This is a genomic window from Bacillus sp. CH_70 (assembly GCF_038007045.1).
Classification (GTDB): domain Bacteria; phylum Bacillota; class Bacilli; order Bacillales; family Bacillaceae_G; genus Bacillus_A; species Bacillus_A cereus.
This window is the reverse complement of sequence record NZ_JBBOWL010000001.1, coordinates 1497229-1612571: the sequence shown is the minus strand read 5'-3', so window position 1 is coordinate 1612571 and position 115343 is coordinate 1497229. Positions and strand designations below refer to the sequence as shown.

Below are 115343 nucleotides of genomic sequence, written 5' to 3'. Positions count from 1 at the left end.
GCCATTGTAATAATATCTGGCTTCACATCATAATTCATAAATCCGAATGCTTTTCCTGTACGTCCAAAACCGCAAATCACTTCATCACTAATAAGCAAGGCACCGTGTTTTTGACACGTCTCATGAACAGCTTTCATATAGTCTTGTGGTGGCATTAATATGCCCCCGCCTGTAATAATAGGTTCCATAATAAACGCAGCAATTGTTTCACTTAATTCCCACGTCATAACACGATCGACTTCTTTCACACATTCTACATCATAAATATGCTGCCCTTCAATTTCAGGCATACGGTAACAATCCGGTGGTGTTACATGTAAAAAACCTGAAGCAAACGGCTCATATTGATATCTACGCTGCGCTTGTCCCGTCGCTGCCATTGTCGCCATTGTATTCCCGTGATACCCACGGTAACGTGACATAAATTTATAACGATGTGGTTCACCTTTTTGAGCATAGTATTGTCTTGCTATTTTAAAAGCTGTTTCGTTCGCTTCTGAACCACTATTTGAGAAGAAAATAACATACTCTCCCCCAAGCCACTCATTTAACTTTTCAGCAAGCTTTATAGCTGGCTCATGGGATTGTGACATTGGAAAGTATGATAATGTTTGTAATTGCTTATAAGCCGCTTCTGCGAGCTCTTTTCTTCCATATCCACTATTCACACACCAAAGACCACTCATACCATCTAAATATCTTTTTCCTTGTATATCTTCAACCCAGCACCCTTCAGCTTTTGCCCCTACCATTGTACTATTTGGACTAAAGGGACGCATTCCGTGCCAAACATATTGCTCATCTTTTGCTAATAATTCATCAGTTTGCTTCGTTTTCATCATTACTTCCACCTTCCATAACAACTTATTTTTCACAAAAGCTGCGCTGGTGCCATGATGACTTAAATTTCTCCCTGCTATTTTCATTCCACAAAATTAAGACAAATCCTACTTACAAATCAGTAATATTTACAAGAAAATGACAAAAGAAAAAAGAGCTTTTCTTATCTATCGAAAAGCTCCTCTTTTATTTAATGTGAAGACGCATCGCTAATGCCATGACCAGTATTAGATTTCACGAGAATTTCATCAAATTTCGCTGCATCTTCTTTCTTACTAGATAAAACCGTTCCTAAATATGCTGCAAGAAATCCGAGTGGAATTGAAATAATTCCTGGTGTCGTATATGGGAATAACGCTTCCCCAACAAAAATAGCTTTTCCAGCTACAGGGTTCCAAACATTCGGACTCAACGCTACGAGAACAATTGCTGATACGAGACCTACAATCATACCCGAAATAGCACCCGTTGTATTAAAACGCTTCCAATATATTGTAAATAAAATTACTGGTAGATTTGCACTCGCTGCAACTGCAAATGCTAATGATACTAAAAATGCTACGTTTAATGTTTGGGCAAATAATGCAAGTATGATAGATAGTATCGCTACTCCAATAGATGCATAACGAGCCATGGATACTTGCTCTTTTTCCGTTGATTTTCCTTTACGAATGATTTCATTATAAAAATCATGAGCGAATGCTGATGCTGCTGTTAATACAAGACCTGCCACTACAGCCAAAATCGTTGCAAAAGCAATTGCTGATACGAAAGCAAATAAGAAGTCTCCACCTAACGCTTTGGCTAATAAAGGTGCCGCCATATTACCAGCTGGGTTCGCTTTAATAATCGCTTCATTTCCTACAAACGCTGCCGCACCAAATCCTAAGAAAATCGTCATAATATAAAATGCACCAATTAACCACGTCGCATATACGACAGATTGACGCGCAGTTTTTGCATCACGTACTGTAAAAAAGCGGACAAGTATATGTGGTAATCCAGCTGTACCAAGTACTAGTCCTAAATTTAAAGAAAGTGTATCAAGACCATCCTTATACTTTACACCTGGATTTAAAAATGAATCTTTTAAAGGTGTAGCTGTTTTCATTTGAGCGAACATTTCAGTCACGCTGAAGTTGAATTTTGCGAAAACGATAACAGAAATAATAAACGTACCAGCCATAAGTAACACAGCCTTTACGATTTGTACCCAGCTCGTTGCTGTCATACCTCCAAAAATAACATACACCGTCATAAGTGTTCCAACGATTAATACAGATGTCGTATATTCAATCCCTAATAATAATTTAATAAGTGCACCCGCGCCAACTAATTGTGCAATCATATAAAAGATAGAAATCGTCATCGTATTAAGAGCTGCAACTCCGCGAACTTTTTTCGCATCAAAGCGTGCTGCAATCATATCCGCCAAAGTGTACTTTCCTAAATTTCTAAGCGGTTCTGCAACAAGATACAGTACAACTAAATAAGCAACTAAAAAACCGATACTATAAAAGAATCCATCAAACCCAGTTAATGCGATTGCTCCGGCTATACCAAGAAATGAAGCAGCAGACATGTAATCTCCAGCGATGGCCAAACCATTTTGCCAACCAGTTAATCCCCCTCCAGCCGTATAAAATTCACTCGCATTTTTCGTTTTTTTCGATGCAAAATAGGTTATGACGAGCGTACCAAGAACGATAATTAAAAATAGTGCAAACGCAGTAGTATTCAAGTTCAGCCCCTCCCTTTTTGCATATCTTGCAGAATTTTTTGGGAGATTTCATCAAATGACTCTGCTTTTTTGCTATAAATCATACATAGTGCCCATGTCATAAGAAATTGGGAAAAAGCAAATACCCACGCCCATGTAACGTCACCAAATGCAGGTGTATTAAGCACCTTTGAATACGACGTTAAAATAGGTAATGCGATAAAAAAACTAAAAAAGAAAATACTCATTGGAATGATAAACTTCTTTTTCGTATTTAATAACAATTGAAATTCTTCCGACTGAACGACCTCTGTATAATTTACCTCATTTTGCAACTTACGTGCTGACGTATCGTCTCGTTTCATTAACCGATCCCCTCTCTTACTTGAAATACACTTCCCCCTTGCATACCTAAAGACTAAATTTTATAAATATTCAGAAACTTATATTCATTTTAGACAATCCATGCATTCATGCAAAGATTTTTTGATAGACATTTTTCGGCAATTTCCCCCAAATTTTTAATATACTTTTTCAAAATAAAGTGACACCTTACTTTTTTTCTTCATTAAGACAAAAGCAGTGCTTAACGCACTACTTTTGTCTTTTTTTCCTTTTCCAAATTACGAGCTGTTTCGCTTAACTCAACATCTTTTCCGTCTTTAAGTGTTCCAAATATAAAATCGAATACTGGATTTGAAACACCGAACCAAAACTTTTCGTTTTTATAATGGTGTAATATATGTTGTTTTTTTAGCCATCTTCCAAACTTAGTGACGGGACGAATCGGTCTATGGGCAATATAATGTTTCCATTCGTAAACGAGCAGCATAATAATCATTCCGATTCCAAATGAAAGTGTAATAGTAACACTTTTTGTAATACCATATGCTATAAGCAAATAAATAGTAAAACTAGGTATACTAAACCATACAGGTAAAAACAAAAGTTTTAAATCCTCTGGATATACGTGGTGATCATAATGTAATCTTCTTAACATTTTTAATAGAAATGTGTTTTTAGGTGGCTTTATATGGAATAAAAAACGATGTGTCATATATTCATTAAGTGTATAGAAAACAATCCCAAACATACACGCTAACATGCCAACCCAAGAGAAAAATTGCATTTTTAAAATAATAATGAAAATAAATAGAATGCTATACATAATAACGATATCATGTTGTAAAAAGAACTCTTTCCCCACTTTCTTCATCTTGTTTCCCCCTTTTCCCAAAAAACAGCCGCAACATATCGTTACGACTATTTCTTTTCTATTCTTATTCTATTCACTTTACAAATTTGCCTGCTGTTCTATTGTCGAGAAAAAATTATTTGGTCCAAATATATTTTGCTTCGGAATAATATGTTCCACTGCAAACACTGTTACTTCTCCTCTTTGCACTTCTCCAATAATGAGACCAAATATTTCATGATTTACTGCAAACGTCGGTTGCTTTGTTTGTAGCAATCTTGCAGCATTATGAAATACCGCTTCATATAGTGGATTTCTATCAGTAATTTCTTTTCGGATTTTTGGCGCTAACGTAATGATAATTTCTTTTCCGTCAATAGTGGTTCGATACATAAAAATCTCCCCTTCAATCTTATGTGAACAACTGTAAAGCTTTGTATGCAAAATGTATAGAGTAACCTACTAAAATAATACCTGCTCCAGCTGTTATGTAGCCAAGTGCTTTTGGTTTTAATAAAGTTCTTCCAAAATGTACAGAAAAAGCAATATTTAAATTCCATAAAATAATGCCAGCAATAATGCAAAGACTGTACAAAAAAGCTTCTTGTTTCGTTACCTTCGTAAGTAATGAGCTAAGTGTACTTCCGTATATACCAAACCAAAAAACAAGATTTAATGGATTGGATATCGCAATTAAAAATCCTGCCATAAACGATTGCTTAAGGCCACCTACCTCTTCTTTTTTATATTCCATATTCGAGTGGAAAATTCCTTGTTTTACACTTTGAAATCCTAAATAAAATAACAAGAAAAAACCCGTGCAATACATGAAGGCTTGTACATATGTATACATAAACACAGAAGATAAACCGAAATAAATGAGTAACATAAATAAAACATCTGCAGTCATTCCACCAATTCCAACAACCCAAGCATGCCAAAACCCACGTTCAATTCCTCGTTTTAACATTTCAATATTAATCGGCCCTACTGGTGCAGCTAATGAAATACCTAATACGATTTGCTGTATAATTGCTCCAAACATCGCTCTATCCTTTCTACTCTCTTTATTACTAGTTAATGATATAATTTGAAAAAATAGACTAGCTTTCGTAATAAAATACCCTTTTTTATCCAAAATATACAAAAGAGCCATCTAGGTGATGGCTCTTACTTTTTTATCTTATGAATAAAAGGGCATTTCCCTTTTATTGGTTCTACATCGTCTCCTATGAAATATTGTTTCCATTCACGATGCTTTGGGTCACCATAATGACTAATGTTAGGATGTTTCGGCAATTGATCCCACTTTTCAACTCGCTCACGGACCATTTGTCTTGAATATGCTCCTTTAGGACGATCTCCCTCTAATCCATCAAAAATAGTGCGTGGCTGAAACCCAATAACGAGAGCATTCCCTAAATGTCTAGTTTTTCGTTGTTTATAAGCTGGCGCATTTCCAAATGCGAATATTGGCTCACCACCAAATGAAAATTCCCATAAATAATGGTCTGGATCTTCAGGAATTTGCTTTGGCCATGCTTGATCATCGTTTTCATGCAAATACTGTAGCACTTTCCAAAAAGAATCGCGGTAATATTCGAGTGATTGTTCTTCACATTCCGGTTCTATAAAAAGGAAAAAGCCCCTTCTTACAATCGGCCTCTCTTTCATTAACTCTAAAAAAGATAACATTGTATGCGGCAAATGACTCCAATCATTATGAGAAAGAAATGAATAACGAAGTTCATTCTTTTTCAAAGCTGTTAAACCGAAATAACATGGAAAAGTTGGTTCTAACACGACACTTGAAAAAATCTCAAATTCTTTTGCAACCCAATCCGGTATGTCGGTTCTCGTTCTTATTCCTTCATTATCTAATAAATAAGACTTATTCATTCTTTCACCTCATTATGTATAGCATTCAATTAAGAATATTACATACTCGGCCTGTCCTATACCTATTTAAAAATTTGACTGAAAAATTATTTAAAAATACAAAAAATAAAATCGCTTACTTGACTAAATTCTCCCAATTCGTGTATATTTAAATTAATCATTTAGCAGAATATTCAAGAATATAGCATTTTTAGTTTATATTATTTTTTAAATGAATTTCACTAAATGAAAATAGTAAACGCTTTTAGGAGGAATTATAACATGCAAGGAAAAGTAAAATGGTTTAACAACGAAAAAGGTTTTGGATTTATCGAAATGGAAGGCGCTGACGATGTATTCGTACATTTCTCTGCTATTCAAGGAGACGGCTACAAAGCTTTAGAAGAAGGTCAAGAAGTATCTTTCGACATTACTGAAGGTAACCGCGGACCTCAAGCTGCTAACGTAGTAAAACTTTAATCCAACATATAACAGGAGGTTACCTTACTTGGTAACCTCCTTTATTATTCCTTTGTATATTTCCGTTTTACAGAGCAAAAACTATGTGAAATGCGCAATATACAAAGGAGGCAGTAACAATGGGATCAGAAGTAAATGATTTTGAAGAAGTAAAATTCCGTGTAGAAACAGCACAAAAAATGGTAGGCTCAGCAACAATTTCAATGGATCCAGATACATTAGAGCATGCTACTACTGCAGTAGAAGCAGCTCGCTCACAGCTTGAAATTATGAAATCTGTTGCAGTAGATTTAGATGAACCATTTTTAATGAACGAGGAAAAGAAACTAAGCAAATGCGAGCAGCAATTAAACGAAGCAAAGCACTAAAAAAACATCCAGAGAATTTTCTCTGGATGTTTTTTCATGACAACTGTTCTCCATACTTTTTCAATGTTTCACCAACTGTACATTGCCTTATACAAAATGAATGAGCATAATACTTACTATTTGTCTTTCGATTATGTTCTCGCAAAAAACATCCTTCACAATACGTTTCTAATAAGTCATTTACCTCTGTAATGAGTTGCTTTTTATCCACCTTTGCACCTCTCTATTCGGTTATTTCTTTATGACTATCAATAACTGTTCCTTCTAATGCTTGCGTTGCTAATTGATGTGCTTCTTTATTTTGTTTTCTAGATATCGGTTCACATACAAGTTTTAATTTCATTTGCTTCGCCTTTTGTTCAATTTGATCTAAATAATGGTTTAAATGCTCATCATAACAAGGCCATTCTCCGGCTAATTGCTGCAGTACCACTTGTGAATCTCCGCGAAGTGTAACTGCTTCATACTTAATCCCTAGTTCCTCGAGTATATTCATACCGTATAATAATGATGCATATTCCGCTTCATTATTATCATATATACCTTCTATATATGCATTGCGGCGAATACGGTAGTTTGTATTTCCTTTTTTATAATACACACATATGCCAACGCCAGCTTCTTTCGTTTGCACATCATACCCCCCATCAAAATAAACGAGTATTTCTTGGGGCTCTTCCTCTACTTGCTTACTTAACTTTTTCATCTCTTTTAATGACCATTCTGCGTCCATTTCATCGTAAAATAAAAGTTCCTTAGCTCTTCCTGTTTTCTCAAAATCCTCTGCAAATTGAAGTACTTCTTCTATGTTCATATACTCTGTTGTTAATTCCGTCTGCAATCCACGCTTCGTTTTATACAACCAATGAATTTTATATTTCATACTACATTCCCCTTATGTAAGACTTCTTATATATATCCGGCTAATTGAAGCCTCACTTTATTTTATTATATTTTATCTAGAGTCACAGCATTATATTCAATATGATTACATACAAAAAGAGCTATCCCTATAGGAATAGCTCTTTCATCTATTACATAAATCTTTCAAATTGTACTCGCTTATTAATCCAGTACATTACAGGCATACCGATCGCCATGACAACAAATTCACCGATTGCACAAGTTAACCAAGACAACATAAATGGTAAACCCAATGCAAGATGAAGTTCAATTGCAATCATAAACATTGTAATCGTAAAGATAACTGTATTAAAAATCATACGAGCCCAAACACCTTTAATAAATCGCATAGAAATAATCGTTGCAACTAACGCAAGAATAGATTGCCCTACTCCAAATACTAAATCGTAAGCGATCATAGGTGAGAAAAAGAGATTCGTTAAAAATACACCTAATACAATTCCGTAAATTGCTTTCTTGTTAAATACAACGAGATGATTAAACATCTCTGAAATACGAAATTGTACATTCGTAAAGCCAAATGGCTGAATAAGCATAGAAACAGCAATATATAATGCCGCTAAAATACCATTACCGACTAAAGTTCTAATATTCATGACAAAATCTCCTTAGTTTTTTTACGTGGGATGGTTTCGAACCACGTTATTCGTTTTTTAAGCAACAAGATTATATTTTACGTGGTAGCCCCTCTTTCGTCAATAGATTCCTATCATAAACTACCTTTTTCCTTTTAGACAACGTATAATGAAACATATGAAAGATTTAGGAGGTTTCACTTCATGACAGCAACAATTCAAAATGAAAAAGTGATCGTTTCCATTTCTGACAAAGGTGCAGAATTACAGAGCGTTCGCTTAAAAGAAGACAACACAGAATATTTATGGCAAGGTGATTCTACTTATTGGGGACGCCGTGCACCAATTTTGTTCCCAATTGTCGGCCGATTAGTAGATAATACATACTACGTAGACGGTAAATCATATTCATTAACACAACACGGTTTCGCTCGTGATCTTACTTTCTCTGTGAAAGAACAAAGCGAAACAAAAATCACTTATATCGTTACTAGTAATGAAGAAACATTAAAAAAATACCCATACGAATTCGAACTACTCGTTTCTTATGAGCTAGATGGACAAATCGTTCATGTAGCATATGAAGTAAACAATCCTACTTCAAAAGAGATGTTCTTCTCAATCGGAGCACATCCTGGCTTCAACTTCCCTTTATTGGATGGTGAATCATTTACAGATTATCATTTATCGTTTAATGGTTCGGAACGCTTAGAAACAAGCGTATTAGAAGGACCTTATCTTTCAAACCAAAAGCAATTAATCGCTGAAAATACAACTGAATTGCCACTTACATATGATTTATTCAAAAATGATGCGCTTATTTTTGAAAATATGAATACGAATGAAATTTCGATTCGTTCTCATAAACATAATAAATTTGTAAAAGTAGAATTTGATGGCTTCCCATTTGTCGGCGTATGGACACCAGGGGATAACGCACCTTTCTTATGTATTGAACCTTGGTATGGAATCGCTGATGAAATAAATCCAGCAAAAGATTTCAAGGACAAAAAGGGAGTTCAATCGTTACAAGCGAATGAAACATTTACATGTTGTTATAGCATCACAATCGGATAACTACTCTATCCCCTACTTCAAAAAGCATTTAAGTAGGGGATAATCTTATAATTTGGAGGTTTCTCATTTTGATTGAAGTATATATTGATGGTGCATCAAAAGGAAATCCTGGTCCTTCTGGTGCAGGAGTGTTTATTAAAGGCGTTCAGCCGCCTGTACAATTATCATTACCACTTGGAACAATGTCCAATCATGAAGCAGAATACCGCGCTTTACTTCTAGCATTAAAATATTGCATCGAGCATAATTATAGCACTGTCTCTTTTCGTACAGATTCCCAGCTTGTCGAACGGGCTGTTGAAAAGGAATACGCAAAAAATAAAATATTTGCACCTCTTTTAGATGAAGCGCTGCAGTACATAAAAAACTTCGATCTCTTTTTTATTAAGTGGATTCCAAGTAGTCAAAATAAAGTAGCTGATGAATTAGCTAGAAAAGCTATCTTACAAAATTAACGGGGGTATGAGTGTGAAAAAAGAGTGGATTGCTCCTCTTGCTTTATTATTTGTCTCTTTTATTTGGGGAGCTACGTTTGTTGTCGTTCAAAACGCTATGTCTTTCGTTGGTCCATTTACGTTTAATGGTATTCGCTTTTTATTCGCTGGAATTATTTTATTATTCGTTCAAATTATTTTCTCACAAAAAACTTCAAAACAAGATATAAAACATAGTAGCACGGCAGGGATAATTGTTGGTTTTTTCTTATTTGTCGGTTATTTATTGCAAACATTTGGCTTACTCTATACAACATCTTCAAAAGCAGGTTTCTTAACTGGGCTAAGCATTGTTATGGTCCCAATCTTATCATTTATCTTTTTAAAACAAAAAGCCACCATTTTCATCGTACTTGGTATTGCTGTAGCTACAACAGGTTTGTACTTATTAACAGCTGCTGATTCTTTCCAATTAAATATAGGAGATATACTTGTTCTCGGTTGTGCAGTCGCTTTCGCTGCCCATATTCTTATTAACGGCTTCTTTTCTAAAAAAATATCACCTTTATTATTAAGCACATCTCAAGTATTAGCTGTTGGTATATTTTCTTCTATTTGCGCTTTCTTGTTTGAAGATTGGGAAAAGTTATTTTCCGTATCACTATGGACGAATCAATCCTTTTTATTCGCACTCTTTCTAACTGCCCTGTTTGCAACATCTATTGCTTTTTTCATTCAAACATCGGCACAAAAACACACTTCTCCAACGAGAGTAGCGATTATTTTCGCAATGGAGCCCGTTTTTGCTGCCTTAACAGGCGTTCTCGTTGCAAATGAACAACTTTCTATTTCTGCTATTATCGGATGTCTATGTATTTTCCTAGGCATGATTTTTGTTGAATTACCTTCCAAAACAAAAAAAGAAGCGCAGGCTGCGTGAAGTTACGCTTGTAACTTCCGCATAAAAGCCTTAGCGCTTTTTTTATCTGTAATTTCTTCTTCTTTCAATCGTTCTAATAACGCAACGAAATAACTACCATCAAACTGCAATTGATGTTTAATTGTCGCTTCTATTGCTGCGTTCACAATCCCATCAGAGGCACCAGTATATCCTTGTCCAAACATAATAAACCCCTGTGCTTCCTCTGATAATTTAAATCCTTTCGTATGTAAGAATGAAAGATAATCTTCTACTGTTTGCATGTTATTCCCACCTACTCAAAAATTCTCCATCTCCTATCATACATGTTTTTACACGCTATGAGAATGAAATTTCTTTGACAACTTTGTAAATCAATCTTCTACTTCGCTTACAATGGAGGATTTTCTAACAATCTGAAGGAATATGTAAAGTGGAACTTATTTCATATTAAAGGGGAGACACGATGAAACAAGCACTATTAATTATCGACGCTCAACAAGAATTAATTGATGGAAATGAGCAAGAAAATGAAGTTTTTCGTAAAACCGAGCTATTATCTACACTAAATATAGCACTGCAGAAAGCAATAGATTCAAATGCTCTTATTGTTTTCGTAAGAGATATCGATGTTGCTTCTGGTAGTGGCGAAGGATTTGAAGTACATAATCAAATTCAAGTACCCCAGTCTGCAATCCTTATTAATAAAGCAGCAACCAATTCATTCTACGGCACTTCTTTACTTGAACTTTTAAAAGAAGAAAACATTAATCATATTGTTATAGGCGGATGTAAAACAGAACATTGTATTGACACTGCCGTTAGGACAGCAACTGTACAAGGATTTGACGTTACATTAATTAAAAACGGGCATTCAACAACTGATTCTAACGTATTGTCTGCAGAACAAATTATTGGTCATCACAATAAAACTTTACACGGTCATTATAACGTTGATAATTTTTCTATGGTGAGAGATATCGAGGAAGACCTCTTTCAGCCAACTCATGACCAATATCGTGATTAAATTGGATAAAGTGAAACTTTAATCAGTGGTGGTTTGTTGATCCCCCACCTAACTTCTTTGCTTCCGCTGAATTTTTTGGGTGGGAGTCTTACTGCCCAGCAAATAGCGGGATAAAAAAAGAATCCTTCATTTAAAAGGATTCTTTTTTTATCCAAAAATTTGCGCTGCAATACTATATAGTTCACCATTTCTTTTTAATAACCGATTACTATTTTTCATCATAATTGGTGGTGTATTCACCTTTTTAAAACCAGCAATCTCTAATTCTTTCATAAAATCGTTCTTTCCTTCTGGTACATCCATTCTTAATTTTCCATTATGCCCTCTTGCTAAATCATGTACTATTCTCATTGCCATCGCATTATTTTTAGCAACGACTGGTCCTATTATTTTATTTTCTGGCGTTTGTATACTTATACCGTATCCTACTACATCTTCTTTCGTATCCTTTACAACGACACACTGCTCACTTTGCATAATTCTTTGTTTTAAAAACTCGTTTCGGCTTGTCCCAAATGCGCCTTCATCTATTTTTATTATTCCTTCTAAATCACCCTCTTTATAAACCATCATACATTCTTCATTTTCTGCACATTTATGATTCGCATTGTACGAGTTACAAATATATTTAGAGACATAGCTTACTACCCTAAATCCTAATTTTTCATATAAGGGCTTCCCTTCATCCGTAGCAATAAGCATAATTGGAGTTTGAGCTGATACGCTACTCATGCATGAATTCGTTATCACCTTTCCAATTCCTCTTCCCTTATAATCTGGATGTACAATTACCATTCCGATAGATGCCAACGCCTCCCCGTATAATATTATTGCTGCGCTAGCAATAAGTTCCTTTCGCTCATTCCATACGCCGTATACAATACCTGAGTTAAAAACTGTATCAATTTCTTCTCTGTTATAATCCCAGCCAATATAAGAAGATAATGCTACAATATCGCCTATTTGTTCTTTACTAAGATGCTCCACCCTAATTTCCAATTCAATCATACTCCATCCCCTTATCTAGACATTTAAATCATTATTACTAAATCAACTTGTACATGTTTCCATTCATTTGTCACATACATATGTTATTTTGACCAAGACTATATTGTAAATGAGGTGACAACATGCCCATTACGAATCGATTTTCTACCACCACTAACGGCGCACTCGCTATTACTGGAAATACTTTAGGCTTAAGTAAAATTAGTAATCAAAACCGTGCTGGTACAATCGGGGCAATTGGTGCATTCGCAACTACGAATACTGCTTTACAAGTACCTACTTTTCCTGCTGGTACAACGTTAAACTATACACAAAATAGTTCTACCGCTATTTTAAATATCCCTGCCGGTAGTACTATTCTTTACGCAGAACTCGTTTGGGGTGGAAACTATTTATCTCGTGATCAAAACATTACGAGTGTATTAGGAAATCCAGTTTCTTTTACAACACCTATTTCAACATACTCGATTACTCCTTCAGCTGTTACGGCTTCAAATCAAACATTTGTTTCAAACTCTATTACATTTGGCTTTTACACTCGTTCAGCAGACGTAACAACCCTTATTCAAGCGGGAGGTGCTGGTTCCTATACTACAGGCGCGGTTCCTGGACTTGTAGATCCTATAGATGCTTCTAATGGAACAATTAATTCGGCTGGATGGACGCTTATCGTCGCTTATCAAAACGGGACATTGCCAGCAAGAAACTTAACCATTTATGTAGCGGGTAACCGTGTTTCTGCTGATACCGGTAGTGCAGATGTAGCCGTTTCTGGATTTTTAACACCTTCAGGAGGACCTGTAAGCGGGAGATTATTTTTAAGTTCTATTGAAGGAGATGCAGATTTAATAGGGGATCAAGCATTATTTGGACCAAATTTCAGTTCATTAAATGCTTTATCTGGGCCAAATAATGCTGTAAATAATTTCTTCGGTTCTCAAGTTAATAATGCTGCAGGAAACTTAGATACAACTGGGACATTTGGAACGCGAAATCAAAGTGCTTCTACAGGTACAAACATCTCCGCTGGAAGACAGGGCTGGGATATTACTTCTATTGATATTTCTCCTTATTTAACAAACTCACAAGTATCCGCCGCAATCCGTTTAACTACTAACGGAGATGCATATATGTTAAATACAGTCGGCTTACAAATTAATATAAACTCCCCAAATATACAAGCAACGAAAAGCGTAAATAAAAGTGTTGCTGCAATTGGAGATATTCTCACTTATACAGTTACTATCCCTAACACCGGGCTTCTTCCTGCCAATAACGCTATTTTTATAGATAGCCTCCCTAACGGTACTTCTTTTATACCCGGCACTGTAACAGTAGATAACGTACCACAAACAAATGCAAATCCCGCGGCTGGTATATCTCTTGGAACAATTAATAATGGTACTTCTCGCACAGTAACTTTCCAAGCTACTGTCGTTTCTCTTCCAAGTCAAAATCCTATCTCTAACACTGCGAATATTACATTTCAATATACACCTATCGCTGGAGGAACAACCTTTAACGGTCTTGCAACAAGCAACTCTGCTGGAACACAAATTAACCTGGCAGATATTAATGGAACAAAATCAGTTAACAAACTTTTCACAGATATTGGTGAAACATTAACTTACAGTATTGCCCTAGCTAATATAGGAAATATTGCTGCAACAAATGTTATATATACGGATCCGATTCCTAGCGGGACTACTTTCATTCCAGGAAGTGTAACTGTGAACGGAGTTACTCAAGCTGGCGCAAATCCCGCTAATGGTATATCAATTGGATCAATTGCTGCAAATTCTACTACTACTATTTCATTTCAAGTATTTGTTCCTTCTATCCCCCAAACAAATCCAATATTAAATAGTGGTACAACAACATATCAATACATTCCTGTACCAAATCAACCTGCAGTAAGTGGGACTGATACGACCAATATCGTATCTACTCAAGTGAATAACGCTACTGTAACAATGGCAAAAGCAGTAGATAAAAATTTTGCAGATATTGGTGATACACTAACGTACACCGTTTCCTTTACAGGTACAGGTAATACAAATGCGAACAATGTTATTTTTACGGATGTCATTCCTACTGGAACAGCTTTCGTTCTAAACAGTTTAACAATAGATGGCACGACACAAGTGGGCGCAAATCCCGCTAGCGGTGTGAACATTGGATCCATCCCAAGCGGCACAATAAAAACTGTTGCATTTCAAGTAGTAGTAAACACAATACCCGCGTCAAATGTCGTATCTAACGGATCAAGCGCTTCTTATCAATATACCGTCAACCCTAGCCAATCTCCCGTTACAAAAAACATTTCTTCTAATCTCGTTTCCACTCAAATTAACAATGCGAATTTAACATTAACAAAATCAACTAACAAACAATTTGCCACAATTGGCGAAACGATAAGTTATACAATCCTTATTACAAACAGTGGAAATGCAGCCGCTAATAACGTTCAACTAACAGATCCACTTCCAAACGGAACGATATTGACTCTTGGTACTGTAACACTAAACGGAGTTTTGCAGAATGTAGATTCTCTCGTTGCTTTACCTATCGGCACAATTCCTGGTGGAGCTACTTTTACCTTATCCTTTCAAGTAACAGTCATTAACATTACTGCCCAAAACCCTATTATTAATAATGCTTTCGCCTCTTATATTTACACTGTAAATCCAAGTTTGCCACCGACTTCAAAAACAGCAAATTCTAATTCTGTTACATCAACAATTAGACTAGCAAATCTCCACGTTAATAAATCTGTAGATAAAACGTTTGCGGAAGTTGGCGATGTATTAACTTACACCTTTGCTCTTACTAACGATGGAAATGTTGCAGCGAACAATGTATTACTATCTGATTCAATTGCGAATGGAACCGCCTTTGTCCCAAACAGCGTTATAGTTAACAGTGTTACTCAGCCAGGCGTTACACCAGCTAGCATCAATATTGGTAGCATCAATGCTAATACTACAATTACAGCTTCATTCCAAGTAGTAATAACTAGCATTCCAAATCCAAACCCTATTTCAAATAGCGCTTCCATCTCCTATAACTTTATCGTTGATCCAAACACTTCACCTGTAAGTAAGAACACTACTTCAACCACTACATTTACTCAAGTAAACGATGCAAATGTCATTTCAGCCAAAACAGTGGATCGAGAGTTCGCTACCGTAGGGGATATATTAACTTATACTGTTACTTTGACGAATGCAGGAAGTGTTTCTGCTGATAGCCCTACTTTCGTAGATACGAATCCAGACGGTACTACCTTTATTCCAAACACTTTTCTTATTAATGGTGTACTTCAAAATAACGCAGATCCAAATATAGGTGTTCCGCTACCTTCCATTGCTGCTAACGGTTCACTTACCGTCTCTTATCAAGTAACCGTCACCTCTTTACCAACACAAAATCCAACATTAAATTCATCTAGTACACAGTATAGCTTTATTTTAAATCCGGGCGATCCACCAACTATAGAAACATCTGTAAGTAACACTGTAAGTACACAAATTAATTTAGCAAATGTCGTTATTGTCAAAGAAGTAGATTTAACTATCGCCGACGTCGGGCAACCAATCACATATACAATTTCTTTAGCTAATCTTGGCAATACTACAGCGAATAATGTTATTGTTACCGATATAATCCCTAATGGCACCACTATCGTTCCAAATAGTATTTTTATAGGTGGTGCTTTACAACTAGGTGCAGACCCTAGTGCCGGTCTTCAAGTGGGCTCCATTCCTTCGGGTGGTTTTACAACGATTGTGTTTCAAATAAGTGCAAATGGGCTACCTTCACCAAACCCAATTCAAAACAGCGCTTCACTTCAATATAGCTTTATCGCTGATCCAAACTTACCTGCTCTTGTTAGAAACACTGCTAGCAATATAGTAACTACACAAATTAATACTGCTAATATCGTTGCTACAAAACTAACGAGTACGAACTTCGCTGATGTCGGTGATGTCATACTATATGCGACTATTTTAACGAATAACGGGAATATTCCTGCTGCTAATGTAACATTTACAGATATCATTCCAGCGGGTACCCTCTTCATTCCTAATACTGTAACGATTAATAATGTCCCTATAGCTAATGCAAATCCTGCTAACGGCATTTCGATTGGTACGATAGGAGCGAATTCATCACGCACTGTTGCATTCCAAGTTTTTGTACCAACTATCCCTGCTGTAAACCCAATTACAAATCAATCAGGCACAACATTCCAATATACGTATGATCCATCCAAACCAGCTGTAATGCAGATGGTTGCTTCTAACACTGTACAGACAACTATTAATAACGCCTCAATTGCCGCTACTAAATCGGCAGATAAACAGTTTGCTAACGTAAATGATATTATTACGTACACAACTACTTTAACGAATAACGGGAACACACTTGCATCAAATGTAATATTTACAGATGTAATTCCAAACGGGACATCGTTCATTCCTAATAGTGTTACTGTAAACGGGAATACACTGCCTAATGTCAATCCAGCAAGCGGAATTGCAATCGACCCAATAAATTCGAATGCAAATACAATCATCTCATTCCAAGTACAAGTAAATTCTATCCCGAACCCAAATCCAATCCCGAACCAAAGCAATACAACGTACCAGTATGTCGTAGATCCTAACTTACCTCCAGCATCCGCCAATACGTTAAGTAACGTAATAACAACTCAAATTAATAACGCTAATATTGTCGCTACTAAGTCTGTGAATACACCGACAGCTGCAATTGGTGATATTGTTACCTATACGATTGCAGTAACAAATACAGGTAATATCCCTGCTAGTGCAACTGTTTTAACAGATGGGCTTGGCGCAGGAGCTTCATTTATCCAAAACTCCGTAACTATCAATAATGTTCCACAACCAGGATTAGATCCATCACTTGGTGTTCACTTGGCAGATATTTCGCCAGGAGATACTGTATTCATTACTTTTCAAGCACAAATTTTAGCGATACCACCTAGTGGCACATTAACAAATAATGCTCTTGTAAATTATGAATATACCGTGAACCCAAACCAATCTCCTGCTGTTGGTAGCACCGTAACAAATACAACAGTTACACCAATTATTGACGCTACTTTAGTAATAAATAAAAGCGCTAGTACAACTTTCGCTACAATTGGTGATACAATTACATTCACTTCAGCTGTTACAAACAACGGAAATACTACTGCGAACAACATTATTTTTACTGATACAATTCCAAACGGTACTACCTTTATCCCAAATAGCTTTAAGATAAATGGTGTAACCGTTCCGAATGCAAATCCACAAAACGGTATCAATATTGGTAACTTGAATTCAAATGCATCTGCTACACTCAGTTTTCAAGTAAACATTACAACACTTCCAAACCCTAATCCAATCCCGAATAAATCATCGCTTCAATATAGCTTTATTGTAGATATAAATGAACCGCCAGTTTCACGAACAGTTCAATCTAATAAAACCTTTACACAAGTAAATACTGCTTCTGTTATCGCAACAAAAACTGCAAGCAGTGCTTTTGCTGCTGTTGGAGATACAATTACGTATACAACTACCCTCACCAATAGCGGAAATACTACCGCAAACACACCTGTTTTTATCGATATATTACCACCTGAACTTTCATTCGTTCCTGATAGCGTACAAATTAATACCATCCCACAACTTGGATTTAGACCAGATAGCGGGATTTCTTTAGACTCAATTCCAGTTGGAGGAACGACAACAATTAGCTTTCAAGCTATCGTTGGCTCAATACCAGTTACAAATCCAACTTTGAACCAGTCTAGCACGACATACTCGATCATTGTTGATCCTACCCAGCCGCCGGTGACAGAAACAGCTACAAGTAATCCAACTTTAGTTCAAATTAACGAAGCGATTATTCAAGCAACGAAAAGTGTGGATCGACTATTTTCTGACGTAGCACCTGGAAATTCATTTTTAACGTATACTGTTTTATTGGAGAATATAGGAAACACAACTGCTACGAATATCATTTTTACAGATCCAATTCCAAATAATACAGTGTTTATAGAGGATAGCGTTCGAGTAGGCGGGGTTTTATTACCTGGGGTAAATCCCGCGAATGGGATACCAATTGGGGATATTATTGCAGGAGATTTTACAAACGTTACCTTCCGTGTGCAAGTAGTTAGCATTCCAAATCCAATTTTCACAATTGGACCTGGGGGGCCAAACTCACCAGTTGTAAACGGAGCTTCCATTGATTATCAATTTATGACAGGACCTAATTTACCACTCGTTTCAAGAAATACGACATCTAATCCCGTTTCGACACAAATAAATTCTGGGGAAATTGTGGCAATCAAATCTGTAGATAAAACTTTCGCAACAATTGGCGATACAATTTCTTATACGATTACATTAAATAACCCTGGAAATGTCACTTCACAAAATATAATTTTCACAGATATTTTACCTGACGGAACGACATTCATATCTGGCACTCTTACAAACGATTCTGGTACACAGCAAATCGGAAATCCAGCTAACGGGATTCAGATTGGAAATATAAACCCAAATGGAACGGCCGTTATTACCCTCAACGTACTTGTTACAAACATTCCAAGTATAAATCCAATTTCTAATTCTAGTTCTGTACAATTTTCACATGTGGTCGACCCTAGCCAACCTGCCGTATCACAAACGAATGTATCTAATACGGTTTCGACAACTATTAACAGTGCGATATTAACAACCCAAAAAAGTGTGGATAAATCTATTATTTCCGTCGGGGATACACTTACGTATACAACAACTATTACAAATACAGGAAATACACCAGCTACAAATATAACTTTTACAAGTGCAATTCCTCCTAGTACTACTTTTATACCAGATTCCGTCACAATAAATGGCATCCAACAGCTTGGTGCACAGCCAGCACTCGGAGTAAATATACCAAATATCGCGCCTGGTGAAACAGTAACTGTTACCTTCCAAGTAAATGTTATTTCTGTTCCTCCTTCAAGTTCAATTATGGGTAACGATACAATTTTATATTCTTATACTGTTGATCCAAACGGAACTCCTGCTACTACTTCTACTTCAACGAATATTGTCACAAACCCAGTATTAGATGCTATGATAACGATGATAAAATCGGTCGATCAAACACTTGTAACACTAGGCGATACTATTACCTATACGACAATTTTAACGAATAACGGCAATACAAATGCAACGAATATTACTTTCACTGATCTTATACCAGATGGCACAACATTTATTACTGACAGCGTTACAATAAATGGAATCACACAAATTGGATTGAATCCTAATACAGGCATAACGATTGGATCAATTGCCCCTAACAGCTCAATATCTATAGCATTTCAAGTGACCGCTACTTCTACCCCTGTTCAAAATCCTATTGCCAATTCCGCTACTGCTTCTTACACATTTATCGCTGATCCAAATGCACCGATTGTTTCAAGAAATGTTACTTCAAACACAACGTTTACTACAATTAATACTGCTACCATTCTTTCATCGAAACAAGTTGATAAAGCTTTTAGCCACATCGGAGATACACTCACTTATACTGTCACTTTAACAAACAATGGAAATTCCTCCGCACAAAATGTTATTTTCACAGATGCTATGTCGAGCGGAACGACATTTATTACAAATTCATTTTCTATTAATGGAATTCCTCAAAGTGGTGCAGATCCAACAAACGGTGTAAATATTGGGCCGATAACAGCTGGGGCTACAGTAACTGTTTCATTCCAAGTAAATGTGACGTCATTACCAACCCAAAACCCAATTGTAAATTTCTCATCAACATCGTACCAATTAGTCTCACCACCTGATGCAGAAACTTCAATTAGTAATCCTGTTTCAACACAAATTAAAGAAGCAATATTATCTATGACGAAAAATGAAAGTGTATCCTTTGCTGATATCGGGCAAACTGCTTTTTATACTACTTCTATTACCAATATAGGCAATACCGATGCAACTAATATAGTATTCACAGATGCATTACCAAGTGGACTCACATTTGTTCCTAACACATTAACGGTCGATGGCGTTTTACAACCGAATGCGAATCCAAATACAGGCGTATTACTTGCAACACTTCCACCAAATGAAATATATAGTATCGTCTTTCAAGTTACGGTGAACAGCATCCCACCTATTAATCCTGCACCAAATACAGCAGCAACGACGTATGAGTTTACTGTTGATCCTGTTAATCCTCCCATTTCAAGTGCAGCTACTTCCAACACTACACTTCTTCAAATAAACAACGCAACTATTATTAGCACAAAAACAGCAGATCTTACTTTCGCGGATATTGGTAATACAATAACATTTACACTTAACCTCCCTAATACCGGGAATACGGCTGCAACTGATGTAACTATTATCGATATTCTTGATAGTAATTTAAGTTTCGTTCCAAATAGTTTCACAGTTAATGGGCAAACCATTCCAAACGCTGATTTATCTACTGGTGTAAATATTGGTTCCATTAACGGCGGTAATGCAGCAATCGTCACATTCCAAGCAACTGTTACCACACTTCCTACACTTAATCCTATTTCTAATTCTGCTTCTATCACATATCATTATGTCGTTGATCCTAGCCAACCATCTATTACAACGTCCAATCAATCTAATACAACGACCACACAAATTAATAGTGCTATTCTTACTGCACAAAAAAATTCAAATGTATCTACGGTAGATATCGGGCAGGATATTACCTACACCGTTACAATTACAAATAGCGGCAATGTTAGTGCAACAAATGTTATTTTTACCGACCTTATTCCAGACGGAACTTCATTTGAACCGAATAGTTTTACACTGAACGGAACTAGCATCCCAAATGCAAATATCATTACAGGCGTTCCAATTGGTGATATTGCGCCAAACCAGTCTGTAATCGTAGCATTTCACATTAATGCCAATGAAATTCCACCTATAAATCCAATTACTAATCAAGCTAGCGTTAGCTTCCAGCATATCGTTAATCCAGCTAATCCTCCAGTTTCAAAAAACATTGCTTCTAATAGCGTTTCAACACAAATTGAAAGTGCAATTTTAAACACTACTAAAATAGGAGATAAAACATTTGCAACGATCGGTGATACGATTACGTATACAACAACGATTACGAACACAGGAAATATTCCAGCTAACAATGTTGTATTCTCAGACCCTATACCATCGTGGACACAATTTGTTGTAGGATCAGTTGTTGTTGATGGAACTCCATTACCATCCGCTTCTATCATTGACGGCGTTGGCATAAATACAATAACTCCAAATCAAATCGTAACAATCGTATTCCAAGTTCAAATTGTAAGCAATCCAACAACGCTCACACCTGAACTCCAAAACTTAGGATTTGTTAACTTCCAATATAACGTAGGCAATGCATTACAGGCTCAACCTGGCAATGTGGAAACGAACGTCTTCGTTACCTCTATTAATTCAGCAATACTTTCAGCTGTAAAAACTGCTAATACAGCCTTTGCAAATATTGGAGATACGATCACTTATACAGTTTTGATTCAAAATAGCGGCAATACAAATGCAACGAATGTAAATTTCTCAGACATGGTTCCAGCAGGTACGACCTTTGTTGAAAATAGTTTTGCTGTAAATGGAAGTACCATTCCAGGCGCAAATCCAAATAATGGAGTTAATGTCGGAACAGTTAGCGTAGGTAGTTCCTTAACCGTTACTTTCCAAGTCATAGTTACATCAACTCCACCTTCAAATCCGATTACAAACGTAGCATCTATTCAATACGCATTCATCGTTGATCCGGCCTCTCCTCCTGTTACAGGCACGATAAATTCTAATAGCGCTTCAACACAAATTAATAACGCAACTGTTACAACTGTTTTACAAGCAAATCGAACAATCGTATCTATTGGAGATGTAATTACGTATACAGCGACATTAACAAATACTGGAAACTTTCCTGCAAACTCTGTATTACTCATTAACGGAGTTCCTGAAGGAGCATTATTTGTTCCAAATAGTGTTACGCTCAACGGAATTTCACTTCCAGATGCAAGTCCAACTCTCGGTATTCCAGTTGGTATTATCGCACCAGGTGATTCTGCTACTATTACGTTCCAATTTCTTGCAAGTTCTATCTCGCCGCAAGGAGCGATTATAAATCAAGCACTTACAAGTTACACGTATATTGTCGATCCAAGTCAACCTCCAGTTACAGCAACATCCTCATCTAATACAGTTAATACAGCTGTTGTTGATGCATCATTATCCGCAATTAAAAGTACAGATTCTCTCGTACAATCTACTGACGGTACAATCACTTACACAGTAGTCGTTCAAAATAACGGAAATACTACTGCAAATACAGTTACTTTAACAGATTTGGTCCCAGAAGGAACTGCATTTATTCCGAATAGCGTAACTATTAATAGCGTTTCCGTTCCAGATGCTGATCCTAACGTAGGAATACCATTAAACTCCATCACACCGTCAGAAATCGTCACTGTAACATTCCAGGTTATCGTTCAATCTATTCCAAGCGTGAACCCAATTTCTAATACAGCCCGTATTGACTACACTTTTATCGCCGATCCAACTGCTCCTATCATCTCTCGAACAATTACGTCTAATCCCGCTTTCACACAAATTTCAGATGCGACTATCCTTTCTTTAAAAGGAGTCAATGCACAACAAGCAACAACAGGTGATATTTTGACTTATACGATAACACTAGAAAATACCGGAAATATTCCAGCTACTAATCTCATATTTTCAGATACTATTCCCCAAAATACTACATTCGTAGAAAATAGTTTTACACTTAATGGAACAACTATACTTGGTGCCAATCCAAATGTAGGTGTTACTTTGCCTACCCTAGTAGCAAACGCTACTCATCTTATTTCGTTCCAAATTCTTATTAACGATTCATTCTCGCAAGAATCGATTACAAATCAATCCAATACAACATATACAATCCAACCAGACCCAGGGCAACCGCCTATTAGTGAAACATCTACTAGTAATATCGTCATTACAAATTTCGTGCAAGCTCAATTGACAATTACAAAAACATCCAATCCAACAACTGTAGATATCGGTGGAACTATACTTTATATTTCTGAAGTGAAAAATATCGGTAATGTTGACGCAATAAATATTAATTTCACAGATTCTATTCCAACTGGGACTACATTCGTTCCCGATAGTGTCACAATTAACGGTGTCCTTCAGCCAGGTGTAAATCCTGAAAACGGAATACCAATTGGAACAATTCCAGCAAACAGTTCCAAAACGATACTATTTCAAGTGCAAACAAATAATCCACCGAATGAAACTGAAATTGTAAATCAATCTTCAGCAACTTACCAATATGTAAGTATTCCTACAGCCCCACCAGTAAATCGCTCTGCAAATTCTAACATTGTTACAACATCACTTCAAAATGCAAATATTATTTCTGTTAAAAGTGCGGATGTAAATTTCGTATCAATCGGGCAAATGATTACCTACACAAATACACTTCAAAATATAGGAACCGTTCCGGCTAACAATATCGTGTTCATTGATAACATTCCAGAAGGTACTATATTCATTGAAGATAGCTTAGCAATAAATAATGTAATTCAGCCTGGCGTGAATCCTGAAAACGGAGTAACTCTCGGCACGATACAACCAAATGAAACAGTCACTATTTCATTCCAAGTACAACTTACAAATATACCAGAGGGCAATACAGTCATTAATATTTCAGACACTTCGTACGAATACCAAATTGACCCTAGTTCTCCAATTATTCAGCGTAGATCGTTATCAAATGCAGTAAATACTGAAGTGCGAACGGCAAATGTTAGTGCAATTAAATCCGCTAACAGATCCATTACACGTATCGGTCAAATCATCACATATACAGTCGCAGTTACAAACGCCGGTACAATACCTATTACAAATACTCTCCTACTTGACGCAATTGCTTCTGGCACCACATTCGTTCCAAATAGCATTCTTGTAGATGGCGTACCAAGACCTAACGAAAATCCAATTACCGGTATCAATCTTGATATAATTCTTCCAAATAATACGATTATCGTTACGTTCCAAGTAAGCGTAGTTTCTATACCGCCACAAAATAACATTAATAATATCGCCGTCATTCACTATGAGTATCGACCAGACCCAAGCACACCACCAATTTCAGAAACGACCTCTTCCAATGCTACAAACATACAATTTATTGATGCTATTCTTATTGCTACAAAATCTGCTAATACTGTATTAGCTACTATTGATGAAACCATTGAATATACAGTATTCATTCAAAATAATGGATCGGCTACAACTAACTCCATCTTTTTTACAGATACTATAGCAGATGGAACAGTATTTATTCCAGGAAGTGTAATAGTTAATAATACTGTACTTCCTGCAGCAGATCCGAATATCGGCTTTTCCATCCCTAATGTCGCAGCAGGTCAAATGGCTACAATAACATTCCAAGTTTCCGTTACGAATTTACCTACTGTAAATCCAACACCTAATACTGCAAACATCGCCTACGACTTTATTTTCAATCCTGACTTTGCACCAATTCAAAAATCTACTACTTCCAATACTACTTTCGTTCAAATTAATGATGCTGATATCGTTTCACTTAAAACTGTTGATTTGACCTCTATAACAATTGGTGACATTTTAACTTATACAACAACTTTAACGAATACAGGGAATACGGATGCCACTGCTGTTGTATTTACAGACAATATACCTGATGGAACAACTTTTATTGACGGTAGCGTTTTAGTAAATAACATTCCTCAGCTTAACGCCAATCCAGGTGCAGGTATACTTGTAGGAACGATTGCTCCTAATATTTCTATCCCAGTCACATTTTCTGTTACCGTCGTAGCTCTCCCAACTAGCGGTCATATTCAAAATCAATCAACTTCTCGTTATACAATAAACGTGGAAGAACAAATATCGACTAGCAATATTACCTCCACTGAAGTTATTTCTGCTAATGTAATTGCGACAAAAACAACGCCTATCCAATATGCTGACTTACAAACTATCATCCCTTATACAATTTCCATCATAAATAACGGAAATATACAAGTCGAAAACATTATTGTTACAGATATCATCCCAGCAAATACGAGCTTTATAGAGAATAGTGTTATCGTGAACGGCAATGCTCGGCCAAATGACAACCCTCTTAACGGTATACAAATTGATAACATTCCGCCTAATACGACAGCAACTATTCTATTCCAAGTACGGGTTACTTCGATTCCACAAACAAATCCAATCTCTAACACGAGTACAGTTGAATACCAATACACGGTACCAGATCGACCACCTATTACCGAAACTATTATTTCATCAGCTGCTTTAACAGAAATTAATCACGCGAATTTGAATAGTAATAAAGCTGTTGATCTTGCATTTGCAACGGTTGGTGATACGTTAACGTATACGATTACACTAAATCAAACCGGTAATGTTGCAGTAAATGATGTAATCATTCAAGATATTATTCCTCAAGGTACTACGTTTATAGAAAATAGCGTCATTGTAAACGGAGAAACTCTTCCAGGAGCGAATCCAGTAAGCGGCATACCAATTGGTACTATAACTATTGGTGGAGATGCTATCGTTTCATTCCAAGTAACTGTGACTTCTATTCCAACACCAAATGAACTAAACAACAACGCAATTACTACTTTTAACTATATAGTCAACCCAAATAACGTACCCGTTACAAATACGACTACAACAAATACCGTCACAACTACTGTCCAAAATGATAATGTCATTGCCATAAAATCTGTTGATGTAACGAATGCCTTACCTGCTCAAACTTTAACGTATACAATTACGATTATGAATAGCGGTAATGTAACGATTGAAGACCTTCTTGCTATAGACACCGTACCAATAGATACGACTTTTGTTGCTGGTAGTGTTACGATTAACGGAATCAATCAGCCTAATGAGAATCCTGAAAATGGTATTACGTTAGGAAATCTTGCTCCTAATGACTCTGTTATTATTACGTTCCAAGTGACAATATCTTCTTCTACTCTTCAACCTACAATTAATAACGATGCTTCTGTTTCCTATACCGTTATCATTGATCCAACAAAACCACCTATTAAAATTACAAAGCAAACAAATACCGTTACAACGACAGTCATTGATCCGATGGTTCGTATTGAAAAAACAACTGACAAATCTATTGTCGTTATAGGAGATATCATTACATTCACATTAGCGGTATTTAATCACTCCCCAATTCCGACAATCAGTACTTCTGTTATAGACACAATTCCAGTTGGTACAACATTTATAGAAAACAGCGTAACAATTAACGGTACTCCCGTTCCAAATGTTCGTCCAGACACTGGTATTAATATCGGCTCTTTACCTGCAGATTCAGTAGCAACTATAACATTCCAAGTTCTCGTAACTTCTATTCCTTCAAATAGTACAATTATAAATTCTGCAACAGTTACCGCTGCCTTTCAATTGACACCACAGGATCCAATTATTACTTTCATTGTTAATTCAAATATCGTTCGTATACCAGTTCAATTTATAACTACAACAGTCACGAAAAATGCTTCCGTCAGCTCAGCTTATTTAAATCAATATTTTGATTACACGGTGCGTATTACAAATACTTCCGAAATTTCACTCTCAAATATTTCTTTACAAGATACCATTCCAGCAGGTTTACAATTTATAAACGGCACTGTCTTTATTAACGGTGAACGCTCTCCACTAGCGAATCCGAATATCGGTTTCCTAGTTGCCACTAATTTAGAGCCAAACGAAACAATTATCGTGTTATTCACAGTACAAGTAATAAGTCCACCTGTTAATAATCAATTTAAAAATACGGCCAATATTTCGTTACAACTTCAAGTCTCGCCTACCGATCCACCAATTACAGTAACCGTTACAAGTAACGAAAATATCGTCACCTTTGTTCCAGAAAATCCAGATGAAACACTTCCAAATTTAAATTGCTTCTTTGACGGTGAACGCTTCATTCGCATTACTCCTCGAAATGTACGAAATTACCTTTGGACTTGGATTTGGTGGAAGTAATTGAAACAAAAAAGAGATTGTAGTTTGGTTGAAACCAAATTACAATCTCTTTTTCATTACCTATATCCCACTACGTTGTAACTCGTCCAAGGATATACAATTAAACAACATCTCAAGTTATCTTAGTCGTAATAAGTTGGCCAGCTTCATTAATAGTAACTTTCCATTTCACTCCACTAGCAGTCTTCATGATTATACCTTTACTTGCCTCTATTTCAATATCTCCAAACATTCTTCCACCAGTTGTCGCTAACCAAGCGTTCCCGTTTTCCATAGAAGACCTTGCAAAAATACGATTAATTCGAAAACGCTTATGATCTTGAGAATAACCACTTAATGTAATTCTAACTTTATATAACTGACTCGCCTTCATATTCGATATAATTGTATCGCCAACATTTAATGGAACATCCAACGCGATAACCCAACTTCCAGTTGCGCTTAATGCATATTCAATTTTAATTTTCTTTGGGCTCTCTCCCCACCCAAAATACATTCCAAAACAATTTAACATTTGTATTGGTTTTTTCGTAAAATCCAGTTCAATTACAACTGGATTACTATCTGGAACGTCAATATAGTTTACACTTTGTTCATCTATTAAATTAAAGCAATTTGCGAGATTCCCCCCGTAAGGCACTTTCCCACTTACTTGCTTAATCGTATACTTCTGCTGAGCATTTACTAAAATATCATCTTGATTCCCTATTAAATGTGGTTTATTTAACGTAATCGGTAACTGAATTCGAAGAGATTCTTCATAGGTAGACTTACAAACATTGTACTGTCCTTTATCTACAATAGTTGTAGAAAGTAAATTTGAAAAAAGGTAGTTACGATGCGAATTAGAAGAAAATTCAATGACAATCTGTTCACTACTCATCCGGTACGTATCCCAAACCATACAATCAAATGTATTATACGCACCTGAGCAACGAATTGCTTTTTTCGTTTGTTGTCTACATTGCACTTGAATATCATGAAACGTATTTCCTGAACTTTCATTTGGCAAATCACTATTTCCATCTACTTCAATCCCATACACACATCCATCAATAAATATTGATTGAAATACATTGGCGTTAATCCAGCAAGGTGTATTGATATCATCTATATACTCTGTTTTCAAATATATTGCAGTTTGAAAGTTTTTAATTTGAATAAATTTAACTTGAAAGAAACTAATATAATCCCATGCCTTTTGACAATAAAAATGTATAGCTTTTCCTTTATACGATGGAGTTGTATTTATTATATTTATATTTGATATAACAGATTGATTAGGTACTTCGATTTGTTGTGAACCAGAAACATAAATGACAGCAGATTGAAACAATGAATTTATAACTTGAATAGTACCACCAACAATCGAAGCGTTACTTTGTAGCTCAAACGCATTAAAATCCCCATCAATTTGCAGCGTTACGGTAGGATCTAACTCTAATCTTACGTTTGATTTAATAACAATCGGCTTTACAATTTTGTACGTATTTACCCCTGTAATTCTAACCGTCGAAATTCGATTCGCTACACAATAATCAATAGCTTGCTGAATTGCTAATGAGCTATCATTTCCCGAGTTTGGAACTGCGCCAAAACAATCGATGTGAACGCTACCTTCTGGCGCACAATCTTCTTGGGAAGAAATATATTCTGACAAGATAAATTCACTCCTCATATTACCTTTTTCATATAATATGTGAGTTCTCTCTTAAAAGTTTCTATAATAAAAAAAACAAACGACCTACCCGGTCATTTGTTTAATTCATATATATTTTTCGTTTCTTCTATCATTTTAGTTAACGAGAAATACCTCACTGCTTTCTCTCGTGCTTTCAATCTAATATCATTTACCTTTTCTTCATTACCTTGTAGTTCCTCAAGCGCACTTGCAAATTTAGATTCGCAATATTCAGATATCAAAACACCTGATTCTCCATCTATTACCGCTTCATGTATTCCACCAACATCTATTGAAACAATTGGTGTCCCTGTAGCCATCGCTTCAATTACTACCATTGGAAACACTTCACGAAAAGATAATAAAAGTAAGGCATCCATATTCCCTATAAACTCATGTGGTTTTGAAATATTCCCTAACATCTTTACACTCTGTTGCAACCCATATTTTTCTATTTCTTTCATAATCGATTCTTTCTCTGGTCCATCACCAGCAATATAAAACAAAAAGTCATCTCTTTTTTTCAACACATTTGCAATCTTTATAAATAGTTGATGATTTTTCTCTTTAGATAATCTAGCTAATATCCCTATTTTATATGTAGATTCTTTCTTTTTCTGCTGGAATAAAAACTTTTCGATATCGACACCATTATAAATTGTATTTATTTTTTCTTCTGCTACATGAATTGAAATTAAATTATTCTTTTCAAACTCACTTACTGTAATAATATTGTTCACATATTTATTCATGAAATAACGAAAAAGAGTTGGCATTTTCTTTTCTAATATCGTTACATTATGTTTCGTATAAACAATCTTTATCTTTTTTTTAATAAACTTTTGAAGTAGAAAAGCATATAATACCATTCGCAAACTATTTGCATGAATAAGTTCTATCTTTCGTTTACAAATTTCGTTTCGTAAATAATAAATATTTCTCAAATGATTCCATCGACTAATTAATATAAAATTTTCTTTTCTAGTAAGAGATTCATATAGTTCTCCATCACCTGCAGCTGTATAAATCTTAAAATCATCATAATGCAAATTACTTTCCAATTTACAGAAATAGCTCTCGGCTCCGCCAGTTATCAATTTATCTGTCATCAACAGTATATTCATAATTGCGTCTTCCCAACTACATTAATTTTATTTTTTTTATAAGCATGATAAGCATACTTACTAAAATAGTAAAAAATTTGCACCGAATTCAATCGTTCTTGTTCCCTTAACAATTTCCAATACCGGAAAGCTGCTCTAATTTTATTTCTAGAAACAGAATTTGTAACAATTCTATATTTTGCTAACACTTGCTGTATCCCTTTTGCTTCATACCCTTCATGTAATAAGTTCAACCATAACGCTGTATCTTCCGGCTGTATACTAGGCATTTCGACATACGGAATTTTTTCACGATCTATCATCACTGTTAAACACCCGATAATTGTATTTCCTACTAAATAATGATAGTCAACAGATTTTGGTACACTCACTTCGCGATTTAATTCATTACCATTTTCATCAATTAAACTATACGACGCATATGAAAAAGCAATATTCATTTCTTCCATAAATAACAATTGTGTCTTCAATTTATGTGGCAACCATATATCATCACTATCTAAAAAGGCAATGTACCTTCCTCTTGCCTCTTTGATCGCTAAATTCCGAGCTTTAGCAGCACCTACATTTTCTTTTAATGATAATAACCTAATTCGTGAGTCTCCTTCTATTATCTCTTTAATTTTTGCGGCAGATTGGTCGGTTGAACAGTCATCAACGATAATCATTTCCCAGTTTTCATACGATTGATTCTGTACAGATGAAATTGTCTCACCTATAAATCGTATACTATTATAAGAAGGTGTTATTACAGAAACATAAGGCGGCTCGTTATGTGCTGATAGACATTTTACCATCTATCTTTCCCCTTCCTTCATATATTGAAATATACTTCACAACAACTGCTAAAAATAAAAAGAACGCTTCGTTAATAATGAGTGACAATGACATCATCTGAAATAAAAATGCAATCATAGTCAATAGAAGATATGGTTTTTCACGAAACAAAGTATGCTGCGCTAACTTGAACATTAATATGAATAAAAACGCGCTATATAGAAGAAAACCAATTGTACCCGATTCAGACAAAATTTCTAAAAATGTATTGTGTACATATAATTTTTCATTAAATTGATACTCATAATAATTCGAAAAGTTAAAAGCACCAATTCCAATATATGGATTAGATAAATAATATTTAAAAGCAGCTTCCCATAATGTAAATCTACCACTTCCATTATCATGGGAAAAATCAGAAATTCGTTTATTTAATATGTCATCTAATTGGCCCCCCATTACACTGTTCGATAAACTAAAAATAACTACACTAAACAATACTAAACTCATAATTATTTTTATTTTTTTGGCGAAACTAGACATACATATATATACAAAAACGACAAGCACAAGCGCTAATATACCACCCCTTGAAAAGGTTAATAGACTCGTCGTAACACATAAAATTAACCCTAGGATGTTAGTGATATTTTGTAAATTCGTCATATAGTACATAAAAAATATTGTATTATAGAAAATAAAAATGTTAGGATCATCTAGCAATCCAATTAACCGTGGATATCCTCTATCCACTAATAACCCAGCAAAAATTTCTCTCTCTTCTCCACCGTATAAACTAAAATATTGTAAACCGATTATATAGAGTATTAGACTTACAACATTAAATACTACTCCTACATAAGCAATAGATGATTCAAGTACCACTATTTCAGTATTCCCCAATAAATTCCTCATTATAAAATAGCATCCTAAAACGAGTAGCACGCCAAAAATCATACGAATACTAGCATTTAAATACATAGAAAGAATTCCACTTAAACAATAAATGAAATAAAACAGTAAAAATACAACTTCATGAAAATATAACTTTTGAATATGAAAGTTTTTAATTGTTAAACAAAAATATATGACTAAAAAAATCATATATATCTTCAATGAAAATCCAATATATAAATTGTATTTACTTAACATAACAAATAATATTAGAAGAATAATCCATCCCATCGATACTTTCATATTATTTTCCATAGGCTATATCCCCTGTTTCGTAATATAATCCTTTTTGCGTATTTTTCTTATAAAAGAAAGAAGAAGTTTTTTCAGCTCATAATCATATAGGAATATGGCAGCTACTACGATTAGTATATTAAGAACAAGCGCAATTAAATGATATGTATGCAATATATATTGCACTCCAATAAAGGTTACACCAAAATAAATTGTATACGGTATTACAATTTGGAATACAATTTTTTTCTTCACTACACTTACCGCTATGTATCCCACTAAAGCGACGATTTCAAATAAAACCATAGCATATGCCGCTCCTATCACTCCACCAATACTACTAAAGCTATAAAGCATAACCCCACCTATCACCAATGCTACACACTGCACAACAGTCCTCTTATTTTGACATCCACTCGTCGTTAAACCGTCAGCAATGGCAATATTTAAACTTTGTAGCACAATAAGAAATGATAATATTTGGAGTGGTTCTACTGCATTGCTCCATTCTTCATGAAAAAATATAGAAATAAAGTATGGTGCTAAATGATATAAACCGATCGTCATACATATTCCTACAATCGCCATTGATTTAATTTGAAGTAAATTTAATTTCGTATGCTCTTCTATATTATTCTGGTTATAATGCTTAAAGAGCACTGGAAAAAATGCACCTGCAATTACCCCTGGTACTTGATATAAAGCTGCCGGCATCCGGTACGCCACTGCAAAAACACCTACCATACTTAATGGTAATGTATAGTTAAGCAAGATAGGCGCTAATTGTGGCGTACTCATTATTAAAAAACCGCTAATAATAAAGGGAGTTACTTGCCAAAATAACGCTTTATGAATTACGACTTTCATATTCATTTTCGTCTTTCTTCTCATGGTATATATACTGAATAAACCACCAATCATATACCCAAAAGCATATAAGCGAGCCGTTACATACACCGGTAACTCTCCGAAAATACAAAAACATGTAATTATAATGACAACTGATGCTGATACAACTTTTATGAGCGCTATATACTTCATACGTTCCGTCAGTTGAAAATAGGCAATTCCTATGTTTTGCCAAGTTAATCCTATTAACATGAAAAACATTACGTTTATCATCATATAAATTAAATTTTTATCCGCATACATATAATGAATAACAATATAACCGATTATAGAAATAAGAATAAGTAGAATCATCCTTATTTTTATATACGATGATAAAATCTTCTCTAAATCTGCTCCATCCTTTGCCCCTTCTCGAAGAAACGTATTACTAAGTCCTAAGTCTGTAAAAAATAACATAACAAACGTCACTGCTATGGCAACACTAAACATCCCATAATGTTGTGCGTTAAAAAAGTTTGCTAAAACAATTAAACTGACGGCCTGAAGAAGGTTAGCTAAAATCGTACTATAAAATAGATGGATAATATTGTTTAGAATAGATCTACCCATACAAGTTCTCCTTTGCAAGTAACCTACTTACATATGTTGTTTGTTTACATATATATTTATCTTGCACCATTACCGTTCAATACAATTAAAACGGTTTTACATAAAATACGGATGTCCAGCCGAAATGTTTTCATTTCAATATACTCCATGTCCAGCCTCAACTTTTCCTTTGGATCAAGATTATATCCTCCATTTATTTGTGCCCATCCTGTTAATCCTGGTTTTACCATTAAACGATCCTTAAATTCTGGAATAAACGTATCAAACTCATTATAAAAAAACTCTCTCTCTGGTCTAGGGCCTACAAAAGACATATCTCCTCTTAAAATATTTAAAAGTTGTGGTAATTCATCAATTCTCGTTTTTCTTATAAACAATCCAACTTTTGTAATTCTTGAATCATGTTCTTTTGCCCATTGTGGGCCATTTATTTCAGCATCCTTTACCATTGATCTTAATTTAAATACATTAAACTTCTTCCCGTTTATACCTAAACGTTCTTGAAAGTAAATTGGAGCCCCTGATGTTTCTAAAGTAATCATAATACAAAAGAACAACATAATTGGTATCGTTAATAGTAACAATATGATTGAAAATATAATATCAAACAAGCGTTTTACACTTCGATTCAATATGCTAGGCTTTTCTTGAGCCGGAATCGTATACAACTTGGCTTGATTTGTTTCACGAATCATGGATCGTTACCCCCACATTCAAGAATATAAAATTATACCTATTAATTCACATTCTTTCCTATTTATATCCGCTATTACTTTTTGCACTGTACGTAGTGAATCTTTTCGCTTTTTAACTGCTAAGACCATTCCATCGCATTTCTCTGCAATAATGTGCGTAGCAGGAAGATCAAATACTTCAGAAGAATAAAAGAAAATGTAATCAAAATCTTCTTTCCACTTAGCAATCGCATTATCAAATTCATCCATAGCAACTAAGGGCGTCCCTGTGTGTACTGTTTTTTTTGCAGGAATACAATATAAGTATTTAGACAAATTACTAGAAAAAGATTCATAATTGCAGGGGAAAGAGCTTATTATATCGTTTACGGTTATCATGTGATCACTTTGTAATAATACATGTAATTTAGGGTCAGAAAAATTCACATCAATAAGTAACACCTTTTTCTTCATTTCTGCAAACACTAGACCCATATTTACTATAAGTGAGGCAACAACCCCTCTGTCCTTCGTTGAACTAACCGTGAATAGTTGTTTTCCAGATTTTCTCAGCTCGTGATACACCGTATAAAACTGCTCTTTCATCAGATCATCATGCAAATCGAATGGCAGCTGTTTCTTTGTCCTAAACATCGACATGTTCACCTCGATATATAGATGATTGTTTATCAATCTCTGTAGATTTCTGTTTTCTATTCGGTTTCACATTTATGTGACCAATAACAGAGACTGTTGTTATTTTCTCTAAATCTTGTTCCGTGTATATACGTTCATCAAAATAATCTCGAAATACAGCTAAACCTATCCCAACAAAAAAACTAACAATTAAAGAAATAGGAATGATCAGTTGAAATTTCGGAAACAATTTTTCAGCCTGTTCCTGTAACTCAGGATCCGTCAACACTTTCACACCTTGTACATTTGTGTACTGTTGAAAACTTTGTTGTGATTGCTCTGCCAATGTCTTTACAATGTCTTTCACGACTTTCGGATTGGAATCTTTTACTGTAACAGTTACAATTTGTGAATTGTCCGTATTCACTACCGAGATTTTTTGTGCTAATTCATAACTTGATTGCTCTAATTTCAAAGTTTTTTTGACTGTTGAAATAATTAATGGGCTTTTTAAAATATCGACATACGATGTTACTAGTTGCTTATTTTCTTGTGTTTTATTTGTTGAATTTTCCTTATTAAACTCATCTAAATTCCCAACAAGAATTTGCGTTGAATATTGATATGACGGCTTTAAAACATACATAGAGATAAGAACTAAAGAAGCGGTTAAACAACACATCGTTAAAATAATCGTTACGAATCTTCTTTTCAATAATTGTTGAAAATCTTTTATACTCATTTCTTGCTTCAATTATTTCACCGCCCTTTTCTGAATAACATCCTGCAAGTCACTCTTTACAGATACCCCTCTCTTCTTTCTATCTACTTGTTTTGTTACATACTTTCCGACTCTGAATGCAAATTTTTCTACATATATATACGAAAGTATTGCAAGTATAAACGAAAATATAAGTGAAAAAATTAAAATAATAGGCAACGGTAATATTTCATGGAACATGTATATAAGGGAAAACAAAGATATAATATGGTATAAATAAAGACTGTAAGAAATCTTCCCCAAATATAACAAGTATTTATTGCGTAGCAAGGATGACAAAGTTGATATTGACAAACTTAATATGACAAATAGACTTGCACTTATCGCCACTACGTAGTCTCGAAATATAAAATTATTGAGTACTTTAATTTCTCCAATAAGTCCTTCATACATAAAAAGTAAAATCGCAAATAAAAACCATGCAATTTTCGTGTTTTTAGTACAATTACTATAAAAAACTATTAAATTATTTTTATACTTCGCAACTAGTGCCCCCAATAAAAACAGCACCGTATAATGCAACGTTAATGCATAGCTTGTTAATGTTAAGCCCGAGCGAAACAAAAATAATATTACGACAGAACATATACTAAAACTAAACAATAATAGTAATGAACACCTTAACGTTTTTCGTAAACAAATCATCAAAATTAACGGAAAAATTATTGATATTCGCATTTCATGGACAAGTGACCAAATCACACCGTTATATGCATCTGTATTATATTTCCCAACCAATAAAATATGTTGCGCTATTAAGCTTGGAGAACTTTCAATCGTCCATGAGCGATTAAACCATTCACTTAAATAAGAAATACCATATTCACTAATTGTAGCCTGGCATATAATAGCTATAATTATTGCCACAATATAAGGAATATATATTCTGCATATACGTTTTAAAAGGTATGACCCATAGCTACTATAGGTTTTTTGAATAGATTCATACAAAACAAATCCGCTCAAAACAAAAAAGATAATAACAGATTCGTTACCACTACTAAAAATAAGACGAGCAGGCGTTTCTTTTAATAGATACACAACAAATGGTTTATTATCTTCATAGCTGTAATTTTGAAATGCTGAAAAAATCATTAAATGATGACCGATCATTACTATTAATGAAGAAATCCCTCTTATAGAATCCAATTCCTCGTATCTCTTCATCTTTTTACATCAACTCCTAATGAAATGATAATAATCATTTCAAAGCGACATCTTTATTCATATTCCTCTCCTTTCTTTTCATTCCAATTTTTCATATTAAAATGATTTTATAGTATAAATTTGAGTGTATTGTAACATTTTTTGTAATATTATGAATAGAGAATCTCAAAAATTGGTATATACCAATTTCAACCTCGAAAAATGAGTAATATTGATAGAAAAACACTATAAAAATTTCTTGCATATTTACAAAATTAAAGAGATGAATAGCGTTTTTTCAATATAAAATAAAAAAGATAGCCTACATAGGCTATCTTTTTTATTTTATTTAATTACTAGCACCACTATATGCTACATGTCGTTTCTCAATTCTCTCTTCAATTTCTTTCATATTTTCTTTATTATTTAATAGTGATTGTTTATTTTCAATTAATAATTGTTTAAAAGATTTTCTCACTTTTTTTCTCATTTTCATTGTCCTCCTTGGGGGATGGTTTATATAAAAGATAAAGAATTATCTGTGTGTCCTTATAATAATTGATTGTTGTGAATTCTATTTGAACTTCATATGAAAATTCCGTTTATTTTCTGACAACTTTGTGAACACGAAAAAAAGACTCTCTAAAACTATGTTGAAATTAATTCACTTCATTATAAAAATTACTATTCCCATCAACTTTTATCATTATATCTTGTCGAAACATTTATATATTTAAAATTGAGTTCGACATAATTTTATTTACTATAATACTGTTTACAAAAACAAAAAGAAGGTGTCACCAAGTCAAATTTCGACTTATGCAACATCCCTCTTTCCAAACTATTTATAGCATATTTATTAATATTTCAGGTCTTCCCCAATTCATTTCTTCACAAACAAATCTAAGTTTTTCTTCATCCATTGTGTGTAATCCCTCTTCTAGTAAACATGAAATTGGAACTTCACAGTGAATTTGTGCTAATTGCAACGAAATATTTAAGTTCTCTAAATCACTTTCAATCTTCGTACGCTGTGCTTTTGTTAATGATTCTACATTTTCTAGTACAGCGGATACTGTTCCGTGCTCTTGAATAAGCTTATACGCTGTTTTTTCACCGATACCTTTTACACCTGGATAATTATCACTTGTATCTCCCATGAAAGCTTTTGCATGGACGATTTGCCACGGCTCTACACCTTTTTCTTCCATGATTTTCTCCGGTGTGTAATATTCGTAATTTCCAATTCCTTTACGCAGAAGCATAACTGTAACGTTCTTATCAACAAGTTGAAGTAAATCTGTATCACCAGTTAAAATATAAACTTCAGCTTCATTGCAGTATTGTTTTGCAAGCGTACCGATACAATCGTCCGCTTCGTAGCCTTTCATACCGATAACTGGAATGGATAATTTCGCAGTCATTTCTTGCACTAAATCAAATTGAGGAATTAATTCTTCTGGTGGCGCTGCACGATTTGCTTTATAATTCGAGAACGATTCTGTTCTAAATGTCGTACTTCCCATATCCCAGCATGTAACGATATGTGTTGGTTCAATCGCTTGCGTAGCTGTTAACAAGTGTTTCATATAACCATGAATCCCATTCGTAGGGGTTCCATCTTGTCGTTTCATAAATTGTCCGTAGACACTTGTTGCGTAAAAAGCACGAAATAATAGTGCCATACCATCAACTAATAATACTTTTTTCATAATTCCTCTCCTATTAAAAAAATAATAACCTCACGTTATCACGTAAGGTTATATAAATAGATTACCATTCTACGTTTTTGCTCAACTTTGTCTATTATACATTGTTTTTGTATATTTAGCACCATTAACACATTAAGACATTCTACTACAACAAGTATGCAATATGCCTGAATACGTATTTTTTCCAGTAGAAACAACGACAGCCTTTGCACTTCCACTAACGATATGTGAACCTTTAAAACATACATTTTCAAGCTCAAGTGGATTATAATCTTTCATCCGTTTTAATGGAATAAATCGTTTACGTTCAAGGTGATAGCAGCTTTCAAACTTCTCTATACTCGCTTCGTTTCCCGTTAACACAGACTCATTCACTAATAAATCATCTGCATAAATAATACGTACATCAGCTGGCACAGCATCTCCAGCCGAAAGAAAAATCATATCTCCAGGTACAAGTTCTTGCACTGGTATCTCCATCATTTTCAGTTCACTATTTAGCCCTGTACTACTAGAACATTCTACTCTAGATACAGTAATCGTTTCACGTTGTAATTCATCACACACACGTTGTTTTGAAAAACCTGGAATCATGCCACCAAGCTTCATCATTACTTCTGCAAGAATTGCTCTTTTTGAAGTTAGTTCATTTCGGCCATATACTTGAATACGTTTTTGCGCCTCTTTCATTGATAGTCCGTCTCTTGTTGTTTTAAAATATGCAAATACAGATTTTACATCTCTTGTTGCAATTTCAATTAATAAATCTTTATTTTTTTGGAGCATTGTTTGTTCTTTTATTGATTTTTTATTTAGTTTATATGACGTGTTACCCACAGTTTTGTTTGCATATAACATATTATCGTCTCCTCCTTTACAACATAGGAAGAAACGCTTTGTTTCTCAATTTATCCACTTTACTGTGAAAGTGTCTAGCGCTTTATAAACGCTACATTGTGATAAATATAGAGGGAGGAACAAATCGTTTCCTGCCTACATCATATATTTTTGATTTGAAGTATATGGGTAACGGAACCGAGTCAGAATTTGACATGCTCCTCACCTCCTCGTTTAATTTTATAGTTTATACTATGAAATTACTCATAGCTTGGTAACAAAAAAGACCCCTACCCTTAAGAGAGTAGTGGCCATTACATACACAAATAAACGATTTCTAATATAATTAGAAATCTACGGACCTCTCCCTCGCCGAGTTTTAGCACTGTATAGCATAGGTACATTACCAGCTACGTTAAGAAAAACCTTAATTCGATCATTCCTGTTGACCCATTGGCGTCTCTCGACATTTTTGGGCAGTAGCATTTCTCTATACAGGAGCCTCACCTAACAGAGACTTATTTTCATTACATTGAAAATGTTACTCTTATTTAAAATAGATGTCAACAGTAGCCTACAATTTTTTCAAAAGGTATGGCAAACTAACGTATATAAAGTGAAACTTTAATCAGTGGGGGTTTTGTTCATCCCCCACTGATTATTAGCCCTCACCAATCGGGCTGCCCGGCAAATAGCGGGATAAAATAAAAAACTTTACGTTTAAACGTAAAGTTTTTAATAAGTTATACAACCAGCGATTACAATCCCAATTGAAAGCGATAAAAACATAAGAAAAAGACCGACTGCTTGATTATCTTCTTCGAGACTTTTGTTTATATTAAAGCGTGGTGTAAGCCACTCAGCTAAATAAAAGACGATAATTTGAGCGAAAATCCCAACTGCTCCCCACGAAATCATATCAAGAAGTGAAATTGAATTAGCTGCTGTCGAATATAAAACAACAGCTAACCCAAGTAATCGTCCTCCAAGCACATAGCTTACCGCCTTATTTCCTTGAGCCATTAACTTAAATTCCTTTACTTTCGTTGTCACTTCCATCAAGAACAGACCTATACATAAAAGGCCGAGTGTTACTGCTAAATATAATAAAAAATTAATCATTTTTTCCCCTCCTTTTTATACCTACCGGTAAATAGTACGATTCATTTCCTGTAATCTTTTCTCCCGCACGAATACCGATACTACTCGCTTTTCCAGCAATTAAAAACGAACCAAACACATATGACAGTTTCTCGATCCCTTTTTCTGTTTCCAAGGATACGACTGGCAGTTCGGTATACTTTTGAAATATCGGCAGTGACGCTTTATACGTTTCGTGTGCATTTTGAAGCATAATATTTTCGTCTTTATCGCGAATCGTAATTGTATCTCCTTCTCTCCCAAATGAAGGTTTTTGAACGAAAGAACCTTTTCCTAAAAATAAATCTGGTTCTAAATATGTAGGTAACATATATTCTTTAATCCACTGTTGTTCCTCATTTGTATAAAAGACCTCTTCTTCTGCTAACCCCCAAATAAGACACTGAATTGATTTTGGCTGAAGTAAAAATGCTGACAAAGGATTTATTATAAAAAGCTTTCCGGCTTTTACAAGTTGTAACAGTTCCACACCTACCAAATCTCCTGTTTCAGGATCTTGATCCTCAATTAAATCTTCTATCGGATATGTTTGGCGATATAAAACATCAATCTTCGCCCCATCTTTATCGACTAGAGCATCCTTTGTAATTCTAAGTTCTGACATTGGCACTACTTTATTTTCAACATGGCATAGCTGACTTAAATACATAGTGGTATTCCAATCCTCGATATGTTCATGATGTGCTGTAAAAACAACATTTGGATTATCTAATCCCTTTGTCGCTTCCATTACTGCTTTCGTTACACCAGAAGATAGCAATCGTTCTTGATCCGAGTTTGGATCATCATAGCCTAGATTTTCACATACTTTCCCATTCATTTGAAAACATTCCACAATAAAAGTTGGTGTATCACTATTAAACTCAAGCATTTTGATTTTATTATCCTCTGTTACAGCAAAATCAAATCGCGAAATTACAGATTCAGGATAAAGCCCTTTCATTCTAATGAATGATAAACTCGCGGATGGAAAGCCAAGATCTAGAAGCTGTTCGTCACTTAAATTACGCAGCAGTCTAGCAGTCTTAAAAAATATTTTCCCCATTCGTTCAGTCGCTAAGTGTAATTGGTCCAAAGTCTGATTTGTTATAGAAAAAACATGAAACAAACTATACTCACATTCATATAAATCCGACCAAAAATTCGGATATTTTAAATAAAATTCTTTTCGATCCCTTATGTATTGCGACATATTTTAGCCCCCAAATCCTCCCTTTGAACCGCTTCCAATTCCACCTTTAAATTCAGCAGACGATTGATACGATTTAAACGCCGATGAATTTTTAAAAGTGGATTTATTTTGATAGTATCGCCCACCATAGAAATAATGCCCACGATAACCTGAACTACTATCATCACACTGCCATACCCCAAGTTCATCATCCCAATCCCAATCAGAACAACTATTATCATTCGGTTTTGGGGGAAGATCTTGCGCGCAGCCAAATAAAGTGCCAGTCATTAAAGACGTTACGACACCACCTACTAGCCATTTCGTTTTTGTCACCTTCGCACTCCCCTTTTTAAATTCTATTCCTATTATATAGGATGGCATGATAAAGTAGAAGAAAAAGGAAGAAGAGGGATTAAATGCGCTTAGAATATCGACTTAATGATGAAACGAAAGGGTATCCTGCTTTATGGAACTACGCCAATATTTCTAATTCTGAAATTATCGCACGCATGACTTGTGAATATTTTATTAAAGAGAAAAATACTTATGTTGTTACTGCAACTTCGGTTGATCCAGACGGAACAGCGGTTATTTATATTCAAAAAGAAGTTTTCGCCAATGACCCTTCAGACCCTACATACTCCCACATCGGTTTTGAAATTAGAGAACTAAGTGAAACGAGTTCAAGCTTAGTAGATAGTCAAGATGTATGGAACTACGAAGAAATTTTACCATCTCTTCATTCAGATATTATATATATTCAGCGAGACGGCATGTCTATGGAATTCTCCTTGGATTCAAGAGAGATTGATGAAGACAGAAAGTGCTACATTTATTACGGAAACTTCACAGGTGAATCAAGATAATATTGATATATCTATGCAACAAAAAAACCTTACGTATAAAACGTAAGGTTTTTATATAGCCCCACATATGCCGTTCTCTCTAGATGTCCATAAACCTGCTCTCACAGGTGGATGCTCTCACAAATGTTTGTAACTTCCTTCTTAAAAAGATGGCATGTTAGCTACATTTAAATATTGAACTTCCATATTAAACTTATTGGTTTAAGACATGCATAAGCTACGTACACCGTAGGAATTTTATATAAGGTTAGTTGAAATAAGACCCCCGCACGTGCCGCTCCTCGTAAATGTCCAAAAACCCGCTACTCGCAGGTGGATGCCCTCACAGTTACCGTACATCTTCCTCCACAAGGAAGGCTTGATGATGGTCGCTAAATATTGAGCTTCCGTATAACTAACATCGGTTTTAGACATAAATAAGTTACGTACACCGCAGGATGTATTATTTACTTGTCGTTATATTATCACATTGTTTCCCATGTGTAAAATACAAAGTTTTTCGAGCAATCTCTTGCTTGTGACCTTATTTTAATACAAATTATTTTTGCATGCAAGTGATTAATCTTCTTCTTTTGCAATTTGATTTTCTGGATAAGAAATCCAATCACTCCAGCTACCTGCATACAATTTAACATTTTGGAATCCAGCCAATTTTAACGCAATGATATTTGGACATGCCGTAACACCAGAACCACAATATACAATAGTTTCCTTATCTTTCGACAGATTTTGGAATCGTTCTTGTTGCTCAGCTTCATTCTTAAATTGTCCTGATTGCAACATTCCATCCTTCCAAAAATAGTTTGTTGCTGTCGGAATATGTCCTGCTTTATGATCGACAAGTTCCTCTACACCAGCATAACGTTTTGGCTCTCTTGAATCAATTAACGTAACATCTGCACCTGCCTGGATATTCTCTCTTACTGTTTCCATCGATACAAGCATATGATCTTGTATGTTTGTTTTAAATGTTTTTCGTATAACAACAGGAATTTCCGTTGTTGTCGGTAGTCCATTCTCTTTCCAAACCGGGAAACCACCATCTAATATATATACTTTCTCATGTCCTACATAGTTACATAACCACCATAAACGAGCAGCATTTGCACCAGCTTGACTGTCATACGCAATTACTGTCGTATGTTCATCAATACCAACCTCCGAAAGCTTGTCCGCAAACTCTTCAATGCTTGGCAACGGATGGCGGCCACCATGTTCTGCTATAGGACTTGATAAATCTAAATTCAAATCAAAATATAACGCATGAGGAATATGTTCTTCTTCATACTTTTCTCTACCCCAATTAGGATTCGCTAAATCAAAACGACAATCGATTACACGGACGTTCTCATCTTCTATATGCTCACGTAACCATTCGACTGTAACTATCATCTTTAACGACCTTCTTTCTCTTGTAAACGACTTACATACTCCATAACCATTTCTTCTGTAACATATTTACGCTGCAAGGTAACACCATTTTTTGCAAGATCATTAATTTGCTTTGTTACAACATTAATGACATCAACCGAAAATTCTTTCCCATTTGACGCAAGAGATACGGCTGCTTCAATGGCTGCTTCACGCTGCGCATCTAATTGTAAACATGCTTTTACACTTTCATTTTGTTTACGAGAATGTGCTGTAATTGCTTTATGTACTTCCATCTTCTCTTCCCCCTAAATAAGTTATACGTTCTAATTCAATTCCATTGCAAGCCGAATCATATCACGGCATACAATGCCATTTTCAATAATCTCTTCTTCATAATGCTTCGAAAAGTAATCAAAATCAATAGAAAAAATACGAAATCCACATTTTTGATATAAAGCAAGTTGTGAAACACTAGAATTGCCTGTACCAATTTCAAGTTTTGACATACCATATCCTTTAGCAGTTTCTACGGCATGCCTTAATAGCTTCTTCCCAATCCCTTTTCCTTGCAAATGCTCTGCAACCGCAATATTCATGATTTCCATCGTCTTCGGCCTTGTTTCCAAAAGAACATACACACCGATGATGCTGCCCCCTTGCTTTGCTACGTATGTTAACCCTCTTTGTACATATATAGCTATTTGCCGTTCACTTGGATCAGCAAGTAGCAATAAAGACTTCGGTATAGCCTCTTTTAAAATACGTTCTATTACAAAAGACATAAAAAATCCCCCCATCTCTATTGTTCTAAACCCTCCTTGTCTACCATAAATAATAGAAAGGAGGGATTCACCATGGACAACAATGAGAAAAAATGCAACGTCATCTCTATTGATGGAAAGAAGAAGAAAAGCGACACGTATTCCTATCCAAAATTAGTAGTTGAAAATAAAACATACGAATTTTCTTCATTCGTCTTATGCGGTGAAACACCAGATGGCAGACGACTCGTTCTTACTCATATGATTTCTACCGATGAATTTGCTGGATTTGTCAAATCTTTAGATACTGTACTGCAAAAGAAAATTGAACGAATCTTTTTCTCATAACGACTATATAACATAAATTTCTTTTTCAATCTCTACTAACTGATTGTGCAATTGTTCTTTACTTTGTTCATATAGAGATACATCGATCGTTTCAGCCAATGCAAACAATATACTTTCATAATAGTTCATTACATCTTGTTGCATCACTTTTTGGAATAAGTTCCACTTCATATCCCATTCTTGCTTATAATGATGGACAAATAAATCTTTTTCATCGGCTACATAGTTTGATACAAGCGGTTCTAATACAGATTTAGCGTCTTCTTGCATAAAAGCTTTGTCATTCTTTTCAAAAAAGCTTTTCTCATTTTTAAAATGTGCCAGTGCTTTTTTGAAATCTTTTATTTCAACTGAAGGGAACGGTTCTTTATGTGTAATATCTTTATATTCATACTCAACTGTTCCATTCATAGAAATTGATTGATTTTCTACTTTACAGTTCACTACAATTTCGTCCTTTGCACGCTTCATCGCTTCGTCTATCCATTTTTCAAGACGTAATGATGTCGCACGCATTTCTTGTAATAAATCATGCTGAATAAATGCTACTAATTCCATAACACACTGTTGCAATTGTGTTTTCACATTTCCATCGGTTCGAAGTGACGCCGGATTAATAAATTCAGTAAACACATCGTTATAACGTAGGAATAGACGCTGTTGCACGTAATAAAGCAACTCTTTCACTTCATTTTGCATCGCCTGTTCTTCAGCAAGTACACTATATGATGAAATAATATGAAGTAGTTGATCACGCTCTGCTTCATATTTTTTCATTTGCTTCTCTTTCTCTTCATTCCCCTGTTTTGCACCATTTATCATGTTTACTAAAAGCGGATTTGCCCCTTGCAACGCACCATATAGAGCATGCACAGAAACAAGCATTAAATCTCTCATCATAAAGGACGTAAATGATTCCTCAAACTTAGTAATTCCAGAGTTTTGTAAAATACCATACTTCTCTTTTTCAACATTCTTTCCTTGTTTCTCTTCAAGCGCACATAAACTTGAAATTGCAAATAAACGCGGATTTCTAATACCGTATTGCAGTAGCTGATCTGCGATATAACCTTTTACCATTTCAAGTTCTTCTTCAGACTCTGCTAAATCCGCCGCATTAATTAAGAAGAACATTTTATCAAGGGCAAAAGTATCCTTTACACGCCCAAGCTGAATTAAAAATTCACGATCAGCACGAGAGAATACATGGTTATAATATGTTACAAATAAAATAGCATCTGCATTTTTAATATACTGGAATGCAACATCCGTATGGCGAGCATTAATAGAATCCGCTCCAGGTGTGTCTACAAGCGCTACTCCCTGCCTTGTTAAAGCACAATCATAATAAAGCTCCATATACTCAACGAAGCATGATTTTTCTTCATTCGCTACATAATCAGAGAACTCTTCTAATGTGACTTGTACTTGTTCTCCTAAATAAGTAGAAACTGCATCATACCCTTTTTGTACCGCTCGTAAAAAGCTAAATGTTGTTTTTTGCTTCCCAGTCGGTGAAGGATATTTCATAACTTTATCAATTTGTGCTAACGCCTCATCTAACGTAGTAATCTCATAATGAAACAGCTTATAAACAGCTTTCATATCTTCTAATAGAGCTTGCTTTGATTTGAATTGAACCATTACTGTTCCGTGTGGTTTTTCCTCTGTAACCGGCAAAATTTGATTAATCGTTGCCGTCGTCGGATTTGGTGATACAGGAAGTACCTTCTCACCAAGTAAGGCATTGGCAAATGATGATTTCCCAGCACTAAAAGCTCCGAATAACGCTACTGTAAATTGTTTCGTTTCCACACGACGCCTTTTTTCTATCACCTCTTGCTGTACATGTTTCAGCGCTGGCAATGGCTCTAATATCATTTCAGCTTTCTTCACTTTCTCTAATATACGCTGAATATTTAAAGCTGCCGTTCCTTTTATCTCTTCTTCATGAGCCGCTACGTTATCATTTACCATTTCCTGCTCTTGTAGTGTGAATTTCTCACTAACAATTTGTTTTTCACGTTGCAATATCTCCTCTATTTGCAATCCTTCTGGTGTAGCAACACGCTCGTGCCAAACATTTTGTAAATAACTTTCATATGTCTCTAAATTGTTACTGTATTGTAATTCCGTCTCTTTTGCCGTTTGCAACATCGTATATTTTTCAATCTCTTCTTCCATACGAGCAACTGCTTCCTTCACTTTTTGCTTTAAAACAACTGCACTTTTATCAAAAATTTGCTGTGCTTTTGTAAAATAACGTTTCTTCAGTTCATTCGCTACATCCGCTGTATAAAGAAGTAAGTAATCACCTGTGAAACCTGCACCTTGTTTAATGACTTCAGCTAACATTTCTGGTCCAAAAGCGATTTCTAAAGCATATATGTCTTTCCCAATTTCCTCCGTGAACAATCCTTCTTCTTTTAAGAAGGCTACAATAAATTCTTTCACATGAAAATCAAGTTGCGTTTCAACAGTCTTTTGAAGGGCAGAATAAAACGCCTCTACACGTCTTTGTTTTTCTTGCTCCGTCTTTCCTTTCGTAAATAGCAAACCAACTTTAAACTTTGTTAATTTCGTTTCTAAATATGCATTTGCCAATTCTCTCATTTCAAATGGCATTAAATACGCGTTATCTAATATAGCTTGTAAACCTTTTATAAATTCATTTCTCACATGAGATTCTTTACTAGCCTCGCGATGTTTAGTTTCCGTTAGCTCTTCTTTCTTTTCAACTATTTCTGAAATCAAAAGCGGTGATGCTAACTCTTCCTCATATGTCAAAAGAGCTTTTTCATTTTCAGAAACAATAAACGAGAAATGTTCTCCCATTAAATGTTCTGTTTCTCGCTCCATTCCCTCTCTTACATACTGCTCTTTTTCTTTCATAATAGAAGTAATTAATGTTTCTAAGCTTCCAATTTCATTATGTGGATGGTTCATCATTCGTAATGACGTATAATAAACTCCATCTACTTCAATATCCCAGTTAGAGAACGATTGTTTCACACTATCTTTATAATCCTCAAATGATAATTCATTTTCTTTATGTTTATCTATTTGATTTACAACGAGATAAACCGTTTTATTACGTTGTTTCAATTCTTTAACAAATTGCAAATTCACTTCCGATTGGACGTGATTATAATCCATCATATAAAAAATTACGTCTGCTAGATGTAGCGTTGATTCTGTCGCTAGTTGATGGGCATCATCTGTTGAGTCAATCCCTGGTGTATCAACTAACATAACACCCTCAGGAATTGGTGCATCATTCCGATAAATATGAACACCAATTACCTCATCGCCATCTTTACAAATTTGCTTTAATTCTTCTGCTGAATATGCACCGTCATATTCGTACTGTTCTCCAGATTTAATCGTTACAACAACACGATCAAATCCCTTTTCAATTTTAACGACGTTAGCGCTTGTCGGAATTGGACTTGTTGGTAACAACTGCGCTTTATATAGATGATTCATCATCGTTGATTTCCCTGCTGAGAAGTGACCGCAGAACGCTATCATAAGCTGCTCTCGTTTATATTTTTGAATTACTTCAAACAACTTTAAGCTATTCTCTGCATCGCCGTGTTTTTGCCACTCTTCATAAAAACAAACAAGTTTTTTCATACCGTTTGTCTGTACTATGTTTGTCATCCCCTTGTTCCCCTTTATCCAAGATGTATATACTTTTCCCCGCTAATTGCGAGCTCATAACCAGTGAGAGTTACACCTACCCATTGATTACAGTTTCACTTTACTATCATACTAAATTTTCAGCATATTCTCATTAAAAATAAAAAATCCCTTTCATTCTTTTTACAAATGAAAGGGATTTTATGTCATATCACTCATTTTGCTGTTCCTACTCCATTTAAAACATACTTTGCAATAACTGCATATACAGCAACTGTACCTGCTACTAATGCATATACCATACTCATGCACCAACCTTTTTTGATAATGATTATCACTTTTGAATACATTTTATCATTAAAGAGAATCATTATCAACACTTTTCATAAAGAAAGCTCCTTATAAGAAGGAGCTTTACTGCCTGTTTTGAAAAAGGTTAAAACTTGTTATGCACTCTTATTATATCTCATCCTACATAACTTAACAGTTTAAAAAAATGGAAATATCCCCTATCACCTCCATCTTACATTTTGTATAATAAAAGGGAATTACTTAACAAGGAGGAAAAAAATGACACAAAATCTCACACAAGGCGAAAGGATACACTCCATTGATATTATTAGAGGAATAGCTGTATTAGGTATTTTTCTTGTTAACTGGCCAATTATTGCCGGGATTGACTCACGTGATATTACAGGAATTTACGAAGGGATAGACAGCTATATTCGCCTATTTTACGATATGTTTATTCAAACGAAATTTTATACAATTTTTTCGTTTTTATTCGGATTAGGTTTTTATATTTTTATGAATCGTGCTGAGGCGAAGACCGATCGTCCAAAAACTTTGTTTGTTCGCCGCTTACTTATCTTATTATTATTCGGGTTCTTACATTACGTTCTTTTATGGGACGGTGACATTTTACATACTTATGCAATTACCGGGTTTTTCTTATTTTTATTTTACAAAAGAAAGACACGTACTATTTTAATTTGGTCAATTGTACTATTAAGTTTCATGCAATTGTTCACATTATTAGGTTCTCTTGTCATGTTATTAGTGCCGGTAGATGAACTAGGCCTTTCCATAGCCATTATGCCGTTAGAAAACTGGGGCTTACAAATTACAGACAGATTCTATTCATTCTATTCTGAAGCAATAAGTAACAGTCTTATTATGCTTCCTGAAACACTAGGATTGTTTTTACTCGGATTATATGCCGGTAAAAAAGACATTTTCCGCCGTGCTAAGGAATTAGATCCAAAACTTAAAAAATGGCAAATCATTATGTTCATTTTAACATTACCGATGTGGTTTATTATGGTTTACTTCTTTATGAACAATCAACCATACACACCATTTTCACTTATGGGCATTACGATGATAAGCGGAAAGACATTGTTCATCTTCTACATTGTCACGTTAATGCGTTTATTACAAAAAGAAAAATGGCAAACGTTATTACGTCCATTCCAATACGTTGGACGAATGGCATTAACAAATTACATCTCGCATACAATTGTTACATTACTTGTATTCGGGCTATTGTTTAAAAATGATTATCTGGCTCCACTATGGGTTGGGCCACTATTCTGCATTAGTTTCTACACGTTACAAATCTTTATTAGCCGCTGGTGGCTTTCACATTACCAATACGGACCACTTGAGTACATTTGGCGTCTTGGTACTTACGGGAAAATGATGCCACTTAAAAAGAAAAGCAAGGTCTCATAACGAGACCTTGCTTTTTTACGCTTCTCTTACTGCACTTTGCATAGACACCGGCTCTTCTTTTACTTTCACTTTACGCTGCGGCACCATATTAAATACGATATTTAAAAGTACTGCTGACGCACTTCCAAGTACAATTCCGTTATCTGTTAAAATACGAATGTTTTCAGGAAGTTGTGAGAATAATGTAGGAACAACTGTAACCCCAAGCCCAATTCCGACAGAACATGCAACAATTAATAAGTTTTCTTGTTTGCCAAAATCAACGCTACTTAACATTTTAATACCATATGCCATTACCATACCGAACATTGCGAGCATAGCACCGCCAAGTACTGATTTCGGAATGATTGTTGTAATAGCTGCGATTTTAGGAATGAATCCAAGAACGATTAACATACCACCGCAAGTATAAATAATAACGCGATTTCTTACTCCAGTTAATTGAACAAGTCCTACGTTTTGAGAGTAAGTTGTATATGGGAACGCGTTGAAAATGCCACCTAACACCATCGCTAATCCTTCTGCTCGATAGCCCTTTGTTAATTCTTTTTCACCGATTTTTTTATTGCAAATATCAGATAATGCAAAGTATACACCCGTTGCTTCCACAATCCCTACACAAGCAACGAGAATCATCGTAATAACTGGTGTTAATTCAAATGTTGGTGTACCAAAGTAAAATGGTTGAATACCATGGAACCAATCAGCCTCTCCAACCGCTTGCAAGCTTACTTTCCCCATAAACGCTGCAACGATTGTACCGAACAATAGACCTAGTAAAATAGAGATTGAACGAATAAATCCATCAAAGAAACGATACATAATGATGATAAATAGTAACACACCAAATGCTAATGCTAAATTTTCAAGACTACCGAAATCCTTACTTCCTACTCCGCCAGCCATATCATTAATTGCTGCTGGAACAAGTGTAACTCCAATTACAGTAACAACAGATCCTGTTACAACAGGTGGAAATAGTTTTACAAGCTTTCCAAATAATTTCGCAAAAATAACAACGAATAACCCAGCAGCAATAATTGCTCCATAAATAGAAGACACACCGTATTGTTTTCCAATCGCAATCATCGGTCCAACGGCTGTAAATGTACAACCGAGTACAACGGGAAGTCCAATACCGAAAAAGCGATTTGATAATGCTTGTAAAATTGTTGCAACGCCGCACATTAATAAATCAATTGAGACTAAATATGTTAATTCTTTTTGATTTAAACCAAGTCCACCGCCCACAATAAGCGGAACGATAATTGCTCCAGCATACATTGCAAGCATATGTTGCATACCAAGCGATGCAATTTTAAATGGATGCTGCTTCATCGTTTATTTCACCTCCGCAGTTTCTTGCTGTACAAATGTAACTGTGCCGTTATCAAGTGATGCAATTTCTGCTAGTGATTCAACACGAACGCCTTGTTCACGAAGCTTCTTTCCTCCATCTTGAAATGCTTTTTCAATAACAATTCCAATTCCTGCAATACTTGCTCCTGCTTGCTCTACCAAACTCATTAAACCTAAAGCAGCCTGACCGTTTGCTAAAAAGTCATCGATGATTAGCACGCGATCATTTTCATCAATATGATTTCGAGATAATGAAATTTCATTTGTTTCTTGTTTTGTAAATGAATATACGTTTGCAACGTACATATTATCTTGTAACGTTAACGATTTACGTTTTCTTGCAAAGATTACTTTTACACCAAGCTCTAATGCAGCCATAACAGATGGTGCAATGCCTGAAGATTCAATCGTCACGATTTTTGTAATGTTCTCTTCTTTAAAACGTTTAGCAAATTCTTTTCCGATTTCTTGCATAAGTACTGGATCAATTTGGTGATTTAAAAATGCATCCACCTTTAATACGTCACCAGATAAAACCTTTCCTTCATTCAAAATCTTTTCTTGTAATACTTTCATGTTTGTTCCCCCTCTTATGCAATAAAAAAACTCCAAAAGCCGCCACCACTCGTTACAAGTGAGAGACGCGCTTTTGGAGTTTCGCAAAAAAGAATGCCAAACAAGCAATTATATTCGTCCTCACTCATAGTCAAAGTATTTACGGTACTTCGGTAGAAACTTGCAGGCCATATCCCCGCGATTATATGAGTGTAGCTAACTATTTATTTTATAGAAGGATTATAACGCACTTTTTATACTTTGAAAAGCATTTATCGAAAAAACACGTACGAATTTTTAAAAACTACTATTTTCGTTCGAGTTTTGTAAACTCTTTCATTTCCAATTACAACTTCGTTAAAATGATTGGCCCATCTTTTGTAATCGCAAGTGTATGCTCATATTGAGCTGATAATTTCCCATCCATCGTTCGTGCAGTCCACCCATTTAAATCTACTTTCGAATATCGCATACCTACATTGACAATCGGCTCAATCGTAATCACCATCCCTTCTTGTAACTGAGGCCCTTGTCCTTGTTTCCCAAAATGAAAAATTGCTGGTTCTTCATGAATCTCTTTACCGATTCCATGTCCCGTAAAGTCTCTTGCGACAGAAAAACCTTCATTTGTTACATAACTTTCAATTGCATAGCCAATGTCTCCTACATGATTACCGATTACCGCCTGATCAACCCCTTTATATAAAGCATTCTCAGCTACTAGCAACAACTTTTCTGCTTCATCAGAAACTTTTCCAACTCTATACGTCCAAGCAGAATCTGAAAGACCCCCATTTAAGTTTACTACCATGTCAATTGTTACAATATCACCCTCAGTTAAAGGAACATCGGCCGGAAACGCATGACACATTTCATCGTTTACAGATGCACATATCGCATATGGATAACCATTGTAATCTTTCTGTTCAGATGTGGCACCATGCTTTTTTAAATACATTTCAACAAACGTATTAATCTCTTGCGTCGTTATACCTGGCTTTATCATTTTCGCAATTTCTTTATGACATGAAGCAAGTAATTTTCCAGATTCATGCATCAAATCTATTTCATTTTTCGTTTTAATTGTAATCATACTACCTCTACCTTTCCTTGCTAAACCTACTATTCGCTACTAAACTTCTATCATACACATCCTTTACCAAAATTTCAAAACCCTCAATTACAACAAGTAAAAAAATATGTATCATATATTTCTAAATCAAAATAAAAAAACAGAAGATCCCTCTGTTTTTTAATCACGTTTACATATGTAGTTCATTTTCAAAAACTCAAAACAACTACCATTTGTTTTCTGTATAAACGTTCCAACCACTTCAAATCCCGCCCTTTTATACACTTTTATCGCTCTCTCATTAAATGTCACTACTGATAGTGTTATATATTTGCATCCGTATTTTTCTTTGCTAAAAGCTAGTCCAGCATTCACGAACTGTAAACCAAATCCATTGCCAGTTATATCAGGTCTCATTCCAAGTCCTATATCAACCGTTCCATCATTCATTTTACAAACAGTAAAAAAACCAATGAGAATGCCATTTTGCTTCACAGAAAATGTATGATTTCCTCTACTCTCACCATGTAAAAATTCAGCTAAATCTTCTTCATCTGCCTCTATATCATAAAAAGAATATTTCCCTTCATAATGCCAGTTATACGCAATTTCCTCCACTTCTTCTTGCTTCATTACTGTATATGTATAACCCATTCTATCATCCCCTTTAATAAAAAGAGCTGCAATTAAGCAGCTCTTTTTTTACAACTCATAAATCGCTCTATATTTCGCTTCTAAATAATCGGCTAAGTAGTTTGCATTTAAGCCTTCACCTGTTACATCTTCTAAAATTTCAAGCGGCTTTTTCGTTTTACCATATTGGTGAATATGTTCTGTTAACCATTCACGAATCGGTGTTACGTTTCCTTCTTCTAATAATGCATCAAAGTTCGGAATGTCTTTTAACATTCTTTGCTTAAATTGCGCTGCATACATGTAACCAAGCGCATAAGATGGGAAGTATCCAAATGAGCCACCAGCCCAGTGAACATCTTGCAATACACCTTGCGCATCATTTTCCGGACGAATTCCTAAATATGCTTCCATCTTATCATTCCAAGCTGCTGGTAAGTCCTTCACTTGTAATGTACCATCAAATAATTCTTTCTCTAATTCATAACGCACCATAACATGAAGCGGGTATGTAAGCTCATCTGCTTCTATACGAATGAATGACGGCTTCGATTCGTTAATTGCATCATAAAACTCATCGACTGACATATCATCAAATTGACCATCGCTATACTCTTTTAATAAATCATAATTTTTCTTCCAGAATGATTTATTACGGCCGATAAAGTTCTCAAAGAATAATGATTGTGATTCGTGAATACCCATAGATGTACCACTGCAAAGTGGTGTACCTTCAAATTGTTCTGCAATGTTTTGTTCATATACTGCATGACCACATTCATGAATTGTTCCAAATACAGCCATACGGAAATCTTTTTCATCATAGCGTGTCGTAATACGAACATCCCCTCTATTTAATGTAATTTCGAAAGGATGTACTGTTTCATCAAGACGACCTGCTTCAAAGTCATAATTCAATTGCTTTAATAGTTCTAATGTAAAGTTCTTTTGTTTTTCTTTTGAAAACTGTTCCGATAAAGCACTTGTTTTTAATCCTTTTTTAGACTCAGAGATTTCTTTTACAAGCGGCACGATGCGCTCACGAAGTTGACCAAATACGTGATCTAAAACTTCTACTGTAATACCTGGCTCATACATGTCTAATAATGTATTGTATTTATATGTTTCATAACCCCAATATGTAATAAATTTCTTTTTAAATTCAACAATTTTTTCTAAGTACGGGCGGAACATTTCGAAATCAGATTTTTCGCGAGCTTCTTCCCACACACTCTCTGCTTTCGCTTCTAATTTCACATAAGCCTCATATTCAGCTTGTGGAATTTTTTTATTTCTATCATATTCTTTCCGACACTCTTCAACCATTTTCTTTGTCGTTTCAGAAAGTTTATCTTCACGTATTAAAGCTTCAAGTTCTGTTAAATAGTTTCCCATCTCATCTGAAGTCGACATAGCAAACACTTCTGACGAAAGCATACCAATTACTTCTGAACGCTGATCTACACCTTTTTTTGGTGCACCTGTTCTTAAATCCCAAAACATTAAACTTAATGCTTCTCCGTAATTCTGTATCTTCTTCACGTATGTTAAAAATTGTTTTTCTACCTCATATGTAGCAACTGTCATCGTATAAAAGCCTCCTTTTTCTACCTCAAACTTAATTCGACACGGAAACATAAATTCCTTTTATAATAGAAAAAAAGCTTGGCAAGCGCCAAGCTTTCTCCTTATAATTCTTTACCTTCTACTGGCAGTACATTTTTCACAGCTGCAACTACTTTCTCATCTTCTGAATCAGATAAGAAGATTGATATAGCACCTTTATCTTCACTTGTACGAATTAAACGCCCAATTCCTTGACGAAGTCGTAAAATCATATATGGTACATCTACATCCCAGAATGGATCATTTACGTGCTTACGTTTCGCTTCAAACACAGGATCGTTTGGAGGGAATGGTAATGACCAAATAATAACGTGTGATAATGATGAACCAGGAATATCTAAACCTTCCCATAAATGAACCGCACAAAGTACAGTCTCTTCTTCATTTTGGAAACGAGAAACGAGCTGGCTAATTTCCTGATCTCCTTCATATAAGAACGGAACCGACATTTGCTCCTTACTTACATACTCTTTGAACGCTGCAAGCTCTTGCGTTGTACGGAATAATACAAGCGTACGTCCATTTGTTTTTTGTATATTTTCAAGTGTATATTGACACTTTCTTTCCCATTCATTTTCTTTCGTATGCGATAGTAAGTTTACTGCCATTTGCTCTTCGTAATCAAACGGTGAAGCAACTGAGAATGATAAGTAATCTTTTACCCCTAGGCTATTAGCTGTAAACGCGAATGAATCATTGTTCGATAATGTCGCAGAAGAGAAAATATACGGTATTTTCTTCGAGAACACTTTCTCTTGTAATACTTCTTCAACTGCACGCGGCATAATCACTAACGTGAAGGCACCATCACCTTCTTCACCCCAAGTAATTACATTTTTCTCGTGCATGAACAGACGAAGTGAATGTTCTAATACATCTAAATGCTCATCAACAATATTTAAATCATACGTGTTTACTGTATGCATTTCACTTTCGAATACTAATGCATCTCCAACTTCACCGATTTTTGCATAAAGTCGTTTCGCTTCAGCTGTTACTTTTTCTGTCACAGTAATTTCTAAACGATCAGAACCAGCAATTTCTTTTTTGTTTTCTTGTAACACATCAAAGAATCGCTCTGTTTGCCAAATTGTTTCTTCTACTAAATGTGCAAACTCCTCACGAATATCGTTTTGTAGCAATCTCGTTAAAAGTTGCTCCATCATCGTTTGCTTTAAACGGTATGTTAAAGCTTTTTGAGCTGCATATTCTACTAGATGTCCTTCATCGAATACAACGCAGCTACTTTCTGGTAATAACGGAATTTGCCCTTCACGCTTACGAGCATCGTACGTCCAAATATGATCCATATAGAAATCTTGAGAACAAATAATTAAATCTGCTGCTTTACGATAATGTTCACGAGAAAGAGTTTGTCCACAACGATGACGAGAATCACAAGTAAAGCAATCTTGGAAGTAATCCCAATTTACTTTTGACCATTCTTCGTCATTTAAAAGTGGAAATTCTTTTCTGTCACCATAGTGAGTAAAGTTTTGCATCGTACCATGATCGAATACAAACTGTGGTAACTCGTAATATACGTCTTCAATTACTTCTGGAGCTCGTCCACTCATAACATCTTCAAGTTTACGTAAGCATAAATAATTATCCATTGATTTTGCAAGCCTTACATCAACAGATAGTCCTAATGCTTCAGATAACTTAGCGATGTCCCCTTCTTCTTTTACAAGCTGCTCAATTAACGTTTCATCTGCACAAGCAATAATAGCTGGTTTCCCAGTATAACGCGCGTAACAAATTGCATATAGAAGATATACAATTGTTTTCCCTGTTCCTACACCAGCTTCTGCGAACATAACTTTCTTTTCTTGGAAAGCGCGTTCTAACTGAAACGCCATAAAAATTTGTTCATCACGCTCTTCAAAGCCTTTTTCCGGAAGGATGTCGTAAAACACATCTCCAATCCACTCATTCAACTTATCATAAAAATTATCTTGTTTTCCTACTTCAAATGGTAATCTCTTCTCAGTAAACATCCTTAGCCTCCAACCAAAAAGTTTTTCTATAAAAAGATAATAGCAACTGCTACGCATATGTATGCATTTGCTTTCCCCTGTTGCAATACATAGAAATTCACGAAAAAAAATTTTCCTTTCGAAAAAGGAAAATTTTCTTCTATATTAATGACTTTAAATACCGTTTATCAATCGCTGTTTCATGTGAAAGAGCTGACAAATATTCTTCTTGTGCTTTTTGTATTTCATCTACAATCGCACCTTGACTATCCACTTCTTTTCCGAGCTCATCATACGTACGGTGAATAGCTTTTTGAATCATTGATAATTGGAAATTATCCATATCACTTCCTCCTTTACGCATTACATAATAGCCAGTATATGCGCGCTGGAGGAGTTTTATACTATGAATTACGCGGTGGACGTTTTCCGAAGTATTGGTAGTAATCTGTACGGATAAATCCGTTAAACAGTTTACGCTTCTTCGACGCATCTTTTCCGTAACACTTCTCAAATGCTTCGTAGCTTGTTAATACATACGCTGACCATGTATCTAACGGGCGGAATACTTGTCCCATTTCTTTATACAGTTGTTCAACGAGTGCTTTTTCACTTAAACGTTCTCCGTATGGAGGATTCGTTACAACGTAGCCATAATCCTCTTTTGTTGTGAAATCTTTTACTTGCATTTGTTTAAATGTAATTAAATCGCCTAAGCCCACTTCTTCTGCGTTATCTTGAGCAACTCGAATCATACGATGATCAATATCTGATCCAATGATTTGTAATCGTTGATCATAGTTCGCTAAATCTTCAGCTTCTTGACGAGCTTCACGCCAGTTTTGTTTACCTACCCAGCCCCACTCGTCAGATGCGAAACCACGGTTAAATCCTGGTGCAATGTTTTGTCCAATTAATGCTGCTTCAATTGGAATTGTACCTGATCCACAGAATGGATCAACAAATGGACGATCTGGCTTCCAGTTTGTTAATTTAATTAAAGACGCAGCTAATGTTTCTTTTAACGGAGCTTCCCCTTGATCCATACGGTATCCACGTTTATGAAGTCCAACACCACTCGCATCAATTGTTAATGTTGCAATATCCTTGAGCATTGCAATCTCGATACGGAATAACGGACCGTCTTCTTCAAACCAAGTTGTACGTTTATATGTTGTTTTTAATTTTTCAACGACAGCTTTTTTAACGATACGTTGGCAATCCGAAACACTGAATAATTCAGATTTTAAAGATTTACCGATAACAGGGAACTCGCCATTCTCTGGAATATAATCTCCCCAGTTTAATGCTTTCGTTTTTTCAAATAGCTCATCAAATGTTGTTGCTTTAAATTCGCCAACTTTAATTTTTACACGGTCCGCAGTGCGTAACCATAAATTCGTGCGACAAATCGCCTTTTCATCTGCTTCAAATGTTACTTTGCTGTTTTCTACTTGACATTCATAACCAAGATCGCGAACTTCTCGGGCAACTAACGCTTCAATACCCATTGCCGCTGTTGCAATTAAAGTAACTTTTCCCATTTGCATTCACCTCTTATGTATATTCAAACAATAATTAATAGCAATTGGTCCTATTAATCATTACATTTTACGAAAAATTTTCTTATTAACCATTTTAACTCATACTTTATAACTTCATACAAATAAAAAGCCCTCCTCTAACAAAGGAGAGCTGAGTTATTTCATAGTTGGTTCATAACGTTCTGTAAGCCATGTTCTGTTCCTTTGTACTACAAACGGCCCACGCCTCGTACTCCGGTGGCAATCATCTATCTACAGGTTATAAAACCTGTCCTTTCCCGTCGTTCATTTCCTTGGAAAAGATTCCCCTACCATTATTTGGGTTTCTCGCTCGTGGGGTTTACCTCGTTCCACTCCTATCATTTCTTCAAGGACTTCGTCACTGTGGCACTTTAAAGGTAGTCAAACCGTATCCGAAAGGACTTAGGTTTTTTCCCTGCCGTTAAACCAGCCTTACAGCCAGAATACCCTAGCTTATGAATTGGCTAGGCACGAACACTACAGCCATCTCAGGCCGTGCGAGCATGGACTTTCCTCTACAACGTTGGCGTTGCAGCGATTACCCAAACGTTATGACATCCATTAGTATAGTGGAAACAAAAAGATTTTGCAACGTTTTTTTCTATGTAAAACGCTTAAACCTTTTCCCACCTTACATCATTCGTATAACTTACTTCCAAATACAGCTTTTTCTAAGTTAGATAAGCGTTTTAAAATATCCGTATTCGTGTTGTTATAAACCGGTTGTGCAACTGGTGTTTGTACAGGTTGTTGTGGAACTTGCGTTACTGCTAGTTTTTGTTCCTCTAATTCACGCTTTAAACGAGCATTTTGTTGCTTTAATTGCTCAAACTCTTTGTGGAAAGCTTCATAGTCTTTAATGATCATATCAAGAAACTTGTCTACTTCTTCTTGCTGATAACCTCTCATACCTGTTTTAAATTCTTTTTCTAAAATATCTTTCGCTGTTAATTTAATTTTATCCGAAATCATTTTCTTCACCTCAAATTTTTACCAAAACTTTCATTAACTAAATTTTTTCAGAAACAATGCTTTTTGTCAATCATATATACGAGTACTATATTACATATTACTCTGCATTATTCCACTGTTCCTCTTCTATTATATCTTGTAAATCAGAAAAAAGAATGAAATAACTGTGATAATTTTCTATTTCCCCTTTTTTCTTTGCTGCTTCTACAATATATTTGGGACTTCCTGGTTTTTCTTCATCATATACCGCTAAAAGCGCATCACTTTTTTCAATAAAAAATTGATTTTTTAATTTAAATTGTTCTGGGCTTTCATACTTCCGTTTCGTGATACTATCAACATGGTCTGCTTGAGAAAGAATAAATTCGTAATATTCACGATTATCTTCTTTCCAATTTTCTTCTTGTTCTAAAAACGGAGTAAATACCGCTAATTTTAAGTCTGGATATTCTACTTGAATTTCAAAAACAACTTCAGCAGCCCATAATTCTACACCTAACTGGCCGCTTATTATAACCCACTCTAAACCATCTTCTACAAAAGTGGTTAATTTGCGGTGTAATGCCTTTTTTATACACTCCACCCCTGGATGATCATTTTTAAATATTCCAAGTTCAAATGGCTTATATCCTGTTACTGCAATAACTTTCATATCAACACTCCAATTACAAAAAAAGAACTAGCATTTCGCTAGTTCTAACATATCATTTACTTTTTAAATATTCCACCAACGTTTGGTCCGATATTTGGACCTACTGGTGATACATTGTTTGGTAAAAACGGTGATACATTTGGTCCTGGTCCAAACGGTGATACATTCGGTCCTGGCCCAAATGGAGATATTTGATGCCCGTGGTGATGATGACCATGGCCACATGGTCCACATCCACCGCCGAATCCTGGGTCGATTGGGTCCACAACATTTACATTTGAATTTGTTTGTGGGAAGAAGTTTTGGTTTTTAATTTGTTGATGATGTACATGTGTTGTATGTGTTGGGAAAATGTGTGGCACCACCGTTGTTGAAAAAGAGTGTGTTACGCATTGTTTCGTCGGATGAACGACAGGAGCAGTTGTACAAATAGGTCCTACAGGCTTATGCCCTCCAAAACAAGGATGACAATGATGCATAGTTTTTTCTCTCCTCTCTCGTTAAAAAAATCTGATTACACTTTACAGTATGAGAAAAGAGAGAAAGCCGTTTGTTATATATACCCATTTATTACAAGGAAATTTGTCTAGTCCTTTATTTCATATACAATACTTTCATAGACAACCCTTCAACATTACTTACCAAAGAAGCCTCCAACTTGTTTTACAATACCTGTCACCTGATTCATCGCATTCATCATCTGGCCAGCTGTGTTCATCATTTTATTTACATCATAGTTACCATCTGATGTTTTAAATTGAGAAACAAAACTAGAAAACTGACTTGGCTGTTGTTGCTTTTGTTTACTCTGTGTCGGATACGGTTGTTTTGGTGGATAAAACATCCCTTGTTGATTAGCATAGGGCGCTTGTGGTGGCATATAATATTGTGAATTCATATAAGGCTGCTGCTGTTGTTGATTCATGTATGGTTGCTGAGCTTGTGATTGTTGAGCTTGATTCACATAAGGTTGCTGCTGTTGTGGTTGTTGAGCCTGATTTACATAAGGTTGCTGCTGTTGTTGAGCTTGATTCATAAATGACACTTCAAACGGTTGATAATAATTTTGATTTCCATAATAAGGCTCGAAAGGATACATATTATACCGTAAATATGTATCCGTATTATATTGGTACATATTTTGCTGTGCATATGGATACGTTTGCTGATATACGTTAGATTGTTGAAACATGCATTCTCTCCTCCTTTACATAAGTTTCTACATATATAATATGTACCTATAAAATAATATGTGTGATGGAGTATCTGTCTATTTTTGTCGGAAGTTTAAATTTTTAAAAAATTAAAAAGAAAACCCTTCCATGCTATGATAATTAAGAAGAAGATTCTCATGGGGGAGGAATCAACATGGTATTAGGGGATTTAAAACAAGCGTTTTCTCAAAAAAAGGGGTATTGCACAGAGAATGCAAATGAATTATTAGACTTTGCGAGACATTGGTATCTCGAAGGAAAAATATGCATATCAGATTATCGAACATTAATAAAAGAATTAGAAATAAACGGCGCAACAAAACCTACAACAATGACAGAAGCATAAAAATAACAAGAGGGTTCTCCCTCTTGTTATTTACATTGCTCAACTATATTTTGCAAAGTATACGAAACGGCTTGGTGTGTTTCAAAGAATCGTTTACCTTTACCTTTATTTACAAAGCATTGTAACACATTCGTTTGTAAATTATCGTATACTTGATCAATTTGCTGTACATGTATATACTTTGGCTTTTCTTCTTTAATCCACGTATAAGCTAATTCTTTCCACTTCTCTAATTCCTCATCTACCATATCTACAAACGGTTTCATATCCTTATAAAAATCGTATTCAATCAGTTCTCTTTTTTTTACATTCGCTTCATTATTATACTGCATGAGTTTTTCTGAAGACTGTATTAATGCTTCATTCTTCATTTCTTTCCCACCTTATTATGCACTCACTACGACGTTTTGAAATGTCTTTACCCAATTCCCTTTTTCTTCGTGATGCACTAATTTATTTTCCATATGTTCAATATGCATTTCTGTTATTTCTATCTTATTGCATATTTTTTCACTCGCATCCTTTAATGCATGATTCATTCTAATCCCTATATTCATTTCCAGCAAATCGAGAGAACTTAACATTTGATCCATTTTTTTCATTACATCTTCCTTCTGAACCATCGCCATATACAAAACGCCTCCTTCTTTGCTTTTCCTTTGTCATGTAATTTCGCCGAATGATTCACCACTCCTGCCCACATGACAAAACTAGTTGTTATTCGTCAAAGAAATCATTTCGTATGTCATTTATAGAAATGGTAACAATACAAAAAGGAGGTGTATTACAATGGCAAAGAACAAAAATGAAAAAAAGAAAAACCAAAACAAACAACAAAATAAACCTGAGACTGGCAATCCAAAGCTAGATGGTCCAAACTTCCCTGCTACATAAAGCGAGACTTTATTACGAACAGGTAGATTTCAAATCATCCTTAATCTCCTACTAGCATTACGTTTTGAAATTAAAGTTGTAGCACGCATAGCAGGATTGTTTCAAATTAAGAAGTCCCGTCTTCAAAATGGAAGACGGGACTTCTTTTTTATTATATCATGAACTCATCCATCCTTTTAGCAAAACGATTTACGATAGATAGCCTATAGATTTGTTCTCTCTTTCTTCTATACCATTCTGTTATATTAACTTCCTCTTTAGGTTCTTCAAGTACAAATAGCACATTCATTTTCATATTTGCACAAAACCAATCTCTCATTTTTATTTCTTCATGTAAAATAACAGGATAAATATCTCTAAGTGTTGGCGTATAAGACTTTCGAGTTTCCTGTGCGTAAACTTCATAATCTTCTCTAGACCCAGTATGTGTAGTTTGCAATGCAAACTTATAAAACGAACCATTATAAATTGGATGAAACAATAACCATGCTAATCTTTTTCCTAGTTCTATACGCTGTTGTAACGTTTCAAATTGATAAACCGAAAATCCATACATCCTCCCTTCAATTGTTGGGAAGATAACTGCACTAATATGAAATCTTTCTTGTACTTTAAAAAGTGCAGTATGGAATACATGTTTTTTAAAATATGTGTTCTCAATGACTGGTTTTTGAATTTTATTTTGTTCATTTATAATAAGCGCCGTCATAAGCCTATTCATATCTCTTCTTTCCCAGAAAAGTAACCATTCTTTTTCCATAAAAATTGATACGCTGAAATATTGCAACAAATGAAAGAGAGGTGCCCGTCTCTTCTTACTTTCCTCATACAATAATAGCTGAGGAAATGCATCTAAGAAAATAATCCAATTAGCTTGTTCGTACAGAAGAAATAAATGTTTTTTTACCGTTTCAGGTAATACAGTGGCATAATATCTCCCTTCTAAATCAGTCATATTCCATCCCGCATTTCTCGAAACCATACTCGCTAAAAAGGCCCACCTGATTTCACTATTTCTTAAATAATATTCTTGATAAGATTGTGTCCGAGAAATATTGTCCACATTAGCTATTTCTGTTTTCTTTTTAATATTGCGAATGATCGCTTTTTCTTTCTCTGTACAAAATTTTTTTTCTCGATTTTGTTTAATTTTCATATAATCATTCCATGTAAACATAAATAAGTCATCATACCTTTCATCAAAAAGGTCACATCTTTTTTCATTTTTTGATATAATCACCTTTGTAAGTAATTCTTAGCAAGTTGGGAGTGGACACACTATGACCATTCGTTACCCAAATGGAAAAAGGTATAATCAAGCTTCACAACCTCAAAAAACACCTATAAAAACACATACTTATAGTAATAGAGGTATGTCCCTTGAAGAGGAATTGAATGAAACAAATCAATATTACTTAACCCATAATATTGCATGTGTACATAAAAAGCCTACACCTCTTCAAATTGTAAAAGTAGATTACCCCGCTCGAAGTGCTGCAGTGGTAAAAGAAGCGTATTTTAAACAACCTTCTACGACAGATTACAACGGTGTATACAAAGGGAAATACATCGATTTTGAAGCAAAGGAAACAAAAAATAAAACTAGTTTCCCACTTCAAAACTTCCACCTTCATCAAATAGAACATATGAAGCAAGTGGTTGCTCATAATGGAATTGCATTTGTCATTATTAAATTTACACTTTTTGATGAATTTTATTTATTAGATGCAAAACATATTATTGCATTTTGGAATCGTCAAAATACAGGTGGACGCAAGTCGATTACGAAAGAAGAAATAGAAGAGCATGGATCCTTATTATCATGCGGTTATCACCCTCGGATTGACTATATCCGTGTACTAGACACGGTTTATTTTTCGTGATAGAGTCATCACTAAGGCTCTTTTTTCGACTTTTGGGGGAGAGAATGAAAGGTAGGAGAAAGTATAATGTCAGATAATTATCGTTCTCGTACAGAACGAAATCATGTAAAAAATCAAGAGAAAAAAACAAATAAAGAAGAAAAACCAAAGAAAAAAGGCTCCTTTTTCAAGAAATTCCTTATAGGTTGTCTACTTCTTGGTATCGTTGGTCTTGTAGCCGGCGTTTCCGCTTTCTTTGTTATGGTAAAGGACGCTCCAAAATTAGATAAATCCAAACTTGTTAATCCTTTATCAACAAAGTTTCTTGATAAAAACGGAAATTTCTTCTATGAATACGGTGCTGAAAAACGAACGCATGTTACTTATGATCAAATTCCAAAAGTAGTTGAAAATGCATTCCTTGCAACTGAGGATTCGCGTTTCTATGATCATAATGGAATTGACTTTAAACGAACTACAAAAGCAGTTATGGAAAATGTCACTGGTGGTTTCGGTTCCCAAGGTGGTAGTACGATTACACAGCAAGTCGTTAAGAACTATTTTCTAACGATGGATAAAACCGCTAAGAGAAAAGTACAAGAATGGTACTTATCTTATAAATTAGAGCAACAATACTCTAAACATGAGATTTTAGAAATGTACTTAAATAAGATTAATTTAGGTAACCGTTCATATGGTATTGCGACAGCAGCGCAAAAATATTATGGTAAAGATTTAAAAGACTTGCAATTACATGAAGCTGCTATGCTCGCTGGTTTACCCCAAGGTCCAAACATTTATGATCCAACAAAAAAGGAAAATGTTGAACGAGCAACAAATCGTCGTAATGTCGTATTGTCATTAATGAATCGACATGGTTATATAACAAAAGAAGAAATGAATAACGCCGTTAAGATCCCAGTAACAGAGGGCCTTCAACCGTCTTCAGAAGTAACTGAGATGAAGTATCAAGCATTTTTAGATGCGGTTGTAACAGAAGTTGAAAAAGAATATCCTGATGTAAATATCGGTTCAGATGGTTTAACGATTCATACAACACTTGATCAAGATGCTCAAGATTACGCTGAAAAAATTATGGATGGAAATCTTATTAAGTATCCAAACGATCAATTCCAAGGGTCATTCGTATTTATGGATACACAATCTGGAGAAGTTCGAGCAATTGGTGCTGGACGTAAAGAAAATAAGTCCACTTTCAAAGGTCATAATATGGCAACTAATTTAAAACGCCAAGTTGGTTCAACAATGAAACCTATTTTCGACTACGGTCCAGCGATTGAGAATCTTCAGTGGTCTACTTATCATCAATTAAATGACTCTGAATATACTTATTCTGATGGCACAAAGATTAAAAATGCTACAGGAAGTTTTAAAGGTGACGTTTCACTTCGTGAAGCATTGAAGAAGTCATTAAACATTCCGGCTTTAAAAACAGCTCAAACAGTTGGGCTTAATAAATCAAAAGAGTTTGCTGAAGGTTTAGGCATGACATTTGAAGATGGAGTACATGAATCTACTGCAATTGGTAGTAACGATAGTTCTCCATTAGCAGTAGCAGGTGCATATGCAACGTTTGGTAATAACGGCGTGTATAATAAACCTCATTTCGTAAAAGAAGTAATCTTCCCGGACGGGAAAAAGAAAAGCTTTAAACCGAAGGAACAACGTGCTATGCAAGACTACACAGCTTACATGGTAACTGACGTTCTTCGTGACGTAGTAAAACCTGGTTCTGGTGGTACAGGACCAACAGCATATGTTTCAGGTGTTGACGTAGCAGGTAAAACTGGAACGCAAAACTTTGATGCAAAAGATTTAAAGAAATACGGCATTCCAGCTGATGCAAACAGGGATAGCTGGTTCGCTGGATATACACCACAATATACGATGGCTGTATGGACGGGTTACGTAAAGAACGGTCCAGAAAACTACATTAGTGATCGTTATACTAAAATTGCACAGCAAATGTTCCAAGTAATGATGAGCAAATTCGCTACAGATAAATCACGCTTTGAACGTCCTTCTTCTGTTCAAGAAATAAACGGAGAACTATACGTAAAAGGTGCGAAAAAAGATGCAATTAAAGAAATTAAAGTAGATGCCCCTAGTGGTCTGAATGTCACTTTCGATGGCGCTAGCACAGTTACACTAAACTGGTCTGGACCAGCAGAAGTTGATGCATACGCAGCCAGCTATAAAGCAACTGACGGTTCAAGTGGTAGCCTATCAATAAGTGGTACGACAGCTACTCTTGGTGGTATTAAACCAGGTGTTACTTACAGCTTCTCTGTAGTAGCGAAAAAAGGCACTGGCACAAGCCCAGCAGTTGGTGCATCCTTCACTGCGCCTGGCGGAACTCCAGATGCGAAAAAAGCTGAAGAAGAGGCTAAGAAAAAGGCCGATGAAGAAGCTAAGAAAAAAGCTGATGAGGAAGCCCAGAAAAAGGCTAATGAAGATAAAGTAAAACAAGACGAAGCTAAGAAAAAAGCTGAAGAAGAGGCTAAGAAACAACAAGAACAGCAACAAGAACAACAACGTAAACAGCAAGAAGAAGCTCAAAAGAAAGCTGATGAGGAAGCTAGAAGAAAAGCTGAAGAAGAAGCTAAGAAAAAAGCTGAAGAAGAAGCTAAGAAGAAAGCTGAAGAAGAGGCCAAGAAAAAAGCTGAAGAAGAAGCTAAGAAACAACAAGAACAGCAACATCAAAATACCGGAGGAGATACACCTCACGCAGACGGTACTGTTATTACAACAGAGTCCTAATAAACAAAAAAGAAGTCCGTTTCTCTTAACGAGAAGCGGACTTCTTTTTTGTTATCATTTTCTTTACATATAGCTTTTCTATTTCGATATACAACTGCGCTAATTGAATATAAGAATGATAATTACTCGGTTTCTTTATTATGAATGAATATCTTTCCATAAAATTAACAGGTTGCACTTTTAATTTATTCGTATTTATTTGCATTTCATTCAAACTATGAACAGGTTGCTCATTTAGCCAATAGACAACCGATAACAAGTGAGCTGCAAAAAGAATCATTGGCTCCTCAGCCTCTTGCTTATTTCTATTTCGAAACAGTATAGCAATGTCTTCATGCTTATTTTTCCATACATTCAACATCGCTGGAATACTGTTTTCAATTTCCTTCCATGGCTCATACTGTCTTTCAATATCAAATATAAAGTAAGTATTTTGTATTATTTCTTCAAAAGACTCGTCTGTATGATACTCAATTGAATTTACGCTTTCTTTAAAAAATGGTAAGCAGTGAAATTCTTTCGGTATTTCTATAACTCGCTCCATCCCTTATTTCACCTTCATTCGCTTCTTTCCTTCACGACATACTTCTAACAGTCTGCACTCCTCACATTGCGGTCGTTGTGCTTTACAATGATAACGTCCAAAGAAAATCATACGATGATGCGTAACCCCCCACTCATCCATCGGTACTTTCTTCATTAACGTTTTTTCTACTTCTAACACAGAATCTTTCCATCTACAAATCGCTAATCGTTTACTCACTCGCTCCACATGTGTATCAACAGCAATTGCAGGAATCCCAAACGCTACGGAAACTACAACATTCGCTGTTTTCCTTCCTACACCGGGTAATTTCGTAAGTTCATCTCGATCGCTCGGTACCTCCCCATTATAGTCATCTAATAACATTCGGCATAATTTTTGAATGTTTTTTGCTTTATTTCTATACAATCCGATAGAGCGTATATCTTGTTGTAATTCTTCTAGAGAAACACTTAAATAATCTTCTGGTGTTTTATATTTTTGAAATAAATTTCTTGTCACTTTATTTACAAGTACATCTGTACATTGTGCAGATAACGCCACCGCGATTACAAGTTCAAATGGATTATCATGAACCAATTCACAATGCGCTTCTGGATACATATCCGCCATTGTGTCTAAACAATAACGGATTTGCGTTTTGTTAAGCATATTTCTCCTCCTATATTACTGCTCCAACCAATTATAAAAAGGCACTTTTCCAGTAAATTTCGTCTCTTGTTTTGTCATTTGTTGTGCTCTTTGTTGATTCGCTCTAAATTTTTGACCTTGATTTTGAGCCTGATCTACCGTTTTAATTCCATTCTTTTTCCACTCAAATAAAATACGATCAATATATCGGAAATTTAGTTTCCCACTCATTACAGCTTCTCTAAGAGCCGCTTGAATTAAATTTGGATGATGTTGATCTTGGTCCTCCCACATTCCTAACGTTTCACATTCGAACGGCGAAAGTGGTCTTCCAAATTCTTTTTCAAATACTGTATATAAATTTACTTGCAGCTGTTTTTTTTCTTTTTGCTCTTCCTCTATTGATTCATCCATTAAGAAATGTAATATTTTTTCCCATAACGGTTGTAAAGAATAACTTTCGCACATCATCGCTTCTGATCTTTGTCCACCTTCTAGTGATAAAAAACCTTTTTGAATCAACACTTGAATTACTTCCATACATTTCATTTCCGTTATCGTCATCCGTTCAGAAATCTCTGAAGGAGTCGGAAACGAATTACCTGATTCTAAAAATGTGTGTACATGAAGTACAACCATAAATTCCGTCTCATTTAAACCTAATTTTTTATAATGCATCATAAGCAATTTTGGAATTGCAATGCTTCCCTGCTCAAACCACTGTAGCATCATTTTCTTTTTCATCACCAAACACCTCGCTCTCTAGTATAACACACCTTTAGCTATTTCTTTTTGCCACAATTCGTCAAAAAAACCTCCCCATCAATAGGGAGGTTTTTTATATTACATGAATGAAATATAAAATTAAGCTTGCACTTTACTTTTCATAAATGTATGGATGCGTTCTAATGCTTTCTCTACTTGTTCAAGAGATGTCGCATATGATAAACGAACATTATTTGGAGCACCAAATCCTGTACCTGGTACAAGAGCCACTTTTTCCTCTTCTAATAGAGCCTTTGCCCAATCATCAACTGTTGCATATCCTGATAAAGCTACAGCTTCTTTTACGTTAGGGAATAAGTAAAATGCACCTTGCGGTTTAATACAAGTAAAGCCAGGGATTTGAATTAATTTATCATAAATGATGTTTAATCTCTCTTCAAAGGCTTGACGCATTGTTTCCACAGGTTCTTGTGAGCCTGCATATGCCGCAATTGCGCCGTATTGAGCGATTGAAGTAGGGTTTGACGTACTATGACTCGCTAAGTTCGTCATCGCTTTAATAAGCTGCTTATTTCCTGCTGCATATCCAATACGCCATCCTGTCATAGAATGAGATTTAGATACACCATTAATAATAAGTGTTTGTTCTTTTAATGCATTAGAAAGCTGGGCAATTGAAGTATATTCTACGCCACCATAAATTAATTTTTCATAAATTTCATCAGAAACGATTAAAATATCATGTTCTAAACATACTTCTCCAAGCTGTTGTAATTCTTCTTTGCTATAAATCATTCCTGTTGGGTTGCTCGGTGAATTAATAATAACTGCTTTCGTTTTCTCTGTAATTGCCTCACGCAGCTGCTTTGCTGTAATTTTGTACTCATTGTCTTCTAAACCTTCTACATAAACCGGCTTACCGCCAGCAAGCTTTACTTGCTCTGGATAGCTTACCCAGTAAGGAGTTGGAATGATAACTTCATCTCCCTCATCAAGTAATACTTGGAATAATGTATATAATGCATGCTTTGCGCCATTACATACAATAATTTCAGATGGATCATACGCAATACCTTGATCGCGAGTAAATTTCTTCACAATTTCTTGTTTTAACGATTGTAGTCCACCTGTTGGTGTATACTTCGTATGCCCTTCTAACATCGCTTTATGTGCAGCATCCATAATATGCTCTGGTGTATTAAAGTCAGGTTCCCCTGCCCCTAATCCAATTACATCATGACCCTCTGCTTTTAATGCTTGTGCCTTTGCTGTAATTTCTAAAGTTGAAGACGGTGTTAAAGCAGCTACTCGCTTTGCTAATTTCATTTGTAGTTCCCCCTACATCTATTTTTCAATGCTATATCGTCTTAAAAATTTTCCATCTTTAAATTCAAGATAGTAATAACTATAACGATTGTCATCATCAATATATGTAACTTCCCATAGTGGTACATCATTTTCAAAGCCTAATTTCACTTTCATAATCTCTTTCGGCTTACTTTTTGATTCCTTACTTTCATTGCCGACTTGTTCTAATGTTCTTTGTATAGCCTCTTTTTCAGAAATACCTTCGCTCTTTTTCCTTACTACAGTATCCCCTTTTTTCTCCGGCACCCAAACGATAAGTTGTTCTCCCTTTTCATCTGTACCTTGCACGACTATATATGCAGATTTTCCGTTGTAATAATCAACAGATTTCACCTTTGTAAGCTTTGCTTTTTCTTTAGCAATTTCTACAAATTTCGACTCTTTTGGAATTTTCTTCCCCATTGCTTTATTATAAACATACGCCCCATATATTCCGCTAGCAACGATAACAATAATGATTGCAAAGATCCACTTTTTCATTGTATCACTACGTTCTGTAAATCGTAAATACAGCTGTTTCTTTATCTTTTTCGTCTAATGCTAGTCCGAACATGAGGTCCTGCTCTTTTAACGTACGATTCAAACTATCAACAATTTTATACAAATCAGACGAATATTTAATACGCGTCGTTGATAGTACTTCGATTTTCTTCTCCATGAAAAAACTCCTCCGTTACACAAAAATTTCTAATTATAGAAGAACGCAATGCGGTTACAATAAGAGTACATTCTTTACAACCCCTGCTTCATCACCCATCTATTATAGCAGGACATGTACAGCAAAAAAAGGTTTCAAGTCGAAAACCAACACATTTTGTATACAAGAAGTAAGAAAAATAAAATTCCTCCTACCCACATTTTTTACGCCTGAAGTTTATAAATACTTCAGGCGTATTTTTCTTCCATTTTTATTCATTTGATGGTTCTTCTAATTGTACTAATAATTCTTCTAATGGTCCTTCATAAAGAGGTACGTTAGGAATCGATTGTAGAAATCGTTTTCCATAGGAAGAACTCGTCAAACGACGATCTAACACTACTACCGTTCCTGTATCTGTATTCGTTCGAATTAAGCGGCCGAATCCTTGTTTGAAACGTAATATTGCTTGTGGCAGCGCTAATTTAGCGAATACATCCTCACCTTGATTTTTTAGCCACTCACCTTTCGCTTCCATCATCGGCTGATGAGGCGGCGTAAATGGTAGACGGACAATAACAAGACAACTTAAGGCATCTCCTGGAATATCTATCCCTTCCCAGAAACTGCTCGTCCCTAATAAAATTGATTTGTCGAACTCTTGAAACTTTCGAATTAAACGGCTTCGACTTCTATTATTCACACTTTGTGTGAGTAATAAATAACCCTCTAATTCATCATTATTTTTTAAATTCGCATACGCTTCTTTTAACATTTCATACGAAGTGAATAAAACAAGCATTCTGCCCTTTGTGGCTTTCGCTATCTTTGCAATATGTTCCGATACAGATTCAATATATCGCTCATTACTTACTTGCTTAATAAAAGGTACATCCGTTGAAACCATTAATTTCATTTGTTCATCATAACGAAATGGCGATGGAACCTTTAAAGTATTTGGAGCGAAATCATGTAAACCAAGTTCCTCTTTTATATAATCAAACGTATCGTTAACTGTTAGTGTTGCGGATGTAAAAATAACACTCTTTTTTTCTGTTAAAAATTCATCAGCAAATCTTTCACCAATATGAACAGGCTGTGCATATAGAACTGTTGAATGAATCGTCCCTTTCGTTTCAGTCTCCATCCAAGTTACATACGAATTCTTTTCTAATACGAGTAACTGTAATGATTCTGCCATCTTTCTCAGCAACTCAATTAAATGCATAAATTCACCTGTTACAACATGCATCTCCCATTCTAACTTACTTTGCAATATATCCACTTGCTTCTCAAGAGCAGTTACTACCCTTCTTAATTCATATATAAAACGATTTGTTAATTCAACGATACTATCCCACAACTTACCTTTTTCTAGTTCTGCGTTATACCTATAGATGAGCGGCATATTATTCGTTCCTTGTTCTTGCTTTGTTTGTTTAAATATAAAAGTACGTAACATTTGGAAGAGTTCATCCGCATCAAACTTAAGTTCCTTCAAACTATAACTTATCATACGGAAAGTTGAACGAGATGCTTGCTCTGATTTTTTCATCATTTTATATACTTTGGAGAGTACATCTTCTGTTTCTAGCGTCCCAAGACGAGATATAACCAATTGAAAATACATACAAGAGAACTGCTCACCCAATGTTCTACTCGCAGCTTCTTCAATATGGTGAGCTTCATCAAAAATAATATGTTCGCATGAAGCAAACAGCGGTTCTTCACTTGAAAAATCTTGAAATAATAACGCATGATTTGTGATAACGATATCTGCAAATAAAGCTTTATTCTTCGCTCGCTGGTAAAAACAACGACTAAACCAATTACTTTGCATACCGCCTGGACTATACGCATCACTACAAATACGATTCCAAAGTAACTTTCCGCCCTCAGGAATATTTAATTCGTCTTGATCACCCGTTTCAGTCTGCAATAGCCAAACTAAAATCTTCGCCTTCGTAAGTGCCATATCATAATTTTTCTCTTCCTCTTGTAAAGCATACTCAAATTTGTGTAAGCAAAGATAATGCTTTCTTCCTTTAAGAAGAGCTACCTCAAATGAAAATGGCATTATTTTTTGTAATAACGGTATTTCTTTTTCTAATATTTGTTGTTGGAGTTGTACCGTTTGTGTACTTATAATGACAGGTTCTTCTTTTCTCTTTGCAAAATAAAGACTAGGAAGCAAATATGCAAGAGTCTTTCCTGTTCCTGTACCGGCTTCAATTAGTGAAAAACGAGAATCTCTTAACGCCGTATATATCTCTTTCATCATCAGTTGTTGACTTTCTCTTCTTTCAAACTTTGGCATATGTGATTCCAATTTATCCATCGTTTTATTCAAGAAAGCATCAAACTTTGATGAACACGTTTCTCCAAGGTTTAAGGAATAGTTCCGCTTTTTCAGCGCAATATTTCGATGTATTTCATACTCCGCTATATCTTCTTTACCATTCATTACTTTCTTTAAAATATTTTCAGAAAGCACATCAGCTATATCACTTTGGAACACATCGCTTAATTCATAAAGCGATTGCAACGTGACAAGTGGTAACTTTTCAATTTCATTTAAAAATTGTAAAAATAATTCCGCTGTTGCAAGAGCATCACTATCCGCACGATGTGGTTGATCATGTTCTAGTTCATGCTTCTTAGCTAAATCACGTAATTTATAACTATCAGCTGTCGGCAAAAGAATTTGAGCCAATTCAACCGTGTCGATTTTAGGACAATGTATTTCTGTATATCCAGCCTGTCTTAATTCTTCATTTAAAAAATTCCAATCAAAGTGAACATTATGCGCAACGAAAGCCGCACCTTGTAATAGCTCAACAATCATCGGGGCTACATCTTGAAATAACGGGGCTTGCTTTACAAGACTTTCATCAATCCCTGTTAATTCTGTAATAAATGGTGGGATCTCTCTCTTTGGGTTAACAAAAGACGAAAAAATCTCCAATATCTCTCCATCTTCTACTACAACAGCTGCAATTTGGGTAATTTTATCCTTCCCATCTTTCCAGGAGTTCCCTGTCGTCTCTAAATCAACAACGACATAACGCTTACTCATATATGTAACACCTCAATTTCTTACCTTTCAAACAACAATAATTTATATAATGTTACTATACCACGTTTTATCTCATCTTAATGAAAAGATGCACAAAAAAGCTATCTCCGCAATGGAGATAGCCTTTCTACTTATAATATCGTACCCGCTTTTTCAGCACCTAACATTTCAATAATTTGATTATTATCGTCTAGTACTGCAATTTTGGGTTCTTGTTTATGAACCTCTTCTTCCGTAACTAGCCCATAACAAATAATAATTACTTTGTCCCCTGGTTGTACAAGCCTTGCCGCAGCACCGTTTAAACAAACAACACCACTACCGCGTTCCCCTTTAATAACGTATGTCTCTAAACGAGCACCATTATTATTATTTACAATTTGGACTTTTTCGTTTTCTACAATATTTACTGCATCCATTAAATCTTCATCAATTGTAATACTACCTACATAATTTAAATTTGCCTCCGTTACAGTTGCACGATGTAACTTTGCTCTCATCATTGTGCGAAACATAGGTGCTCCCCCTTATTTAACCGTTAATGTTATATTGTCAATTAATCTTACATTTTCAAACTTAACTGCAATAGCTAAAATGATTCGTCCTTCGACTTTCTCTACCATTGTTAATGACGGATATGCATATAAATCCGCATAATCTACAGTGCCTTTCGTATGCGTCTCAATATACTCTTTCACAAGATTTGTAATGATTTCCGGATTACGTTCACCTACCTCAATTCTTTCTTTCGCTATACATAGGCTGCGGTATAAATGAAGAGCCTCTTCACGTTCATCTTGTGATAGGTACACGTTACGAGAACTTTTCGCTAATCCATCTTCTTCCCTTACAATATCAACTGGTACGATTGTAACCGGAATATTGAAATCAGTTACAAATCCTTCAATTACTGCAACTTGTTGAGCATCTTTCATACCGAAATAAGCACGCGTTGGCAGCGTAATATTAAATAGTTTCATTAGTACAGTTGCAACACCAGCAAAATGACCAGGTCTTTGTTGACCGCATAATACGTCCGTGCGCTTCACAACCTCTACTGTTGTTGTTTGTTCTGCTGGATACATTTCTTCTACACTCGGATAAAATAAATAATCTACACCGTTTTCTTTTGCTACATTTTCATCTCTATTAATATCACGAGGATATCGATCTAAATCTTCATTTGGGCCAAATTGCAGCGGGTTTACAAATACACTTAAAACTACAATTTCATTTTCTTCTCTTGCCTTACGTAATAAGGTAGCATGCCCTTCATGTAAATAACCCATCGTTGGAACAAAACCAATACTCTTTCCACTTGCACGAAGTTCGTTTGTAATTTGCTGCATCTCTTGCACTGTAGTTACGATTTTCATTATTGTTTTCCTCCGTATAACGCTAAGCATTCTTCCTCTTTCATTGTGAACGAATGTTTTTCTTCAGGAAATTGCCTTGTCTTTACTTCAGTAACATATTGTGAAATCCCACGCACAATCTCCTCTTGAACAGATGTATATTGCTTCACAAATTTCGGCACACGATTCACGCCGTATGAGATAAGATCATGATAAACAAGCACTTGCCCATCTACTTTTTGTCCTGCACCAATCCCAATTGTCGGTATTGTTAGTTGCTCTGAAATAAGTTCTGCTAACTGCATTGGTACACATTCTAACACAAGCGCTATTGCACCAGCTTCTTCACATTTCTTTGCATCTTCTATTAATTTCTTTGCACTCTCCGCATCTTTTCCTTGCACTTTATATCCACCCAATACTCCTACAGATTGAGGGGTTAAACCTAAATGCGCTACAACAGGAATTCCTGCGTTCGTCAAATATTGAATCGTTGATATAACTTCTCCAGCACCTTCTACCTTCAGTGCATGCGCCCCGCTCTCTTGAACGATGCGGCGTGCATTCACCATCGTTTCTTGTAATGATACGTGATACGACATAAATGGCATATCAGTTACAATAAACGTCTCTTTCGCTCCGCGGCGTACAGCTTTCGTATGATGAATCATATCCTCTACTGTTACAGGTACTGTTGAATCGTATCCGAGTACAACCATTCCAAGAGAATCTCCAACTAAAATCATATCAACTTCAGCTTCTTCTGCTAATTTAGCAGATGGATAATCATACGCCGTTAGCATTGTAATCGGCTCACCTTGCTCTTTCATCTTCAAAAAATCTGTTTTTGTTTTCAAAAACTACTCCTCCTTTATGCAGGAGAGAGGAGATGGCCGCAATCATATAAAAAACCCCTCTGGCCATAAAAGGGCAGAAGGGTTGTGTGTTAGTCGGCATTATTCATCCCTCTGTCCCAGTCCGTTATTGGATCAAGGCAGAATCCAAGTTATTATTTTTCGTATTACTTCGAATCATGGTGCAGTTCGCTCTGATACTGCCCACATTCGAACTAATTATAGCAAACTACAAAAGGGAATTACTACATTTTTTTGAAAAAATAATTTTTTATTCTGATTACGGTATATGAAATTTAATAAGAGAGTATATATGCTAGAAAGTGAAACTTTAATCAGCCCGATTCCCACCTAACTTCTTTGCTTCCGCTGAATTTTGAGGTGGAGGTCTTATTGCCCAGTAAATAGCGGGATAAAGTTTTTATAGATAATTCAATCCTGAAAAGATACATGTTTTTTCAGCGCATGTTAAAAAATTCCAAGTTAATTTCTTCTGTAATCAATTTAACTGTATAGTATAACTCTTAAACTAATGATGCAGGTTAATTGAGGAAAAGTACTTAACAAAGGAGAATTGCAGATGTCTATGAACAGGTGGTTATTTCGATTCAGCAGTTTGCTTGTAATGATTGTATGGTGGATGTCTTTAGGATCCTTTCATGTATTTGCCTCAGTTAATGTCGTAACACAACCCACCGATGTAACGAACGTGATTGAGGTTGAACTAAATGATGATTACTTTAATCCAAATGTCATCACGATTCCGCTTGAAGGATCAACAACATTACTATTGAAAAATAAAGGTAAAAACGAGCACACCTTTACAGTGAAAAAACTCGGCATTGACGTCGTAGTTGAGTCAGGAAAAGAAAAGAATATTACCGTGAAACCTAAAAATACTGGTACATATGAATTAATATGTCGATACCATCTCCTTAAAGGAATGGAAGGCAAAGTAATCGTCAAATAACATGCCAGGCCAACTAGACGGAAGATATCTTGAAATGAACTTTAAATATGAAAAGGATTTATTATCATGTTACAAATTTAACTCAAAAATATTGAAATAAAAAGAAGTTCCAAAAGAGGAACTTCTTTTACTTAATTTCGATATCTGCAGAATGAATATGATGTACTTTCCCCTCATGATCCTCCAGAAGTAATACACCATCCTCTGTGATTCCTTTTGCTAACCCCGTAATCGTCTCTCTCATCGTTCGAGCGGTAATTTCTTTCCCGATGCTCACAGCGTAACTTTCCCAAAGAATTTTAATGACAGAGAAACCATTTTGTAAATACTCTTCATATAATTTTTCTAGTTGTAAATAGATTTGTTGCATAAGTTCTGCACGAACAATCGGCTTACCTGATTCAATCGCTAATGAAGTAGCAATGTGCTGAATTTCTTCATCAAAATGTTCTTGCTTTTGATTCGCATTAATACCGATGCCCATAATGACAGCATTAATTTTATCAGGATCCGCTTGCATTTCTGTTAATATACCTACAGCCTTTTTACCTTGAATTAAAATGTCATTTGGCCATTTTATTCCCACGTCTACACCTGTACATTTTTCAATTGCCTGTGCAACACTAACAGCCGCTAACAAAGTAAGTTGCGGTGCATGATGAACTGGAATCGATGGGCGTAAAATAATACTCATCCAAATTCCTGTTCCTTTTGGTGAATGCCATTTTCTGCTTAAACGACCTCTTCCCGCTGTTTGTTCTTCTGCTACAACGATAGTTCCTTCTTCTGCACCTTCATAAGCAAGTTTTGCTGCAATGTGCTGCGTTGATTCAACAGTTTCTTCAAAATACACTGTTCTACCAATTCGCTTCGTTTGTAGCCCTAACTGAATTTCATTAGCAGTCACTTTGTCTGGCTTACTTGCAATTCGGTAACCTAATCGGCGCACAGCTTCAAGTTCATATCCCTCACTCCGGAGATCTTCCATATGTTTCCACACAGCAGTTCTTGAACAACCAAGTTTATCACTAATCGTTTGGCCGGATACAAACTCGCCATCCGCTTCAGAAAAAACTTGTAATAACTGCTTTCTTATAGTAGATTGCATCCTTGCAGCCACTCCCTTATACGCTCTTTCTCATTAACTACGTTTCCTTTTACAATTGCTTCCTCGATTTTCTGAAGCATGTCAGCAACCCACGGACCAGGCTTTTTGTTTGCCCAGTTTAATAAATCATTACCAGTCACATTCATTTCTTGACGACCCTGGATTGGCAATGCATGAAACATTGATTGTACTCGTTTAACAGATGTAGGATCATAGCTTTCAATCATCGCTTCATATACTCTCTCTGCCATTTCAGCGATATAAATTCCCGTTTTATAAAGAAGGACTGTATCCCAATCCTTCTCCTTTCTAGTACGGATTGCCAATAAAACTGCAACAATATCTTTTATTTTTTTATTCGAAAACTTCCATTGACGTAGAAAGACAGATGGATGTTCTTCTCCGATACAATATAAGAAAAATGCCCACGCCTCAATATCCGTTTCGAAAGAATCCCATTTATACTGCGTAGCTTTTAACAGTCTCTCTTCTGACATTTGTAAATATGGCAAATGAGAAAATAGCTTCGTCTCTACTAATTCTTTGAGACCTTTCACACAATATGTACCAGTTAACAATTTCTCAAACTCTACTGTAATGCGCTCAATTGCTATATGTTCTAGCAAATGTCCATACGTTTCAATCGCTTGCTTCGTTTTCGTTTCTAATGAAAAACCTAACGCGCTTACAAACCGAATACCACGCATCATTCGCAGGGCATCTTCTTGAAAACGATCCGCAGCATTTCCAACTGTCACAATTTCTCTCTGTTGAATGGCTTCCTGTCCAGCAAATAAATCAACCATTTCGCCTTCTTCTGTCATAGCAATTGCATTCATCGTGAAATCACGACGTTTTAAATCCTCTTCTAATGAACGAACAAATTGAACACTACTAGGTCTTCGAAAATCTTCATATTCGCTTTCTGTTCGAAAAGTAGTTACCTCATAAGGCTCACCATTTTCTAAAACAATTACAGTTCCATGCTCAAGACCAACAGGAACATTTCTTGGGAATATAGCCATCACTTCTTCTGGTAAAGCAGATGTCGCAATATCAATATCTCCAATCGGCCTATCGATAATAAGATCTCGCACGCTCCCACCAACAAAGTAAGCCTCATGTCCTTGTTGTTTTAATGTCTCAATAATAGAACTAGCTTTTTTAAATCTTTCCATTTTTGTCATCCCTTAGTACGTCATAGTAAATCGTTTCATATTGTGAAACAATTTTTTCTGAGCGAAATTGCTCATAAACACTTTCTCTTGCTCGTTCTGCCATATTACGGTGAAGTTCCTCGTCCTTTAATAGCTGAGTAGCTTGATTTGCCACTCCTGTTGTATCGCCAACTTCACATAAATATCCTGTTTCCCCGTGTTGAATAACCTCTGGAATACCTCCAACCCGTGTTCCGATACAAGGTACACCACACGCCATTGCTTCTAATAAAACAAGACCAAAACTTTCCTTCTCTGATAGAAGCAACATTAAATCACTCATCGCAAGTAGTTCTGCAACATTATCTTGCTTCCCTAGGAATAAAACACGATCTTCAATATGTAAATTCTTCACTATCTGTAAAATCGTACAGAATTCTGGTCCGTCTCCAACAAGAAGCAACTTCGCATCTACTTCTTTAACAATTTTAGCAAATGCCTCAACAACATCCTGCACACGTTTCACTTTACGGAAATTCGAAATATGAATAAGTACTTTTTCACTCTCACTTATACCGTATTCTTTCTTTAATTGAGACATATTACGTTTGAAATATACACGTTCGTCTATAAAGTTATATACCGTTTGAATTTCTTTACTTGGTTTTACAAGCTCATGCGTTTCGTTAATTAATGAATGAGAGACAGCAGTAACAACATCCGATTGCTCAATACCAAAACGAATTAAATTATTTAACGAAGGGTCGGAACCTAACACAGTAATATCTGTTCCATGCAAGGTTGTAACAATTTTAATACGCTCTCCGATCATTTGTTTTGCTAAATATGCACAAATTGCATGTGGTATTGCGTAATGCACATGTAAAATGTCTAAGTTTTCTCTTTGTGCAACCTCTGCCATTTTACTTGCTAACGCTAAATCGTATGGTGGATATTGAAATACAGAGTACTGGCTTACCGTCACTTCATGAAAATATATGTTTGGATATACTTTATTTAACCGGAATGGTAAACCCGATGTAATAAAGTGAATTTCATGCCCGCGTTCCGCCAATTGCTTTCCTAATTCTGTTCCAACAACTCCAGAACCACCTACAGAAGGATAACATGTAATACCTATTTTTAATTTCATTTACATCCCCCTAATAAATCAGCATGTAATAAAACCGGTTTCTTACTCATAAATCCCTCGGCATACAAGACTCCAACTTCTTTTCCAAACATCTTCTCACGAGCAATCACAGTTTCAACGTATCCTTCTGTTAACGGTGTCTTAACCCCATCACTTCCTGTTGAAAATTGACTTTCATATGCTTCTAATGCTTCCACCTTTATAGAGAGGTACTCACTTATATCTATACAAAAATTCGGTTTATGAAAACCATTAATCATATAATTATAAAAAGACTCCACACGATGTGGTGAAAGTTCCGGCATATATTTACGGATTCCTGCTGAAAAAATAGCCTCTTCCACAAGCTTTGCACAATTTGCATGATCTGGATGACGATCTTCATAGTATGGCGCAAAAACTAGTTTTGGTTTATATGTACGGATCACCTTGACAATTTCACGTATATACTCTTCTTTCATATACAAACCACGGTCTGGCATCGCTAAATTCAGCCTCGTTTTTACTCCCATTATACGAGCTGCGACCTCTGCTTCTTCTTTTCTCAACTCTATCGTTCCATTGGAAGAAAGATCAGCTTCTGTTAAATCACAAATACCTACTTCATACCCTTGCTTTGTATATTTAGCGATGGTACCAGCCATGCCGATTTCAACATCATCGGCATGAGCACCAAACGCTAATATATGTAATCCACTCATAATTGTTCCCCTCATTTTCTTAACTTACGATAATCTAAATCTCCTCGCTCTAATGCGTGCATCAACATTTCAGCACTTGCCATATTCGTTGCAAGTGGAATCGCATATACATCACATAAACGAAGCAATGCATTCACATCCGGTTCATGCGGCTGTGCTGTTAATGGATCGCGGAAGAAAATCACCATATCTAAATCGTTTTTTGCAATCATTGCACCAATTTCTTGATCTCCACCAAGAGGGCCAGATTGATATCTTGTTACAACTAATCCAGTCGCTTCCATAATACGAAGCCCTGTCGTTCCTGTTGCAAATAATTCATGTTGCTCAAAAATTGGTTTATATGCGTATGCAAACGAAACCATATCATTTTTCTTTTTGTCATGTGCGATTAAGGCAATTTTCATCCGTTGTCTCCCCTTTAGTCGATAATATTTTCTAAACCGTACACAAGATGATCAAGGTTCATTACTGTCTCAATTGATAGTTTTACACCTGACATAAATGATGCACGATTGAATGAATCATGACGAACTGTTAACATTTGTCCATCTCCACCAAACATTACTTCTTGGTGTGCAATAAGCCCTGGCAAACGTACACTATGAATGTGAATACCGTCTACATTTGCACCACGTGCACCTGCTAGTTGCTCTACTTCATTTGGATGACCTTGCTGCTTTGATTCACGATTTTGACGAATTAATTCTACCGTTTTTACAGCTGTACCAGATGGTGCGTCTAATTTTTGATCATGATGTAATTCAATTACCTCAACATCTTGGAAATATTTCGCTGCCATTTGTGAGAATTTCATCATAAGAACTGCACCAATTGCAAAGTTTGGAGCAATAATTGTTCCTACTGCTTTTTCTTTTGCATTCTCTGTTAAATGTGCCAATTCTTCTTCTGTAAATCCAGTTGTACCAATAACAGAACGAAGTCCACGCTCAACTGCAAGTGTAACGTGTTGTTTCCCAACTTCTGGTGTTGTTAAATCTAACAACACATCTGCTTCTACTTCATCTAAACAAGTATGTAAATCAGCGTAAATCGGTGCATGTAATGCTGGCATGCCAGGTAAATCAGAAATCTTCTCACCACCATGCTTATAATCCACTGCTGCTACTAAATTAAAATGTTCCGTTCTTTCCATAAGAAGGACTGCTTCATGTCCCATACGTCCTCTTGGTCCGGCGATAATTACTTTAATTTCTTTCATTATTCTTTCTCTCCCTCATCAATACGTGTCCAGCGATCTTTATCACGTGTATTAAATTTATTCATTACAATGTTATGTGCTGTCTCTAAATCAATATTTAAACTATTTGCCATACAAATCATAACAAATAATACATCTCCAAGCTCTTCTTCAATACTTCTTTCTTTTTCAGTTGTTTTCTTCGGTTTCTCACCATAATAATGATTTACCTCTCTCGCAAGCTCTCCCATTTCTTCCGTTAAACGAGCCATCATTGCAAGCGGACTGAAATAACCTTCTTTAAACTGACCAATATATGCATCTACTTCTTTCTGCATATCTTTCATCGTTTTTGCTTCCATACTATTCACCTCTAATCCTTCCTCTTTCATGTTAGCCAATTCATCGCGATTTGACAAATATTATTCCCCGCCAAACACCTATTTGCGACCCTTTTTTGGATAGACTATAATAAAGTGAAACTTTCTTTTGCGCTTTTTGCAAAAGATTAGTTGAACCAATCGGGTTCCTACGGCTGGTTCGTCTTTCTTCAGAGCTTTATCTCCTACCAGCCGTTGGAACGGGGTAAAGTGAAACTTTCTTTTGCGCTTTTTGCAAAAGATTAGCCCATACTAATCGAGTTCTTACTATTTTCACTAGCAACTAGAAATTACTTATTATTATGTTTTACCGTTTCAGCGGAGCAATGTAATCATTACATAATTAGGGGGATTTCTATATGACATTAAAATTGAAGATGCGAAATATTATTTTTATTTTAATCGGTTCCGCTATATTTTCTTTCGGTATTGTCAATATCAATATTGAAAACCACCTTGCAGAAGGTGGGTTTACTGGTATTACACTATTATTGTATTTTTTATTTAAGTTTGATCCTTCCTACTCAAACTTAATTTTAAATATCCCTATATTTTTTATTGGTTGGAGGTTACTTGGCAGAACGACATTTTTATATACATTAATCGGCACATTTAGCGTATCTTTATTTCTATGGATTTTCCAGCGTTACGAAGTGCTCAACTTACATTTAAACTTGCAAAATGATATGACACTCGCAGCTTTATTCGCCGGGGCATTTATCGGTATCGGTCTTGGGATAATATTTAAATATGGCGGGACTACTGGCGGTGTAGATATTATCGCACGACTAGCTCACAAATATGTTGGCTGGAGTATGGGTAAAACGATGTTTATGTTCGATGCTGTCGTTATCGTCGTCTCTATTCTTACCTATTTATCATACCGCGAGGGTATGTATACGTTAGTTGCTGTTTTTATCGGGGCTAAAGTCATTGATTTTATGCAAGAAGGAGCCTATGCCGCCAAAGGAGCGACTATTATCTCAGAGAAAAACGATGAAATTGCTGCCAAAATTTTATCTGAAATGGAGCGCGGAGCAACCTTTTTAAAGGCTGTTGGATCGTATACAAAAGTGGAACGTAACGTACTGTATTGCGTTGTTGCTAAAAATGAAATCGTGAAATTAAAGAATATTATTACTTCAGTAGATCCTCATGCATTTGTCGCTGTAAGTGATGTACATGATGTAGTTGGTGAAGGATTTACGTTAGATGAAAATAAAAACCCTTTACATAATTAAATGTAACTAGAAAAGCGCCTTAGCTTTTCTAGTTTTTTATTACAAGTCTTTTAAGCTTCTCCAAATCCTCATAAATAAGCTCCAATAAACTCCGATTATAAAAAATGGAAGCTGGATGAAAAGTTGGAAAAACATGATATTCATTCTCTGACCATGTAAACTCTGCACTTTGCATATCCTTTAATTTTTGAATGGGCTGTTTTAATAATTGCCCGTGTACATCTGTGATTTTTTTATTTTTTCCTGTTAAACGTTGAAGACCAATATTTCCAAGTGTGACGATAAGCCTCGGATTTATTTTCTCTAATTCATAATCTAACAAAGGCGCATGGGCAACTATTTCTCCTTGATTTGGCGTTCTATTATACTTTTTTTGTACGCTTTCACCATTTCGTTCTTTTTTCTCTCGCCATTTATAAGGTCTACTCCGAACAGCGCTCGTAATATATACTTCTTCCCTCGTAACGTGAATACGCTCTAAAAAACCCATTAATTGTTTTCCCGACCTCCCGCTAAACGGAATCCCATTATGAATTTCTGTTTCACCAGGCGCTTCTCCTAACAACATAAATTTGGGATTTTCAGGACCTTGTCCACTTAAAAAACCTTCTAGTTGATAAGGAGCACTACGCTCTTTCACTTGTTTTACTAAATGGTCTGGATATTTCATTTCCCCCACCGCCTTTCCGCATTACTTCTATTATTTCTATTTCTAATACATTATATAATTCAATCCACACAACAAAAAAGACTATCAAAATTGATAGTCTTTAGTCGTCGCTACGCTGCATACCAGTATACATTAATACGAGACGTAATAATTCAAATACCGCTACAGCTGCAGCTGCTACATATGTTAATGCTGCTGCATTTAATACTTTACGAGCTTGGCCATATTCATCTGTTGATACGATACCTAACGCTTCAATTTGTTGCATTGCACGCTTTGAAGCATCGAACTCAACTGGTAATGTAACAAGTTGGAACACAACACCTGCAGCCATTAAAATAATTCCTAATAACAATAGTTTTGACATTGTCGCAAATATACCAATCATAATAAATACCCATGATATATTCGATCCAAAATTCGCCACAGGAACTAACGAATGACGAATACGCATAAAGTTATAATCTTGCGCATCTTGAATTGCGTGTCCTACTTCATGTGCTGCCACTGCTGTACCAGCAACTGAATGTCCATAATAGTTATCTGTTGATAATCGAACCGTCTTGGCCGTTGGATCATAATGGTCTGATAAATGACCTGGTGTTTCTTCCACAGCTACATTGTATAATCCATTTTCATCTAAAATTTTTCGAGCCACTTCCGCTCCTGTCATACCTGATGTTGAATAAACTTGTGAATACTTGCTATAGGCACTTCGTACTCTTGACTGTGCATACAACGGTATGATCATTATGATCGCGAAGTAAATTAAATAAAACATCATGAACCTCCATTGAAGTTTTAATTATAGTACTTCTCATTCTATTTTCTTCTGCCACTATTGTCAATGAATAAACCTTACAATCCATATCTTTACTTATTACATTATCTATTTTTAGAATGCACATTACTTTTTCTTTTTTCTCTCTCTCCTTTATACTTTCTCCATCCAACATAAGTTAATGTGAATAAAATAAGTCCCCCAGTAATTGTCATAAACCAAATGAGAGAAGGTGCAATTTCATCCTTTTTTACTGTGTGAAATATCTTTTGCAAATCCCCTTTAATAATCCCTAATTGCATTTGGCCACCTTTCGTTTTTAACATAACGTTACGAAATTCATCCAAATAAGATAAATGAACATTTACACGCTGTACCTCGTTTTCTGGCAAAGCAATCATTAAACTTGGATAAATAATATTGAATTCATTTAAAAATGTATTTAATGTTTGTTGAAACTGCCCAGCATCTTCTTTTTCCATCGCTTTTTCCATTTGAGAAAAGGCATCCATTACTTTCCTTTCTCTTTCCATCCAAAGTGGTTGATATTTCGATACTTGTGCATCAACAGCAAGTTGTAATGCCAACACATTATCCATTTTAGCTTGCTTACCTAAACCTTCTTCAGAGAGCGATTGCTGCGCCTTGTCGTAAGCTAAAGAAATAACTCTAACTTGATCTGGTGTTACTTCATGCTTCTTTTCATTCCCCTTCATTAAAAATTGCTCTGAGAAAAGTTGTAATACTTGTACCGCTTTTTCATCTTCATTACGCTTCACTAACTGTAACGAGTCGTCTAACAACCCTGTTAGCTCATTCCACTCTTCAGCATATATACGTAACGGAAACATTATAATTAGAAATGCTATCAATCCAATTAATGTTCTCTTCATCCCGGTCCCCCCTATAACTACTAGTACAAAATATGTTAATTGGGACAAGAATAGAACAGAACTAAACCGAAAAATATATTATCGTTTTACAAAGAAAAAATTCTCTTTAAGCAGAGAATTTTTTCTTTGACATCCTTTTCTTTTTTACGAAATATCTATATAAGCTATAACAAAGTATACTACCACCTAAAATGAATAATAAAATAGCACACGCAGCATGCATAAAGAACTCCTCTGGTAGCATTAATATAACTGGATCCGTTTCAATATCAAACATCCAATAATCATTACTGAATAAAAGCTTATGGAATAATACAAAGCTCTTTTCAAAATTAATAGCGATTGGTAATATAAGCGCTATCGGAAAAATGATTGTTAAAATCGATCCGTGCAGTAAAAACTTTTCATTTTTCTTTTTTAATAAATAAATTCCACCTATCACTGCAATCATAATTGTCGCATACATCACATATTGAATCTTTACTAAAATATTTTTAACATCTACAAAATGAATACGGCCATTTGTAGACATATCTAATGTTGGCAAATGTAATGCTCCGTCATAAAACGGGGATAAATATGTAATAAGCACATCGTAATTTCTTTTAATTTCATCCTTCGTCATATCCGCTAAATCAGGAATATTTAAAAAATCAATTTCAAAATAATACAGCCATTTTCCATACACAACTGCCGTTGTTGCGAGTGCAAAAATAGAAAATGCTATGCTATATGAAACAACTAAAGTAATCAATCGATCCAATATTTTTGTACCACTCTTATTTTTCTCCATGTTCTCCCCCTAAATGTTCTAACCATCATAAAGAAAATTGTTTCCTGTGCTCACGTAAGCAACAATAATATGTAATACATAGTACAGCAACGCTTAACCAAAACGTAAAATAACCAATTTCCTCTACAAACAAATGCATAATTCCATATCGTGGCATTTGCCAAAATAAATAATCAATTGCATCGTTATGCAACGTCCATACACCCGCTACTATAAAATTCCATTTTTTTATACGGTAAAATGGAGCATATAAAACACCTTGCACTGCCATCGCAAAGTGCGAAAGCATTAACATGTAGCCCATAAGGCCAATAGGACCTTTTACGTAAATCATAATCGCATTTACAACAACAGCCCAAATACCATATTTTATTAAAGTAACAATCGCTAGCGCTTCTATTAATCCCCAGTTTCTCTTTGTCAAAAAAGCAATTAAAACAAAGACAAAAAAGAGACTCGCCATAGGACTATCTGGTACAAACGGCCAAAATATAGGTGACGTTTCTTTCAGTTGATTTCCGTACCATATAAACCCGTAAATTGTACCTAATATGTTAACAACCAATAAAAATAATAATACCGAGCGTTGTCTTAACATTGCATACAAGTACACCAATCTGTATGTCCAACACCTTTCAAGCAAAGTAATTCATTCACTAAATCCTACTCTATTATAACAAACTTCATCCAACTAAATAGAAAAGCTGACTACAAATTTTGCAGTCAGCTTTTTATTATTTTTTATTATACTTTGCAACGAATTCCGAAAGCTTCTTCAGTTCCTCATCTGTACCTTTAAATACACCTTTAGGCATGGAACCTTTTCCATCTTTCGCAATTTTAGCAATTTCTTCTGGCTTTAAAGTTAAGTTTTGCAGTGCTGGTGCTGCCGCCCCGCCCTGTAAGTTGTCACCATGACATGTTAAACAAGTATTTTTTTGCATTAATTTATAGCCATCATCATTTTTATCAACTGGCGCGGTTTTTACAATTGCTCCTTGTTTCTTTGCAGCTTCCCAGTCGTGGTGTGCTACAGATTCCCAAGTTAAAAAGATAATCGATGCAATTGCTAAAAGCATAAATCCAGTTGCTACAGGACGCTTCAATGGACGTCTTTCTGGACCTCGATCAAGAAATGGAGCTAACAGTAATGCACCAAACGCAATCCCTGGCATAATAAACGCTCCAATTACAGTAAATGAACCGGAAGCATAAGAATACTTTAATAACTGATACAAGAATAAGAAATACCAATCTGGAAGTGGTATATATCCAGCATCTGTTGGATCCGCCATTCTCTCAAGCGGCGACGGATGCGCCACTGTTAAACATAAATAACCGATTAAAAAAACTGCACCAACCATCCATTCTTTTAACAAGAAGTTCGGCCAAAATGCTTCTGTTTTCCCTGGGTATTCAGAATAGTCTTTTGGAATATTTGGTTTCCGAGCTACCGGTACCCGAGAATCTCCTACAAACTTCATCCCTTTGCCGCGATGCATAATCTCCCTCCTTTAGTTCTTTCCCCTTTAATTTAGCAATCTCTTATAGTGGACCGGAAATACCTTGTTTGCGAATCATGATGAAGTGGAAGGCCATTAAACCTAGAAGTGCTGCTGGTAAGAAGAAGACGTGAATAGCAAAGAAGCGAGTTAATGTTTGAGCGCCAACAATTTCGGAATGACCAGCGAGTAATGTTTTAATATAAGGACCAATGAGCGGTGTTTGCTCTGCAATTTGAATCCCTACTTTTGTAGCAAATAAAGCTTTCATATCCCACGGTAATAAATATCCGGTAAAACCAAGACCTAACATAACAAAGAAAATAAGAACACCAACAATCCAGTTTAACTCACGGGGCTTTTTATACGCACCTTGGAAGAAAACTCTGAGTGTATGTAAAAACATCATTACAATTACGAGACTAGCACCCCAGTGGTGCATACCACGAACAATTTGCCCATAAGCAACTTCATTTTGTAAATAGTAAACTGATTCCCAAGCATTTTTAATATCAGGCACATAATACATCGTCAAAAACATTCCAGATAAAATTTGAATTACAGTAACGAAAAAGGTAAGTCCTCCAAAGCAATAGACGAATGCAGAAAAGTGATGTGCCGGGTTTACATGTTCAGGTACTTCATGATCAGCGATATCACGCCATATCGGTGTAATATCTAATCTTTCATCTACCCAATCATAAATTTTATTTAACATCTACTTTGCACCCCCTCTTGGCTTCGCTTTTCCTAGATACAGCGTTCCATCTTTCACTTTAGACTCGTACACATCCAGCGGAGCAAGGGGTGGCGTACCTTTAATGTTCATCCCATCTTTTGTATAACGACCCCCGTGACATGGACAAAAGAATTGATTCGGATGTGCTTTGTCCGAATTCCAGTTAACTGTACATCCTAAATGTTTACATACTGGAGAGAACGCAACAATGTCTCCGCTTTCATCTTTATGAACCCAAGCCGATTTTGGTTCTTCAGACTTGTACCAACCATCAACCTGTTTCACTTTAAAATCAAAACGCTTCGGCTCTGTTGTAATATCCTTTACTTGCGCAACAGCAACCATATCTGTTCCGGCTTCTTTTCTTAACACCGGATCAAGCGCAAATCGCGTCATCGGCATTAAAATACCGGCAGCCATAAAGCCTCCTACCCCTGTGAGTGTGTAATTTAAAAATTGTCTTCTTGACACGCGATGTTCTTTCTCGCTCACGAAAATTTCCCCCCTCTATCAGAAATTGTCCCCTCGTGATAAATTATATAAAAAATAAAAACTAGGACACTATCATGATATAATACGCTCATGCACAGGTCAATATCATACTACTCATAATAATAAGAACTTTCTGTTTATTGTGAGTTTCCCCACTTCTCTTCCAACATCACCATTATATTTTTTATATGCGCATGAATAACTTCTCTTTTTGCTTGATCACTAAATTGTTCTAATGCTAATGAAGGGAACCAAAATAAATCTCCCTGTAACTCTTGCATATCCTCTTTCCATGAAAAATCACTTGTAACATAAGCAATATGCTTAAAACCTTCGCTTCGTAAATGATTTGTCCATTCTTGCAAACGACCTTTTTCATTCTTTTGACTTTCTACCAAATACGTAAACGCAGGTAGTAAAAGCACTCTTCCTTTATACTCTCTTTCCAATTCCGTGCTCAACAATTCGATAAATTCACCTTGTTCTACAACCATTTTCATTTCTTGTGCTGCCGAAATTGATAAAAGCGGTATTACTCCTGTATCAACATACTCTCTTGCTTGTTCAAACTGTTCCACATCTTTTACACTCCACTTCAAATTCCTTCCCTCCTTCACTTGCAAATGACAGAACTTTCACTTTATATATATTAAACCATACTAAAAGCGGTAAAAAAAGAAAAACTACCCAATATAGGTAGTTTTTCTTGGCGAAAGTCTGAAATTTGTAAAAATTTATTAATCCAAATAAATTCTATAAAGTCTTTAACTCGGCCGTTAATCTATGAAACGCTTCCTTATCTTGCTTATCTAACGCTTCATCAATTTGTTTCAAAAGGCGTTCTCTCCTAAATGAAAATACACTTTCTTCCAAAAACCTTTCTGCAAGTAAACGATCTTTTTCATTTACTTCAATATGCTTTGGTAGATATGGGTTTTCTTCTAATACAGCTACATAATTCGCATTTTGAAACGATGATTTAAAGTTGAGTTGAATATAAATATCCTCATCTCGATTTAAACGAATATCATGAAACGATTTTTCAGCATCTGTTGTCATAACATTTTGTTTAAAAAAGTGAAACGGTGTGTCTTTCACACAATTCGCTGACATCACTAAGCCACGCGGACAATATTTTGCATGCTCTACGAAGTGGACTTTATGCATCAATTGGTCGTGACTCATTAAATAATTCAGAATCCATACACATTCACGCTGTTTCAGTTGGTAATTATTCAAAAACCATTTTACAAAATCCTTCTTCTCGTTTACAGAAACAGGGGTATTCATAGCAATTAAGTCCCTCCTCTGTCTTTCTCTTTTCTTTTTAGATTCAAGAAGCGGCATTCAGTTTCCTTCCAACTTATGAAAAATCCTCTAAATTATATAACAACTCTTCAATATGAATTTGTGTCGGGTCTAGTTGTAATAACTGGGTAAATACTTCTTTCGCCTCTTTTCGCTTTCCTTCTTCCAATAAGAAATAACCGTATTCTTCTAAGAAGTCTGGATGATTCTTAAAAGAAGTATATGCACTTTCATAGTGTTTTAATGCATCCGAATACATTTCTAATTGTTTTTTTGCATACGCAAGGTCCCAAAGTAGTTGTGTATCTGGTTCTCCACTATCAATAGCACGCTCTACAATTGCAATTAACTCTTCGTACTTTTCTTGTCCTTTTAAGATATACGCATATTTTAATGTTGCGCCTAAATGCCCTGGGTCTAACTCAAGTGCTTTTTGAAGAACTTCCTCTGCTTCTACTATTTTTCCTAATTTCGCCGCAATGTTCGCTAACTCTACATAAAACGGAACTGAAAGCTCATCTACTTTAATTCCTTCATGAAGCGTTTCATAGCTTTCTTGAAGCATTCCTTCTTTTTCATAGCTTTTCGCTAAATACATGTACAGTGATGCGTACTCAGGGTCTAATTCTTTTAGTTCTTGCCAAGCACCGATTGCTCTCTGATATTCTTCACCTTGGTATAATGTGAAGGCATATCCAAATAATGAGTGAATATCTTTTTGTTCCTCTAGGCCTGCTTCATAATAAGAAATCGCCTCTTCCCAGTTTCCAATCGCACTTAACGTTTCTGCAAGGCGAAGTGCGATCACAACACCACCCATTACTTTATGTTCAGCTAATAGCGATTCATAATAAGTAATTGCCTTTTGTTCTTCACCTTTACTACTATATAATTCTGCTAACCCAAACGTAATAACAGGTTCATCAGGCATCATTTCTTTCGCCTTTAATAGTTTTTGCTCTGCTACATCATCAAAACCTTGCATTTGGAATAAATCTGCAACAAGTAATAAAGATTGAACATATAAATCGTCATTTTCTGGAATATCATGAAGTACTTCAATCGCTTCATCTTCTTTATCTAGATCAATATATAATTCTGCTAAAAATACAGTGAATTCACTTTCTTCCGGATACAGTAAACGTAAGTCTTCAGTAATCGCTAATGCCTCATCTGTAAATCCAAGTGTATGATAGTAACGAGCGATATCATACTTCTCTTCATCATTTGCAATTTTTAATTGTTCTTTTAATAATTGTAATCCTTTTTCCGCTTCACCATTTTCAATATATGAAACAGCTTGTTCAAACTTTTGCATAAACGTCTCCTTTAATTCTAAAAAATATTCTCTTCTGTTCATTTATCATAAGCAACTCACTGTTAGAACGCAACCTTTAGAATGAGCATGCTTCTTCTTATACTTCTTCTTACAGAGTAGGTAATTGTTCAAAAGGTTCGGATATGATACCGATACCTTATCATCATCTTCTATTGTACCGCTTTCTTTTATGACCGTGCAAATAACTTCTCTCACTAATTATCAAGCCATACAAACCGTGATTTACAGAACAACTTAATTACCAGTCTTCAACCTTTATTTTTAATACGATAAAAAAGGCTCCTATAATAGGAGCCTTCACAATCTCTTAAGAATATGTTTCTTCTTTCTGTACTTGCTCATTTACAAGCTCTTTCAGCAACTCTATAATTTCATCATTTTCTTCTTTCAAACCGACAGTAATACGAATACCATCATCGATACCAAATGCAGCACCAGAACGAACGATATATCCTTTTTTCATTAATCGTTCGAAAGCTTCATTACCTGGTATACCAAGTTTTAAGAAAATGAAATTTGTTTGAGATGGATAATAGAATACGTTATATTCTTTACAAAATGCATAATACTGATTTAGACCTTCAGCATTCTTTTTCACACAATCTTGTAAAAAGGCTTGATCTTCTAATGCAGCGAGTGCTACAGATTGCGCTACAGTTGATGTATTGAATGGTAACCTCACTACTTCTAGCTGTCCGATTAACTTCGCATCTCCAATCGCATATCCGATACGAAAAGCAGCTAAACCATATGCTTTTGAAAACGTGCGTAAAACCATAAGATTTTCATACTTTTCAAGAAGTGGCAATGTTTGCGGATAGTCTTCTGCTTCCGCGTATTCATAATATGCTTCGTCCATAATAACGAGAGCCGACTTAGGAACTGATTCTAAAAATGAAAGTAATTTTTGTTTCTCAACATATGTACCTGTCGGATTATTCGGATTACAAATCCATACAATTTTCGTTTTATCATCTACTTGCTCTAGCATTGCATCTAAATCGTGAATACCGTCTTTAAGTGATACTTCACGAACTTCTGCTCCTTCAATAACAGCATGGTGATGATATTGTGAAAACGTAGGATTCGCCATTACAACGTTTGTTCCTTCATGTAGTAACGCTCGGCTAATCATTTGAATGACTTCATCTAATCCACTACCAAATAGTAGTTGTTCTGCTTTTACACCTAAATGTTCCGCTACTTTTGTCCGAAGTTCAAAGGCATATCCATCTGGATAAAGGGCATATTGGCTCGCTAAAGAAGTTAATGCTTCTGTCACACGCGCTGAGCAACCGAATGGATTTTCGTTCGATGCTAATTTCACAATTTTCGATAATCCATATTCCCTTTTTACTTCTTCAATGTTTTTCCCAGGCACATACGCTCTCAAAGTTAACAATTGCTCTTTCACTCTCATTTTTCTTCCCCCAGTCATTTCATTCAATTTGATTACAATACAGTTATAGCCCCTTACTGTAATCTTTTATCATAACCGTCACTATTACGAGAATACCTCTAAATGAGCACTTCACAACACTTCGCTATCATTTTAAACCATATCTTTTTGAAATGCCTCTAACGCAATATGAACAGTCTCATCTGAAATAGATACGACATTCACTACCCCATATTCCTGCATAAGCACCATATGAATTGCTCCTGCATTTGCTTTCTTATCTTGTTTCATCAATTGAACGAGGCGCTCTACATTCAAATCTCTTGGCATTTTTGGATAGCCGTATTTCAAGAACCACTGCTTCATATCTTCATAAGCAAGATCAACCTTGTACACTTGCTCACTTAAAAATATGGCGAATAACATTCCAACCGCTACGCCGTCACCGTGAGTAATATTCCCATACCCTAGCTCTTTTTCAAGAGCATGTCCTAACGTATGTCCAAAGTTCAAATGGGCACGTACACCCTTCTCTGTTTCATCTTGTGACACAACATTTGCCTTTACAGGAATCGCCTTCGTTAATACATGGATTAACTTCTCATCACGAAGATCCGCTAATGTTTGCACTTCTTCTTTTAACCAATGATATAGCTCCACATCACCAATAAGAGCATGCTTTATCACCTCTGCATAACCTGAACGCCACTCTTTTTCAGGAAGAGACTGTAAAAACGGTGTATGATATACAACCGCTTCTGGCTGATGGAATGCACCAATCATATTTTTACCTAACGGATGATTAATCGCTACTTTCCCACCTACTGCGCTATCGTGCGCTAATAAAGTCGTCGGAACCTGCACAAAGCGAATACCCCGCATAAAAGATGCAGCAACAAAACCAGCTAAATCTCCAATCATTCCGCCTCCAAGTGCAAGAATTAAAGAATTTCTATCTAATTTATTTTCAAGAGCTGACGTATGAGCCGCATAGAAATTTTCGAAAGACTTCTCTTTTTCGCCACTTGGTACAACAAACGAAAACACGTCCTGCTCCACTTGTAATGCATCGATAACTGTCTGTAAATGCAGTGATGCAACAGCTTCATCTGAAATGATCATTACGTTAGATACAGCTGGCTGCATATTTTGAACGATCATTGTTAAGTTTGACAACGCTTCTTTACCAACATGTACATCATATTCTTTTGATTTCGTTTGAATATGTATGTTTCCCATTAAAATCCCCTCGCATATTCATTATGTTTCTCAATATTTTCACGAATTAGTTCCATACGATCTAATCCGAACTGTTCTATTAAAGCTGTTGCTAATTCCCAAGCCACAACCGCTTCTGCAACGACACTAGCTGCTGGCACTGCACAACTATCTGAACGTTCAATGCTCGCTGTAAAAGGCTCTTTCGTATCAACATCTACACTTTGAAGAGGTTTATAAAGTGTAGGTATCGGTTTCATCACACCGCGCACAACAATTGGCATTCCAGTCGTCATACCGCCTTCTAATCCACCTGCATTATTTGTTCTTCTTGTATATCCATGCTCCTCATTCCATAGAATTTCATCATGAACTTCACTTCCCGGTCTATGCGCTGCTTCAAAACCAATTCCAATCTCGACACCTTTAAAAGCATTAATACTCATAATTGCAGCTGCTAATTTCGCATCCAGTTTTCGATCATAATGCACGTAGCTACCTACTCCAATTGGCATTCCTTCCACAATTACTTCAACGATTCCACCAATTGAATCACCATTTGCTTTCGCATCATCGATCGCTTTCATCATTTGGTTACCAGCTTCGTCATCTAAGCAACGTACAGGAGATGCTTCTGTAATACTCTTTAATTCTTCAATTGAACTATACGTAACCTCCTTAGCTTGTACACCGCCAATTTCAATTACATGGCCCGCCACTTTAATACCAAGTTCTGCTAACACCTTTTTAGCAACCGCACCAGCAGCAACACGCACCGTCGTTTCGCGCGCTGACGAACGTTCCAGTACATTCCTCATATCTCTATGACCATATTTAATTGCACCATTTAAATCAGCATGCCCAGGCCTTGGTTTTGTCACTTTCCTTTTTATCTCTTTTTCTTCCTGCTCAGTTAAAGGCTCTGCCCCCATAATTTTTGTCCAATGGGCAAAATCACGATTTTCAACAACGAGTGCAATAGGGGAACCTAATGTTTCTCCATGTCTAACACCACTTAATATTTGCACTTGATCCGTTTCAATTTGCATGCGTCTACCACGCCCATATCCCTTTTGCCTTCTAGCTAACTCTTCGTTTATATCATCCGCTACTAAAGACAATCCTGCTGGAACACCTTCTATAATCGTTGTAAGTTGCGGACCATGAGATTCACCAGCTGTAATATATCGCATACGTTATTCCTCTTTTCGTATATGTATTTATCTCACTATATTAACTTTTATCATTCTAAAAATATTAAAGAAATTATATCATAAATCGACCATTTTCTTATTCTATATTTCCGATAGGCCTAATTTAAATATCAATATATCATAACAGCTCAAACTTCGTAACTAATTGAAAATAAAAAAAGTGCAAGAAGAATACCCCTATTCTCCTTGCACTTTTTACTATTATCACAGTGATTAAAGCGTTTACAAATTATTTCAAAATAATTAGTAAATCCATTCATTCATTAATTTTGAGTAGTCAACTAATTCTTCTTCTTTAAAGAAAATAGCAATCTCGCGCTCTGCGCTTTCTAAAGAATCAGAACCATGAATAATATTTTTCGCAACAGTTACACCGAAATCTCCACGAATTGTTCCAGGAGCTGCTTCATGTGGTCTTGTTTTCCCCATCATGTTACGCGCTGTATCTACTACACCTTCACCTTGCCATACCATTGCGAATGCAGGTCCAGATGTAATAAAGTCTACTAACTCACCAAAGAAAGGTTTTTCCTTATGCTCAGCGTAGTGTTGTCCAGCAATTTCCGGAGTGACTTGCATTAATTTTGCACCAACTAATTGAAATCCTTTTTTCTCAAAACGAGCTACAATTTCCCCAATGAAGGCACGTTGTACACCGTCTGGTTTTACCATTAGAAATGTTTTTTCCATAAAAAATCTCTCCACTTCTGAATTATGTATGTAATTGTATATCCCCACACACATATTATCACCCTTATCACAATTGTGCAATAGTTTTGAAATAGAGAGATTATTTTATTTTTTAGAATAAACATTAAAATTTTCGTTTTCCAATATACTTTGCAACATTTTGTAATGCATACTTTGCTTTTCCACGTGGGAGTGGTTTTATTATTTCTAAAGCTTTATGTAAATAACGTTCACTAAACGCAAATGCTTGATCAATTGCTGGACTATTTTTTACAGCATCAATAATTTCTTGCATTTCACTTGCTGTTGTATTTTCATGTACAGATGTGATTTTTTGACGAAGTACTGGATCTTCCATCGCATATAAAGCAGGGAGCGTTATGTTTCCTTGTAATAAATCTCCACCAGCAGGTTTTCCAAGTTTCTCTTCTGTGGAAACGAAGTCTAAAATGTCATCAATAATTTGATAAGACATTCCTACAAAATACCCATACCAAAATAGACGATTTACTGTATCACGATTAGCACCAGCAGCAATCGCTCCCAATTGACAACTCGCGGCAATTAATAATGCTGTTTTTCGCTTTATTCTTCTTAAATACGTTCTTAAATTTTGGTCATAATTGTATTTATCTTTAATTTGTTCAATTTCACCTTTACAGACTTCTAAAATAGTATGTGATAACGCTTGATGCGCCTCTGGGATTTCGATATTTGTTATACATTCAAGAGACTTAGCGAACAAATAGTCCCCTGTATACATCGCAATACGATCTCCCCATTTCGCATTCACAGTCGCACTGCCGCGTCGTAAAAATGCAGCATCAATAACATCATCGTGAACAAGAGAAGCCATATGAATAAGCTCTAACGCAACAGCAACATGCTTAATCGCATCTAACTTATAATCTCCAAATTTCCCTGCAAGCAACACAAATACAGGACGAATTCGCTTCCCACCAGCTTCAATAAGTTGTAATGCTGCCTCTTCTACTAATGGCTGTTCAGAAGCAACTGTCTTTTTTAATTCTTTTTCTATCACATTAATATCCGATCGTAAAAAAGAGTACATAAGTTGTAACTTCATATTGTTCACCTTAACCTAAAACTTCTTTTTTCTTTTTTCTATTTTGATTCTGGTTTAATACCTAAATGCATCGCTGCTACCCCAAAAGTAAATGGTTTCACTTGCACACGTTCAAGTCCAGCTTGCTCAAACATTTGGGCCAATTCTTTCATCCCTGGGAATGCACTAGCAGATTCTTGAAGCCATGAATATTCTTTATAACTTTTCGCAAACATCTTTCCAAATAACGGCATGATATATTTAAAGTATAAAATATACCCTTGTCGAAAACCAATCATTGTTGGTTGAGATGTTTCTAAACAGATTACTTTTCCACCTGGTTTTACTACACGCGTCATTTCTTTTAATACGTGCATATAATCCGGTACGTTACGTAAACCAAACCCAATTGTTACATAATCAAACGTATTATCTTCAAATGGAAGCTCCATTGCATTCCCATGTAGAAGTTCTACTTGTTTTAATTGTAACGCCTCTACCTTTTGCTTACCGACAGATAACATATTTTCACTGAAGTCTAAGCCAACAACCTTTCCTTGCTCACCTACCGCTCCAGCTAGCGCAATTGTCCAATCTGCGGTTCCGCAGCATACATCAAGCGCTTTACTGCCAGGTTGTACATCCATAATTCGCATCGTTTCTTTACGCCACGCTTTATGTCTTTGAAAACTAATTACAGAATTCATCACATCGTATTTATCAGAAATCTTTTCAAATACGTCATGTACTCTTTCTTCTTTTGATTGTTGCATGCTCGTACCTTCTTCCAATGTAAAATTGCTTATGTCTTCTATTTATCCCTTAACACAGAATTTATTTCATTTACGTCTGTGTGATTTTCTAAAAATTGTTTTTCTTTCTTTCTCAATTCCATCATCCAACCATTAATCACTACTTCTGCTTTATCCCCTAAAGCATCTTGCACCGCTTGAAAAACAGGTGAATGTTGTTTATCAGCATACAATTGAATTTCTTTTTGAAGGCGATTTCCACCTAATACGTATGTGATAAATGGCTTCCAATGTGATAAATGAAAATGATCACATGTTTTTTGAAGGAGCGCAGACTCAATCGTTACTACGCTTTTCATTATGTCATCCGTCGTTTCATGCGCTTTTTGGTATAACATAATTTTGTGTTCATTTATCTCTTTAATTCCTTCAGCAAGTGCACGAATTAAAACAATATCACGATTCATAGACAATAAATAATAATATAGTCCACTATAGTAATCGCCTGCAAGTACTGTTAATTGACGACATTTATGGAATTCAATCTCTTCCTCGCCTGCTTTATTTGATACCCTTTCATGCGTATCAAGCGCAATTTGTACAAGCATAATTGTTACTACGTAATGCTCAATTTGTTCTATATGTAAGTTTGCACTCTTTAAAGCACCATATAACAATGCTATCTTTTCTTCATCAATAAATGGTTCTTCAATATAGTTTATAAAATAAGGATGGCGTAATTTCTCCATCAATTTCTCTTTTATACCCGCATACCCTCCGTAGATGTCACACACAAAAAATCACCCTTGTTTTCTAATTCATAAAACTTATTATAACACATACACTCTATTTTCTATAACCAAAACTTGGCTACACCTACCATTCATGTAAGCAATCTTTCTAATCTCACTCTGTCTAGCTAAAACTATATCATTTATTTACTAAAAAAAAAAAAGAAAAGCAGTTTCCCGCTTTTCTTTACTTCGCTTTAATAAACGATAAAATTTCACTGCGCGCTGCAGCATCATTTTCAAGCACACCACGCACTGCTGTCGTTACTGTTTTCGCACCTGGTTTTTTCACACCACGCATCGTCATACACATATGTTCTGCTTCTACTACTACCATTACACCATGAGGCTCTAGTACTTCCATAATAGAGTTCGCTACTGTTGATGTAATACGTTCTTGCAGTTGTGGACGACGTGCAATTGTATCTACAGTACGAGCTAATTTACTTAACCCTGTCACCTTTCCACCTTGCGGAATATATGCAACGTGAGCAACTCCATAGAATGGAACTAAATGATGCTCACACATCGAATAAAATGGTATATCTTTTACTAGTACAAGCTCTTCGTGATCTTCTCCGAATACTTTATGCAAATGCTCTTTCGGATCTTCATGCATACCTGAGAACACTTCTGCGTACATTTTTGCAACACGCTTTGGCGTATCAAGTACTCCCTCACGATTTGGATCATCCCCAATCGCCTCTAAAATAAGGCGTACTGCATGTTCAATTTGTTCTAAATTAACTTTTGCCATCCGCTAGCCCTCCCGAAAACCTAAAAGTGATACGAACACATTCTAGCATATTTATGTTTTTAAAAGCAAAAAGAAGAGTTCCCAAAAAGGAAACTCTTCTTCCCTGTTAATATGTAAGGATTATTTAACCGCATCTTTTAACGCTTTACCAGGTTTGAATGCAGGTACTTTACTTGCAGCGATTTCAATCTCCTCACCTGTTTGTGGGTTACGACCTTTACGAGCCGCACGCTCACGAACTTCGAAGTTACCGAATCCGATCAGTTGTACTTTATCACCTTGTTTTAAAGCTTCTAAGATAGAATCAAAAACAGCGTCTACTGCTTTTGTTGCGTCCTTTTTAGAAAGGGAACTTGCTTCTGCAACAGCATTGATTAAATCTGTCTTGTTCATGCCATTCACCTCCTCCCAAAGATAAGACTGTATAATGATCATAAAATGAGTCTTACTTTCATTTGTAGGCAATTTTTACAAATTCTATACTACAAAGATGTAGATAAATCATTATCAACGCCTATATTATACGATTCTCCTTTATAATTCAATATTTTTAAGGAAATTGTTACTCTGAAAATGTGAAAATCTGATGAAACTTGACAATTTACAACAATGTATTAGATAATGACTGTTTATTTTTCTATTTTATAATCGGAAAAACAAAAAATCCCTCTACAGTGAGAGGGATTTTTCTTATAGTATAATCGCAATTAATCCGCCAGATCCTTCATTAATAATTCTTTCTAGCGTTTCTTTTAATTTATATCTAGCATTTTCTGGCATTAAAGATAATTTCGCCTGAATTCCTTCTCGAACAATCGAGCTAAGCGAACGTCCAAATATATCAGAATTCCAAATTGATAACGGGTCATCTTCAAAATCTTGCATTAAATAACGAACTAATTCTTCACTTTGCTTTTCAGTACCAATGATCGGCTCAAACGTTGACTCTACATCTACTTTAATCATATGAATAGATGGCGCTACCGCTTTTAACTTCACACCAAACCTTGAACCATGACGAATAATTTCTGGCTCATCTAAGCTCATATCCGCTAGCGCAGGGGCTGCTACACCATATCCTGTTTGCTTAACCATACGCAATGCATCTGCCACTTGGTCGTATTCTATTTTCGCATGAGATAAATCGAGCATAAGCTTCAATAAATGATCTTTCCCTCGAATTTCTACTCCTACTACTTCTTTTAAAATCTGATCATATAATTCATCTGGCGCATATAAATCAATCTCCGCCACACCTTGCCCCATATCAATGCCAGCTAGGCTCGCTCGATCAATAAATTCATATTGACTAAACTGCCAAACAACGCGATCCACATCACGAAGACGTTTTATATCCTTCACAGTTTCTTGAACTGCTTCTTGATAACTTTGACGCAACCAATGCCCTTCATTTAGCACCATTACCCAGCTCGGAAGGTTCACATTCACTTCTAATACAGGGAATTCAAATAGCGCTTCACGAAGTACATTATATACATCTGTTTCTCTTAAACTCTCCACACTCATTGCAATAACCGGGATATCATATTCTTCTGATAAACTTTGGCGTAATTGCTCTGTATCTGGATGATACGGCTGTACCGTATTAATTATCATAATGAAAGGTTTTCCTACTTCTTTCAACTCATTTACAACGCGTTCTTCTGCCTCTATATAATCTCTTCTTGGAATTTCACCAATTGTTCCATCTGTTGTAATTACAACACCAATTGTTGAATGTTCTTGAATTACTTTACGCGTGCCGATTTCTGCAGCTTCATGAAATGGAATAGGTTCTTCATACCAAGGGGTATTAATCATGCGCGGGCCATTCTCATCTTCATAGCCCTTCGCTCCTGGAACCGTATATCCAACACAATCTACTAATCGAATGTTCACTTCAAGTCCTTCATCTACTTCGATAGAAACCGCTTGGTTTGGAACAAACTTCGGTTCCGTCGTCATAATTGTACGACCAGCAGCACTTTGAGGCAATTCATCCTGCGCTCTTTGACGGTCAGACTCATTCTCAATATTTGGAATAACTACAAGTTCCATAAATTTTTTAATGAATGTTGATTTCCCTGTTCGAACAGCTCCTACAACTCCAAAATAAATATCACCGCCTGTTCGTTCTGCAATATCTTTAAAAATATCTACCTTTTCCAAGTGATTCCCTCCCTCAAAATTTTTGGGAATAATTCCGCGTTTATAGTCAACTAATACCTTCTCTAACGTTGCCTATAATATCTGATATAATATAATGGTATTCTAGAAGTTCGGACAATATATCATATAATTTTGTCCAATTTCATATGACTATTAAAAAATATCTTTTGTTTGCATCGTAAGTTGTATAACATAAAAAACCTTTCTTCTAGAACTTATTCACTAAAAGAAAGGTTCATGACTTATGATTTTAAAAAAATTGGTTCTCCGTTCTTTACTGTGTACGGTAAAGAATAAGCTGGTACAAACGGGGAACCTTTCGAAAGTATATTTCGAATATCTTCTCCCTCCGTAAACTGCCCTTCATTTTTTTTCAAAGCGTCATATAAGTCGATTCTATAATCAACAAAAACTTCTCCTTTTTCATTAATTACAAAAGGAAGCCCTTTACCAGAATATGGACTTGTCACTTGTGGCACATCTTTATATCCTAGTTTTTTGAAATCCAATTCATATACACCATCTGAAATTACTTTTTTAAAAGGTGGATATTGATGTTCATCACGATACATCCTAAGTTTTAAAGATAATTCCTGAATTTGTTCAGCCATCCTAACATCAATTAACTTTACTGTTGGATTTGTTTCAACGTCTATTAATACGTATTGATATACTCCTCCACTTTCATATGCATTCCCTGGCGCTTCTTGTATGTAACGCGGAGCAATCTGTTGAAAATCGATTGGATACTTTTGATAAATAGGTGTACTCATATCCCTCGTCTTAATTGGCAATATCCCATCATTTTGCTCCTTAAATGTGACAACAGCTTTTTGAACAACCTGTAGCTGATCTTCATAAGGAACCGCATTTTGCTTCATATTTTCTTTCGGATACAGACACCCCGTTAAAAGGCTCATACAACAAAATATTAAAATAATATGGACTTTTTTCACTAGCATCACCTTTTCATACTAATATAACTTGCTCCGTATGTAGTATTTTCGAGACCATTCCATTTACTGCTGTACAGGTCCACTAAATACAACAAGAAAAATAACAATTCCTGACACAACCATAAGGGTGTACGCTACTAACGCTGTAATCCCTTTCAAAAATTTATTCTTTATTTTATGTCTACTTAATAAAATAAAACTTACTGCAAAAAACATAAATCCAATTGCCCCTAAAGCCAACCACATTTTCATAAGCCCTTCTGACATATACACACCCCTTTTTATTAATCTATTTTTATACTATTTTAACAAATTAAAATCTTTAAACAAATACAAAAAGAACATTTTACTACAAATCGCAAATATGTAACTTTAATCAATAGGTTTTTCAGCATCTTCCACCAATCTAGATAAAAATAAAACCGAAGCGATTATATCTCTCGCTTCGGTTGACCAAATATGCCCAAAAACAGCTCTATTCCCATTCTTTCATGGCTATCATATGCAATCTACAAACTCTTTGTTTCTCATAATTTATTTTTTAAACATTTTGCTTAACGAGCCAAAATCCGCTGGCATATTATTATTAATAATCGCTTTTACAATTTGATCCTCTTGCTCTTTCGGCACTTCACGTCCCGCCATAAGAGCCACTTGATGAATCAATTGACGAAGTACAGTTTCATCACGTAAATTCGCATTTTGCACGGATGATGCTAATTTAAAAATATCCTCTTTATTTACTTTCGCTTCCTTCTCAATATTATTAAAAATGTTATTATCCATTCTTTTCACCCTCTCCTCAAGTTACTCTTCATCCTATGCAAAAATAAATAAATGGTGAAAAGACCCATAAAATAAAAAAGCGACAGAAGTACAAATGTACTTCTGTCGCTTTTCTTTACAGTAAGTCAGGTATAGCTTCCACTTCATGTTTTCGAACACGTCCCATTAATGAGCCTACCGCATCTTTTACGTTATTCCCATTGAACAGCACGTCATATAAAGCAGCTGTAATCGGCATTTCAACTTCCATTTTCTCTGCCAATTCATGAGCAGCTTTCGTTGTTCTTACACCTTCCACAACCATACCCATGCTTTCTAACACTTCTTCTAAAGAATGTCCTTTTCCAAGCATATTTCCAGCGCGCCAATTTCGGCTATGAACACTTGTACAAGTTACAATTAAGTCTCCCATACCAGTTAGACCAGCAAACGTTAACGGATTCCCGCCCATTTTTCTTCCTAAACGAGCAATCTCTGTTAAACCACGTGTCATCAATGCCGCTTTTGCATTATCACCTAATCCAAGACCATCAGTTATACCAGCAGCTAATGCGATAATATTTTTTAACGCACCACCAAGTTCAACTCCAACGATATCTGGATTTGTGTATACACGGAAATAACTATTCATAAATAAATCTTGTACTTCCTCAGCCGCTTCCATACGCTTTGCTGCAGACGTAACTGTTGTCGCTTGTCGTAAACCAACTTCTTCAGCATGACTCGGTCCAGACAATACAACAACATCTTTAATTAAGTTCTCTGGAATTTCTTCCTCGATTACTTCCGAAATACGTTTTGACGTACCAGGTTCAATCCCTTTACTCGCATGAATCCAAGTAATCGGTTCTGTAACAATTTCTTTCATCTCTTGTAATACATCTCTGTACGCTTTCGTCGGTACTACTAGCAGTACTGTATTTACATCTACTAATGCTTCTTCTAAAGAAGAGTAGGCTACGATTGTGCTTGGCAATGTAATGCCTGGGAGATATCGACTATTCTCATGTTTCGTATTCATTTCATCCATAAGTTCTGAGCGATTTCCCCAAATACGTACATCATGTCCATTGTCAGCTAATACCATCGCTAACGCTGTTCCCCAGCTACCTGCTCCTACTACTGTGATTTTTGTCATAAAATCACATCCTCTCCATTAGTCTCTTGCTCGAGCAATAATGTGAATCGGCGTTCCTACAAAACCGAACGCTTCACGTAAACGATTCTTTAAGAAGCGCTCATATGAAAAGTGCATTAATTCTGTATCGTTTACAAACACAACAAATGTCGGTGGTTTTACCGCAACCTGTGTCGCATAGAAGATTTTCAGACGGCTACCATTATGAGTCGGTGTTGGATTCATCGCTACCGCATCCATAATTACATCGTTTAATACGTTTGTTTGTACACGGATACTATGGCTTTCATTTACCTCATTGATAACCGGTAATAACGTTTGTGTACGTTTTTTCGTTTTTGCAGATAAGAATACAATCGGTGCATAATCCAAGAATTGGAAATGAGCACGAATGTTTTCTTCAAATGCTTTCATTGTTTTTTCATCTTTTTTCACTGCATCCCATTTGTTTACAACGATAATAACAGCTCGTCCTGAATCATGAGCATATCCAGCGATTTTTTTATCTTGCTCAATAATTCCTTCTTCTCCGTCTAAAACAACTAAAACAACGTCAGAACGTTCAATCGCTCTAAGTGCACGAAGTACACTATACTTTTCTGTACTTTCATATACTTTTCCTTTTTTACGCATACCAGCTGTATCGATGATTACATAATCTTGATCATCTTTACTATATGGTGTATCGACAGCATCACGCGTCGTTCCTGCGATATTACTTACAATTACACGTTCTTGACCAAGAAGTGCATTTACAAGCGATGATTTCCCTACGTTTGGACGTCCAATTAAAGAGAAACGGATTGTTTCATCGTCATACGCTTCTTCTTCAATCTTTGGAAAATGATTTGCAGCTTCATCTAACAAATCACCAAGTCCTAAACCGTGTGTACCTGAAATCGGGAATGGCTCGCCAAATCCTAATGAATAAAAATCATAAATATCACTACGCATTTCTGGATTATCAACTTTATTTACCGCAAGTACAATTGGTTTTTTAGAACGATACAAAATTTTAGCAACTTCTTCATCCGCTGCAGTTACACCATCGCGACCATTCGTCATAAAAATGATAACATCTGCTTCATCAATCGCAACTTCCGCCTGTTGACGAATTTGTGTCAAGAACGGCTCGTCTCCAATATCAATTCCACCTGTATCAATAATGTTAAACTCATGATTTAACCATTCTCCCGCACTATAAATACGGTCTCGAGTTATACCTGGGATATCTTCTACGATTGAAACTCTTTCTCCAACTATTCTATTGAAAATAGTAGATTTTCCTACGTTCGGGCGGCCTACTATTGCTATTACTGGTTTCGGCATATACTTTCATCCTTTCAACTTGCTTCTGTTTATTATGTAAAAAACCCTTCTTTGTGCAAGAAGGGATTTGCATTCCAGAATATTTCTCAACGTATCAAAACACCTCACATTATAACACACGTTCCTAATGTTTCACAATAATATATACATTCTCTTGTAAGCGATGCGCAATACCATCTAAAATTGCCTCTAAATTATTTGCAACAAATTCTAGTTCCTCCATCGACTCACAAACAAATAAAGGAGCACCACCTGCAAATTTTTCTGGCGCTGTTGTAATAACTGCCAGGATAACGCTTTCTAACATCATCTCTTATCTCCCCTTCCTTTCGGGGCTTCCGATGACATATGGACAGCACTTTCTAACGTTGGTACATTTCCTATGACACTTATCGCTTTCTCTGCATCTTGATCTTGCGGTAAGACAAAAATCCCAACCCTGCCATCCTCTAAATCACGCTTTGCTAACGGTACAAGCGCTGGTGTACCAGAATCTCTATAAATGCCTAACGCCACCGAAACATCGTGTAAAATAGCTTGCCGTTGCCCTAAATTTGAGATTGTCACCATCGCATCAATTGATTTCGGTTTTAATATAAACCCCATGCCATATTTCATAATCTCTTCTTGCCTCACCGGCAATCCAATATTCATAATATAAATATTATCGATATAAAGCCCTGCTCCTTCAAAACGCAGCGGAACATGCTCAATATCTACAAGGTCATGGAGTCTTCTACCAGACATTAATTTTTTCGCAATAAAAAATGCGATTATAGCCATAATTACTCCAGCAATCCATGAACGGAACCCTATATACGCAAACGTCGTTGCAAACGACGTTAACATCGCCAAATAGTTGCGACTTTCAAAAACCAATGCAATCCCTTCAATGTACGTATTTCCACGCGGTACGAGCTCATATCCATCTAATTGTTGAAGTGTATTTCTTTCCATATTACGTACATCACGAAATTGTGTCGCTGCTAACGTAAGAAATGTAATGGCAGAAAAATCTTTTTTCAAAATAGATGGGATTGCAATCGCTCCTAAAGCTGCTGCAATTAACCCCATTGCAATATGAATAATCTTTCCATGTAGCCTCGTCGGATATTGCCGTGTATCCGTCCGAAGCATTAACACCCTTGTAACTGTCCCCGCTATTACGCCGCATAAAATGGCTGGTGTATATTCAGTCATGTATTACCCTCGCCTTTCTTTTACGTGTTTTTCTCTTAAACTGTTCCATGTATACTGATGCTTTTGCAATCCAAAACAATACTGCCATGAATAATGTAGAAACGGCGACGATATCAAAAAATGCTAAACTACCGTAATCATATGGAAAATTCAATTTCCGAAAAATAAATGTCACTAGCAACTCTCCTTGTAACATCCCTACATATAGGGAACATAATCGTAATATGCGATCCCCATGCAATAACACCGATGCATACACAAGAGCACTACTTAGCAGAAACACTCTATCCACCACAATCCAAATCGGATCATATATCTCTAACAGATGAAAACTTGTATATAACATCGCAATAATAAGTGCCGAAAGTAAGCTATATAATTTTTTCCAAACAGAATACAGCGCGATCCCTATAAAAGAAATAATACAAAGTAAAAGAGCATTTACTGATACCATGAATGAGGCGATCGTTACATGTAACGGAGAGCAAATTATAAAAATCAATATACAAGCGCCTAACTTCCACCGAATATGGTCCTTTTTCATAAAAAAGGTTACGACAACCCACCCTATCCAAGCTATAAAATAAAAAGTACTTCCATCCATCTACTTCACCTCCTATGTTTTCCATTATGGGAATTTTTTATGAAAGTTAATCCACTTTATTTACGCATAGTTTTTTCTTATAACAGCAACACTTTTAACAAGGAGGTGTTATTCATTATGGGTAAAGATCGCCAAGAACGAAAACTACGAGAATCACGCCGCGTTGAATCTGATCGTGATCAATCACTACAATATCCAGGTGCAACTGGACTTGATACACCAGAGCAGGCTCGAAAACAAAACCAGCACTAATGAATACAAAAAGACGGTTTCGATATTGTACGAAACCGTCTTTTACATAATCATTTTAATGATTTTTATTTATATTGAAATAATATTTTGTGTACTATATCCTCCTATCACTTTTTTTACCTCCACCTATTTCCTTTAGAAAATCAAGCCCCCTCCAAAACTCTAGTAACTAATCATCTTCATTTTTTAACCTTTTTTCAATTACAATTTTTATAAAATACCAATTCCATTTTATATTACGAGAAAGAAAACAAAACAAAAAAATCAACCGAACGGTTGATTTTTTATCTCCTACTATAATGCGCAGTATCAATACCACGCTGCATTAACCAATGATATGTTTCACCTTTTACAACAAGAGGTACAGATTGCAACTCTTCTATCGTCTTCGCACCAAGAGCTGTCATAATAAATTTCAAATCTGTATGTAGAAGCTCAATTTCATCCACTAATTTCTCGATACCATCTTGCATTAAAATACGTAAAAAGTAACCAGCAAACGCAGTTGTATTCGCCCCTAATGCGATTGCTTTCGCTACGTCAAGCGCTGTCTGTATACCCCCTGATGCAATAAAAGAGAGGTTATTATTTGTAGAGGTTGCTTCAATAATCGAGGTTGCTGTTTGTATGCCCCAGTTATTAAAATAAGAAAGCATTCGCTGTCTTCTTTCATTTTCAACAGCAGCAAAATTCGTACCACCTTGCCCACCAATATCAATTGCCGTTACACCTACGTTCGCTAACTGTTGCATTGTTTCCTTGCTCATCCCAAATCCAACTTCTTTTACAATGACAGGAACTTTACTATTTAAAACAATTTTCTCTATGCGCTGAAGTACACCAGTAAAGTCACGGTCTCCTTCTGGCATCGTTAACTCTTGTATGACATTTAAATGAATTTGCAATGCATTCGCTTCAATCATATCAACGGCACGCTCTGCCTGCTCGATAGTTGCCTCACTACCTAAATTAGCAAAGAAAATACCATTCGGGTTTACCTTTCTAATCACCTTATAAGAAGCAGCCTCACTTTCATCTTTTAACGCCGCCATTTGCGACCCTACAGCCATAGCAAGGTTATGCTGTTTCGCTACATATGCTAATTGCTCATTAATATGTAACGTTTTCTCTCCTCCACCACCAGTCATCGCATTGATAAAAATCGGCGAACTTAGTGAAAGTTCGCCGATTTTTGTTTCACATGTTATTGTGTCATAATTTGAATTTGGCAAGCTTTGATGCACAAAATCAATATCATGAAAGCCATGCGTACGAGACTGACCAGTAGAAAGAGCGTATTCAATATGATCTAATTTACGTTTTGCCCTTACCACTTGTACCCCTCATTATTTCTTTAATTTTTTCAGTTGTTCACCAATAATATCACTTAATTGGAAAGTAGCAGAATCAGCATTTGGCTCATACTGACTATAATCTTCAATTACATTATTTTCCTCAAGCGCTTCTTTTATACTTAAAGAAATACGTTTCTCTGCTACGTGAACTTCAAGTACTTTCACTTTTACTTCTTGTCCCATTTCCAATACTTCATTCGGGTTTTTCACGTGACGATTTGCAATTTGAGATACGTGTACAAGTCCTTCAACGCCAGGTAAAATCTCAACGAATGCACCAAATGTAACAAGGCGTTTTACTACTCCCTTACGAATATCTCCAGCTTTTATTTCGCCAGCAACGTTTTCCCAAGGTCCTGGTTGAGCCGCTTTAATTGATAAAGAAATACGTTGTGTATCAGCATCAACAGATAACACCTTTACCTTAACCTTTTGACCTTGCTCTAATACTTCAGAAGGTTGCTCTACACGTTCGTGTGAAATTTGTGAAATGTGAACTAAACCGTCCACGCCACCAACGTTAACGAAAGCACCAAAGTCAGTTAATCGTTGCACTGTTCCTTCAACAACGTCACCTTCTTTTAATGAAGAAATTGCTTCTTTTTTCTTAGAATCTAGTTCTAATTCTACTACCGCTTTATGCGAAAGGATTACACGATTTTTTTCACGGTCTAATTCAACAATTTTCACCGCTAATGTTTTACCTTTATAGTCAGTAAAGTCTTCTACATAATGTACTTCTACAAGTGAAGCTGGAATAAAACCGCGAACACCAAGGTCCACAACTAATCCGCCATTCACAATATCTTTTACAGTAACATCAAATACATGACCAGAAGTAAATTTCTCTTGTAATTCTACCCATGCTTTTTCTGCATCAACAGCACGTTTAGATAAGACAAGATCATCTTCTTCTAATTTAATAATTTTCAACTCTAGTGTTTGATCTAATTCTACAACATCGCTTGCTTTTTCAATATGAACGTTAGCTAATTCACTAATTGGAATTACGCCATCTGTTTTGTATCCAACATTTACAAGCACTTGTTTCTCTTCAACTTTCGTTACAGAACCTGTAACAACGTCACCAACTTGTAATTCTTTTGAATCCATAACTTCTTCATTCATTTTCTCTACCATGGAAATACCTCCCTACAGAATTGACAAAGCATTTTTTTATGTATATACGAAATGAAAACAAAGTTTTCATTTGCATGTTTAAGAATTTCTCATCACATACTCTTTTTCAATACCATTCACAAGAAAATATATTAAACCTATATAAATAGTATACAGCAAAACCAGCTTGAAAAAAGTATGTTTTGAAATATAATAGCGAATATATTCTGACAGTTTTATTCCTCTTTAACTAACTTCTTACAAATCAGCTCATTTGTCAAGGAAAGAGACTCACAATTCATGTATCCTTTACATTTCTATTTCAACAAAAAAAGAAAGAGGATTATCCCCTTTCTTTATTTCGCAAACACTCCTGAAACAATACTCATAATTTTTTGGACAACTTCTTCAATTGATAAAGAAGTCGTATCTAATTCCAATGCATCATCAGCCTTTTTTAGTGGAGAAACTTCGCGTTCTGAATCTAATTTATCACGCTGAGCAATTTCTTCTTTTAGCTGCTCTAAATTAGAAGCGAAACCTTTATTTAAATTTTCTAAATGCCTTCTTTCCGCTCTTTCTTCAACAGAAGCAAGCATAAAGATTTTCACTTCAGCATCCGGTAATACATGTGTACCAATATCACGGCCGTCCATTACAACGCCGCCTTTTTTCGCTAACTCTTGCTGACGACGTACCATTTCTTCACGAACGAGGCGATGCTTCGCTACAATAGATACTCGATTCGTCACATCAGGTGTACGGATTACTTCAGAAACATCTTGTCCATTCAAAAATACAAGCTGCGTATTTTCTCCTTGCTGAAATTCAATATTTACATTCTTTACAACTTCCATTAACTGTTCTTCATTTTCAATATCTACTTTTTGTTCAAGGGCTGCATATGTAAGCGTACGGTACATCGCGCCTGTATCAATATAAACGTAAGAAAGTTCCTTCGCAACAACTTTTGCCACTGTACTTTTCCCAGCAGCTGCTGGACCATCTATAGCAATTGAAATTCGTTTATCCATTGTAACACCTCATTTTTTCACTTATAAAACAAAACGAAAAGCAGGTGTTCACCCTGCTTCTTCTCATTTGCTTCACGTCATTAAATCCTCAATTATTGTAGCATAATCCTTCATAGAAGAAAATGAAAACTACCTATTCACCTGCAAGATTTCTGCTTTATTTTTTACCATGACACCTTCGTAATAAACAATTTTAGATAAATATTTCACTGATGACTTATGTATAAATAACAATTGTACAACAGAAAGACAAATGAATTGTATTATTAATATACGAATAAAAATTCTCTCCATCTTTTTCAACATAATTGCCCCTCCTATACTATATTTGCACATTTCGTTTCGTGATTTTATACATCGTACATATAGCAGTTAATTTTATTGTCATTTTCGAGGCATACTTTTATACATTTCCATTGTCGAATTTACTCAAAACATGTTATGTTCTAAATGTATTTTTTTACTTGAAAGGGGTATAAGCATTGAAAAGAATCCTAGTTTTACACACAGGTGGAACAATTGCAATGGAGGAAGATAAAGAAACTGGGGTCGTACAACCAGGTGAAAAAAATCCTCTTTTAAAATTCATTCCTGATTTAGAAGGCGATGTTGATTTAATCGTTGAAGATGTGTTCCATCTACCATCTCCTCATATGACACCGAGCGAAATGTTACAATTACAAGTCATCATTGATGAAAGAGTAAAACAAGACAACATTCATGGCGTAGTCATTACGCATGGTACGGATACATTAGAAGAAACAGCTTATTTCTTAGATTTAACAGTACAAGCAACCATTCCGATTGTTGTGACAGGTGCAATGCGCTCTAGCAATGAGTTAGGTGCTGATGGTCTATATAACTTCTTATCAGCTGTAAAAGTTGCTAGTTGTGATGAAGCTGCAGAAAAAGGTGTTTTAGTCGTATTAAACGACGAAATTCATTGCGCTACAAATGTAACGAAAACACATACAAGTAATGTCGCAACATTCCAAAGCCCACAATATGGACCAATTGGAATGGTAACAAAACGCGGTGTTGTCTTCCATCACGCTTTAGTACATCACGAAACATATACGATAAACAAAGTATCTAAAAATGTAGTTGTTCTAAAAGCATATGCCGGCATGGATGATACATTATTAGCAGCAATCGAAAATCTTCCTGTAGACGGTATTGTTATCGAAGCGCTTGGACAAGGTAATCTACCTCCAAGAACACTTCCTAGTCTAGAACGATTATTAAATAAAGGTATTCCTGTCGTATTAGTTTCTCGCTGTTTCAACGGTATCGTTCAAGACGTATATTCGTATGAAGGTGGCGGTAAACACTTAAAAGATATGGGCATTGTATTCACATACGGCTTAAATGCACAAAAAGCACGCATTAAATTACTTGTCGCATTAGAGAATACAAATTCTCATGAATCCATTCAAAATATGTTTATGCACGAATAAAAAGGAGCTGTCGAGGTTTTCCCGACAGCTCCTTTTTATTTTTCTCTTGATGCAATAGTTTGTGCAATCGCATCTCCATGAAATCTACCGTTCTCGATAAATATTTCATTTGCATTATTTCCAGCAGCTATGACACCTGCAATGAAAATATTTTCAGCATTCGTTTCCATTCTATCCTCTGTATAAATTGGACGTCCTGTTTCTTCATCAATCTTAACACCCATCTTTGTTAAGAAGCTATGATCAGGATGA

At 35.6% G+C, this 115343-nt stretch carries 115 protein-coding genes, 3 other RNA genes and 3 riboswitches (2 of these 121 only partly in view); of the genes, 18 read left to right on the top strand and 100 right to left on the bottom strand.

Annotated features, from left to right (window positions below; all coding sequences use genetic code 11):
* The 7 genes from N2V79_RS08305 to N2V79_RS08275 all read right to left on the bottom strand — a co-directional run.
* Positions 1-839 carry the 5' portion of an aspartate aminotransferase family protein gene (locus tag N2V79_RS08305; RefSeq protein WP_000850962.1) on the bottom strand. 511 nt of this gene lie to the left of the window's left edge, so only the first 839 of its 1350 coding nucleotides appear in the window; its start codon is at positions 837-839; the stop codon falls past the left edge of the window.
* A gap of 191 nt (positions 840-1030) precedes the next feature.
* Entirely contained in the window at positions 1031-2581 is a 1551-nt protein-coding gene (locus N2V79_RS08300; RefSeq protein WP_001098239.1) for a solute symporter family protein, read from the bottom strand.
* Positions 2582-2583: 2 nt separating this feature from the next.
* The gene (locus N2V79_RS08295) at positions 2584-2925 is read right to left on the bottom strand and encodes a DUF485 domain-containing protein (RefSeq protein WP_053564857.1); all 342 of its coding nucleotides are present in this window, start codon (positions 2923-2925) and stop codon (positions 2584-2586) included.
* 221 nt (positions 2926-3146) lie between these two features.
* Complete coding sequence (locus tag N2V79_RS08290; protein ID WP_000755393.1) at positions 3147-3776, bottom strand: sterol desaturase family protein; 630 nt, start codon at positions 3774-3776, stop codon at positions 3147-3149.
* A 78-nt stretch (positions 3777-3854) separates the two neighbouring features.
* Entirely contained in the window at positions 3855-4148 is a 294-nt protein-coding gene (locus tag N2V79_RS08285) for a hypothetical protein (protein WP_000286361.1), read from the bottom strand.
* A 19-nt stretch (positions 4149-4167) separates the two neighbouring features.
* Complete coding sequence (locus N2V79_RS08280) at positions 4168-4911, bottom strand: LysE family transporter (protein ID WP_016513073.1); 744 nt, start codon at positions 4909-4911, stop codon at positions 4168-4170.
* Between the two features lie 14 nt (positions 4912-4925).
* Complete coding sequence (locus N2V79_RS08275) at positions 4926-5654, bottom strand: YqcI/YcgG family protein (RefSeq protein ID WP_199630538.1); 729 nt, start codon at positions 5652-5654, stop codon at positions 4926-4928.
* A gap of 261 nt (positions 5655-5915) precedes the next feature.
* Here N2V79_RS08275 and cspB point away from each other — a divergent pair, with 261 nt between their 5' ends.
* On the top strand, positions 5916-6113 hold the full coding sequence (gene cspB, locus N2V79_RS08270) for a cold shock-like protein CspB (protein ID WP_001161731.1): 198 nt from the start codon (positions 5916-5918) through the stop codon (positions 6111-6113).
* 119 nt (positions 6114-6232) lie between these two features.
* Positions 6233-6481: a DUF2564 family protein gene (locus N2V79_RS08265; protein WP_000534400.1), complete on the top strand. Its 249-nt coding sequence runs from the start codon at positions 6233-6235 to the stop codon at positions 6479-6481.
* A 34-nt stretch (positions 6482-6515) separates the two neighbouring features.
* Here the strand turns inward: N2V79_RS08265 and N2V79_RS08260 are convergent, their stop codons facing one another.
* From N2V79_RS08260 to N2V79_RS08250, 3 genes are all read right to left on the bottom strand, one after another.
* The gene (locus N2V79_RS08260) at positions 6516-6692 is read right to left on the bottom strand and encodes a zinc-finger domain-containing protein (protein WP_000358801.1); all 177 of its coding nucleotides are present in this window, start codon (positions 6690-6692) and stop codon (positions 6516-6518) included.
* A 12-nt stretch (positions 6693-6704) separates the two neighbouring features.
* Positions 6705-7364 (bottom strand): ribonuclease H family protein, encoded by a 660-nt coding sequence (locus tag N2V79_RS08255; protein WP_000875548.1) that lies wholly within the window; start codon positions 7362-7364, stop codon positions 6705-6707.
* 151 nt (positions 7365-7515) lie between these two features.
* Positions 7516-8001, bottom strand: coding sequence for a QueT transporter family protein (locus N2V79_RS08250; RefSeq protein ID WP_001026474.1), 486 nt, complete (start codon positions 7999-8001; stop codon positions 7516-7518).
* A gap of 6 nt (positions 8002-8007) precedes the next feature.
* Positions 8008-8052: riboswitch (PreQ1 riboswitch) on the bottom strand.
* 132 nt (positions 8053-8184) lie between these two features.
* Between N2V79_RS08250 and N2V79_RS08245 the strand changes: the two genes are divergently transcribed.
* The 3 genes from N2V79_RS08245 to N2V79_RS08235 all read left to right on the top strand — a co-directional run bounded on the left by N2V79_RS08245 (position 8185) and on the right by N2V79_RS08235 (position 10431).
* Positions 8185-9057 carry an aldose 1-epimerase family protein gene (locus N2V79_RS08245; protein ID WP_088053945.1) on the top strand — a complete coding sequence of 291 codons (873 nt, stop codon included), beginning with the start codon at positions 8185-8187 and terminating at the stop codon, positions 9055-9057.
* A gap of 68 nt (positions 9058-9125) precedes the next feature.
* Positions 9126-9512, top strand: a complete 387-nt coding sequence (locus tag N2V79_RS08240; RefSeq protein WP_000573877.1) for a reverse transcriptase-like protein — start codon at positions 9126-9128, stop codon at positions 9510-9512.
* A gap of 13 nt (positions 9513-9525) precedes the next feature.
* The gene (locus N2V79_RS08235; RefSeq protein WP_000712599.1) at positions 9526-10431 is read left to right on the top strand and encodes a DMT family transporter; all 906 of its coding nucleotides are present in this window, start codon (positions 9526-9528) and stop codon (positions 10429-10431) included.
* 2 nt (positions 10432-10433) lie between these two features.
* On the opposite strand, the gene N2V79_RS08230 is transcribed toward N2V79_RS08235, so the two are convergent.
* The gene (locus N2V79_RS08230) at positions 10434-10694 is read right to left on the bottom strand and encodes a DUF6123 family protein (RefSeq protein ID WP_001195212.1); all 261 of its coding nucleotides are present in this window, start codon (positions 10692-10694) and stop codon (positions 10434-10436) included.
* 182 nt (positions 10695-10876) lie between these two features.
* Here N2V79_RS08230 and N2V79_RS08225 point away from each other — a divergent pair, with 182 nt between their 5' ends.
* Entirely contained in the window at positions 10877-11437 is a 561-nt protein-coding gene (locus N2V79_RS08225; protein WP_000806323.1) for a cysteine hydrolase family protein, read from the top strand.
* Positions 11438-11584: 147 nt separating this feature from the next.
* Here the strand turns inward: N2V79_RS08225 and N2V79_RS08220 are convergent, their stop codons facing one another.
* Positions 11585-12445, bottom strand: coding sequence for a GNAT family N-acetyltransferase (locus tag N2V79_RS08220; protein WP_088053946.1), 861 nt, complete (start codon positions 12443-12445; stop codon positions 11585-11587).
* A gap of 122 nt (positions 12446-12567) precedes the next feature.
* Between N2V79_RS08220 and N2V79_RS08215 the strand changes: the two genes are divergently transcribed.
* Positions 12568-27600 (top strand): DUF11 domain-containing protein, encoded by a 15033-nt coding sequence (locus tag N2V79_RS08215; protein ID WP_340719769.1) that lies wholly within the window; start codon positions 12568-12570, stop codon positions 27598-27600.
* A 112-nt stretch (positions 27601-27712) separates the two neighbouring features.
* Here N2V79_RS08215 and N2V79_RS08210 read toward each other — a convergent pair whose 3' ends face one another.
* From N2V79_RS08210 to N2V79_RS08140, 15 genes are all read right to left on the bottom strand, one after another.
* Positions 27713-29260, bottom strand: coding sequence for a hypothetical protein (locus N2V79_RS08210; RefSeq protein ID WP_340719768.1), 1548 nt, complete (start codon positions 29258-29260; stop codon positions 27713-27715).
* 92 nt (positions 29261-29352) lie between these two features.
* Positions 29353-30405 carry a glycosyltransferase family 4 protein gene (locus N2V79_RS08205; RefSeq protein WP_049108362.1) on the bottom strand — a complete coding sequence of 351 codons (1053 nt, stop codon included), beginning with the start codon at positions 30403-30405 and terminating at the stop codon, positions 29353-29355.
* A complete protein-coding gene (locus tag N2V79_RS08200; RefSeq protein WP_030024743.1) occupies positions 30402-31202 on the bottom strand; it encodes a glycosyltransferase family 2 protein in 801 nt (266 codons plus the stop codon). The genes N2V79_RS08205 and N2V79_RS08200 overlap by 4 nt, the downstream gene beginning before the upstream one ends.
* A complete protein-coding gene (locus N2V79_RS08195) occupies positions 31177-32391 on the bottom strand; it encodes an O-antigen ligase family protein (protein WP_000429880.1) in 1215 nt (404 codons plus the stop codon). The genes N2V79_RS08200 and N2V79_RS08195 overlap by 26 nt, the downstream gene beginning before the upstream one ends.
* Positions 32392-32394: 3 nt before the next feature.
* A complete protein-coding gene (locus tag N2V79_RS08190) occupies positions 32395-33831 on the bottom strand; it encodes an oligosaccharide flippase family protein (RefSeq protein ID WP_049108364.1) in 1437 nt (478 codons plus the stop codon).
* A 56-nt stretch (positions 33832-33887) separates the two neighbouring features.
* Entirely contained in the window at positions 33888-34526 is a 639-nt protein-coding gene (locus N2V79_RS08185) for a sugar transferase (protein ID WP_000617645.1), read from the bottom strand.
* A gap of 18 nt (positions 34527-34544) precedes the next feature.
* Positions 34545-35165 (bottom strand): CpsD/CapB family tyrosine-protein kinase, encoded by a 621-nt coding sequence (locus N2V79_RS08180; protein WP_049108365.1) that lies wholly within the window; start codon positions 35163-35165, stop codon positions 34545-34547.
* Positions 35152-35895: a YveK family protein gene (locus N2V79_RS08175; protein WP_000807062.1), complete on the bottom strand. Its 744-nt coding sequence runs from the start codon at positions 35893-35895 to the stop codon at positions 35152-35154. Before N2V79_RS08175 ends, N2V79_RS08180 begins: the two co-directional genes overlap by 14 nt.
* The gene (locus N2V79_RS08170; RefSeq protein WP_049108366.1) at positions 35896-37089 is read right to left on the bottom strand and encodes an acyltransferase family protein; all 1194 of its coding nucleotides are present in this window, start codon (positions 37087-37089) and stop codon (positions 35896-35898) included.
* 328 nt (positions 37090-37417) lie between these two features.
* The gene (locus tag N2V79_RS08165) at positions 37418-37558 is read right to left on the bottom strand and encodes an FbpB family small basic protein (RefSeq protein ID WP_001228048.1); all 141 of its coding nucleotides are present in this window, start codon (positions 37556-37558) and stop codon (positions 37418-37420) included.
* Between the two features lie 355 nt (positions 37559-37913).
* Positions 37914-38780 (bottom strand): 5'-3' exonuclease, encoded by an 867-nt coding sequence (locus N2V79_RS08160; RefSeq protein ID WP_000757069.1) that lies wholly within the window; start codon positions 38778-38780, stop codon positions 37914-37916.
* Between the two features lie 132 nt (positions 38781-38912).
* Positions 38913-39638 carry a P-type ATPase gene (locus N2V79_RS08155; protein WP_049108367.1) on the bottom strand — a complete coding sequence of 242 codons (726 nt, stop codon included), beginning with the start codon at positions 39636-39638 and terminating at the stop codon, positions 38913-38915.
* A 335-nt stretch (positions 39639-39973) separates the two neighbouring features.
* Positions 39974-40139, bottom strand: a riboswitch (M-box (ykoK) riboswitch).
* Between the two features lie 213 nt (positions 40140-40352).
* Complete coding sequence (locus tag N2V79_RS08150; RefSeq protein ID WP_197242214.1) at positions 40353-40739, bottom strand: DUF350 domain-containing protein; 387 nt, start codon at positions 40737-40739, stop codon at positions 40353-40355.
* The gene (locus N2V79_RS08145; RefSeq protein WP_023521524.1) at positions 40732-41970 is read right to left on the bottom strand and encodes a glutathionylspermidine synthase family protein; all 1239 of its coding nucleotides are present in this window, start codon (positions 41968-41970) and stop codon (positions 40732-40734) included. Before N2V79_RS08145 ends, N2V79_RS08150 begins: the two co-directional genes overlap by 8 nt.
* Before the next feature lie 3 nt (positions 41971-41973).
* Entirely contained in the window at positions 41974-42285 is a 312-nt protein-coding gene (locus N2V79_RS08140) for a hypothetical protein (RefSeq protein WP_000169030.1), read from the bottom strand.
* A gap of 83 nt (positions 42286-42368) precedes the next feature.
* On the opposite strand from N2V79_RS08140, the gene N2V79_RS08135 reads away from it, so the two are divergent.
* On the top strand, positions 42369-42818 hold the full coding sequence (locus N2V79_RS08135) for a hypothetical protein (RefSeq protein WP_001235522.1): 450 nt from the start codon (positions 42369-42371) through the stop codon (positions 42816-42818).
* 54 nt (positions 42819-42872) lie between these two features.
* Here N2V79_RS08135 and ssrS (N2V79_RS08130) read toward each other — a convergent pair.
* The 5 genes from ssrS (N2V79_RS08130) to N2V79_RS08110 form a co-directional block, all read right to left on the bottom strand.
* Positions 42873-43056: non-coding RNA, 6S RNA (gene ssrS, locus N2V79_RS08130), on the bottom strand.
* Positions 43057-43077: 21 nt separating this feature from the next.
* A non-coding RNA gene (gene ssrS / locus N2V79_RS08125) (6S RNA) lies at positions 43078-43260 on the bottom strand.
* Between the two features lie 116 nt (positions 43261-43376).
* Positions 43377-44210 carry a sulfurtransferase gene (locus tag N2V79_RS08120; RefSeq protein WP_089170718.1) on the bottom strand — a complete coding sequence of 278 codons (834 nt, stop codon included), beginning with the start codon at positions 44208-44210 and terminating at the stop codon, positions 43377-43379.
* Between the two features lie 2 nt (positions 44211-44212).
* Entirely contained in the window at positions 44213-44485 is a 273-nt protein-coding gene (locus tag N2V79_RS08115) for a YpbS family protein (RefSeq protein WP_000451820.1), read from the bottom strand.
* Positions 44486-44515: 30 nt separating this feature from the next.
* On the bottom strand, positions 44516-44974 hold the full coding sequence (locus N2V79_RS08110) for a GNAT family N-acetyltransferase (RefSeq protein WP_000011410.1): 459 nt from the start codon (positions 44972-44974) through the stop codon (positions 44516-44518).
* 72 nt (positions 44975-45046) lie between these two features.
* Here N2V79_RS08110 and N2V79_RS08105 point away from each other — a divergent pair, with 72 nt between their 5' ends.
* On the top strand, positions 45047-45301 hold the full coding sequence (locus N2V79_RS08105) for a DUF3931 domain-containing protein (protein WP_000369740.1): 255 nt from the start codon (positions 45047-45049) through the stop codon (positions 45299-45301).
* A gap of 3 nt (positions 45302-45304) precedes the next feature.
* Here N2V79_RS08105 and N2V79_RS08100 read toward each other — a convergent pair whose 3' ends face one another.
* Positions 45305-48964, bottom strand: a complete 3660-nt coding sequence (locus tag N2V79_RS08100; protein ID WP_340719767.1) for a dynamin family protein — start codon at positions 48962-48964, stop codon at positions 45305-45307.
* 549 nt (positions 48965-49513) lie between these two features.
* Here N2V79_RS08100 and N2V79_RS08095 point away from each other — a divergent pair.
* Complete coding sequence (locus tag N2V79_RS08095) at positions 49514-50677, top strand: DUF418 domain-containing protein (RefSeq protein WP_340719766.1); 1164 nt, start codon at positions 49514-49516, stop codon at positions 50675-50677.
* A 15-nt stretch (positions 50678-50692) separates the two neighbouring features.
* On the opposite strand, the gene pbuX is transcribed toward N2V79_RS08095, so the two are convergent.
* The 13 genes from pbuX to N2V79_RS08030 form a co-directional block, all read right to left on the bottom strand.
* On the bottom strand, positions 50693-52015 hold the full coding sequence (pbuX, locus tag N2V79_RS08090) for a xanthine permease PbuX (RefSeq protein ID WP_000809230.1): 1323 nt from the start codon (positions 52013-52015) through the stop codon (positions 50693-50695).
* A gap of 3 nt (positions 52016-52018) precedes the next feature.
* A complete protein-coding gene (locus tag N2V79_RS08085) occupies positions 52019-52612 on the bottom strand; it encodes a xanthine phosphoribosyltransferase (RefSeq protein WP_000866496.1) in 594 nt (197 codons plus the stop codon).
* Between the two features lie 107 nt (positions 52613-52719).
* Positions 52720-52821: riboswitch (purine riboswitch) on the bottom strand.
* A gap of 116 nt (positions 52822-52937) precedes the next feature.
* A complete protein-coding gene (locus tag N2V79_RS08080; protein ID WP_044307511.1) occupies positions 52938-53684 on the bottom strand; it encodes a type I methionyl aminopeptidase in 747 nt (248 codons plus the stop codon).
* Between the two features lie 159 nt (positions 53685-53843).
* On the bottom strand, positions 53844-54317 hold the full coding sequence (locus N2V79_RS08075; protein ID WP_265938380.1) for a GNAT family N-acetyltransferase: 474 nt from the start codon (positions 54315-54317) through the stop codon (positions 53844-53846).
* A 48-nt stretch (positions 54318-54365) separates the two neighbouring features.
* On the bottom strand, positions 54366-55883 hold the full coding sequence (gene ypwA, locus N2V79_RS08070; RefSeq protein ID WP_023521517.1) for a carboxypeptidase: 1518 nt from the start codon (positions 55881-55883) through the stop codon (positions 54366-54368).
* Between the two features lie 101 nt (positions 55884-55984).
* Complete coding sequence (locus N2V79_RS08065; protein ID WP_000493700.1) at positions 55985-57922, bottom strand: ATP-dependent DNA helicase; 1938 nt, start codon at positions 57920-57922, stop codon at positions 55985-55987.
* Between the two features lie 139 nt (positions 57923-58061).
* Positions 58062-58244 (bottom strand): DUF3921 domain-containing protein, encoded by a 183-nt coding sequence (locus tag N2V79_RS08060; RefSeq protein WP_000368570.1) that lies wholly within the window; start codon positions 58242-58244, stop codon positions 58062-58064.
* 61 nt (positions 58245-58305) lie between these two features.
* Complete coding sequence (locus N2V79_RS08055) at positions 58306-59445, bottom strand: THUMP domain-containing class I SAM-dependent RNA methyltransferase (RefSeq protein WP_000521224.1); 1140 nt, start codon at positions 59443-59445, stop codon at positions 58306-58308.
* A 180-nt stretch (positions 59446-59625) separates the two neighbouring features.
* Positions 59626-60016: RNase P RNA component class B (gene rnpB / locus N2V79_RS08050), an RNA gene on the bottom strand.
* Positions 60017-60102: 86 nt separating this feature from the next.
* Complete coding sequence (gene gpsB, locus N2V79_RS08045; RefSeq protein WP_000622431.1) at positions 60103-60438, bottom strand: cell division regulator GpsB; 336 nt, start codon at positions 60436-60438, stop codon at positions 60103-60105.
* 97 nt (positions 60439-60535) lie between these two features.
* A complete protein-coding gene (locus N2V79_RS08040) occupies positions 60536-61090 on the bottom strand; it encodes a DUF1273 domain-containing protein (protein ID WP_000862916.1) in 555 nt (184 codons plus the stop codon).
* A gap of 56 nt (positions 61091-61146) precedes the next feature.
* A complete protein-coding gene (locus N2V79_RS08035; protein ID WP_000546292.1) occupies positions 61147-61569 on the bottom strand; it encodes a CotD family spore coat protein in 423 nt (140 codons plus the stop codon).
* A 155-nt stretch (positions 61570-61724) separates the two neighbouring features.
* Entirely contained in the window at positions 61725-62282 is a 558-nt protein-coding gene (locus N2V79_RS08030; protein WP_000487718.1) for a YppG family protein, read from the bottom strand.
* Between the two features lie 176 nt (positions 62283-62458).
* Between N2V79_RS08030 and N2V79_RS08025 the strand changes: the two genes are divergently transcribed.
* Complete coding sequence (locus tag N2V79_RS08025) at positions 62459-62650, top strand: YppF family protein (RefSeq protein WP_000242652.1); 192 nt, start codon at positions 62459-62461, stop codon at positions 62648-62650.
* A gap of 26 nt (positions 62651-62676) precedes the next feature.
* On the opposite strand, the gene N2V79_RS08020 is transcribed toward N2V79_RS08025, so the two are convergent.
* Together N2V79_RS08020 and N2V79_RS08015 are read right to left on the bottom strand one after the other, a co-directional pair.
* Positions 62677-63021 carry a YppE family protein gene (locus N2V79_RS08020; protein ID WP_000786937.1) on the bottom strand — a complete coding sequence of 115 codons (345 nt, stop codon included), beginning with the start codon at positions 63019-63021 and terminating at the stop codon, positions 62677-62679.
* A 15-nt stretch (positions 63022-63036) separates the two neighbouring features.
* The gene (locus tag N2V79_RS08015; protein ID WP_001252036.1) at positions 63037-63279 is read right to left on the bottom strand and encodes a hypothetical protein; all 243 of its coding nucleotides are present in this window, start codon (positions 63277-63279) and stop codon (positions 63037-63039) included.
* Between the two features lie 85 nt (positions 63280-63364).
* On the opposite strand from N2V79_RS08015, the gene N2V79_RS08010 reads away from it, so the two are divergent.
* Positions 63365-63544, top strand: coding sequence for a hypothetical protein (locus N2V79_RS08010; RefSeq protein ID WP_001987054.1), 180 nt, complete (start codon positions 63365-63367; stop codon positions 63542-63544).
* Positions 63545-63695: 151 nt separating this feature from the next.
* Here the strand turns inward: N2V79_RS08010 and N2V79_RS08005 are convergent, their stop codons facing one another.
* Positions 63696-64721 carry a DUF2515 domain-containing protein gene (locus N2V79_RS08005; RefSeq protein WP_340719765.1) on the bottom strand — a complete coding sequence of 342 codons (1026 nt, stop codon included), beginning with the start codon at positions 64719-64721 and terminating at the stop codon, positions 63696-63698.
* A gap of 103 nt (positions 64722-64824) precedes the next feature.
* Between N2V79_RS08005 and recU the strand changes: the two genes are divergently transcribed.
* Positions 64825-65427: a Holliday junction resolvase RecU gene (gene recU / locus N2V79_RS08000; protein ID WP_000155599.1), complete on the top strand. Its 603-nt coding sequence runs from the start codon at positions 64825-64827 to the stop codon at positions 65425-65427.
* A gap of 66 nt (positions 65428-65493) precedes the next feature.
* Entirely contained in the window at positions 65494-68187 is a 2694-nt protein-coding gene (locus N2V79_RS07995) for a PBP1A family penicillin-binding protein (protein ID WP_098127128.1), read from the top strand.
* 25 nt (positions 68188-68212) lie between these two features.
* Here N2V79_RS07995 and N2V79_RS07990 read toward each other — a convergent pair whose 3' ends face one another.
* The 10 genes from N2V79_RS07990 to panB all read right to left on the bottom strand — a co-directional run bounded on the left by N2V79_RS07990 (position 68213) and on the right by panB (position 77380).
* Entirely contained in the window at positions 68213-68731 is a 519-nt protein-coding gene (locus tag N2V79_RS07990; RefSeq protein WP_340719764.1) for a YpoC family protein, read from the bottom strand.
* Positions 68732-68734: 3 nt separating this feature from the next.
* Positions 68735-69382 (bottom strand): endonuclease III, encoded by a 648-nt coding sequence (nth, locus tag N2V79_RS07985; protein WP_000933035.1) that lies wholly within the window; start codon positions 69380-69382, stop codon positions 68735-68737.
* A 15-nt stretch (positions 69383-69397) separates the two neighbouring features.
* Positions 69398-70105 carry a DNA replication protein DnaD gene (gene dnaD / locus N2V79_RS07980; RefSeq protein ID WP_098867751.1) on the bottom strand — a complete coding sequence of 236 codons (708 nt, stop codon included), beginning with the start codon at positions 70103-70105 and terminating at the stop codon, positions 69398-69400.
* A 120-nt stretch (positions 70106-70225) separates the two neighbouring features.
* A complete protein-coding gene (gene aspB, locus N2V79_RS07975) occupies positions 70226-71413 on the bottom strand; it encodes an aspartate transaminase AspB (RefSeq protein ID WP_000761571.1) in 1188 nt (395 codons plus the stop codon).
* A gap of 18 nt (positions 71414-71431) precedes the next feature.
* Complete coding sequence (locus N2V79_RS07970) at positions 71432-71935, bottom strand: cell wall elongation regulator TseB-like domain-containing protein (protein WP_000758740.1); 504 nt, start codon at positions 71933-71935, stop codon at positions 71432-71434.
* Between the two features lie 7 nt (positions 71936-71942).
* Positions 71943-72113: a YpmA family protein gene (locus N2V79_RS07965; RefSeq protein WP_000412179.1), complete on the bottom strand. Its 171-nt coding sequence runs from the start codon at positions 72111-72113 to the stop codon at positions 71943-71945.
* A 250-nt stretch (positions 72114-72363) separates the two neighbouring features.
* Complete coding sequence (gene dinG / locus N2V79_RS07960) at positions 72364-75168, bottom strand: ATP-dependent DNA helicase DinG (protein ID WP_000044967.1); 2805 nt, start codon at positions 75166-75168, stop codon at positions 72364-72366.
* Between the two features lie 131 nt (positions 75169-75299).
* Positions 75300-75683: an aspartate 1-decarboxylase gene (gene panD, locus N2V79_RS07955; RefSeq protein ID WP_000490186.1), complete on the bottom strand. Its 384-nt coding sequence runs from the start codon at positions 75681-75683 to the stop codon at positions 75300-75302.
* A 12-nt stretch (positions 75684-75695) separates the two neighbouring features.
* Positions 75696-76544 (bottom strand): pantoate--beta-alanine ligase, encoded by an 849-nt coding sequence (gene panC / locus N2V79_RS07950; RefSeq protein WP_053564883.1) that lies wholly within the window; start codon positions 76542-76544, stop codon positions 75696-75698.
* On the bottom strand, positions 76544-77380 hold the full coding sequence (gene panB / locus N2V79_RS07945; protein WP_000851108.1) for a 3-methyl-2-oxobutanoate hydroxymethyltransferase: 837 nt from the start codon (positions 77378-77380) through the stop codon (positions 76544-76546). The genes panC and panB overlap by 1 nt, the downstream gene beginning before the upstream one ends.
* 577 nt (positions 77381-77957) lie before the next feature.
* Between panB and N2V79_RS07940 the strand changes: the two genes are divergently transcribed.
* Positions 77958-78347: a cupredoxin domain-containing protein gene (locus tag N2V79_RS07940; RefSeq protein WP_000062382.1), complete on the top strand. Its 390-nt coding sequence runs from the start codon at positions 77958-77960 to the stop codon at positions 78345-78347.
* A gap of 127 nt (positions 78348-78474) precedes the next feature.
* On the opposite strand, the gene N2V79_RS07935 is transcribed toward N2V79_RS07940, so the two are convergent.
* The 7 genes from N2V79_RS07935 to N2V79_RS07905 are packed head-to-tail and all read right to left on the bottom strand — an operon-like array spanning position 78475 to position 84029.
* Entirely contained in the window at positions 78475-79455 is a 981-nt protein-coding gene (locus N2V79_RS07935; protein ID WP_001192056.1) for a biotin--[acetyl-CoA-carboxylase] ligase, read from the bottom strand.
* The gene (locus tag N2V79_RS07930; protein ID WP_000439311.1) at positions 79440-80633 is read right to left on the bottom strand and encodes a CCA tRNA nucleotidyltransferase; all 1194 of its coding nucleotides are present in this window, start codon (positions 80631-80633) and stop codon (positions 79440-79442) included. Before N2V79_RS07930 ends, N2V79_RS07935 begins: the two co-directional genes overlap by 16 nt.
* Entirely contained in the window at positions 80620-81765 is a 1146-nt protein-coding gene (gene bshA, locus N2V79_RS07925) for an N-acetyl-alpha-D-glucosaminyl L-malate synthase BshA (RefSeq protein ID WP_088022023.1), read from the bottom strand. The genes N2V79_RS07930 and bshA overlap by 14 nt, the downstream gene beginning before the upstream one ends.
* Positions 81762-82466 (bottom strand): bacillithiol biosynthesis deacetylase BshB1, encoded by a 705-nt coding sequence (gene bshB1 / locus N2V79_RS07920; RefSeq protein WP_000015660.1) that lies wholly within the window; start codon positions 82464-82466, stop codon positions 81762-81764. Before bshB1 ends, bshA begins: the two co-directional genes overlap by 4 nt.
* A gap of 11 nt (positions 82467-82477) precedes the next feature.
* Entirely contained in the window at positions 82478-82873 is a 396-nt protein-coding gene (gene mgsA / locus N2V79_RS07915) for a methylglyoxal synthase (protein ID WP_000684765.1), read from the bottom strand.
* A 14-nt stretch (positions 82874-82887) separates the two neighbouring features.
* Positions 82888-83688: a dihydrodipicolinate reductase gene (gene dapB / locus N2V79_RS07910; RefSeq protein ID WP_000658808.1), complete on the bottom strand. Its 801-nt coding sequence runs from the start codon at positions 83686-83688 to the stop codon at positions 82888-82890.
* On the bottom strand, positions 83688-84029 hold the full coding sequence (locus N2V79_RS07905; protein ID WP_002108639.1) for a nucleotide pyrophosphohydrolase: 342 nt from the start codon (positions 84027-84029) through the stop codon (positions 83688-83690). Before N2V79_RS07905 ends, dapB begins: the two co-directional genes overlap by 1 nt.
* A gap of 377 nt (positions 84030-84406) precedes the next feature.
* On the opposite strand from N2V79_RS07905, the gene N2V79_RS07900 reads away from it, so the two are divergent.
* Positions 84407-85288, top strand: a complete 882-nt coding sequence (locus N2V79_RS07900; RefSeq protein WP_340719763.1) for a YitT family protein — start codon at positions 84407-84409, stop codon at positions 85286-85288.
* Between the two features lie 28 nt (positions 85289-85316).
* Here the strand turns inward: N2V79_RS07900 and N2V79_RS07895 are convergent, their stop codons facing one another.
* The 29 genes from N2V79_RS07895 to N2V79_RS07755 form a co-directional block, all read right to left on the bottom strand.
* A complete protein-coding gene (locus tag N2V79_RS07895; protein WP_265938383.1) occupies positions 85317-85958 on the bottom strand; it encodes a uracil-DNA glycosylase in 642 nt (213 codons plus the stop codon).
* 100 nt (positions 85959-86058) lie between these two features.
* Positions 86059-86742: a zinc metallopeptidase gene (locus N2V79_RS07890; RefSeq protein WP_011109966.1), complete on the bottom strand. Its 684-nt coding sequence runs from the start codon at positions 86740-86742 to the stop codon at positions 86059-86061.
* Between the two features lie 101 nt (positions 86743-86843).
* Positions 86844-87632, bottom strand: a complete 789-nt coding sequence (ypjB, locus tag N2V79_RS07885) for a sporulation protein YpjB (protein ID WP_000831589.1) — start codon at positions 87630-87632, stop codon at positions 86844-86846.
* 106 nt (positions 87633-87738) lie between these two features.
* Complete coding sequence (gene lit / locus N2V79_RS07880) at positions 87739-88425, bottom strand: lipoprotein intramolecular transacylase Lit (RefSeq protein WP_340719762.1); 687 nt, start codon at positions 88423-88425, stop codon at positions 87739-87741.
* A gap of 25 nt (positions 88426-88450) precedes the next feature.
* Complete coding sequence (locus tag N2V79_RS07875) at positions 88451-89041, bottom strand: DUF1405 domain-containing protein (RefSeq protein WP_340719761.1); 591 nt, start codon at positions 89039-89041, stop codon at positions 88451-88453.
* A gap of 118 nt (positions 89042-89159) precedes the next feature.
* A complete protein-coding gene (gene qcrC / locus N2V79_RS07870) occupies positions 89160-89927 on the bottom strand; it encodes a menaquinol-cytochrome c reductase cytochrome b/c subunit (RefSeq protein WP_000554601.1) in 768 nt (255 codons plus the stop codon).
* A 43-nt stretch (positions 89928-89970) separates the two neighbouring features.
* Positions 89971-90645, bottom strand: coding sequence for a menaquinol-cytochrome c reductase cytochrome b subunit (gene qcrB, locus N2V79_RS07865; protein ID WP_000932700.1), 675 nt, complete (start codon positions 90643-90645; stop codon positions 89971-89973).
* Positions 90646-91158 carry a menaquinol-cytochrome c reductase iron-sulfur subunit gene (gene qcrA, locus N2V79_RS07860; protein WP_001290420.1) on the bottom strand — a complete coding sequence of 171 codons (513 nt, stop codon included), beginning with the start codon at positions 91156-91158 and terminating at the stop codon, positions 90646-90648.
* Positions 91159-91295: 137 nt separating this feature from the next.
* Complete coding sequence (locus N2V79_RS07855; RefSeq protein WP_000872171.1) at positions 91296-91757, bottom strand: YpiF family protein; 462 nt, start codon at positions 91755-91757, stop codon at positions 91296-91298.
* A gap of 154 nt (positions 91758-91911) precedes the next feature.
* Positions 91912-92448: a ReoY family proteolytic degradation factor gene (locus tag N2V79_RS07850; protein WP_001095925.1), complete on the bottom strand. Its 537-nt coding sequence runs from the start codon at positions 92446-92448 to the stop codon at positions 91912-91914.
* 73 nt (positions 92449-92521) lie between these two features.
* A complete protein-coding gene (locus tag N2V79_RS07845) occupies positions 92522-93784 on the bottom strand; it encodes a tetratricopeptide repeat protein (protein ID WP_001168673.1) in 1263 nt (420 codons plus the stop codon).
* 328 nt (positions 93785-94112) lie between these two features.
* Positions 94113-95225, bottom strand: a complete 1113-nt coding sequence (gene hisC, locus N2V79_RS07840) for a histidinol-phosphate transaminase (RefSeq protein ID WP_340719760.1) — start codon at positions 95223-95225, stop codon at positions 94113-94115.
* A gap of 132 nt (positions 95226-95357) precedes the next feature.
* Complete coding sequence (aroB, locus tag N2V79_RS07835; protein WP_327905225.1) at positions 95358-96443, bottom strand: 3-dehydroquinate synthase; 1086 nt, start codon at positions 96441-96443, stop codon at positions 95358-95360.
* Positions 96443-97615: a chorismate synthase gene (gene aroC, locus N2V79_RS07830; protein ID WP_340719759.1), complete on the bottom strand. Its 1173-nt coding sequence runs from the start codon at positions 97613-97615 to the stop codon at positions 96443-96445. Before aroC ends, aroB begins: the two co-directional genes overlap by 1 nt.
* Before the next feature lie 264 nt (positions 97616-97879).
* Positions 97880-98326 (bottom strand): nucleoside-diphosphate kinase, encoded by a 447-nt coding sequence (gene ndk, locus N2V79_RS07825; protein WP_340719758.1) that lies wholly within the window; start codon positions 98324-98326, stop codon positions 97880-97882.
* 124 nt (positions 98327-98450) lie between these two features.
* Positions 98451-99413, bottom strand: a complete 963-nt coding sequence (gene hepT / locus N2V79_RS07820) for a heptaprenyl diphosphate synthase component II (RefSeq protein WP_000776079.1) — start codon at positions 99411-99413, stop codon at positions 98451-98453.
* A 38-nt stretch (positions 99414-99451) separates the two neighbouring features.
* Positions 99452-100165, bottom strand: coding sequence for a 2-heptaprenyl-1,4-naphthoquinone methyltransferase (gene menG, locus N2V79_RS07815; protein ID WP_001187668.1), 714 nt, complete (start codon positions 100163-100165; stop codon positions 99452-99454).
* Between the two features lie 38 nt (positions 100166-100203).
* Entirely contained in the window at positions 100204-100938 is a 735-nt protein-coding gene (locus N2V79_RS07810) for a heptaprenyl diphosphate synthase component 1 (RefSeq protein WP_053564889.1), read from the bottom strand.
* Between the two features lie 184 nt (positions 100939-101122).
* Positions 101123-101692, bottom strand: a complete 570-nt coding sequence (gene folE, locus N2V79_RS07805) for a GTP cyclohydrolase I FolE (RefSeq protein WP_001151481.1) — start codon at positions 101690-101692, stop codon at positions 101123-101125.
* A gap of 120 nt (positions 101693-101812) precedes the next feature.
* Positions 101813-102085 carry an HU family DNA-binding protein gene (locus N2V79_RS07800; RefSeq protein WP_001043860.1) on the bottom strand — a complete coding sequence of 91 codons (273 nt, stop codon included), beginning with the start codon at positions 102083-102085 and terminating at the stop codon, positions 101813-101815.
* A 297-nt stretch (positions 102086-102382) separates the two neighbouring features.
* Positions 102383-103861, bottom strand: a complete 1479-nt coding sequence (gene spoIVA, locus N2V79_RS07795) for a stage IV sporulation protein A (protein ID WP_000416519.1) — start codon at positions 103859-103861, stop codon at positions 102383-102385.
* Positions 103862-104103: 242 nt separating this feature from the next.
* Complete coding sequence (locus N2V79_RS07790) at positions 104104-104817, bottom strand: hypothetical protein (RefSeq protein ID WP_000755480.1); 714 nt, start codon at positions 104815-104817, stop codon at positions 104104-104106.
* A gap of 63 nt (positions 104818-104880) precedes the next feature.
* Complete coding sequence (locus tag N2V79_RS07785) at positions 104881-105084, bottom strand: DUF2768 domain-containing protein (protein ID WP_001289005.1); 204 nt, start codon at positions 105082-105084, stop codon at positions 104881-104883.
* Positions 105085-105351: 267 nt separating this feature from the next.
* Positions 105352-105603, bottom strand: a complete 252-nt coding sequence (locus N2V79_RS07780; RefSeq protein WP_000369753.1) for a stage VI sporulation protein F — start codon at positions 105601-105603, stop codon at positions 105352-105354.
* Positions 105604-105718: 115 nt separating this feature from the next.
* Positions 105719-106741 (bottom strand): NAD(P)H-dependent glycerol-3-phosphate dehydrogenase, encoded by a 1023-nt coding sequence (locus N2V79_RS07775; protein WP_000161783.1) that lies wholly within the window; start codon positions 106739-106741, stop codon positions 105719-105721.
* Between the two features lie 18 nt (positions 106742-106759).
* Positions 106760-108070, bottom strand: coding sequence for a ribosome biogenesis GTPase Der (gene der, locus N2V79_RS07770; protein WP_001125890.1), 1311 nt, complete (start codon positions 108068-108070; stop codon positions 106760-106762).
* Between the two features lie 124 nt (positions 108071-108194).
* Positions 108195-108380 carry a capping complex subunit for YIEGIA gene (locus N2V79_RS07765; protein WP_000979048.1) on the bottom strand — a complete coding sequence of 62 codons (186 nt, stop codon included), beginning with the start codon at positions 108378-108380 and terminating at the stop codon, positions 108195-108197.
* On the bottom strand, positions 108377-109270 hold the full coding sequence (locus N2V79_RS07760) for a YIEGIA family protein (RefSeq protein WP_000141599.1): 894 nt from the start codon (positions 109268-109270) through the stop codon (positions 108377-108379). The genes N2V79_RS07765 and N2V79_RS07760 overlap by 4 nt, the downstream gene beginning before the upstream one ends.
* Positions 109263-109874: a YphA family membrane protein gene (locus tag N2V79_RS07755; RefSeq protein ID WP_002093921.1), complete on the bottom strand. Its 612-nt coding sequence runs from the start codon at positions 109872-109874 to the stop codon at positions 109263-109265. Before N2V79_RS07755 ends, N2V79_RS07760 begins: the two co-directional genes overlap by 8 nt.
* Before the next feature lie 117 nt (positions 109875-109991).
* Between N2V79_RS07755 and N2V79_RS07750 the strand changes: the two genes are divergently transcribed.
* Positions 109992-110126 carry a YpzI family protein gene (locus N2V79_RS07750; RefSeq protein ID WP_000513900.1) on the top strand — a complete coding sequence of 45 codons (135 nt, stop codon included), beginning with the start codon at positions 109992-109994 and terminating at the stop codon, positions 110124-110126.
* 284 nt (positions 110127-110410) lie between these two features.
* Here N2V79_RS07750 and N2V79_RS07745 read toward each other — a convergent pair whose 3' ends face one another.
* The 4 genes from N2V79_RS07745 to N2V79_RS07730 all read right to left on the bottom strand — a co-directional run bounded on the left by N2V79_RS07745 (position 110411) and on the right by N2V79_RS07730 (position 113937).
* Positions 110411-111460: a type 2 isopentenyl-diphosphate Delta-isomerase gene (locus N2V79_RS07745; protein ID WP_000251041.1), complete on the bottom strand. Its 1050-nt coding sequence runs from the start codon at positions 111458-111460 to the stop codon at positions 110411-110413.
* A 12-nt stretch (positions 111461-111472) separates the two neighbouring features.
* On the bottom strand, positions 111473-112621 hold the full coding sequence (gene rpsA, locus N2V79_RS07740; protein WP_340719757.1) for a 30S ribosomal protein S1: 1149 nt from the start codon (positions 112619-112621) through the stop codon (positions 111473-111475).
* 335 nt (positions 112622-112956) lie between these two features.
* Positions 112957-113634, bottom strand: coding sequence for a (d)CMP kinase (gene cmk / locus N2V79_RS07735; protein ID WP_095691160.1), 678 nt, complete (start codon positions 113632-113634; stop codon positions 112957-112959).
* Positions 113635-113763: 129 nt separating this feature from the next.
* Entirely contained in the window at positions 113764-113937 is a 174-nt protein-coding gene (locus N2V79_RS07730) for a YpfB family protein (protein WP_023521499.1), read from the bottom strand.
* A 179-nt stretch (positions 113938-114116) separates the two neighbouring features.
* Between N2V79_RS07730 and ansA the strand changes: the two genes are divergently transcribed.
* Positions 114117-115091, top strand: coding sequence for an asparaginase (gene ansA / locus N2V79_RS07725; protein WP_000822009.1), 975 nt, complete (start codon positions 114117-114119; stop codon positions 115089-115091).
* 35 nt (positions 115092-115126) lie between these two features.
* On the opposite strand, the gene N2V79_RS07720 is transcribed toward ansA, so the two are convergent.
* Positions 115127-115343, bottom strand: the end of a protein-coding gene (locus N2V79_RS07720) for a YpdA family putative bacillithiol disulfide reductase (RefSeq protein WP_001168518.1). Its footprint extends 764 nt past the window's final position; 217 of the gene's 981 nt are visible here — the last part of the coding sequence; its start codon lies beyond the right edge, outside the window — the gene reads right to left on this strand; it ends in the stop codon at positions 115127-115129.

Coding starts and splice junctions, on each gene's coding strand:
- N2V79_RS08180 (WP_049108365.1), bottom strand. CDS start 35,165: ATGTCGATGTTTAGGACAAAGAAACAGCTGCCATTCGATTTGCATGAT.
- N2V79_RS08100 (WP_340719767.1), bottom strand. CDS start 48,964: ATGACAAACATAGTACAGACAAACGGTATGAAAAAACTTGTTTGTTTT.
- N2V79_RS07995 (WP_098127128.1), top strand. CDS start 65,494: ATGTCAGATAATTATCGTTCTCGTACAGAACGAAATCATGTAAAAAAT.
- N2V79_RS08015 (WP_001252036.1), bottom strand. CDS start 63,279: ATGGCGATGGTTCAGAAGGAAGATGTAATGAAAAAAATGGATCAAATG.
- N2V79_RS08155 (WP_049108367.1), bottom strand. CDS start 39,638: ATGTTATATGCAAACAAAACTGTGGGTAACACGTCATATAAACTAAAT.
- N2V79_RS07905 (WP_002108639.1), bottom strand. CDS start 84,029: ATGGAAGCAAAAACGATGAAAGATATGCAGAAAGAAGTAGATGCATAT.
- bshB1 (WP_000015660.1), bottom strand. CDS start 82,466: ATGAGTGGATTACATATATTAGCGTTTGGTGCTCATGCCGATGATGTT.
- N2V79_RS08190 (WP_049108364.1), bottom strand. CDS start 33,831: ATGGGTAGATCTATTCTAAACAATATTATCCATCTATTTTATAGTACG.
- N2V79_RS08145 (WP_023521524.1), bottom strand. CDS start 41,970: ATGTCGCAATACATAAGGGATCGAAAAGAATTTTATTTAAAATATCCG.
- N2V79_RS08095 (WP_340719766.1), top strand. CDS start 49,514: ATGACACAAAATCTCACACAAGGCGAAAGGATACACTCCATTGATATT.
- N2V79_RS08150 (WP_197242214.1), bottom strand. CDS start 40,739: ATGATTAATTTTTTATTATATTTAGCAGTAACACTCGGCCTTTTATGT.
- N2V79_RS08025 (WP_000242652.1), top strand. CDS start 62,459: ATGGTATTAGGGGATTTAAAACAAGCGTTTTCTCAAAAAAAGGGGTAT.
- N2V79_RS07750 (WP_000513900.1), top strand. CDS start 109,992: ATGGGTAAAGATCGCCAAGAACGAAAACTACGAGAATCACGCCGCGTT.
- N2V79_RS08225 (WP_000806323.1), top strand. CDS start 10,877: ATGAAACAAGCACTATTAATTATCGACGCTCAACAAGAATTAATTGAT.
- menG (WP_001187668.1), bottom strand. CDS start 100,165: ATGCAACAATCAAAAGAAGAAAGAGTACATGACGTATTTGAAAAGATT.
- mgsA (WP_000684765.1), bottom strand. CDS start 82,873: ATGAAAATTGCCTTAATCGCACATGACAAAAAGAAAAATGATATGGTT.
- ypjB (WP_000831589.1), bottom strand. CDS start 87,632: ATGAAGAGAACATTAATTGGATTGATAGCATTTCTAATTATAATGTTT.
- N2V79_RS08120 (WP_089170718.1), bottom strand. CDS start 44,210: ATGATAGTTACAGTCGAATGGTTACGTGAGCATATAGAAGATGAGAAC.
- nth (WP_000933035.1), bottom strand. CDS start 69,382: ATGCTTAACAAAACGCAAATCCGTTATTGTTTAGACACAATGGCGGAT.
- N2V79_RS07785 (WP_001289005.1), bottom strand. CDS start 105,084: ATGTCAGAAGGGCTTATGAAAATGTGGTTGGCTTTAGGGGCAATTGGA.
- N2V79_RS08195 (WP_000429880.1), bottom strand. CDS start 32,391: ATGGAAAATAATATGAAAGTATCGATGGGATGGATTATTCTTCTAATA.
- N2V79_RS08085 (WP_000866496.1), bottom strand. CDS start 52,612: ATGAAAGTATTACAAGAAAAGATTTTGAATGAAGGAAAGGTTTTATCT.
- ndk (WP_340719758.1), bottom strand. CDS start 98,326: ATGGAAAAAACATTTCTAATGGTAAAACCAGACGGTGTACAACGTGCC.
- N2V79_RS07965 (WP_000412179.1), bottom strand. CDS start 72,113: ATGGAGAAGAAAATCGAAGTACTATCAACGACGCGTATTAAATATTCG.
- hisC (WP_340719760.1), bottom strand. CDS start 95,225: ATGAGAGTGAAAGAGCAATTGTTAACTTTGAGAGCGTATGTGCCTGGG.
- N2V79_RS08165 (WP_001228048.1), bottom strand. CDS start 37,558: ATGAGAAAAAAAGTGAGAAAATCTTTTAAACAATTATTAATTGAAAAT.
- N2V79_RS07940 (WP_000062382.1), top strand. CDS start 77,958: ATGTCTATGAACAGGTGGTTATTTCGATTCAGCAGTTTGCTTGTAATG.
- bshA (WP_088022023.1), bottom strand. CDS start 81,765: ATGAAATTAAAAATAGGTATTACATGTTATCCTTCTGTAGGTGGTTCT.
- N2V79_RS07895 (WP_265938383.1), bottom strand. CDS start 85,958: ATGAAATATCCAGACCATTTAGTAAAACAAGTGAAAGAGCGTAGTGCT.
- N2V79_RS08290 (WP_000755393.1), bottom strand. CDS start 3,776: ATGAAGAAAGTGGGGAAAGAGTTCTTTTTACAACATGATATCGTTATT.
- N2V79_RS08170 (WP_049108366.1), bottom strand. CDS start 37,089: ATGAAGAGATACGAGGAATTGGATTCTATAAGAGGGATTTCTTCATTA.
- pbuX (WP_000809230.1), bottom strand. CDS start 52,015: ATGAAGCAGCATCCATTTAAAATTGCATCGCTTGGTATGCAACATATG.
- N2V79_RS07845 (WP_001168673.1), bottom strand. CDS start 93,784: ATGCAAAAGTTTGAACAAGCTGTTTCATATATTGAAAATGGTGAAGCG.
- N2V79_RS08080 (WP_044307511.1), bottom strand. CDS start 53,684: ATGATTACAATTAAAACGAAAAATGAAATAGATTTGATGCATGAATCT.
- N2V79_RS08135 (WP_001235522.1), top strand. CDS start 42,369: ATGCGCTTAGAATATCGACTTAATGATGAAACGAAAGGGTATCCTGCT.
- N2V79_RS08205 (WP_049108362.1), bottom strand. CDS start 30,405: ATGAATATACTGTTGATGACAGATAAATTGATAACTGGCGGAGCCGAG.
- N2V79_RS08030 (WP_000487718.1), bottom strand. CDS start 62,282: ATGTTTCAACAATCTAACGTATATCAGCAAACGTATCCATATGCACAG.
- N2V79_RS08230 (WP_001195212.1), bottom strand. CDS start 10,694: ATGCAAACAGTAGAAGATTATCTTTCATTCTTACATACGAAAGGATTT.
- N2V79_RS08035 (WP_000546292.1), bottom strand. CDS start 61,569: ATGCATCATTGTCATCCTTGTTTTGGAGGGCATAAGCCTGTAGGACCT.
- N2V79_RS08065 (WP_000493700.1), bottom strand. CDS start 57,922: ATGTTTACTGAGAAGAGATTACCATTTGAAGTAGGAAAACAAGATAAT.
- N2V79_RS07990 (WP_340719764.1), bottom strand. CDS start 68,731: ATGGAGCGAGTTATAGAAATACCGAAAGAATTTCACTGCTTACCATTT.
- N2V79_RS08060 (WP_000368570.1), bottom strand. CDS start 58,244: ATGGATAATTTCCAATTATCAATGATTCAAAAAGCTATTCACCGTACG.
- N2V79_RS08115 (WP_000451820.1), bottom strand. CDS start 44,485: ATGGAAGTACATAAAGCAATTACAGCACATTCTCGTAAACAAAATGAA.
- N2V79_RS08105 (WP_000369740.1), top strand. CDS start 45,047: ATGGACAACAATGAGAAAAAATGCAACGTCATCTCTATTGATGGAAAG.
- N2V79_RS08250 (WP_001026474.1), bottom strand. CDS start 8,001: ATGAATATTAGAACTTTAGTCGGTAATGGTATTTTAGCGGCATTATAT.
- qcrC (WP_000554601.1), bottom strand. CDS start 89,927: ATGCATCGCGGCAAAGGGATGAAGTTTGTAGGAGATTCTCGGGTACCG.
- dinG (WP_000044967.1), bottom strand. CDS start 75,168: ATGAGTAAGCGTTATGTCGTTGTTGATTTAGAGACGACAGGGAACTCC.
- N2V79_RS07930 (WP_000439311.1), bottom strand. CDS start 80,633: ATGGAAAGATTTAAAAAAGCTAGTTCTATTATTGAGACATTAAAACAA.
- ypwA (WP_023521517.1), bottom strand. CDS start 55,883: ATGACAGTTGCTACATATGAGGTAGAAAAACAATTTTTAACATACGTG.
- N2V79_RS07780 (WP_000369753.1), bottom strand. CDS start 105,603: ATGGATAATAACATTTTTAATAATATTGAGAAGGAAGCGAAAGTAAAT.
- panD (WP_000490186.1), bottom strand. CDS start 75,683: ATGTTTCGCACAATGATGAGAGCAAAGTTACATCGTGCAACTGTAACG.
- N2V79_RS08160 (WP_000757069.1), bottom strand. CDS start 38,780: ATGAAAAAAGTATTATTAGTTGATGGTATGGCACTATTATTTCGTGCT.
- N2V79_RS08245 (WP_088053945.1), top strand. CDS start 8,185: ATGACAGCAACAATTCAAAATGAAAAAGTGATCGTTTCCATTTCTGAC.
- N2V79_RS07755 (WP_002093921.1), bottom strand. CDS start 109,874: ATGGATGGAAGTACTTTTTATTTTATAGCTTGGATAGGGTGGGTTGTC.
- aroB (WP_327905225.1), bottom strand. CDS start 96,443: ATGGGAAACATACATATTCAAACGAAATCAAAAGAATATGATGTACAT.
- N2V79_RS08295 (WP_053564857.1), bottom strand. CDS start 2,925: ATGAAACGAGACGATACGTCAGCACGTAAGTTGCAAAATGAGGTAAAT.
- N2V79_RS08220 (WP_088053946.1), bottom strand. CDS start 12,445: ATGATTGAATTGGAAATTAGGGTGGAGCATCTTAGTAAAGAACAAATA.
- N2V79_RS07970 (WP_000758740.1), bottom strand. CDS start 71,935: ATGAAAAAGTGGATCTTTGCAATCATTATTGTTATCGTTGCTAGCGGA.
- dnaD (WP_098867751.1), bottom strand. CDS start 70,105: ATGAAAAAGAAAATGATGCTACAGTGGTTTGAGCAGGGAAGCATTGCA.
- N2V79_RS07765 (WP_000979048.1), bottom strand. CDS start 108,380: ATGATGTTAGAAAGCGTTATCCTGGCAGTTATTACAACAGCGCCAGAA.
- N2V79_RS08255 (WP_000875548.1), bottom strand. CDS start 7,364: ATGAAATATAAAATTCATTGGTTGTATAAAACGAAGCGTGGATTGCAG.
- rpsA (WP_340719757.1), bottom strand. CDS start 112,621: ATGGTAGAGAAAATGAATGAAGAAGTTATGGATTCAAAAGAATTACAA.
- folE (WP_001151481.1), bottom strand. CDS start 101,692: ATGGCAAAAGTTAATTTAGAACAAATTGAACATGCAGTACGCCTTATT.
- N2V79_RS07800 (WP_001043860.1), bottom strand. CDS start 102,085: ATGAACAAGACAGATTTAATCAATGCTGTTGCAGAAGCAAGTTCCCTT.
- N2V79_RS08055 (WP_000521224.1), bottom strand. CDS start 59,445: ATGGGAAAAGTTACTTTAATTGCAACAGCGGCAATGGGTATTGAAGCG.
- cmk (WP_095691160.1), bottom strand. CDS start 113,634: ATGGATAAACGAATTTCAATTGCTATAGATGGTCCAGCAGCTGCTGGG.
- N2V79_RS08185 (WP_000617645.1), bottom strand. CDS start 34,526: ATGATTCGTGAAACAAATCAAGCCAAGTTGTATACGATTCCGGCTCAA.
- lit (WP_340719762.1), bottom strand. CDS start 88,425: ATGGAGAAAAATAAGAGTGGTACAAAAATATTGGATCGATTGATTACT.
- aspB (WP_000761571.1), bottom strand. CDS start 71,413: ATGAAATTAGCAAAGCGAGTAGCTGCTTTAACACCGTCTTCAACTTTA.
- N2V79_RS07775 (WP_000161783.1), bottom strand. CDS start 106,741: ATGACAAAAATCACAGTAGTAGGAGCAGGTAGCTGGGGAACAGCGTTA.
- panC (WP_053564883.1), bottom strand. CDS start 76,544: ATGAAAATCGTAACTACAGTGCAAGAGATGCAGCAAATTACAAACGAA.
- der (WP_001125890.1), bottom strand. CDS start 108,070: ATGCCGAAACCAGTAATAGCAATAGTAGGCCGCCCGAACGTAGGAAAA.
- N2V79_RS08215 (WP_340719769.1), top strand. CDS start 12,568: ATGCCCATTACGAATCGATTTTCTACCACCACTAACGGCGCACTCGCT.
- N2V79_RS08280 (WP_016513073.1), bottom strand. CDS start 4,911: ATGGCTCTTTTGTATATTTTGGATAAAAAAGGGTATTTTATTACGAAA.
- N2V79_RS07900 (WP_340719763.1), top strand. CDS start 84,407: ATGACATTAAAATTGAAGATGCGAAATATTATTTTTATTTTAATCGGT.
- cspB (WP_001161731.1), top strand. CDS start 5,916: ATGCAAGGAAAAGTAAAATGGTTTAACAACGAAAAAGGTTTTGGATTT.
- N2V79_RS08075 (WP_265938380.1), bottom strand. CDS start 54,317: ATGGGTTATACATATACAGTAATGAAGCAAGAAGAAGTGGAGGAAATT.
- N2V79_RS08200 (WP_030024743.1), bottom strand. CDS start 31,202: ATGGTAAAATGTCTATCAGCACATAACGAGCCGCCTTATGTTTCTGTA.
- N2V79_RS07890 (WP_011109966.1), bottom strand. CDS start 86,742: ATGATGTTTTATTTAATTTACTTCGCGATCATAATGATCATACCGTTG.
- N2V79_RS08110 (WP_000011410.1), bottom strand. CDS start 44,974: ATGTCTTTTGTAATAGAACGTATTTTAAAAGAGGCTATACCGAAGTCT.
- dapB (WP_000658808.1), bottom strand. CDS start 83,688: ATGAAAGAAATTAAAGTAATTATCGCCGGACCAAGAGGACGTATGGGA.
- N2V79_RS08265 (WP_000534400.1), top strand. CDS start 6,233: ATGGGATCAGAAGTAAATGATTTTGAAGAAGTAAAATTCCGTGTAGAA.
- hepT (WP_000776079.1), bottom strand. CDS start 99,413: ATGAAGTTACAACTTATGTACTCTTTTTTACGATCGGATATTAATGTG.
- qcrB (WP_000932700.1), bottom strand. CDS start 90,645: ATGTTAAATAAAATTTATGATTGGGTAGATGAAAGATTAGATATTACA.
- N2V79_RS08020 (WP_000786937.1), bottom strand. CDS start 63,021: ATGAAGAATGAAGCATTAATACAGTCTTCAGAAAAACTCATGCAGTAT.
- N2V79_RS08040 (WP_000862916.1), bottom strand. CDS start 61,090: ATGAAAGTTATTGCAGTAACAGGATATAAGCCATTTGAACTTGGAATA.
- N2V79_RS08005 (WP_340719765.1), bottom strand. CDS start 64,721: ATGTTTACATGGAATGATTATATGAAAATTAAACAAAATCGAGAAAAA.
- N2V79_RS07760 (WP_000141599.1), bottom strand. CDS start 109,270: ATGACTGAATATACACCAGCCATTTTATGCGGCGTAATAGCGGGGACA.
- gpsB (WP_000622431.1), bottom strand. CDS start 60,438: ATGATTTCGGATAAAATTAAATTAACAGCGAAAGATATTTTAGAAAAA.
- N2V79_RS08275 (WP_199630538.1), bottom strand. CDS start 5,654: ATGAATAAGTCTTATTTATTAGATAATGAAGGAATAAGAACGAGAACC.
- N2V79_RS07850 (WP_001095925.1), bottom strand. CDS start 92,448: ATGAATACCCCTGTTTCTGTAAACGAGAAGAAGGATTTTGTAAAATGG.
- N2V79_RS08285 (WP_000286361.1), bottom strand. CDS start 4,148: ATGTATCGAACCACTATTGACGGAAAAGAAATTATCATTACGTTAGCG.
- aroC (WP_340719759.1), bottom strand. CDS start 97,615: ATGCGATATATTACAGCTGGTGAATCTCATGGTCCGCAACTTACAACG.
- N2V79_RS07935 (WP_001192056.1), bottom strand. CDS start 79,455: ATGCAATCTACTATAAGAAAGCAGTTATTACAAGTTTTTTCTGAAGCG.
- recU (WP_000155599.1), top strand. CDS start 64,825: ATGACCATTCGTTACCCAAATGGAAAAAGGTATAATCAAGCTTCACAA.